The following is a 110,386-nucleotide window of genomic DNA, read 5'->3' as shown; positions in this document are numbered from 1 at the left end:
TCGACCTGCAGCTCTACCGGTTCACCTTCGCGGGCACGCGTGGCGGCGTCCAGGCGGGCCACGATCTGATGGGTGTCGGCGCCGGTGTCACGCAGGCCCGAGTCCTTGGCGAGCTCCTCCAGTTCGGTGGTCGTCACGGGCCCGCCCTCCGCGGCGAAGTAGACATACGCATCGGAGCCCAGCGACTCCAGTACCTCCACGGTGGCGGTGAAGACCGGGCCGGTCCGGTCTTCACCGTGTGACAGGGCCACGTCCTCGAATGCCTCCGGTCGTAGCCCGACGATGACCTCGCGGGGCGCGTTCTGCCTTTCCAGCGCCTGCCTCGTACGGTCGTCGAGGGGCAGGTCGCCCAGGGGCGAGCGCAGGGCGCCACCCTCCAGAGTGGCATTCAGGAAGTTCATCGCCGGCGAGCCGATGAAGCCCGCGACGAAGATGTTGCGCGGCAAGTCGTACAGCTCGGCAGGTGTGCCGAGCTGCTGGACCAGGCCCTGCCTCATGACCACAACGCGGTCGCCGAGCGTCATCGCCTCGGTCTGGTCGTGGGTGACGTACACGGTGGTCGTGCCGAGGCGCCGCTGAATCCGAGAGATCTGCGTGCGCATCTGTACCCGGAGTTTGGCGTCCAGGTTGGACAACGGCTCGTCCATCAGGAACGCCTTGGGATCACGGACGATCGCCCGCCCCATGGCCACCCGCTGACGCTGACCGCCCGAGAGGTTGGCGGGCTTGCGGTCCAGGTGCTCGGTGAGGTCGAGGACCCGGGCGGCTTCCGTCACCTTGGCGTCGACCGTGTCCTTGTCCACCTTGGCCAGGCGCAGCGGGAAGCCCATGTTCTCCCGGACGCTCATGTGCGGGTACAGGGCATAGCTCTGGAACACCATGGCGACGTCGCGTTCCTTGGGAGCCAGGTCGTTGACGACCCGGCCTCCGATGCGCAGGGTGCCCTCGCTGATGTCCTCGAGTCCGGCGATCATGTTCAGGGTGGTGGACTTGCCGCATCCCGACGGACCGACCAGGATCACGAACTCACCGTCGACGATCTCGAGGTCCACGTCTTTCACGGCGAGGGCCCCGTCGGGAAAGCGCTTGGTGACTCCCTCAAGGATGATCTCGGCCATGGATGATGCCTCCTTGCCTCATGCCTTCCGGGTGCGGGTACCGCGGTCGGTGTCCCGGACCGGTGGCCTGCCTGCCGCGGTCGGCCCGTTCACCCCTTGACCGCCCCGGAGGTCAGTCCGGCGACGATCCGCCGTTGGAAGAGCAGGACGAAAACGATGATCGGGATGGTGATGACCACAGCGGCGGCGGCGATCGACCCTGTGGGCTGCTGGAACTGGGAGCTCCCGGTGAAGAACGCGATCGCGGCGGGCACGGTGCGCGCGGACTCGGTGGACGTCAGCGAGATCGCGAACAGGAAGTCGTTCCAGCAGAAGATGAACACGAGGATGGCCGTGGTGAACACGCCCGGCGCGGCGAGCGGCACGATGACCATCCGGAACGCCTGAGCGGGCGTGGCCCCGTCCACCTTGGCGGCCTTCTCCAGGTCCCAGGGGATCTCCCGGAAGAACGCCGACAGGGTGTAGATCGCCAGCGGCAGCGAGAAGGTCATGTACGGGATGATCAGCCCGATCCAGGTGTCGAAGATCCCGATGTTCCGCTCGATGTTGAACAGCGGTGACACCAGGGAGATCGGCGGGAACATGGCGATCAGCAGCGACATGCCGATGAGCACCCCCTTGCCGGGGAACCGCAGCCGGGCCACCGCGTAGGCGGCCATGGTGCCGAGCGCCACCGCGATGACCGTGGCGATCAGGGCGATGCCGATCGAGTTGATCAGCGCCCTGGTGAACTCGGAGGTCTGGAAGATGCCCCGGTAGTTCTCCCAGGTCCAGTCCCTCGGGATGTAGTCGCCGTCGGTGAGGGTGCTGGGGTCCTTGAACGACAGCGCGGCGATCCACCACACCGGGAACAGGGCGTACAGCACCACCACGATGTTGATGACGGCCCATCGGGTCGCGTGCGTCTTTCCTACTGCGGTCATCAGCGCTTCACCTCCGCGCCCGGTGCGGCCGCGCCGAACAGCTTGACGAACGCGAAGGCGATGATCCCGACACAGATGAAGATCAGGACCGAGATCGCCGACCCGATGCCCAGGTTCAGCGAGGTGAACAGGTTGTCGTACCCGAGGATCGACACGGAGCCGGTTCCCTGGGCTCCCGCGGTCAGGACGTAGATGTTGTCGAAGATCCGGAACGCGTCCAGGGTGCGGAAGAGCAGCGCCACCAGGATGGCCGGCTTCATCAGTGGCACCATGACCTTGGTGAACCGCTGCCAGGATGTGGCGCCGTCCACCATGGCCGCCTTCAGGGTCTCCTCGGGGACCAGGGCGAGGCCCGCGAGCAGCAGCAGGGCCATGAACGGGGTCGTCTTCCACACCTCCGCGAGGACGATCAGCCATAGGGCGGGCCACTGTTCGGTCAGCGGGGCCTCCCCGCTGGGCAGCAGTCCGGCGAGGTAGCCGAGGTCCGGCGTCCAGGCGTACTGCCAGGAGAAGGCGGCGACCACGGTGACGATGCCGTACGGGATGAGGACCGAGGTGCGGACCGCGCCTCGCGCGAAGATCGTGCGGTGCATGACCAGCGCGAGTCCCATGCCGAGGACCAGTTCGACGGTCACGGACACGGCGGTGATGAACAGCGTCACCCAGAACGCGTCCCACCAGAACGGTGAGGTCAGCACGGCCCCGTAGTTGCTCAGCCCCACCCACTTCGCCTGCCCGGGAAACCTCAGGTCGTAGCGTTGGAGGGACAGGTAGACGGCGTATCCGATGGGGTAGGCGGTCACCGCGAGCATGACGATGACGGCGGGTGCGCACAGCAGCCAGCCGAGCCGTCGCTCCTGCCGGGCGCCTGCCGAGATCGCCGCCCGCTCCCGCTTCGACGGCTCCGCCTCCGGGGGCTGCGGGGCTCCGGCCGGTTCGGCTTGCATGCTCACGGGATCACACCCTCGGATCGCAGGGCATCGTCGATCTGATCCCTGATGGTCTTGATGGAGCTCTCCGGCTTGATCGCCGACGGCGGGGACAGCGTGTGGGAGACCGCGATCGAGATGTTCTGGTAGGCCGGAGTGAGCGGACGCACACTCGCCGTTTCCAGGGAGGTCAGCACCTCCCGGGAGAACGGGTACGCCTTCATGAACGCCGGGTCGTCGTACAGGGCGCGCAGGGTGGGCGGCAGTCCGCCCTCGAGCGCGGCGGTGAGCTGGTTCTCCCGGTTGCGCAGGCACAGGGCCGCCTCGAAGGCCAGACCGGGGTGGCGCGAGTAGGCGCTCACGGCCAGGTCGATGCCGCCGATGGTGGGCCGGGCCGGGCGGTCGGCGGCGACCCGGGGGTAGAGGGCCCAGCCGAAGTTCTTGAACAGTTTCGGGTTGTTCGCCTTCATCGACGGATAGACGAACGGGTAGTTGATCTCGAACGCCGCCGATCCCGACTCCATGGCGAGGCGGTTCTGGTCCTCCATCTGGTTGGACAGGGAGGGGTCCGCGGCCGGGGAGTTCGCCAGCCGGCGCATGACCTCGGCGGCCCTGACGGCCGGTGGGCCGAGGGACGGCTCGGTCGCGGTCCGGTTGAGGATGGAGCCGCCCGCGCTGTTGATCAGTGTGTTGAACCAGACGGTCAGGCCCTCGTACTGGGCGCCCTGGATCTCCACGAAGTGCGGCTTGCCCTGCCGGGCGAGGGCGCGGGACATGGCGATCATCTCGGCCCAGGTCTTGGGCGGGGCGGGGACCAGGTCCTTGCGGTACCAGAGGAGTTGGGTGTTGGTGTTGTACGGGACGGCGTACAGCCTGCCCTTCCAGGTCGAGGTCTGCAGCGGTACCCGTAGCGTGCCCTCGGTGGCCCGCTGCTTCGCCACGCCGGTCCACTCGCGGATCCAGCGTGCCTCGGCGAACTCCGCCGCCCAGGTGACGTCCAGGCCCAGGATGTCGAGCGAGTCGTCCTCAGCCGCGAGCCTGCGGACAAGCTGCTGACGCTGACCGTCCGCGGCACGCGGAAGCTTGTTGTAGCTGATCCGGTAGCGGCCGCCCGACGCCTGACTGCACCGGTCGGCCGCCTTCTGGAGCGCACCGGAGTCGTCGGGGAAGTTGTACCAGTTGAGGGTGGGCCTACCGGAGCCCTCGTCACTGCCGCACGCGGCAAGCACCGACGCCAGCAACGGCAGTACGGCGAACGCCCGTAGCCATCGCGTCCCTCTGGGGCGTCCCTTCTGACCCGGAACGGGCCGGCAGCCGCACCTCGTGTGCACGCGCTCCACTCCTCGCTTCCGGACGGTGGCACAGGACTCGGACCTCGCAGCGTGTCCCTCCCGGCGAACACTAAAGACCATATAAGGCAAGATCAAGCACATATCGCATCAAATCGCCCAGTCGCGCCCACCGATGGGCCCTACTCGGCGAACCTACGGGCAGGAAAGAGGGGACGATCGGCTTCGGCTGCTTCCGCCGCTCTCCGGCAGCCAGTTGGGCGCGGCCGCGCACTGTCGGCCGGACGGATATCAAGGGAAACGTTTATGCAAGACCGCCCCAGAGCGCTCGGTCCGCGTCTGGTCCCCGAGAATGACGAAGAGGCCACTTCCGATCCACTGGAAATGACCTCCGACCTGCTACTTCGCAAGTCGGGACGACAGGATTTGAACCTGCGACCCCTTGACCCCCAGGAGTAGGAGTCATCTCTTTTGCCCGTACATACGGTGAGAAAGGGCCACCGCCGGGTCAAGAGGCCGGCTCGCCAGGGCCCTCACGGCGTGAGATCTCTCGGCCTTGCGCCTGAGCTCGCGGATGGCGTCCTGACATTGCCAGGGATCGCTGCTGCGCCGCTGTTCCTCATCGACCGGCTGCCAGACCGCCGGTTCCTCCAGGTGGGTGATCACCGTGGAGGTGTCGATGTCGGGGGTTCCGCTCTTGCCGTCGAGTCGCCGTTTGATGTCGTGCAAGCGCGGAGCCGCACGGTAGCAGGACAGCTGGGAGTCGGTGAGTCCGCGTATGGCGTCGCCACCACACTTGCTGCACCAGTCGAGTCGGTGCGAGCCATCAGGTCGGCGCCGGTGAGCAGGTCGTCGCCGGCCACAACCGCGCGTTCGTGGGCGTGCCAGCACACGGGAGAGTGTCTCTTGCCCTCGATCAGAGGAAGGTGGCAGTTGCCGTCGCTGTCCTGAGGGCAGGCGACCCGGGCACGCTGAGATCCCTGGACCGGCCTCAGGGGGCGATCTTGTCCAGCCGACCCGAGAATGAGTGTGGGCATCTACTCGCGGACGACGGTGCGAGGTGATGCTGCAACGGGCTGGAGGTCGTCGGGCATGGAACGCGTGACGGTTCCGAACGGAGCACGAGACCGGGCCCACCAGGCGAACCGGGAAAGCCGAACGCTTCGGCCCGCAGGCGCCGGGACCGTGCGGTCATGACGGTCGAGGGGATGCCCGCGGTCGGCACGCTAAGCCCCACCGACGTAGCAAGCCACTCTCCCGCTCCCATGGAGCACGCGGATCCCGGAAGGCCGCCGGATCCGGCCCCGGACCCAGGGCCATCCGGCTCGCCGGAGGGAGTCCTGGCCATCCGCGACATGGTGACGCGGCTGAGAGCCGCCTGGCCCACGGTCGACGAGGCCACCGTCGAGGCCGTGGTCAGGTCGGCGTACGAATCGTTCCGTGAGACCAGAGTCAGGGCCTACGTTCCGATCCTGGCCGAACGCCGGGCGCGCAAGGTGCTCGGCGCGGCCGGCGGCGCTCCGTCCCCTGGTCACGATCGCCACGAAGGAGAGAGGAGCTGATCAGCTATGTCGGACGAGAGAGCCGAGCGCATAGCGGATTTCATCGAGCCGCTGAGGGTGGCACCGGGGTCGAAGGTCCGGCTGGGCCGGGACTTCGATCCTCGTGACAAGGCCGGTCTGAAGAAGCGGGAGGGCGTCGAACTGCTGCGGACCGGGGTGTCCCTGCTGGCTGAGTACCAGGAACGGCTGGCCGCCCAGGACACGTACGGCGTGCTGCTGTGCCTGCAGGCGCTCGATGCCGGCGGCAAGGACGGAACGATCCGTCATGTGATGAGCGGCGTCAATCCGCAGGGCGTGCGGGTGAGCAGCTTCAAGGTGCCCTCCGCCGAGGAACTGGACCACGACTACCTGTGGCGATACGCCCGGTGGCTGCCTGAGCGCGGCGAGATCGCCATCTTCAACCGCTCGCACTACGAAGAGGTTCTCGTCGTACGCGTGCATCCCGAACTACTCATCCGGCAGAGGCTGCCCGACCGTGCCCACGGATCAGGTGGGTGGAAGCGGCGGTTCCGGGAGATCAACGACTGGGAGCGCTACCTGACGGACAACGGGTTCAAGGTGGTGAAGATCTTCCTGAACCTGTCGAAGGAGGAGCAGCGCACCCGTTTCATGAAGCGGCTCGACCTGCCGGAGAAGAACTGGAAGTTCTCCGCGGCCGACGTCCGGGAGCGACAGCACTGGGACGAATACCAGCGCGCGTTCTCCAAGATGCTGTCCGCCACGAGTACGGAGTGGGCGCCCTGGTACGTGGTGCCGGCGGACCGGAAGTGGTTCGCGCGGATCTGCACAGCGGCGGTGCTCGCGCACACCCTGATCGACATCGACCCCCGGTACCCGGAACTCGACGACGCGGCGCGGGGGGACCTGCGCACCGTCAGACGGAAGCTGGAGCTGGAGGCTCCCAAGGGCCTTCCGGCCGATCCGTACGCGGCCCGGCACCCGTCGGCGGCCAAGAAGAAGCGCCACTAGGCAGACCAGGCAGGGGCAGCGGGCAGGGTGTTTCGACCGGCCAGGATCGGAGGCAGGGCGATGACGGTGCAGCCGGATTCCGTGGGAGAACAGCCGCGGGCCTCACAGGACGACGTCTGGTACACGCGTTCCCCAGAGGAGGCCGTGCAGGCCCTTGGAGTCGATCCGGCGGTCGGGCTCGCCGCGTCACGGGCCGCCGAACTCCTGGCCGCGCACGGCCCCAACGCACTGCCCGAGGAGGCACGGACTCCGGCCTGGCGCCGGTTTCTCGATCAGTACCGCAGCTATATGCAGATCGTCCTGGTCGTCGCGGCGGTGGTCTCGCTGCTCATCCAGGAGTGGACCACCGCGGTCCTGCTCCTCGCGCTGACCCTGCTGAACGCGGTCGTGGGCCTGCGTCAGGAGGGCAAGGCCGAGAGCGCGATGAACGCCCTGAAATCGATGATGGAGGCGACGGCCCGGGTGCGCAGGGACGGCACTGAGGCCGAGATCCCCGCGGAGCGGCTCGTCGTCGGCGACATCGTCCTCATCTCGGCAGGGGACCAGGTACCGGCGGACGGGCGCATCATCGAGGCCAGCGCCCTGCAGATCGACGAGTCGGCGCTCACCGGCGAGAGCGTGCCCGCGTCGAAGGACACCGGCGCGCTGCCGGGCGGGCGGAGCCTGCCACCCGGTGACCGGACCGACATGGCGTTCATGAACACCCCGGTCACCCATGGCAGCGGTCTCCTCGTGGTGACCGCCATCGGCGCGGACACCGAGCTGGGCAAGATCTCCGGAATGCTCGCGGCCACCGAGAAGGAGGTGCCGCCGCTCACCAAGGAGCTCGACAGGCTGACGCTGTGGATCACGGGGGCCGCCGGGCTCACCATGATCGTGATGTTCGCACTGGGACGCAGCCGGGACCAGGCGTGGGACGTGCTGTTCGTCAGCGCGGTCTCCCTGGCCATCGCGGCCATCCCCGAGGCCCTGCCGACGGTTACGCAGGCGATTCTCTCCGTCGGGAGCCTCAACCTGGCGAGACGGAACGCCATCGTCAAGGAACTGCCCTCGGTCGAGACCCTCGCCTTCACCTCGGCGATCAACTCGGACAAGACCGGCACCCTGACGATGAACCAGATGACCGCCGTCGAAGTGATCAGTCCCACCGACAGGTACACGGTCTCCGGCACGGGCTACGGTCTGGAGGGGAGGGTCCACCATGCCGCGGGGTCCTCCGCGGGCATCGAGGACGCGATCCTGCCGTACGTCGTGGCCAGCGACGCGAAGCTGGTGGACGGCGCGGTGGTGGGCGACCCCACGGAGGGCGCGCTGCTGGTGCTGGCCCACAAGGCGGGGCTGGACACGGACGCCACCGTGGAACGTCTCCCCCGTCTCGCGACCCTGCCGTTCGACCCGGACTACAAGCTGATGGCCACCTTCCATTCGGCCCTCGACGCCACAGGTCGGCCGGTCGTCCGGTGTTTCGTCAAGGGCGCGGCGCCGGCGGTGGTGGCGCGGGCCGCCACCGCGCTCGCCTCGGGCGAGACCGTACCGTGGGACGCCGGTCTCCGAGGCCGCGCCGAGTCGGCGATCGAGCGGATGGGCGGCGAGGGGCGCCGGGTGATGGCCGCGGCCACCCGGGACCTCGACGCCGCCGCCTTCGACGCGGACGGTGACCTGCTCGCGTACGTCACCGAGTTGCGGATGAGTAGTCTCGTCGCGATGGTCGACCCGCCCCGCGAGCAGTCGAAGGCCGCCGTGGCGGACGCCCGCGCGGCGCACATCCGGGTCCGCTTGGTGACGGGCGACGACGTCACCACCGGGGCGGCGATCGCCCGGCAGATCGGCATCCCCGGCGAGGCCGTCCTCGGCGCCGACTTCGCCGCGCTGAGCGAGCAGGAGCGGCTGGACCGGATCGACGCCATTGGTGTGGTGGGACGGGTCGCTCCGGAGCACAAGGTGCTGCTGGCCGACACCCTCAAGAAGAAGGGCGACGTCGTGGCGATGACCGGGGACGGCGTCAACGACGCGCCCGCCATCAAGGCCGCCGACATCGGCATCGCGATGGGCAGCGGTACGGACGTGGCGAAGAGCGCCAGCCGCATGATCCTCTCCGACGACGACTTCGCCACCATCGTCTACGCCGTGGAACAGGGCCGGACGATCTACGACAACCTCACCAAGTACATCCGGTTCGTCCTGCTCCTGCTGGTCACCTTCGTTCTGACGTTCCTCGGAGCCACCGTCCTGAACATCGCGGCGGGTGAGCCCTTCACTCCACCCCAGGTGCTGTGGATCCACTTCGTGGTCAACGCCTCCTTCGGCTTCGCGCTCGGCTTCGACGAGGAGAGCCCGGGACTCATGAGCCGCAGGCCGCGTCCGCGCGGGGAGTCGGTGCTCACCCGGCCCGTGCTGGTCACGGTCGGGCTCGGCGGGCTGGCCATCACCTGCGGCCTGCTCGGGCTGATCAAGCTCGGCCATTCCCACTTCGGCAGCGTCGAGACCGGTCAGTCGATCGCGTTCACCGCCTTCGCGCTCTGTCTGATCGTGGCCGCGTTCGAATGCCGCAGCGAGACGGAATCCGTGCTGACGCCATCCACGTTCGACAGCAGGCAGATGAACTGGGTGGCCGCCGCCCAGCTCGTCCTCGCTGTGCTGGTGACCCAACTGGACGGCTTTCGCCGCCTCCTGGGGACGACCTCGATCGACGCCCGGCAGTTCGGCTGGGCGCTCCTGACCGCCGTCGCGCTTCTGCTCCTCTGGGAACTGGGCAAGCTCCTGGCCCGCCGGTCGAGGGCGGCCGGGTGAGCGGGATGCCGGACGAGTCGGGGGACACCGGTCGAGGCGTAACCGCCCGGTGCAGGCCGGGGGCCGGCGTCACGTGTGGTCGGACGACCGTCTCCGGACCGGAGCCCCGCGGACCGATGTGCTCCGGGCCGGGACGACCGTCGCGGTGCCCGTCGTGCCACCGGGGCTCGACCGTGGTCCGGCGCGGACCGGCGCCACCCGTGGTCCCGGCCGCGTGGCTCGGGCCGGTGACGCGGCGGCCGTCCGCGGACGGGTGCCCGACCCGTCGGCCACGTGGCACCGCGCCCGGTACGCGAGGGCGGTGCGCGCCGTCCCGATCACGCGAGGCCGCCCTTACCACGCACGCAAGGGTGGCGGCCGGCGACGCGAGCTGCGGGACTCGCCGAGAGGACGGCCCGTGACCGACCAGCACGACAGTCATCGCGCCCTGTCCCGGCTCCGTACCGTTCCCGGAATCCGCGCCATGTCGTCGTACCGCCGCGAGTGGCTGGTCAAGGACCTGATCGCGGGGATCGTCCTGACCACGCTGCTGGTGCCGCAGGGCATGGCGTACGCCGAGTTGGCGGGTCTGCCGGCCATCACCGGCCTGTACACGACGATTCTCTGCCTGCTCGGCTACGCCGTGTGCGGGCCGTCCCGCATCCTGGTGCTGGGCCCGGACTCGTCGCTGGGGCCGATGATCGCCGCCACCGTGCTGCCCCTGGTGGCCGCGGACGGGGATCCCGACCGGGCGGTCGCGCTCGCCTCGGTGCTCGCGCTCATGGTCGCGGCGATCATGATCCTGGCCTCGGTGGCGAAGCTTGGCTTCATCGCTGACCTGATCTCCAAGCCGACGATGATCGGCTACATGAACGGCCTCGCCCTCACCATCCTGATCGGCCAGCTGCCCAAACTGCTCGGCTTCAAGGTCGAGGCGGACAACCTGATCGGGGAGTGCGTCGGCCTCGTGGAAAAGCTCGCCGACGGGGCGGTGGTGCCCGCCGCCGCCACGGTCGGCGTCTGCGGGATCCTCCTGCTCCTGGTGTTGCAGCGGTGGCTGCCGAAGGTGCCCGCGGTACTGGTGATGGTGGTCCTCGCGATCGCCGCGACCGCGGTCCTCGACCTGGGCGAGCACGGCGTCGACCTGGTCGGAGAACTGCCCGAGGGCTTCCCGCCGTTCACGATCCCCGACATCCGCCTCGCCGACCTCGCGCCGCTGTTCGGCGGCGCGCTGGGCATCGCCCTGGTGTCCCTGGCCGACACGATCTCCAACGCGTCGGCCTTCGCGGCCCGCAGCGGACAGGAGGTGCGCGGCAACCAGGAGATGGCCGGGGTCGGTGTGGCGAATCTGGCGGCAGGACTCTTCCAGGGCTTCCCGGTCAGCACCAGCGGATCCCGTACGGCGGTGGCGGAGCGGGCCGGCGCCAAGAGCCAGCTCACCGGCGTCGTGGGGGCGGCGCTCATCGTCCTGATGCTCGTGCTGGCCCCGGGCATGTTCCGCGATCTTCCCCAGCCGGCCCTCGCCGCCGTCGTCATCACAGCCTCGCTGTCCCTGGCCGACCTGCCGGGGACGGTACGGCTGTGGCGGCAGCGCAGGACGGAGTTCCTGCTGTCGGTCGCCGCGTTCCTGGGCGTGGCGCTGCTCGGCGTCCTGGAGGGGATCGCCATCGCCGTGGCGCTGTCCGTCCTCAACGTCTTCCGGCGCGCCTGGTGGCCGTACAACACCGTGCTGGGACGGGTGAAGGGCCTGGAGGGATACCACGACGTCCGCTCCTACCCGCACGCGGAACAACTCCCTGGCCTGGTGATCCACCGGTTCGACGCCCCGCTCTTCTTCGCCAACGCCAGGGCCTTCCGCGACGAGATCAGGCGACTGGCGCGTACGGAGCCGAGGCCGCGCTGGATCGTGATCGCGGCGGAGCCGATGACCGACGTGGACACCACCGCCGCGGACGTCCTGGAGGAGCTCGACAGGGAACTCAACGCCGAACACGTCCACCTCGTGTTCGCCGAACTCAAGGACCCCGTGCGCCACAAGATCGAACGCTACGAACTCACCCGCACCATCGACCCACGCCATTTCTTTCCCACCGTGGAGGCCGCCGTCGGCGCCTTTCGGCAGCGCTCGGGAGCGGACTGGACTCCCCTCACCACACCGGAACAGTCCACCGGGTCAGGCTCTGACAGCGCGGATCCTCCGGCTGCCCAGGAGCAGTGAGCGTTCTTCGCGCACCGAGAGTCGGCGGGGCGCTACCCAAACCATCGACAAACGTTGCCCACTCCACCTACAAGACCACTCAAGGTCGCCCTGGAGCGTCAGCGGTCCCGCCACCGCGCGGGCCGGTTGGCGCACCTCCAGGCGGAGTTCGTCGCGGCCTTCGCCGAGGTATCCGAGCCTGCCCGGGAGCGGTGGCCTGCCGTGGACGGCCACCGCTCCTTCCAGGACGATCAGGGCGTACTCGAAGTCGGTGCGCAAGATCCTCACCACACACGGGCCAGCACTCCGAAGATTACGTTGACCGGGCTGTTTCAGCTGGTCAGAACTGCGGGAAGCGTTTACCACCAGCAGACCAGGAACCTTGCGGTCTCGTGCTCCCCGAAGAAGGCCAAAACGCGTCCTTGGAACAGGCCGTGCACACGTCAACGGCCGCGTGACGCACCTTGCCGGGGTCAAGGTGCGCATCACCTCCGGTCAGGTGCACTGGTCCCCAACTGGTTCCCAAGAATGATCAAGGGGCCGTTTCAGATTTCCTCTGAAACGGCCCCTGACCTGCGACTGTCTCCAGTCGGGACGACAGGATTTGAACCTGCGACCCCTTGACCCCCAGTCAAGTGCGCTACCAAGCTGCGCCACGTCCCGGCCGCGACGTCCACGGGTGTTCCGTCTGATCGCGCAGGGAAACCCTACCGCACGCACGCGGCCGGACCGACTTGCGAGACGTCAGCCCCGGGTGGTGGCGGTCTCGCGGATGTCCGTGGTCCCGGTGACGATCCGGCGCGCGGTCCGCCGTACCGGAACGAGCAGCGCGGCCAGTGCGGCGGCCAGGCACAGCACGGCCAGCAGCGTGAAGCCGTGCGTGTAGCCGGACTCGTACGGCAGTCCCGAGGGCTGGAGGTGTCCGGTGACCAGGACGGTGGTGACCGCCGCGCCGATGGAGCCGCCGATGGTGCGGATGTTGGCGTTCATACCGGTGGCGGCGCCGGTCTGGTCGGCCGGGACGCTGCCCACGATCAGGTTGGCCATGGAGGCGAAGGCGAGCCCGATGCCGAGGCCGAACAGACCCGCGACCACGGCGATCTGCCACTGCTCGTCGTGCCAGACGGCGAGGAATCCGCAGGCCACCGCGCCCAGCGCGGCACCCGTGGTGAGCAGTGCCTTGGCGCCGACGACCGGCTCCAGGCGGCCGCTCAGCACACCGGAGAGGAACATCGCCACCAGCATCGGCAGCATGAGCAGCCCGGCCGCGGTGACGCTCGCGCCGAAGCCGTATCCGGCCGACGACGGGGTCTGGACGAACCCCGGCAGGAAGGACCAGATCGAGTACATCCCGGCGCCGAAGAGCAGCGCGGCGGTGTTGGTGGTCCAGACGGCCGGCAGGCGCATCACCTTCAGGTCGATCAGCGGGCTGCTGGAGCGGGCCTCGGAGTACAGCCACAGCGCGAACAGCACGACGGCCGCGCCGAACAGGCCGAGCACCCGGGCCGAGCCCCAGCCCCACTTGCCCGCCTGGCTGAGCGGCAGCAGCAGCGCGACCAGCCACCCGGACAGCAGCACGGCACCGGACCAATTGATGTTGCCCTGTGCCCTGTTGGGCGACTCGGGCACATACCGTACGGCGATCAGCGTGGCGGCGATCACGATGGCGACCGGGATCCAGAACAGCCAGCGGTAGTCGAGCGCGGTCACGATGGGACCGGCCGCGACCATGCCGACGCCACCGCCGGCGGCGATCACGGCGGACAGGTTGCTGATGGAGCCGCTGACCTCGGACGCGGCGAACTCGTCCCGGATGATGCCGAAGGAGAGCGGGAACAGGGCGCCGCCGACGCCCTGGACGACCCGGGCGACGATCAGGACACCGATCGACGGCGCGAGCGCGGCGAGGAGGCAGCCGACGGCCACGGTCACGAGGACGGCGACGAGCGTGCGCTTCTTGCCGATCAGGTCGCCGACCCGGCCGAGGATCGGCGTGAAGATCGAGGCGGACAGCAGATACGCGGTCATCACCCAGGTCACGGTGGACTGCGAGGTGTGCAGCGCGTGCTGGACGGTGGGCAGGGCCGGCGCGATCAGTGACTGGAGCATGGAGAACACGCCGGCACCGGCCGCGAGGACGGCGAAGGTGAGGCGGGTGGACTTGCGGGGCATGAGGAGCCTCTCCGAACGAACGGGGTGCGGCCGGAGCCTCGTGGGAAGCGGTCGCGGAAAGGGCGATGGAGGACCTCGACTGCTAAAGTGGAGGTACGCCTCCACTCTAGCGGAGGCAACCCTCCGCTTCAACCCGTACCGGAGGTGCACCTCCGTTTCATCTCCCGGGAGGCAGTCGTGACCGCCCCGTCGTCGTTCCCCGTCACCGAGATCGTCGCGTCCCGCCGACCGCACAGGAAGGACGCCGCCCGCAACTACGACGCCCTGCTGGCCGCTGCCCGCGAGGCGTTCGCGGAGCACGGCGCGGACGCGTCCCTGGAGGACATCGCGCGGCGCGCGGGCGTGGGCATCGGCACGCTGTACCGCAACTTCCCCACCCGCCGCCATCTCTTCGAGAGCGTCTACGCGGACGAGGTGAACACGCTCGTGCAGGTGGCCCAGGAGCTCGCCGGCCAGGAACCCTGGGAAGCGCTCACGGCCTGGCTCGACCGGTTCGCCGGGTACATGGTGACCAAGCGGGCGGTGCGCGAGGCGCTCAACGACGAGTCGGAGATCTTCGCGGCGTGCCGGGACTCGATGTACGCGGCGGGCGGTCCGCTGTTCGCGCGGGCACAGGAGGCGGGTCGGGCGCGGCGGGACATGGACTTCGTGGATCTGCTGCGGATGGTCGCCGGGATCACGGCGACGGCCTTCGACGACGACGCCCAGCGCGATCGAGTGCTGTCGATCGCGCTGGACGGGGTTCGCGTGCCGCGCTGAGCCGGGGAGCGCCCAGGAACTAGGTAGGCAGGGCGACCGCTGGTTCAGCGATCCGCGCTCGCTTCAGTGGACGGCGACCAGCTGCTGCTCGCTCCCGGTGGGCGTCCGCCTGGAGCTGCGCAGGGCGGCGATGCCGATGAAGACCATGGACGACAGGCCCGCGATGGCGAAGGCTGTGAAGCCCCAGTCCCCGTTGCCCGAGGCGAGGAGCTGGCCGCCGAGCCACGGGCCGAAAACGGCACCGAAGCGGCCCATGCCCGAGGTCCAGCCGACGGCCGTGGCCCGGTTGTCCGCGTCGGAGCGGATGGAGACCGTGGCGTAGATCATCGTCTGGGCGCTGTTGAGGAAGACGCCGGTGAGGAAGACGACGATCATCGTGACGGTCATCGGCATGTGGACGCTGAGCAGGAAGACGCCCGCGGCGGTCAGGGCGAACCAGAGCGCCGAGATGCGCGGGGCACCGAAGCGGTCGGCGGCCCGGCCCGCGACCAGCATGCCCACGATGCCGCCGAGGTTGAAGACGACCACGAAGGACAGGGCGGAGCCCAGTTCGTAGCCCTCGGCCCGCATAAGAGTGGGCAGCCAGGTGGCGACGCCGTAGACGAGGAGCAGTCCGCCGAAGGAGGCCACCCAGTAGAGCAGGGTCTGGATCCACTCGTCGCCGCGGAAGAGGTTCGCCAGGCTGGTCCAGCGCTCGCCCGCGCCGCCCGTCTTCACGGCGGGCACCTCGACGTCGTAGCGCTCGGCCAGCGCCCTGGCCTCCTCGCCGCGGCCCTTGGCGACCAGGAAGCTCAGCGACTCGGGCAGCAGCTTCGCCAGCACCGGCGCGAAGAGCAGCGGGAGCACGCAGACCCAGAACGCGGCACGCCAGCCGACCGGGTCGATGAGCCACTTGGCGACATAGGCGGAGAGGATGCCGCCCGCATGGTGGGCGGTCATCAGCAGGCCGATGACGAGGGCTCCGCGGCCGCGCGGGGCGTAGTCGGAGACCATGCTGATCGCGGTCGGCAGCAGTCCGCCGAGGCCGACGCCCGCCAGGGTCCGGCCGAGGCCGAAGACCGCGACGCCGTCGGCCAGCGCGCACACGCCGGAGGCCAGCGAGAAGAGGACCACACAGGAGACCATCAGCCTCTTGCGCCCGATCCGGTCGGCGATCGTGCCGGCGGCGAGGGCGCCGACCAGCATGCCGAAGGTGGCGTAACTGCCGAGGTCGCCGGCCTGGTCCGCGGTGAGGCCGAAGGTCCTGGTCTCCAGCAGGTGGGGCAGCACCGAGCCGTAGATGAACATGTCGAGCCCGTCGAAGAGCACGGCCAGCCAGCACAGACCGACGACCAGGAGGGCCAGTCTGCTGCCGCGGGCAGACAGCGGGGAGGGGGAGGAAGACATCGTTGGTTACCTCTCGTACGTGGTGCGCCAGACGCTAAAGAGCCGACCCTGGAGTGTCAACACTTTTGTCAACAATCTCATCGACGACTCAGGGACGGCTCGGAACAGCGCAGCTCAGGCCACCGGCGGCGTCCCGTGCGTATGGAACGACTCGATGGTCTTCAACCCCCAGGCCTGCCCCTTCTTCCGTTCCTCCTCGGTCCAGGTCACGAGCGGCCAGTCGGGCGCCAGCACCAGCCGGGTGAGCGGGTTGCACAGCTCGATGCGGTTGCCGCCGGGCTCGTAGACGTAGAGGAAGAACGTCTGCTGGATGGCGTGCTTGTGCGGGCCCGTCTCGATGAACACCCCGGTGTCGATGGCGAGATCGGCCGCGCGCAGCACGTCCTCGCGGGTGTCGGTGGCGAAGGCGATGTGGTGCAGCCTGCCCTCGCTGCCGGTCCAGTCCGAGGTGTAGACGACGTCGTACGACTTGTTCGTGTACGTCAGCCAGCGCGCCGCGATCTTCCCGCTGTCCAGCCGGATCTGCTCGGTGGGCCGGGCGCCGAGCACGTTCTGCTGGAACTCGGCGTTGGCGAGCACGTCGACCGCGAGGAAGTTGATGTGGTCCAACCGCCGTACGCCTACTCCCCTGTTGGGCTTGGCCTGCGGCTGGTTCTTCAGCGCGGGCCGCAGCGCGTCGGGGGCCCGGTAGTGCTCGCTCTCCCAGTAGAGGGCGTGCTCGTGGCCGTCCGGGTCGGTGGTGACGTAGAGCTTGCCGAGGCCGGGTTCGTCCTCGGCCCAGGTGCCGGTGCCGCCCGAGTCCTCGACTGCCTTGATACGGCGGTGCAGTGCCTCCTCGCTGGAGGTGCGCAGGGCGAGCCGGCCGAGGCCGGGCTGCTCGCGGGCGGTGAGGACCAGGCTGTGGTGCTCGTAGTCGTCGAAGGTCCGCAGATAGACCGTGTCGCCGTCCTGGCCGTTGACGGTGAGGCCGAGGAAGTCGGTGAAGAAGGCGACGCTGGCGTCCAGGTCCGGTGTGAACAGCTGGGTGTGGCCGATGTGGGCGATGTCGCCGAGCGGCGGAGTCATCAGTGACCTCCTGAGGGTCGGTCGGCGGCCCGGGGGAAGACGGTGCCGTCGAAGATCTTGCGGGCCGTGCGGACCACGGCGGTACGCAGGGCGCAGGGCGGGCCGTCCGGGGTGACGGCCAGGCTGCTCTCGATGTCCAGGAATCCCGTGGGGTGTTCTATGCGGACGCGATCACTCCCGGGATCGATCACCGCGAGGCCGGCACCCACACTGCCGTCGATCCGCAGGCCCGCTGCCACACTCGCGGCGCCGAGGACCCCGATGGAGGTGTGGCAGTGCACGGGGATGAAGGTGCGGGTGGTGACCGCGCCGCCGTCGCGGGGCGGGGCGAGCAGCGTGAGCTTGGGGACGGTCGCGTCGGACACGTCACCGAGGCCCATCAGACGGCCCGCCTCCAGCCGGATGGTGCGCAGGCGGTCGGCCAGGGCCACGTCCTCCTCCAGGTCCCGGGGCAATTCGTAGCCGGTGACCTTGAGGGAGCCGGCCGCGATGAGGACGGTCGGCATACCGTTGTTCACGCACGTGACCTCGACACCGTCGACGACGTCGACGGCGTTGCCCGTGGGGAGCAACTCCCCGGCGCCCGGCGGGAACTCGATCACCACGGCCGCGGCCGTGCCCGGCACGCCCGAGATGTCGGCGTCCCCCGCGTAGTCGACGCGGCCGCCCGGGGTCGGGAAGGACGCGGTCGCGTAGTCACCCGTGTTGACCATGCGGATCCGGACGGAGGTCTCCTGCTCCCCCGCCGGGACGAGTCCGCGCTCGACGGCGAACGGGCCGACGCCGGCGAGGATGTTCCCGCAGTTCTGACGATCGCTCACCTCGGGCCGGTCGACGGCGACTTGGAGGAAATGATAGTCGACGTCGGCCTTCGGGTCGGCGGAGGGCGAGATCACGGCGACCTTGCTGGTGAGCGGGTGCGCACCGCCCAGGCCGTCGATCTGCCGCTCGTCCGGGCTGCCCATGATCCGCAGCAACAGGTCGTAGCGCAGGGCGGGTCGGGCGGGCAGGTCGTCGGCGAGGAAGTAGGCGCCCTTGGAGGTGCCGCCCCGCATCAGCATGCAGCGCACCTCCTCGGGCAGCGGGGTCACGACCCCTCCCCCGTGTACTCCTCGTAGGACCTGTACTCGACGCCCAGGTTCTTGAGCGTCTCGCGCAACCCGTAGCGGTCCAGGCCCAGTTGGCCGTCGATGAAGGCGGCGCGGGTGGCGGCCTCCTTGGCCTCGCGCGCCACCGCCTTCTCCACCGTCCCGGCCACCCGCTCACGCGGCACGACCACGACACCGTCGTCGTCGGCGAGGATCACGTCGCCGGGGTGGATCACCTGGCCGTCGATGGCGATCGGCACGTTGACCGAACCGCCGGTGGCCTTGACCGTGCCTTGCGAGGAGACCGCGCGGGACCAGGCGGCGAAGCCCATGTCACGCAGCTCCTGGGTGTCACGGATGCCGGTGTTGGTGACGACCCCACGCACGCCGCGCTGCTTCAGGGCGGTCGCGAACAGCTCGCCGAACAGGCCGTCCGTGCACGGGGAGGTGGTGGTGACGACCAGGATGTCGCCCTCGCCGCACTGCTCGACGGCCGCGTGGATCATGAGGTTGTCGCCCGGCCAGCTGAGCACGGTGACCGCGGTGCCCGCGACCCGTACGCCCTGTTGGACGGGGCGAACCGCCGGGCCCAGCAGGCCCGTTCGGCCCATCGCCTCGCTGACGGTGGCCACGCCGTACCGCGCGAGCGCGTCGACGTCCTTGAGGTCCGCCTTCGGCGGGTTGGTGACGATCACGCCGCTCACGCCAGCTCCTTCGCGATCTGCGGGTAGGGACGCATGTACGCCTCGGCCATGGTCTTGTGGGCCAGGCCCAGGTTCGGGCCCGCGTTGCGCTTGAGCTGGACGCCCCGGCGCACGGCGAGGTCGGTGTAGTAGTCCCACAGGTGCTGCTGGGCGCCGAGGCACTCCATGGCCTTGCGCTTGGTCTCCCAGACCTCGGTGATGTCGAGGAGGACCTCGGGCCTGAAGCCGCTCATCTCGGGCTGGTGGGGCTCGAAGTAGAAGACCGGCGGGGCGCCGATGATTTCGCCCTCGCCCGGGTAGCCGATGGCCTGGGCGAGGACCCGGGCCTCCAGGGCCATGCGGTTGGCCGCCGGGTGGTCGCCGTTGTACGGGTCCTCGACCGGGTGGGTGAGCACGACGTCGGGCTGGGTGGCCCGGTAGACCCCGACGAGCTTGTCGGTCAACTCGGCGGTGGGGACCAGCGGGTAGTCGCCGGCGTCGAAGAAGCGGACCTCGGCGCCGAGAGTGGCGGCGGCGCGCTCGGCCTCGTCCCGGCGTATCGCCTTGATCTCGTCGATCTTCCTGCCCTCGCGCCAGGCTTTGGCGGACTCCCCGCGCTCACCGAAGGTCAGACAGGCGATGGTGACCTTCTCGCCCCGGGCGGCGGACAGGGCGATGGCACCGCCGGCACGCCACACGAAGTCCCCGGCGTGCGCGGTGATGACAAGTGTCGAACGTGGATCGGCGGGCGCGCCTGACTGCGTCATTACTCGGATCTCCTTGGCGTTGACAGATGTGCGCCCGCCTCGCAGCGGCTCAGTCGCGCAGCGCCTCGATCACGCTGGTGAGGTGGGCGCGGACGGCCTTCTCGGCCGCCTGCGGATCCCTGGCCCTGATCGCCTCGATCATCGCCAGATGCTCGTTCAGGGAGTGCTGCGGGCGTCCCGGTCGAAGCGCCAACTGAAAGCGGTGCCGCACCAGTTGGGCGTTGAGCCGCTCCAGCAGATCCACGGCGGTCTGCTGGCCGGAGAACTCCCGCACCCTGGCGTGCAGCTCCTGGTTGAGCTCGGAGTAGGTCATCGGCTCACCGTCGGCCACGGCCTTGGTCATCGCCGTGCCCAGCTCGGTCAGCTCGGCGAGCTGCTCGTCACTGGCCAGGGTCGCCGCCTTGGCCGCGCACAGTCCTTCCAGGACCATGCGGCACTCGGTGATGGCGACCGCCTCCTCCACGGTCACCACCCGCACCCGGGAACCCCGGTTGCGGATCCGCTCCACGAGGCCCTGGGCCTCCAGATCGATGAGCGCGGCCCGGATGCTGGCCCGTGTCACACCGAACTGCTCGGCGAGCTCGTTCTCCACCAGCCGCTGCGCCGGTGCCATCTCGCCGTGCAGGATCGCCTGCCGCAACTGCGCGAGCGCATGCTGCTTGGCCTGCTCCCCGGTGCTCGGACGGGCTTCTTTCGGCATCGTTGCCCTCCCTGAGTGAGTGCCTGTCGAACCTAAATCTAGCCAAACACGATTGTCAACAATTTTGTCCGCCGTATCGGCGCATGTGATCCATCGCGCCCGTCGACATACGAGCCTCAGGGGTCCCGGTGCGGGGCGGTCCCGCGGTTCCAGTGCGGCCCGCACGGTGCGGATCAGGGTGAGTCGGTGATCCACGTCCACGAGCAGCGTGCGCCCCGCCGGGCAGGCCGACCGGCCGATGGGTCGCTCCGCGACGGGGCGACTCACTCGACAGCCAGGCCGACAGTCCGGTCACACGTGGCGCCGCGACGACCGGGACCTGCCGTCCGCCACCCCGACGTCAGGTCCGGGCTCCTCGATGACGTCCACTCACATGACGCGACCTGTTCACACGGCGAGCGGGGCCTCGGCGTACGCCATGAAGTCGTGGACCAACCGGCGCAAGAGCACGGCGAGTTGGTCCAGTTCATCGGGGGCCCAGTCGGCCAGGGCCAGTTCGACGCCCCGGCAGCTCGCCTCCCGTACACGCTCCACCGCCTCCAGGCCGGCGTCCGTGAGCTGCACGCGCCGGGCCCTGCGATCCTCAGGGTCCGCGACCCGCACGACGTACCCGTCCCGCTCCAACTGCCGCAACTGCCGGGTGACATGGGATGCCTCGACGGACAGCCGGACCGCAAGCACCCCTGGCCGCACAGGATCGCTCCCGGCGATGTGCCGCAGGACGGTCACGGCGGCCCGGTCGAGATCAAGTCCGGCCATCGCCATCAGCCGCTCATGCTGCCGGGCCCGTCCCGCCAGATAGGTGATCCGGCTCAGCACACGCTCGATCTCGACCACCTTCACCGAGAGGGCCGGCATCGGCGCGGATTTCTGTGTCGACATGAGACCACCCCAACAGTAGTTGCCTAGCTCAAGCAATTGGACAATTTGATTGCTTGACTTAAGTAACTCGCGTATGCTTGCCTAAGTCAAGCAAGCCGTCACGGACGAGGCCCGCGCCAAGCGGACACGGGCCTCTCGCGCCCGACCCGTGGGGACGGGGACGGCGCGGTCTCCGGGTCCGGCGCGTGGACCCACTCCCCCTGTCCCTCGCCGGGCCCGGAGACACCAACTCCCCCCTCCTCCAGAAAGTGAGACACCCCATGGCCACGATGAAGTCCGTCCTCGCCGCGAAGGACAAGGTCGACGTGGTGGACGTCGAACGGCCCGTGCCCGGCCCCAAGGACGCTCTCGTACGGGTCCGGGCGTGCGGCATCTGCGGCACGGACACCTTCTTCCTCCACCTGGGCGGGATGCCCGCCGGCCCCGACGGGTCGATGCGGGCCATCCCGCTCGGCCACGAGCCGGCCGGTGAGATCGTCGAGGTGGGCACCGAGGTGACCGGCCTCGCGGTTGGCAACCGGGTCGTCGTCAACCCCCAGGGCGCGCCGACCGGCATCATCGGCTGCGGCGGCGAACTCGGCGGCATGGACGAGTACTTGCTCATCGAGAACGCCGAGGTCGGCAGAAGCGTCGCCGTCTTCCCCGACGAGATGCCCTTCGACGTCGCCTCACTCAACGAGCCGATGGCGGTCGCCCGGCACGCCGTCAACCGCTCCGGAGCGACGACCACGGACAAGGTGGCCGTGTTCGGCGCCGGGCCCATCGGTCTGGGCGCGGCGATCTGGCTCAAGCTGCGCGGGGTGGGGCACGTGACCGTGGTCGACATCATTCCCGAGCGCCTGGAGACCGCACTGGCAGTCGGCGCCGACGCGGTCGTCAACTCCGCCTCGGAGGACCTCACGGCCCGGCTGAAGGAATTGCACGGTGAGGCCGCCAACGCGCTCGGGCAGCCGCGGGCCGGCACCGACATCTACCTGGACGCCGCGGGGGCGCCGGCGGTCTTCGACTCCGTGATCGCCAACGCCAAGTGGCACGCCAAGCTCGTCATGGTCGCCGTACAGAAAAAGGGCGAGGTGGATCTCGGTGGCATGCTGCGCAGCGAACTCACGCTCATCGCTTCGCAGGGGTATCCGACGGAGATCTTCGAGGTCACACCGGAGCTGGTGGAGCACCGTGAGCGGTTCGCGAAGCTGATCAGTCACCGGGTGCCGTCCACCGAGGTGGGTCGGGCTTTCGAGCTTGCGCTGACTCCCGGGGCCGCGGAGAAGGTCGTCGTGACCTTCGACGCGTAGTCGCACCCATTCTTTTAACTTGCTTAAGTCAATCAATTGCGATTCACTTGAGTAAGTCAAGCAATATCCATCGTTTCTGACGGAGGCCCCGCCATGTCCGACGCCCTTGCCCGACCCGCCGAAGCGGGGACGTCCGCCCCGCCGAAGCCGAACGCCGTGGTGGCGGTACTGGCCCTGGCCGGAATCGTCGTCTCGCTGATGCAGACCCTGGTCATCCCGATCGTTCCCGAGCTGCCCAAGCTCCTGCACGCGGAGGCCTCGGACGCCGCCTGGGCGGTCACCGCGACCCTCCTCGCCGCGTCCGTGGCCACGCCGGTCGTCGGGCGGCTCGGCGACATGTTCGGCAAGCGGCGGATGCTGCTGCTCAGCATCGTGCTGCTGGTGTCCGGTTCGGTGGTCTGCGGCCTCGCCGACTCCCTCGTCCCGATGATCATCGGTCGCGCCCTGCAGGGACTGGCCGCCGCGGTCGTACCGCTCGGCATCAGCATCATGCGGGACGCGCTGCCGGCCGACCGGCTCGCCGGGTCCACCGCGCTGATGAGCGCCTCGCTCGGTGTCGGTGGCGCCCTGGGTCTGCCCGCCGCCGCGTTCATCGCCGACAACTGGAACTGGCACATCCTGTTCTGGGTCTCCGCCACCCTCGGTGCTGTCGCCTTCGCGCTCGTCCTGCTGATCGTGCCGGAGTCGAAGGTGCGTGCCGGGGGCCGCTTCGACCTGGTCGGCTCGCTGGGCCTGTCGGCCGGTCTGGTGTCGCTGCTGCTGGCCGTCTCCAAGGGCGGTGACTGGGGCTGGAGCAGCGGCACCACACTCGGTCTCGGCGTCGCCGCCGTCGTGATCCTGCTGGCCTGGGGCTGGTGGGAGCTGCGCAGCCCGCAGCCGCTGGTCGACCTGCGCACCACCGCCAAGCCGCAGGTGCTGTTCACCAACCTCGCCTCGGTCGCGCTCGGCTTCTCGATGTTCGCGATGTCGCTGGTGCTCCCGCAGCTGCTGCAGCTGCCGTCGCAGACCGGCTACGGCCTCGGCAGGTCCATGCTGACCGTCGGTCTGGTGCTGGCCCCGCAGGGTCTGGTGATGATGGCGATGTCCGCCGTCTCCGCGGCCCTCACCAAGGCCAAGGGACCCAAGATCACGCTGATGGTCGGCGCGCTGATCGTGGCCGCCGGTTACGGGCTCAACATCGTCCTGATGTCCGAGGTCTGGCACCTCATCCTGGTCTCCTGCGTCATCGGCGCCGGTATCGGCTTCACCTACGGCGCGCTGCCCGCCCTGATCATGGGCGCCGTGGACCCCTCCCAGACGGGTGCCGCCAACAGCCTCAACACGCTGATGCGGTCCCTCGGCACCTCCTTCGCCAGCGCCCTGGCCGGCGTGATCCTGGCCCAGATGACCACCGACTTCGGCGGCACCGCGCTGCCCTCGGAGAACGGCTTCAAGGTCGTCATGGCGATCGGCGCGGGCGCGGCACTGCTCGCCTTCGCCGTCGCGACCTTCATCCCGCACCGGCGCCAGACATCACCCCAGGCCGCGACCGACGGAACGGCGGGGCCGGCGGAGGTCGGCGCCAAGGCGTAGGACGGAGTGCACACCCCGGGTCGGCGGCCGTCGCTCCCTCGCGGGGGCGGCGGCCGCTCGGCACCTTGAGGAAGGCCCAGCAGTCGCCCGGGGTCGCGAAGGCGACCACGGCCACTCGGCGCCAGCAGGAGGGCCTCGGACCCGCCCAGGCATAGAGGCCAGGCCCGCAACGACCCCATCCGCCGCCACTCCCTCCCAGCGGCGACAGCCGACCAGCACCCTGAGGAAGACCCAGCGACCGCCCCGGGTCGCGAAGGCGACCACGGCCACCCGGCGCCAGCAACACGCACTCCGACCCACCCCAGCACAGGGCCAGGCCCACAACGACCCCATCCGCCGCCACTCCCTCCCAGCGGCGACAGCCGACCAGCACCCTGAGGAAGACCCAGCGACCGCCCGGGGTCGCGAAGGCGACCACGGCCACCCGGCGCCGGCAGGACGGCCTCGGGCACCGGGTGTCGCGAGGGCGACGGTCGCTGGCCTGACCCACGGTCGGCGGGCGGCAAGGAGGCGAGCCGGACCGACCTGGGGGGCTCTCACCGGGCGGCGGTCACGGGATCGCCGGGGCGGCGAGCAGCACGACCCGTCCCGCCGTGACGTCGAAGCCGAGTACCGGGTGCAGCGGGTCCGACTCCGGAGTCAGCAGCACCGGCTTGCCCAGCCGTCGGCCGACGGCCCGCAGCAGGAGGCACAGCGCGTCGACGCCGGTCTGGCCCTGCAACTCCCGCAGATCCACGTCGAAGTCGATCGTGCCGACCTCGTAAGCCCGAAAGATCGCCAGTACTCCGGGAGTCGGCCATACCTGCAGCGCCGCGTCGACGCCCGGGCTGCGGGCGAGCATGTCCGCGGCCCGCGGCAGCCGGACCGCCACACCGTCCTCGGTGTACGCGTACGACCAGCCCCGCGACCGCACCAGATCGAGGACCGCCTGCCAGTCGTCCAGGGAGGTGCCCGGGACGGTCACGTCCGGGAGCGGCCCCATCAGGTCGGGGTCGAAGAAGTTCTTGACGTCGTCCCACAACAGGTCGGGCATCACGCCATGCTGCCCCGCACTCCGCCCCGGACGCACCCCGATTCCCCTGACGGGAGCCGCAGGTCCGCGCGCGCCCCTTACTTGATCACCGCGTTGGCCACCACGACCACCACCCCCAGCATCGCGTCCACCACCCCGATACCGACCGCGGCCGCCCACGGGCGACGGGACCAGCGGGCCGTGACCAGGCCCAGGGTGAACAGGAGGGTGATGTTGAGGACGAAGGCCGCGTACTCGACGCCGTTCGCGGGCCACCAGCCCCAACCGGCCCCGGCCAGGAGGCCGACCGTCGGCACGACCGCGGCGACCAGGGGCCACTCGTCGGCCAGGGTGCGCAGGGCGTCCCCTCGGCGGTGCGGGGCGCGCTCGGCGATGAAGTGGGCGTAGCCGTGCGCGAGGGCGGAGGCGAGGGCGGTGACCAGGAGCCACGCGGCGTCGTAGCGGCGGCTGTCCCGGGAGGTGTGCCCGTACTGGGTGAGCGCGGCGACCATGGAGCAGGCCAGGACCGAGCCGTAGACGCCGCCGAAGAGGACGGCCTCACGGGTGTCGTGCCGGTCCGCCCGGGACGCGGCGGCCTCGGTGTCCACCATGTCCTCCATGATCACCCGGGCCGCGACGTGCCGCCAGTTCACGACGGAGTGTCCTCCCACCTGCGCCGGCACTCCACACCCTGTCCACGGACTTGCCGGGAACGATCTCGCTAGGGTCGAACCCATGGACCACAGTTTCGTACTGCACATCCCCGACGCCGAGCTCGAGTCCGAGCCTCTCGCCCGGGAGCAGATCGTCTCCGGGACGCCCGAGGTGACCGGGAAGGTGGTCTGGGAGTCGCAGGACGGACGTCAGATCCGGGGCATCTGGCAGATCACCCCCGGCGTCGTCACCGACACGGAGGCGGACGAGCTGTTCGTCGTCGTCAGCGGCTCGGCGACCATCGAGGTCGAGGGCGGCCCGACGCTGCACGTGGGGCCCGGCGACATGGCCGTCCTGCGCGAGGGCGACCATACGACGTGGACGGTGCACGAGACGCTGCGGAAGGCGTACGCGATCAACCTCTGACGGGGCCCTCAAGAGCCTTCGGGCGGGCGCGCCGTGGTCCCCCGGATCTCCAGCACCGGCGCCGCGAGATCCGTACGCCCCGCTCCCCCGCGCCCCTCGAACCGGTCGAGCAGACAGCGTGCCGCGCGACGGCCGACCTCGTGGCTGGCGTTGTCGACGGTGGTGAGCCAGACGTGGCGCAGGCGGGCGATGCTCGTGTTGTCGTAGCCGACGACGGACAGGTCGCGCGGGACGTCGAGGCCCAGTTCCTCGGCGGCCGACACCGCGCCGATCGCGGCGATGTCGTTGAAGGCGAAGACGGCCGTCGGCCGGTCGGGGCGGCTCAGCAGCCGGACCGTCGTGCGGTAGCCGCCCTCCTCGGTCATGTCGCTCGGTTCGACGACCGCCTCCTGCCCGAGACCGTGCGCCCGCATGGTCTCCTGGAAGCTCCCCCGGCGCAGCTCGCCGACCGCCCCGTACCCCGCGATGTGCGCGATCCGGCGGTGACCGAGGCCGATCAGGTGCTCGGTGACCAGGCGGGCGCCGCGCTCGTCGTCGTTGGCGACCACGTCCACCCCCGGCAGCCCGGGCTCGCGCGCGCCGGCCACGACCACCGGGAGGCGTTCGGCCACCGCCCCGAGCGCGCCGGGGTCAGGCAGCGTGCCGACCACGATCAGGCCGTCGACTCCGAGGTCCAGGAAGGGACCTGCCGGGTCCTGGCCGGTACGGCGGTTGAGGCGGGCGTCGGCCAGCAGCATCCGCAGGCCGTTGTCGTGGAGCAGGGAGTTGAGGCCGTCGAGCAGGTCGACGAACCAGGGGTTGCGCAGGTCGTTCAGGAGGACGCCGACCGTGCGGGTGCGCTGCTCGCTGAGGCTGCGGGCGGCGGCGTTCGGCCGGTAGCCGAGCTCGCGCACGGCCCGCAGCACGGCCTCCCGTTTCTCCGGACGCACCTGGTCGGAGCCCCGCAGCACGAGCGAGACCAGCGACTTCGAGACACCGGCCCGGTCGGCCACATCGCGGATCGTCGGCGGTCTCATGAGCATGGACCGTTCCACGAGGCGGTGCGGCTTGTCAAAGGCTTGACAGCGAGCAAATACGGCACCCAAGGTGACCTGGACAGGATATGGAACGGTCCAAAGAGGGGCTCCCCGTGGTCGATACGCTCGGTGTCGCCGTCATCGGATTCGGCTGGATGGGGCGGGTGCACACCCAGGCGTACGCCCGTGTCCCGCACCACTACCCACAGCTTCCCCTGCGTCCGGAGCTCGTGACCGTCGCCGAGGACGTGCCGGGGCGGGCCGAGGAGGCCGCCGCGCAGTTCGGGTTCGCCTCGACGACTCGTGACTGGCGCGAGGTCGCCGCCGACCCACGCGTCCAGGCAGTCAGCATCACCGCGCCCAACTTCCTGCACCGCGAAATCGGTGTGGCGATGGCCGAGGCCGGCAAGCACATCTGGATCGAGAAGCCGGTGGGCCTGACCGGCGAGGACGCCCGCGCGGTGGCCGACGCGGCGGCCAGGGCGGGTGTGCGGAGCGCGGTCGGATTCAACTACCGCAACGCCCCGGCCGTGGAGAGCGCCCGTGCGCTGATCGGCGCCGGCGAGATCGGCGCGGTCACTCACATCCGTGTCCGGCTCTTCAGCGACTACGCGGCCCACCCTCAGGGCGCCCTCACCTGGCGCTTCGAACGTGAACGCGGCGGCAGCGGGGTGCTCGGCGACCTCGCCTCGCACGGCGCCGACCTGGCCCGCTTCCTCCTCGGCGACATCGCTTCCCTCACGGCCGACACCGCGATCTTCGTGCCGGAGCGCGCCCGCCCCACCGGCGCCACCGCCGGGCACACCCTCGCCACCGGGGAGCTCGGCCCGGTCGAGAACGAGGACTACGTCAACTGCCTGCTGCGTTTTACCTCCGGCGCGCGGGGTGTCCTGGAAGCGTGCCGGGTCTCGGTCGGCGAGCAGAACAACTACGGCTTCGAGGTGCACGGCACGAAGGGCGCGGTGTTCTGGGACTTCCGCCGCATGGGCGAGCTGGGCCTCAGCCGCGGCACCGGCTACCAGGACCAGCCGGTCAGTACCGTGTATGTGGGCCCGGGCGACGGCGAGTTCGGCGCCTTCCAGCCGGGCGCGGCCAACGCCATGGGTTACGACGACCTGAAGGTCGTGGAGGCCCACCGCTTCCTGCGCTCGGTCTCGGAGGACCGGCCGTACGGGGCCACCTTGCAGGACGCCGTGCACAGCGCCGTCGTACTGGACGCGATGTCCCGGTCCGCGCAGAGCGGTTCATGGGTGGAGGTGTCGGTATGACGGTCCGGGTGGGGGTGGTCGGGGCCGGGGTGATGGGTGCCGATCATGTGCGGCTGCTGCACGGGTTCGTGTCGTCGGCGCAGGTCGTGGCGGTGGCGGACGTCGACGGGGCGCGGGCGGCGGCGGTCGCGTCCGGCGTTCCGGGGGCGTTGGTCAGTCCCGACGCGTTGTCGCTGATCGCCGATCCCCGTGTGGACGCGGTGGTCGTCGCCTCGCACGACTCCACCCACGCGGAGCTGACCGTGGCCGCCGTGCGCGCCGGGAAGCCGGTGCTGTGCGAGAAGCCGCTGGCACCGACGGTCGCCGAGTGCGTCGAGGTGGTGCGGGAGGACGACGGGGCGGGCGGTGGGCTCGTGTCGGTGGGGTTCATGCGGCGGTTCGACCCGGCGTACGTCGCGCTGAAGGCCGCGCTGGGAGAGGGCCGGTGCGGTCGGCCCCGGGTGGTGCACTGTGTGCACCGGGGGGTGGCCTCGGCACCGGGCGCGGACAGCGAGTTCAGCGTCACCGGGTCGGCGGTCCACGAGTTCGACGTCGTGCCGTGGCTGCTGGACTCCCCCGTCACGGCGGTGTCCTGGCACGCGCCGGAGGGCGGCTCGGCCCCCGGTCTGCGGGATCCCCAGGTGATGCTGCTGCACACCGCCGACGGCACGCTCACCACGGTCGAGACCTTCCTCAACGCCCGTTACGGTTACGAGGTCCGCTGCGAGGTCGTCGGCGAACGGGGCGCGCTCCGACTGGCCGACCCGGCCCTGGTCGTGAGCCATCTGGAGGGCACGCGGTCCACCGCCCACCCGGCCGACTGGCGGCCCCGGTTCGCCGACGCCTACCGGCTGGAGCTCCAGGCGTGGATCGACTCGGTCGTGGCCGGGCGGCCCTCGCCGCTGCCCTCCGCGCGGGAGGGGCTGACCGCGTCCGCGGTGGCCGAGGCGGTGGTCGCGTCGATGCGGGACGGGGGCCGGACCGTGCCGGTTTCCGTACCGGCCGTGTGAGGCGTGCCGCGACGACGCTCCCCCCGCCGGGCGACAGCGAGCCGGCCCCTCGAGAGACGGTCTACGCCGGCATGTTGTACGGCGTCACCACCTGTATCGCCGAAGGCACCGTCGGTCCCGCCGGCGGCAATGCCCCGTGCGCCCGCATCACGATGTGACACGCCTCCCGCATGTCCTGCCGCAGATCATGGTGAAGCACGGCCGACAGGCGATGTTCCCGCAGCAGCCGGTCGTTGTCGTGGTCCAGGTCGTGGGCCACGAACACCGCGCACTCCCTGCCCAGGTCCTCGAAGGCCCGCAGTGTGGCGATGTTGCCGCCGCCGATGGAGTAGACGGCGCGGATCTCCGGATCCCGCTCCAGCGCGGCCCGGACGAGGTCGTACTGCGTGGCGTCGAGGCCCTGCCCCTCGGTGATCTCCACCAGCGCCCGCTCCGGGTACCGGGCGCGCATGGCGCTGCGGAACCCCATCTCACGCTCCTCCTCGTTGCGGAAGAAGCCGCTGCTGAGGCTGGTGAGGACGTTGCCGGGGCGGTCGCCGAGCCACTGGCCCATGAGGTAGGCGGCGGTCGCTCCCGCCGCCCGGTTGTCGATGCCGACGTAGGCGAGGCGGGCCGTGGAGGGCAGGTCGGTGACGAGGGTGACCACGGGGATGCCCGCCTCCGCGAGCCGGCCGACCGCGGCCGTGACCTCGGGGACGTCGGGAGCCTTGAGGATCACTCCCTGGGAACCGCGACGCGCTATCCGGTCGAGGGTCTTCGTCAGTTCCGCCACCGGGCCGGTCTCCCGGAAGTGGAAGCGCGAGCGCAGCACGGCCGGATGCAGCGCGGGCAGTTCGGCCTCCAGAGCGGCGCGTACGGCCGTCGAGAAGCGTTCCGGAGTCTGCATCACTATGTCGATCATGAAGGTGCGGCCGACGAGGCGGACCTGGGTGCGCTGCCGGTCCAGGTCGGTGATCGCCTGGTGGACCTCGCGGGCGGTGTTCTCCCTGACCCCTCCCCTGCCGTTCAGCACCCGGTCGACGGTGGCCTCGCTCAGCCCCGCCTGACGTGCGATTTCCCGGATCGGATAGGGGTGGCCCACGCGTCTGCTCCTTGAGGGGTTTTTGATGGTCGCCTGCTGGTTGTTCGACGGCTTTGTCATGACAAGAATGACAGCGCTGAGTCGCCCCTGTCACCGAGAGGACGCCGATGTCCTTCACCGCCGTACACCGCCGTGCCTGGTTGTCCGAACAGGACTGCGACCTCGACTCGTTCCGCGCGCTCGTCGAGCGGACGGCCGACCCCGCCGACTACCCGTACGCGAGTTCCGTGGAGAGGAACGTCCTGCTGTACGACGCCGAGCGGGTCCGCGGCGCCGAGGACCGCCGGGAAGTGCAGGAGGAACTGGTGCGCGCCCTGACCGACGGCCCCGGGGTCGTGGTCTTCCAGGGGGCGTTTCCCGATCGCGCGGTCGTGGACCGGTTCACCGAGGTGTTCGACTCGCTGATCCGCGAGCAGTACGCGGCGGGCACGACCGCGGGCGACCACTTCGCGAAGCCCGGCGCCAACGAGCGGGTGTGGAACGCGCTGGAGAAGGCCGCACTCTACGACCCGGCGGCGTTCGCCGACTACTACGCCAACCCCGTCGTCGCCCTGGTGTCCGAGGCCTGGCTCGGCCCCGGCTACCAGGTCACCTCCCAGGTCAACGTCGTCAACCCGGGCGGCCTCGCGCAGACCGTGCACCGCGACTACCACCTCGGCTTCCTCTCCGACGAGGTCGCCGCGGCCTATCCGGCGCACGTCCATCGCCTCTCCCCCGTGCTCACGCTCCAGGGCGCGGTCGCGCACTGCGACATGCCGGTGGAGTCGGGGCCGACGCTGTACCTGCCGTTCTCGCAGCAGTTCGAGCCCGGGTATCTGGCGTGGCGGCGGCCGGAGTTCCAGGCGTACTTCAAGGAGCACCACGTCCAGCTGCCGCTCGCGAAGGGCGACGCCGTCTTCTTCAACCCGGCGCTGTTCCACGCGGCCGGCACCAACCGCACCACAAACGTGCGGCGCATGGCCAATCTCCTGCAGGTGTCCTCGGCCTTCGGGCGGGCCATGGAGACCGTGGACCGGGAGGCGGTGTCGAACGCCGTCTACCCGGCGCTGCTGCGCCGCAAGTCGGAGGGCGCCGACGCGCAGTGGCTGGACAACGTGATCGCCGCGAGCGCCGAGGGCTACCCCTTCCCCACCAACCTCGACAGCGATCCGCCGGTCGACGGACTCGCCCCGCACTCGCAGGCCGACCTCGTACGGCTGGCGCTCACCGAGAACTGGAACCCGCGAGTGCTGCGCGACGCACTGCGGGCCGGCGCCGACCGGCGCACGAGCTGAAAGGTACGGGCACATCCATGGGACTTCTCGACGACAAGATCGTCCTCGTCAACGGCGGCAGTCAGGGCGTCGGTGCCGCCATCGCCCGGGCCGCCGTCCGTGAGGGGGCGGTCGTGGCCGTCTCCGGGCGACGGGCGGAGCCCGGTGAGGCGCTGGTGGCGGAGCTGGAGGCGGCCGGCGGCAAGGCGCTGTTCGTGCGCGCCGACCTCGCCGACGCCGAGCAGGCCAAGGCCTCCGTCACCCGGGTCGTCGAGGCGTACGGCCGGGTCGACTGCCTGGTGAACTCCGCCGGGCTCACCTCCCGGGGCACGCTCCTCGACACCACGCCCGAGCTGTTCGACCAGCACATCGCGATCAACCTCAAGGCACCGTTCTTCGCCATGCAGGCGGCGGTCGCGGACATGGTCGGCCGGAAGGCGCCCGGCACCGTCGTCAACATCATCACGTCCTCCGCGCACGGCGGGCAGCCGTTCCTGGCGCCCTACGTCGCCGCGAAGGCCGGCCTGATCGGTCTCACCCGCAACGCGGCGCACGCCCACCGCTGGGACCGGGTCCGGATCAACGGCCTGAACATCGGCTGGACGGCGACCGAGGGCGAGGACGCCACCCAGAAGGCCTTCCACGGCGCCGGCGACGACTGGCGTGAGGAGGCCGCGGCCAAGCTGCCCATGGGCAAGCTCGGCCAGCCCGACGAGATCGCCGACTTCGTGGTCCTGCTGCTGTCCGACCGGTCGGGCGTGGTGACCGGATCGGTGATCGACTGGGACCAGAACGTCCTCGGCGGCCTCGACTGACCTCTCCCCGTCCGGTCTCTCGCATCGCCGTCCCCTCGCACAAACCGCTCGCACGTACCGCTTCCTAGGAGCTGCACCCCCATGCGCATCGGAATCCTCGGCCTCGGCCGCATCGGCGCCTTCCACGCCGAGACTCTCTCCGGACTCGACGCGGTCGAGTCACTCGTCCTCACCGACCCCTACGCGGAGGCCGCCAAGTCCGCCGCGGAGCGCTTCGGCGGCGAGGTCGTGGACTCGCCCGAGGCCCTGCTGGCCGCCGGCGTGGACGGCATCGTCGTCGCGGCGGCCACGGACGCCCACCCCGGGCTCATCCTCGCCGGCGTCGAGGCCGGCATCCCCGTCTTCTGCGAGAAGCCCGTCGCCAAGCACATGAGCGACGGCGTGGCCGTCCTCAAGGCGGTGCAGGGCAGTGACGTACCGATCCAGATCGGCTACAACCGCCGCTTCGACACCGGTTTCGTCAACGCCCGGGCCGCCGTGCAGAGCGGCGAACTCGGCAAGCTGCACACCGTGCGCTCGACCACCCTGGACCCGGCCCCGCCGCCGGCCGCCTACATCGCCGGCTCCGGGGGCATCTTCCGGGACTGCTCGGTGCACGACTTCGACATCATCCGCTGGGTGACCGGCCGCGAGGTCGTCGAGGTGTACGCCGTCGGCGGCAACCGGGGCGCCGACTACATCAAGGAGGCGGGCGACGCCGACACCACCGGCGCGATCCTCACCCTGGATGACGGCACCATCGCGGTGGTCTCCAACTCCCGCCACAACGCCCGGGGTTACGACGTCCGCATGGAGATCCACGGCTTCACGGACTCCATCGCCGTCGGCCTGGAGGACAAGCTCCCGCTGCGCTCGGTCGAGCCCGGTGTGACCTTCCCGGCGGGCACCCCGCACGACTTCTTCATGGACCGTTTCACCGCGGCCTACCGTGCCGAACTCACCGCGTTCACCGAGGTCGTGGCCGGCAACCGGCCCTCGCCGTGCACCATCGCGGACGCCCTGGAGGCGGGCTGGATCGCCGAGGCGTGCACGCTGTCCCTGCACGAGCACCGCCCGGTGACGATCGCCGAGGTCCGCTCCGCCTGAGTCCGCCGTGTGTCCCGGGCGCCCGTGCCCGGGACACCGACCGGTGAACGCCGAGCCCGCGACGCCCGTTTACGGTCACGTGATCTCTCCGTACGACCATGAGAGTTCTCCACGTCCGACCGACCCAGGAGTCACGAGCATGCAGGAGTTACGCACCAGCACGGGCCCCCAGGCCGTGGCCGTCGTAGGCGCGGGACCGAGCGGCCTGGCGGTCGCCCGCGAACTGGAGCGTGCCGGGCACCGGGTGACCGTTCTGGAGGAGCGGGACACGGTGGCCGGGAAGTGCCAGAGCGTGCACGTCGACGGGCACGCCTACGACCTCGGCGGCCACATCTGCACCAACAGATACGAACGCTTGGCGCGCCTGCTGAACGAACTGGACGTGGAGACGGAGCGCACCAGCCGCTACCGCGTCCTGGATTCCGCGGGACGTGCCCTCCGCCAGTCGATGGCGTTCCTGCGCGACGGCGGACTCGAGCGCTACCGGGCCCTGCGGGAGCGGGAGTTCCCCCGCATCGGCGAACCCGGGCTCGCCCACTCCGCGCGGGCGCTCGCCGCTCCTGTCGCCGACTGGCTCGCCGAGCACGGACTCCGGTCCATGGCCGAGTCCTTCGGCACCGGGTACACGGCGGCCGGGTACGGCCATCTCGACGACGACATACCGGCGCTGTACTTCGTCAAGTACGCGGAGATGACGGGACTGTTGGACTCCGGGCCCGAACTGCTCGGCCATCCGGGCGACTTCACCGTCGTGGGCGGGTTCGCCACACTGTGGCGCCGGGTCGCCGAGGAGCTGAAGGACGTGCGGTGCGGGGTGCGGGTGACGTCCGTGGAGCGCCGCGAGGACGGGGTGCGGGTGCACACCGACTCGGGTCCGGTCGAGGCGGACGCCGTGGTGCTCGCGGTCGCACCGGACCGGATCCTCCCGGTCCTGGACGCCACCGACGAGGAGCGCGACCTGGCCGCGCGGATCCGCAGCAACGCCTACCACACCACCCTCGCCGCCGCGTCCGGCCTCGCGGAGGACGCCTTCTACTTCCTCGCCGCCCACACCACTAGCCGGGAGACGGCCGGCCACTGTGTCTCGTACCACCACCGCTATCCGGGCAGCGATGTGCGGACCTTCTACTCCTACGGCCGTCCCGACGGCGTCATCCCGATGCTCCGGGAGGACGTCACGGCCCTCGGCGGGCGGCTGGAGGAGGTGCATCTGCGGCGTGAGTGGGCGTTCATGCCGCACTTCGGCAGCGCCGACCTCAGGGACGGCGCGCTGGACCGGCTCGACGCGCTGCAAGGGCGTCACCGCACCTACTACGTCGGCGGGCTGCCCGCGTTCGAGCTCGTCGAGTGCGCCGTGGCCCACGCCCAGGACCTGGCGCGCCGCCACTTCCCGGCCGCAGGGACCGGCGAGCCGTCGACCGGGACGTAGTACCTATCCCTCCCGCAGCGCGGCGAGCTCGCGGCGGGTGCTCAACTCCTTCTCGGTCTGGCCGAGTTGGCCGAGCACGTCGGCAAGGCAGTCCAGCGCCGCGGGCAACGCGCTCGCGCCGTGCGGTTTGACCCACGCCCAGGACCTGGCGCGCCGCCACTTCCCGGCCGCGGGGACCGGCGAGCCGTCGACCAGGACGTAGTACCTATCTCTCCCGCAGCGCGGCGAGCTCGCGGCGGGTGCTCAACTCCTTCTCGCTCTGGCCGAGTTGGCCGAGCACGTCGGCAAGGCAGTCCAGCGCCGCGGGCAACGCGCTCGCGCCGTGCGGTTTGCGGGCCTCGGCCACCGCTTCCACGGCGCGGGCGCGGGCCTCGGCCGGGTCACCGACGGCGCTGTGGCAGCGGGCCAGGTCGATCAGGAGCCGGGCGCGCAGGGGCAGGACGATCTCGGGGACGGCCCACGCGAGGGGGCCCCGCAGCGCCTCCCGGGCCTCGGGGCCCACGCCCAGCGCGTCCGTGTACCGGCCCAAGGCCCGGAGTACTGCGACCAGTTCGGCGAGCACCTGTGGCCGTACCAGCTCGACGTGCGCCAGCTCCCGGAGTGACATGGCGGCCAGGAGCGCGGCACACTCCTCGTAGACGGCCACGGACTCCTCGATGCGGCCGACCGCGGCGAGCAGCATCCCGTACGTGCGCAGAGCACCGGGGAGACTGCCGAGCGACCGGTCCCTTCGCTCGAGCGCGCTCAAGTCGCGGTACGCCCGCACGCATGCGTGTGCCACCGACACGGCCTCCTCGGCCCGGCCCAGGCCCGCGAGGGCCTGCGCCCGCACATCGCCGACGAAGGCGGTCAGCGCCGGGGACGCCTGATCCGGCACGGCTGCCGTCGCCGTGCACGCCTCCTCGTACCGAGCCGACAGCAGCAACGCGTGAGCACGCAGCGCCAGGGCACGGCTCAGCCCTTCCGCGTCGGCCGTCGCGCCGTAGACGGCGACCGCCTCCTCGGCCCAGGCGAGCCGCCGCGCCGGCGACGGCGACCGCAGCCCCGCCCAGGAGGGCGTGACGCAGTACGACAGCGCGGCCCCCAACAGCGGTCCGCCCTTCTCCGGCGCCCACTTGGCCGCCGCGCGCGGCAACGGCAGAAGTATCCGTACGAGTCCCATGCACACCCCCTCGCCGCCCCGCCGAGGACAGCCGCGCCATGGTCGCACAGGGGGTCACACCGAGGCCGCGATTCACCGAGTACGTAGCGAACTCGGGGGAAATTCACCGAACCCGCCCCGCAGAGCACGAAGTCACCCGTACAGCGCGGCTCGCTCCACCGTGACCGCCGTGATCTCGTGCCCGAGGAGCCGGCGGGTCGCGTCGGCTTCGTAGGACACGGAGTCGCTGATCAGCATGGAGCTGCTGAAAAAGGGCGGGCTCGCGGCGTTGCGGTGCGCGACGCCCAGGGTGGCCCGCTCGGCCATGGTCCTCCCCTCAGGCGCCGCAGGACCTCAGGAACTTCCGGGTGCGCACCGCGATCGGCAGCGGCTTGTCCGGCTCGCACGGGTACATGTCCTGCTCGACGATGGCGAACAGCTCCACGCCGAGTTTCTGCGCGGCCACCAGTACCGGCTCCAACTCCGGTACACCGGAAGGGGGTTCGCACATCACCCCACGCTGGACGGCCGGGCCGAACGGCACCTCGTTCCGCACGACGTCCGCGAGGACCGCCGGGTCGACCTGCTTGAGGTGCAGATAGCCGATGCGCTCGCCGTACGTCTCGATGAGCTTGACGCTGTCCCCACCGCAGTAGGCGTAGTGGCCGGTGTCCAGGCAGAGGTTGACGAGCTCGGAGTCCGTCGAGTCCAGGAAGTGCTCGACGTGGTCCTCGGTGTCGAGGTGGGTGTCGGCGTGCGGGTGGACGACGATGTCGAGCCCGTACGCCTCCTTCACCTCGTGGCCGAGCCGCTCCATGCCCTTGGTGAGGTGGGCCCACTGCTCGTGGGTCAGCTCCGGCGGCTCCAGGATCTCGGCGGTCTTGTCGTCCCGCCAGAAGGACGGGATGACGACGAGGTGCCGGGCGCCCATCGCCTGGGTGAGCGCGGCGACCTGGCTGACGTGCTCCCAGGTCGACTCCCAGACCGAGGGGCCGCGGTGCAGCCCGGTGAAGACCGTGCCCGCCGAGACCTTGAGGTCACGCCGCGCGACCTCGTCGGTCAGGCGGGCCGGGTCGGTCGGGAGATAGCCGTACGGCCCCAGCTCGATCCAGGAGTAGCCCGCCTCGGCGACCTCGTCCAGGAAGCGTTCCCACGGCACCTGGACCGGGTCGTCCGGGAACCACACGCCCCAGGAGTCCGGGGCCGAGCCGACGCGGATACGGTCGAGTGAGGCCGCCATCTCAGGACTTCCCCTCGCCGGTGGTGGCCGCGGTGAGGTCCTCCTCCTCGGGGAGGGCTTCGGTGTCGACGCCGCGGACCTGGGACAACTCGTGCTTGAGCGCGGCGAGTTCGGCGCCGCCGGCCATGTGGTTGGTGAGTTCTTCCAGGGTGATCTGCTCGCGGGCGGCGGACAGTTCCATGGTGCCCAGGCGCAGCACGCTGAAGTGGTCGCCGACCATGTAGGCGTGGTGCGGGTTGTGGGTGATGAAGATGACCCCGAGACCCCGGTCGCGCGCCGCGGCCACGTACTTGAGGACCACGCCGGACTGCTTGACGCCGAGGGCCGCGGTGGGCTCGTCCAGGATCAGGACGCGGGCGCCGAAGTAGACGGCGCGGGCGATGGCCACACACTGGCGCTGGCCGCCGGACAGGGTGCCGATGGGCTGTTCGAGGTCGTCGAGGACGATGCCCATCTCGCGCAGCTCGTGGTCGGCGGTCTGCTTCATCTTCTCGATGTCCAGGCGCCGCAGCGGCCAGCGGCCCTTGGTCATCTCGGAGCCGAGGAAGAAGTTGCGCCACACCGGCATCAGCGGGACCACGGCCAGGTCCTGGTAGACGGTGGCGATGCCCTTGTCGAGCGCCTCACGCGGGGTGGTGAAGCGGACCGGGGTGCCGTCGACGAGGAACTCGCCTTCGGTGTGCTGGTGCAGTCCGGAGATGATTTTGATCAGGGTGGACTTGCCGGCGCCGTTGTCACCCAGCACGCAGGTGACCTGGCTGGGGCGCACCTTGAGGCTCACCCCGTGCAGGGCGCGGATGTTGCCGTAGGACTTGCCGGCGCCGCGCAGCTCCACGATCACCCCGTCCGCGGCGGCGGGTTCGGGGGTGTCGGCGAGGATCGCGCCGTGCGTGCCTGATTGTTCAGTGCTCATGAGTGGGGTTACCTCCGGGTCGCAGTGCGGCTGACCCACAGATTGATCATGACGGCGCCCAGCAGCATCACGCCGAGGAAGGCCTTGAACCAGTCCGGGTTCCAGTTGGCGTAGACGATGCCCTGCTGGACCATGCCGAACATGAACGCCCCGAACACCGGCCCGATCGCGCTGCCGGCGCCGCCGGTCAGGAGACAGCCGCCGATCACCGCGGCGGAGATGTAGATCAGTTCCTGGCCGACGCCCTCGCCGGACTGCACGGTGTTGAAGGAGAACAGGTTGTGCATGCCGACGAACCAGGCGGCGAAGCCGACCAGCATGAACAGGCTGATCTTCGTGAAGTTGACCGGGACACCCACGGCACGGGCGGAGTCCTTGTTGCCGCCCACCGCGAAGATCCAGTTGCCGTACCGGGTGCGCAGCAGCACCCAGGTCGCCAGGGCGGCGAAGACGAGCCAGTAGACGATCGTGATCTTGATCTGGACGCCGCCGACTTCGAAGGAACTGGCGAAGACCTTCTTGGCCTGGTCGAAGCCGTCCATGTTCGAGATGTCGTCGGTGGCGACGTTGCCGGTCACCATCTTGGTGACGGCGAGGTTGACACCCTGAAGGATCAAGAACGTGCCCAGCGTGATCAGGAAGCTGGGCAGACCGGTCCTGACGACCAGCCAGCCGTTGAGGAAACCGATCGCCAGCGACACCAGCAGGGCGACGAAGATGCCCGCCCACACGTTCAGCGTCAGCTGGAAGGCGAACATCGACGCGGTCAGCGCCGAGGTGATCACCGCGACACCGGCGGACAGGTCGAACTCCCCGCCGATCATCAACAGCGCCACGGGCAACGCCATGATGCCGATCGTCGACGACTGATACAGGATGTTCGCCATCGAACTGCCGTCGCGCACCGGCGGGGCAGCGATCAGGAAGAACACCCACACCGCCACCGCGCCCAGGAACACACCCACATCAGGGCGCGCCAGCAGGCGCAGGGCGAGCGGTCGTTCCGCGGTCCGGCCGTCCTTGGCATTGCTGGGGCCGGGGGCCGGCGGTGTGGTCACCGCCGGCTCGGCATGCTGGGTCATACCCATCACCTGGTGCCCTTCGCGGCGAACGCGGCCACCGCGTCGACGTTGGACTTGTCGACGAAGGCCGGGCCGGTCAGCACCGGCTGCTCGCCACCGCCCATGTAGTTGCCGTTGTTCTTGTAGAGCCACAGCGAGTCGATGGCGAGGTAGCCCTGGAGGTAGGGCTGCTGGTCGACGGCGAACTCGATGGTGCCCTTACTGATGGCGCCCGTCAGGTCCTTGTTGAGGTCGAACGTGGCGATCTTGGCCTTGCTGCCCGCGTCGGACGCCGACTGCACCGCGGTCAGCGCGAAGGGCGCACCGAGCGTGACGACGTAGTCGATGGACTTGTCCTGCGTGAGCTTGGCGGTGATCGTCGACTTCACGGACGGCATGTCGGTGCCGTTGACGTTCAGCGTCTGCAGCTTGCCGGTGAAGGTCTTCTTCACACCGTCGCAGCGCTGGGTCAGGCCGATGTTGCCCTGCTCCTGGATGACACAGACGGCGCTCTTGGCGCCGGCCTCGTTCAGCCGCTTGCCGAGTGCCTCGCCGGCCACGGACTCGTCCTGGCCGAAGAACTCCATCAGGCCGAGCTTCTGCCAGTCGCTGACACCGGAGTTGAGGCCGACGACGGGTATGTTCGCCGCCTTCGCCTTGGCGACGACGTCCTTGAGGGCGTCCGGCTTGGCGAGGGTGATCGCGATGCCGTCGACCTTCTGGTCGATGGCGTTCTGGACCAGGTTGGCCTGGTTGGCCGCGCTCGGGTCGGCCGAGTAGACCAGCTTGACGTTGTCCTTGGCGGCGGCGGCCTGGGCGCCCTTGCGGACGATGTCCCAGAAGGTGTCACCGGGCGACTGGTGAGTGACCAGCGCGATGGTCATCCGGGGAGTGGTGGCCTTGCCCGCGGAAGCGCCGTCCGCGCTCTCCTCGGACTTCTTGCCGCCGGAGCTGCTGGAGCAGCCGGCGAGCGTGAGGGCCGCGGCCGCAGCCAGGGCCACGGCGGGAGCGAATCTCCGCGAACGGGAGAGAGAAGAGCGGTCCATCTTTCCTTGCACCTCACTGTGCGACGGGGAGAACGTCGGGAAAGGGGGCGGGATCCAGGGCCCGGGACCTCGGGAGTTCCGGGCCGATTGCCGCGACATCACGGCAGTTGCGTTGGGACGGAATCCAATCCCCGAGCACGCCCGCTGTCAATACTTTGTTAAGACATCATTTCACAAGCAGGTCCGAATGTAAGTACAAACTATTGACAGCGTCGCCCTTCGAGTCCTACACCTGGGGAAGCAGCGGGCCCGTAGGGCCCCCGCATCCCCAGGTCGGATCGAGGAGCGTCGCGCATGGTCGAACCAGTCCAGCAGTTCGACGTGATCAGTATGGGCCGTATCGGAGTTGATCTCTACCCGCAGCAGTCGGGGGTGCCTCTCGCACAGGTCCGGTCCTTCGGCAAGTTCCTCGGCGGGTCGGCCGCCAACATCGCCGTCGCCGCGGCCCGGCTCGGCCGCTCCACCGCGGTCATCACCCGTACCGGAGCCGACCCTTTCGGCAGGTATCTGCACCAGACCCTCACCGAGCTCGGCGTCGACAACCGCTGGGTGACGCCCGTGGCGGCCTACCCGACCCCGGTCACCTTCTGCGAGATCTTCCCGCCGGACGACTTCCCGCTGTACTTCTACCGCCACCCCAAGGCCCCCGACCTGGAGATACACACCGACGAGCTCGACTACTTCGCCATCCGCGCCGCCCGGATCTTCTGGATCACCGGCACCGGTCTGAGCGAGGAGCCGAGCCGCTCGGCCACCCTCGCCGCCCTCAAGTGCCGTGACAAGGCGGGCACCACGGTCTTCGACCTCGACTGGCGGCCCACGCTCTGGAACGGCTCGGCCCGGGCGAACCCCGACGAAGCCCGGCCCTACTACGCCGAAGCACTGCGGCACGCGACGGTCGCGGTCGGCAACCTCGACGAGTGCGAGATCGCCACCGGGCTCCGCGAACCCCGGGCGTGCGCCGAGGCCCTGCTGGCGGCGGGCGTGGAGCTCGCCGTGGTGAAGCAGGGCCCGAAGGGCGTCCTCGCCATGCACCGGGACGGCACCACCGCCGAGGTCCCGCCGGTCCCGGTGGAGGTGGTCAACGGTCTCGGCGCGGGCGACGCGTTCGGCGGCGCGCTGTGCCACGGGCTGCTGTCCGGCTGGGAACTGGAGAGGACCGTCCGGTACGCCAACGCGGCCGGCGCGCATGTCGCCGCCCGCCTCGCCTGCTCCTCCGCGATGCCGACGCAGGCGGAGGTCGACGGTCTCCTGAACGGCGTCGCGCCGTGACCCCCCGTGCCGCCGACGCGTTCACCAGCGACACCCGGCCCGATCGGCCGGCCACCCCCCACCCCCCTCTCTACACCGCACCGGAGAAGCCCTGATGAGCAGCACCACCCGCCTGACCGTCGCCCAAGCCCTGGTGCGGTTCCTCTCCGTCCAGTACACGGTGCGGGACGGCGTACGGCACCGGCTGATCGCCGGGACCTGGGGCATCTTCGGCCACGGCAACGTGGCGGGCATCGGGCAGGCCCTCCTGGAGGCCGGCGAGGACGCGATGCCCTTCCACCAGGGCCGCAACGAGCAGGCGATGGTCCACGCGGCCGTCGGCCACGCCCGCCAGCTCAACCGCCTGTCGGCCCAGGCGGTCACCACGTCCATCGGCCCGGGCGCCACCAACCTGGTCACCGGGGCGGCCCTGGCCACGATCAACCGCCTCCCGGTCCTGCTCCTGCCCGGCGACTACTTCGCCACCCGCGCCGCCGACCCGCTCCTCCAGCAGCTGGAGCACCCCACCGAGGCGGACCTGTCGGTGAACGACACCCTGCGCCCGGTCTCCCGCTTCTTCGACCGGATCCACCGCCCCGAGGCCCTGATCCCCTCCGCGCTCCAGGCCATGCGCGTCCTCGCCGACCCGGCCGAGACCGGCGCGGTCACCCTCGCCCTCCCCCAGGACGTGCAGGCGGAGGCGTACGACTGGCCCGAGGAGTTCTTCGCCGAACGGGTGTGGCGGGTACGGCGGCCCGCGCCCGACCCGTTGGAGCTGGCGGAGGCGGTACAGGCGATCCGGGGAGCCGCGCGCCCGCTGATCGTGGCGGGCGGCGGGGTCCACCACAGCGAGGCCGAGGAGGCCCTGAAGGCACTGGTGGACGCCACCGGCATCCCGGTCGCCTCCACCCAGGCGGGCAAGGGCTCCCTGCGCCACGACCACCCGGCCGACGTCGGCGGCATCGGCCACACCGGCACGGCGGTCGCCGACGACCTCGCGCGCACCGCGGACCTGGTCATCGGCGTCGGCACCCGCTACTCCGACTTCACCACCGCGTCCGGCACCCTCTTCCAGAACCCGGACGTGCGCTTCCTCAACCTCAACATCACCGCCTTCGACGCCCACAAGCTGGCCGCGCGGACGGTCGTGTGCGATGCGCGGGCGGGTCTGGAGGCGCTCGCCTCGGCACTGGCGGACCACCGCGTGGACACGGCCTACGAGGCCGAGTACGGCGTCGGCAAGGAGCGCTGGGACGGGGTGGTGGACCGGGCCTACCGCGCCGCCGACGAGAACGCCGTACCCACCCAGACCCAGCTGCTCGGCGCGCTGGACGCGGTCGTGGGCGACGAGGACGTGGTGATCAACGCGGCGGGCTCGCTCCCCGGCGACCTGCACAAGCTGTGGCGGGCCCGCAGCCCGCGCCAGTACCACCTGGAGTACGGCTACTCCTGCATGGGCTACGAGATCCCGGCGGCGATCGGCGTCCAGCAGGCGACCCCCGACACCCCGGTGTGGGCGCTGGTCGGCGACGGCACCTACCTGATGATGCCGACGGAGCTGGTCACCGCGGTCCAGGAGGGCCTGCCGATCAACCTGGTCCTCATCCAGAACCACGGCTACGCCTCCATCGGCGGCCTGTCGGAGTCGGTGGGCGGCGAGCGTTTCGGCACGGCGTACCGCCACCGTGACCCTGCCGACGGTTCCTACACGGGCGCTCCGCTCCCGGTCGACCTGGCCGCCAACGCGGCGAGCCTCGGCATGGACGTCCTGCGCGCCAAGACCGTACGGGAGCTGCGGGAGGCCCTGGCCACGGCCCGCGCCTCGGACCGCCCGACCTGTGTCTACGTCGAGACGGACACCGCGACCCCGACCGCGCCCCCTGCTCAGGCATGGTGGGACGTGCCGGTGGCGCAGACGGCGTCGCGCGAGGCCGCCGTGGGGGCGAGGGCCGAGTACGACCGCCAGGCCGCCGCCCGCCGCACCCACCTGTGACGGCACGAGTCCCCGAGGGAGGACGTTCCATGGCGAAGCCCGGCGACATGTCACGCGCCGCGACCACCCCCGCGCTCAACTGCCTGGACTTCGCCCTGGACCGGGGCAGTCCGGTGCCGCTGTACTACCAGCTGGCCCGGCAGCTGGAGGAGGCGATCGAGCACGGCGTGCTCGCCCCGGGAAACCTCCTGGGCAACGAGATCGACCTCTCGATCCGCCTCGGCCTGTCCCGCCCGACCGTCCGCCAGGCCATCCAGACCCTGGTGGAGAAGGGGCTGCTGGTCCGTCGCCGCGGGGTGGGCACCCAGGTGGTGCACAGCCAGGTCAAGCGCCCCCTGGAGCTCAGCAGCCTCTACGACGACCTGGAGGCGGCCGGGCAGGGTCCGGCCACCCGGGTCGTGCGCAACGAGACGGTGCCGGCGACCGCCGACGTGGCTGCCGCGCTGTCCCTACCGGAGGGCAGCCCGGTCACGCTGCTGGAGCGGCTGCGCCTGACCCACGGCCAGCCGGTCGCCGTCCTCTGCAACCACCTCCCCACCGACCTCCTTGACCTCGACAGCGACCGCCTGGAGTCCACCGGCCTCTACCGCATGCTGCGCACCGCCGGCATCACCCTGCACAGCGCCCGCCAGACCATCGGGGCCCGCTCCGCCACCGCCGAGGAGGCCGCCCGCCTCGACGAACAGGAGGGCGCGGCGGTTCTGACCATGCAGCGCACGGCCTACGACGACACCGGCCGCCCGGTCGAGTACGGCAGCCACATCTACCGGGCGTCGCGGTACGCGTTCGACTTCCAGCTGCTGGTGAGGCCCTGAGCGGCTCGACGCGGCGGCCGAAAGGCACCTGGCACGCACCGAGCCTGTTCCGTCGACCGTCCTCATCGACCCGAAGGAGACAGCGCGAACGCCGTCTCGACCAGTGCCACGTGGCTGAAGGCCTGGGGCGTGTTGCCCAGTTGGCGGTCGGTGTCCGGGTCCCACTGCTCCGAGAGGAGCCCGACGTCGTTGCCGGCGGCGAGGACCCGCTCGAAGACCTCGCGCGCCTGCCGAGGGCGACCGGTGGCGGCAAGGGCATGGGCGTACCAGAGGGAGCAGGCCAGGAAGGCGCCCTCCGGGCCGGGCATGCCGTCCACGTCGTGGACGCCGGAGCCGTTCGTGGCGTATCGCCGCAGGAACCCGCCGTAGCCGAGCCCCCGCATGGCGCGGACGGTGCCGCGGATCCGCTCGTCAGTGTCCGGCAGGAAGCCGAGCCGGGGTATGAGCAGGGCCGAGGCGTCCAGGGTGGACGATCCGTAGGACTGGACGAAGGATTGCCGGGAACCGTCCCAGCCTTCGCGGCAGACCTCTCGGTGCACCTCGTCGCGCATGGTCCGCCACTCGGCCGAGGACCCGTTGCGGCCCAGGAGTTCCCCCATCCGCAGGGCGCGGTCGGCTGCCACCCAGGCCATCACCTTGGAGTGCACGAACTGCCGTCGTGGTCCCCGCACCTGCCACAACCCCTGATCCGGCTCGCGCCAGTTGCGGCTCAGGAAGCTCATCAACGCCTCGACCAGAGACCAGACATGCCCCGGCATGGGAATACCTGCCCGCAGCGACAGCCAGAGCGTGTCCAGCACCTCGCCGTACACGTCGAGTTGGAACTGACCCGTCGCCGAGCTGCCGAACCGGACCGGCCGGGACCCCTCGTAGCCGGCCAGCCAGGGCGCCTCCGTCTCCGGCAGCAACCGCTGCCCTCGCACGCCGTACACGGTCTGCAGATCGGCCGGGTCCCCGGCGACGGCCCGCACGAGCCAGTCCAGCCAGGCCGTGGCCTCGGCCCGGTAACCGCTGCGCAGCAGGCAGGAGAGCGTGAGGGTGGAGTCCCTCAGCCAGCAGAACCGGTGGTCCCAGTTGCGCTCACCGCCGATACGGCCGGGCAACGAGGTGGTGGGCGCGGCGACGACGCCTCCGGTGGGCGCGTAGGTGAGCGCCTTGAGAGTGATCAGGGACCGCACGACGGCGTCCCGCCACGGCCCTTCGTAGCGGCACTGGGAGGCCCAGCTCCGCCAGTAGGCGATGGTCTCCTTGAGCACCGTCTCGACGGGGACGGACAGGGGCGCCGACGGGTTCGGCTGATGCGAGGGGGTCCACACCAGGGTGAACGACAGCCGGTGTCCGGCCGGGACGGTGACCTCCCAGTCGATGGTGCTGGTGCGCCGGATCACTCGTACCGGCCCGTCCGCGCCGAGCCAGACGGCGTCCGGCCCGGCGACCGCCACCGTGCAGGCGCCGACGTCCCTGACCCACGGGACGACCCGGCCCTGGTGGAACCTGGGCCGCAGTTCGCTGCGCACGGTCACGGCACCCGAGATCCCCTCGACCACGCGCACGAGGCTGGGATACCGGGTCCGGGGCGGCATGAAGTCGGTGACCCGTACCGTCCCCGTCGGCGTCTCCCACAGGGTGTCCAGCACCAGCGTGCCGGGCCGGTACGCGCGCCGCGTACAGCGGCCGCCGGTGACGGGGGCGATCCGCCAGAACCCGTTGTCCTCGGTGCCCAGGAGGGCGGCGAGACAGGCCGGCGAGTCGAAGCGGGGCAGGCACAGCCAGTCGACGGAGCCGTTCCTGGCAACCATGGCGGCGGTCTCCAGGTCGCCGAGGAGAGCGTAGTCCTCGATGCGTGCGTTCATGACCGGAGACGTGTCCTCTCTCCCCCCTCGTCCCGTTGGGCCCGGCGCAGCAGCGGCTCCCACCAGGAGCGGTGGGTCCGGTACCAGTCGACGGTCTCCATGAGGCCGGTGGCCAGGTCCTGGTGCGGTGCGAAGCCGAGTTCGTTCCGGATCTTGCTGAAATCGACCGAGCAGCGCCGGTCGTGGAGCATGTGTTCGGCCCGGAACTCGACGGACCCCCAGTCGGCGCCGCACGTGTGCAGCAGCAGTCCGGTCAGGTCCCGGACGGACCGTTCGTTGCCGGCCCCGATGTTGTAGACCTCGCCGGGGCGGCCGAGGGTGCGGACGAGTTCGATGCCGCGGACGTGGTCGTCGACGTGGATCCAGTCACGGACGTCGTGCCCGCCGCCGTGCAGAAGCACCGGCCTGTCCTCCAGCAGCAGGCTGATGAACAGCGGGACGAGTCGCCCGGGGAACTGCCGGGGGCCGTAGGTGGTCGAACCCCTGGCCACCCGGACGTCGAGACCGTGGGTGCGGTGCCAGGCCAGCGCGATCAGGTCCGACGCGGCCTTGGCGGCGGCGCGGGGGGTGTTGGGCCGCAAGGAGGCGGTCTCCGACCAGGATCCGGCACGGATCGAGCCGTACACCTCGTCGGAGGAGACGTGGACGAACCTCTTCGGCGCGTGCCGCAGGGCGGCTTCGACCAGAGTGTGGGTGCCGAGCACGTCGGTGCGCACGAGGGTTTCGGTTCCCCGTCCGGTCCGCTCGGCATGGTCCTCCGCCGCGAAGTGCACGACCTGGTCGTGTGCCGCGAGCAGTTCGTCGACGAGGTCCCGGTCGCAGATGTCGCCCGGGACGAGAGCCAAGCGGTCCGTGCGACGGATGTCGTCGAGGGCGGCCGGGCTGCCGGCGTGCGTGAGCTTGTCCAGGACGGTCACCTCGGTGTCCGACGGGCCGTTCGGACCGCACAGCGTGCGGACGTAGTGCGAGCCGATGAAGCCGGCTCCTCCGGTGACCAGGATGCGGGTGATCGTCATGACGGGATCTGCGCCTTGTCGTCTTCGTGCGCGGTCACGGACTGTCGGCCCGTAGGTGTCGAAGACCGGCGGCTCGCCGGTGCCAGGGGGTGGCGAGCCCCGTACTCGTCCAGGGGCACCCGCTCTCGCCGCGGGTCGGCGGGGCCTCGCCCGGATGCGATCCCGGCGATCCGCCCTCCGCCTGAAGGGACCACGCTCATGGTTCTCCCACCCGTCCGCTGTCAGCCTGCCCGGGCCTGCCGGGGGCGCACAGAGTCCAGCCGGCCGCGCGCCACGCCTTCACGTCGAGGGTGTGGCGGGCGTCGACGATCACCGGGGTGCGCACCACCGAGGCCAGGGCGGCCCGGTCGAGTTCCCGGTACTGGGGCCACTCGGTGAGGTGCAGCACCACGTCGGCGTGGTCGCATGTCTTGGTCACGTCCGGTGCGAACTGCAGGGCCGGATGGGCGACGCGGGCGTTGTCGGCCGCCTCGGGGTCATGGACGCAGACCTGGGCGCCCCGGGCCTCGGCGACGGCGAGCGCGGGCGGGTCCCGGACGTCGTCGCTGCCGGGCTTGAACGCCGCCCCCAGGACAGCGACCTGGCGATCCCGGACCGACCCGCCGGCCGGGCGCTCGGCGAGCTCGACCGTCCGGAACCCCGGTATCTCCACCGTGTGCACGCCGGCGGCCCGGGCCCTGTCCCAGAGGCCGCCGCCGGGCACCCCGGCGATCCAGACCTCGTACCGGGCGGGATCCATGCCCAGGGCCGACAGCAGTGTGTTGCCGCCGGCCCCGGCCTGGAGGCGGGTGATGACGTGGAGGACCTTGATGCGGGTGAGCGTCGGCGGGGGCGGCAGCTCCGCCGCCGACGTCACGTTCGGGGGCGTCTTCGGCCAGTCGGCTCGGCCGACCGGACGTCCCGAACCGGGAACCAGTGTCCCGTGGCGCATCATCCATCACCGCCGGATTGCAGATACCGTATATTTACGGCGTATACGTACATGGTCTCCCATCGGGCGATCCCGGTCAATCCGGGCGAGGATGTCAGTCAGGGACGAGCCCCGAGGACCGGGACGTCGGTGGACGAGGTGGTGGAGGAGCACACATGGTCCTGGCCGAACTCGACATGATCAGGCCGCTGTTGGTGTGTCCGTGCTGCCGTGCGGACCTGCGGGCCGACCCGGGTGGGCTGCGCTGCACCGCGCCGGACTGCGTCTACCACGCGTCCCCGGGTTTTCCTGATGCGGCGGGCTGGCCGGTGCTCGTCGACTTCGCACACAGCGTGGTCGACCGGGAGGCGCTCGACTCCCCCGCGTCGTCCCCGGACGTCCGCCGGGGCGCCGACGCGCTGCCCGCCCCCCTGCGACGCATCGTCAAACCGCCCAACCTGGTCGCCGCCCGCAACATCGACCTGTTGCTGCGCGCCCTGCCGGGCCCGGCGCCGACGCTGCTGGTCGTGGGCGGGGCGACGGTCGGGCACGGGGTGGGCGCGGTCTACCGGGACGCGCGCGTCCGGGTGATCGGGTTCGACATCGTCACCAGTCCCGCGACCCAGTTCGTCGCCGACGCCCACCGGATCCCCCTGCGAACGGCCGGCGTCGACGCGGTGCTGGTGCAGGCCGTGCTGGAGCATGTGCTGGACCCCGTGCAGGTGGTCGCCGAGATCCACCGGGTCCTGAAGGACGATGGGCTGGTCTACGCGGAGACACCGTTCCTGCAACAGGTCCATGCGGGCGCCCACGACTTCACGCGCTACACCGCGAGCGGCCACCGCTACCTGTTCCGGCGATTCGAGGAGATCGCCGCCGGTGCCGTCTCCGGGCCCGGCACCCAGTTGCTGTGGAGCGTCGACCACCTGGTGCGGGGCCTGACCCGCAACGCCCTCGCGGGCCGCGCGACACGGGCGGCCCTGCGCTGGCTGCGCGCCCTCGACCGCCTCGTACCGCCGGACTTCGCTCAGGACGACGCGTCGGCACTGTACTTCCTGGGGCGCAAAAGGGACCGGGAGATGACAGAGGCGGAGATCATCGCGTACTACCGGGGGGCGCAGGTGTCCTCGTGACACCTGACACGGCTCCGTCCGGCGGCATCGCCCGCAGCATCGCCGCGAGGCCGGTATGGATGCCCGTGGCCGGGTGGTGGGCGAAGGCGCTTTGGGCCAGGCTGATGTCGGCCGCCGTGCGGCGGAACGTATATTTACGATGTATACGTACACCCGGCGCCCGGTTCTGCGTAGAGTCAACACAAGCGGAACGACGGCACGTACCGACCGACTGGAGGCGAGGCATGGCCGGTGAGAGGGCCGAGGCACGGAGCGGGGGCGCCCGGGCGGCGTCCGGCCCGGCACGCAGGGCCGGTGACCGCGGCCGCTACGGCCGACTGAGCCGGGAGCGGGTGCTGGCCAGCGCCCTGGACCTGGTCGACCGGGAGGGGCTGTCAGCGCTGAGCATGCGGCGGCTCGGCGCGGAGCTCGGCGTGGAAGCGATGGCGCTCTACCGCTACGCGGCGAGCAAGGACGCCCTGCTGGACGGTCTGGTGGAGGCCCTCTACCTCGAACTGGGGGAGCGACTGGCCGTGGGGGCCGGACACGCGGACGAGAGCCCGGCCCCCGGGTGGCGCGCCGAGCTCCATCGCGTCGCACGCGCGACGTACGACGTCTGTCTCGACCACCCTCAGGCGGTGCCGCTGCTGGCCACGCGCATGCTGGCGGTGCCGTTGGCCCGTCGTCCGCTCGCGGTGCTCAAGGACCACGAGCGGGTGTTGGCGCTGCTGCGGGAGTCCGGGTTGGAGGACGACCGTCTGGCCATGGCTTTCCGGGCCTTCACCGCTTGGCTGCTCGGCTATGTGTCCGTGGAACTGCGTCCGATGGTCGACAACCCCGACGAGGCGGAGCCGGCGTTCCGCCTGGGCCTGCATCGGATGCCGCCGCAGGAACTGCCCGTTCTTCGGGACATCGCCCCCGCGCTCGCCGAGCGCGGGGGGCCTGAAGGGCTGGCAGCGGGGCTGGACGCGTTCCTCGACCGGCTCGGCCGAGGAACGCGGTAGCCCCGTCCGTCCACCGGAGCGGCGCGAGGTCCGACGGGGTACGTCGACCGGGCGGACGCGGCGACGACACGCTGGCTCAGTGCACCGAGTCCAGGAGCGCCCGCTGCTCCCCCGTGAGCTCCAGCTCCAGCGCCGCCAGGTTCTCCTCCAGCTGGGCCACCGACGACACCCCGGCCAGCGGAATGACGGGCAGGTCGCTGCCGAGCTGCCAGGCCAGGACCACCTGGTTGACCGTGGCGCCCGTTTCCTTCGCGACCTCGGCGAGGGCCCGCAGGCGGGGCGGGGTGCCGGGGTGGTCGAAGTCCGCGGGGAGGCGGTCCGGGTGGGTGTAGGCGCCCTTCAGGAGGGGTGAGTACGCGACCAGGGTGAGGGCGGGCTCCGCGCGCAGGTAGCTCAGCAGGTCCGCGCCCGCGTGGCCGAGGCTGCCGTCGGGGAACAGGGGCTCCGGGACGTCGAGGCGGGGGCGCAAGTGGCTGTGGGCGTACTGGAGGACCTCGTAGGCGGGCAGCCCTGCCGCCGCCGCCAGGGCACGGGCCCGCTCCACCCGCCACACGGCGTGGTTGCTCACGCCCAGCAGGCCCACCGTGCCCTCGGCGACCAGTTCGGCGAACCCCTCCACCGTCTCCTGGAGGGGGACCTTGTGGTCCTCTATGTGCGCGTAGAGGAGATCCAGCTTGGACACGCCCAGGCGTTCCCGGCTGCGTTCCGCGGACTCGCGGATCACCTTGGCCGACAGGCCCTCCGCGTTGTCGACGTAGCTCGCGCCGGGTGCCAGGGGGCGGGCACCGAGCTTCGTGGCGATGACGATCTCGTCGCCGACGCCACGGCTGCGCCGCCACCGGCCGAGCAGTTCCTCGCTCTGGCCGCCCTGGCCGCCGTCCTCCCAGAAGGCGTAGTTGTCGGAGGTGTCGATGAAATTGCCGCCGGCTTCGACATAGCGGTCGAGGACGGCGAAGGAGGTCTCCTCGTCGGTCCGTGAGCCGAACAGCATCGCGCCGAGCGCGAGGACGCTGACCTCGCGGCGGGTCGCCGGGGCGGTGCCGATCGTGCGGTATCGCATGGTGGATTCCTCCCGTGTGTGTCCCGAGGCCGGGTACACACGGGAGTCTTCATGCTGGAGCGCACTTCAAGTCAAGGACCTGCGCGGTCACTTGGCGAACGGCCCTTCCAGCGCCGCCCACTGGAGCAGCATGATGGTCTTGGCGTCGGCGATCTCCCCGGTACGGATCATCTCCAGGGTCCTGCGGAAAGGCAGTTCGAGGATCTCGATGTCCTCGCCCTCCTCGTCCAGGCCGCCGCCTTCGTGGGTACGGGTCGAGGAGGCGTACTCGGCGGCGTAGAAACTCACGCGCTCGGTGACCGAACCCGGGCTCATGTAGACGTCGAAGACGTGGCGGACCTCGCCGATGGTGTGCCCGGTCTCCTCGACGACCTCGCGCCGTACGGCGATCTCGGGGTGCTCGTCCTCGTCGTCGAGCAGACCGCCCGGGGTCTCGATCAGCAGCCCGTCGGGGTGCCCGTTGACATAGACCGGGAAGCGGAACTGGCGGGTGAGCAGGACGGTTTCGCGTTCCGTGTCGTACAGCAGCATGGTGGCGCCGTTGCCGCGGTCGTGGGTCTCGCGCTGCTGGGTGCTCCAGGTCCCGTCGGCGCGCTGGATGTCGAAGGTCGTGGCCCGCTCGACGTACCAGTGGCTGGACAGCAGTTTCACCTCCCGGACCCTCACACGCGGGTTGCCGGTCAGATCCAGGCCGGTGCGGTCGAGTCCGGTGCGGCCCCTGCGGTCGGGGGTGTCGGCGCCCTCGGTCATCGGACACCCGCCGGACGGGAGGAGAAGCGGGAGAAGTGCGAGTTGGTCATGACCGCTTCTACCATTCCGGGGCGGGCCGCGTCGCGTACGGCACCCCTTCCGCGACGGGCCTCGCGCTGCTTAGCGTGCTCCCATGGATCATCCGCCCCAGCCGTCCGTGCGGCACTTCGACCACTGCCCCTGGCTCTTCGCCGGCCAGGCGACCGAGGACCAGCGCGCCGCGCAGCGGCAGGTGCAGCGGGCGATCGGCGGCGACACCGGGATCGGTGAGCGGTGTTACGTCGCCGAGTCCGCGGCGGTGTTCCCGGACCGGCTGCGGCTCGGCGACGACTCGTACATCGCCGCGCACGCCTATGTCACCGGCGAACTGACCATCGGCTCGGACTGCACCCTCAATCCGTTCACCACGGTGCGCGGGACCGTCGTGCTCGGTGCCGGCGTCCGCGTCGGCGCCCACACGTCGCTGCTCGGCTTCAACCACTCCATGGCTCCCGACCGGCCCGTGTTCCGACAACCGCTGACCAGTCGGGGCATCCGCGTAGGGGACGACGTCTGGATCGGCTCGAACGTGATCGTCGTGGACGGCGTGACCATCGGCGATCACTGTGTGATCGGGGCGGGCGCGGTGGTCACACGGGATCTGCCGGCGTGGTCGGTGGCCGCGGGGAACCCGGCGCGGGTGCTGCGGGATCGACGGGAGGCGCGGGTGGCGGCCGTGGATGCGGGGGCGGTGGTCTCAGGGCTAGGGCCGGACGACGACCGTACCGCTGCGACCCGCCCGACGATCGACCCCGGGAGCACTCCCGGGACCGTAGCCGAGAACGATCCGGGCCGGATGACGGAGGACCCGGAGACAGCGCCGACCGCCGTGGCGTCAGGGCTACGGCCGGACGGCGACCGTACCGCTGCGACCCGCCCGACGATCAACCCCGGGAGCACTCCCGGGACCGTAGCCGAGAACGATCCGGGGCGGGCGGCGGAGGACGCGGAAGCAGCGGCGACCGCGGTGGCGTCAGGGGTACGGCCGGACGGCGACCGAACGGCTGCGACCCGCCCGACGATCAACCCCGGGAGCACTCCCGGGACCGTAGCCGAGAACGATCCGGGCCGGGCGACGGAGGACGCGGAGGCAGCGGCGACCGCCGTGGCGTCAGGGCTACGGCCGGACGGCGACCGTACGCCTGCGAGCGCCCCCGGGATCCGTGCCGGCAGCCTGGCCGGCTTCACCGGCACCGCGCGGGCTCAGGCCGGTGAGCTTCTCGACCGTTGCTGGGACGGTGAGCGGTACGTCGACCGGCCCGGTGCCGCGCCGACCGTGCGGGCGCACTGCGATGCAGTGGAGATCGCCGATCTGCTGCTCGGCGCCGTACCGGAGCACTTGTCCGCCGAGGAGCACATCGAGCGACTGAGCGGGCTGCAGGATCCGAAGAGTGGTCTCGTCCCGGAGTTCGGTGAACCGCTCCCCGTGACGGATGCCGACGGTTTCATCGGGGAGGGTGCGGCGCTCTATCACGTGCTGTGCGTGGGGTATGCCCTCGATCTCCTGGGGCCCGGTCTCCCTCATCCGGTGCGCGGCGTCCGGGACATGACGACACATCAACTCGCCGCACGGCTGCAGTCGTTGCCGTGGCGTACGGGGGCGTGGGGCGCCGGCGCCCGGGTCGACAGCCTTGCGACGGCGGCCCATTGGAACCTGCGGCACGGCGACGACGCGGACGGGACGGCGGAGTCGCTGTTCGGCTGGCTGCTGACCAGGGTCGATCCATGGACGGGGATGTGGGGCAGCCCTACGGCCGAGGAGGGCCGGCTCCAGGTGGTGAACGGCTACTACCGGCTCACTCGGGGATCGTTCGCGCAGTTCGGGCTGCCGGTGCCGTATCCGGAACGGGTCGTGGACACGGTCCTGGACCACGCGCGCGACACCCGGCATTTCGGTCCCGGGAGGGAGAACGCCTGCAATGTGCTCGACGTCGCCCATCCCCTGTGGCTGTGCGGCCGGCAGTTCGGCCGTACCGCTGACGGCTACCGCTCCGGCGAGATCCGCGACTGGGCCGAACGACAACTGGCCACGGTCCTGCCGCGCTGGCGGGACGGCCAGGGCTTCGGCTTCGGCCCGGGAGCCGCGGGACCCGGACCCGAGCCCGGCCTCCAGGGCACGGAGATGTGGCTGGCCATCGTCTGGTACCTCGCCGATCTGCTGGGCCGCTCCGACGAACTCGGCTACCGCCCCCGCGGCATCCACCGCCCCGAACCGGCCCGCCACGGCATCGGGGGTCTGAGGTGAGTCGCCCGGGTGTCACTCGGCACGCGTCGGTCGTGCGGCGCGGGCGGCGGTCCCGGACGGCGTACCAGCCCGCCCGGGCAAGCCTCCCGCGACGACTGCCCGCGGACCGCACTCAGCTCAAGGGGTCTCGAACGCACCGAGATCCGGCGCCTGGCCCTGGTACGGCAGTCCGACGTTCACCCCCTTGTCGATCAAGGTGCTGGTGGCCGTGGGACGGAGCTGGGGCAGCACGGGCAGGCTCCCGTCGGCTCGGCGGGGCGCGTCCCAGCCGGAGGTCGACACGCTCTGGAACTGGCTGTCAGAGAGGGTGACACCCAGGTTCCACGAGTTGTTCGCGGCGCTCGTGCCGGTCATGTTCGACGTCAGCGTGCCGGTGTAGGCGAGGTTGTTGCGCAGATTGCCCCGGCCGGCGTCGGCGCCGCTGGAGTCGACTCCCAGCATGTTGAAGTCGGGGTGATTGCCGTAACCGGTGTTGTTGAAGTAGTCGTTGGCGACCGGGTGGTGGTTGGCGTAGAACCCGGACGCCCTGTTGAGGAAGGCCACCGACGTGCGGACGGTGTGCTTGACGGCGCCGGCGTCGTAGACGCCCCCGTAGCCGCCCGCCTTGAAGCCGGTTCCGTTGCCGGCCGCCGTGGTCGTGCCCGGCTTGTACCCGTTGCGCCACGCCCAGGAGTTCTCGATGGTCACGGACGAGTAGGCGCTGATGAGGTCGTAGCCGTCGTCGGCGTTCCACCACGCGCGGCAGCCCCGGAACACGTTGCCGGGATGGCCCGCCGAGATGTGCGCGCCGAAGCCGTCGGCGTTCTCCCCTGCCCCGTTGGAGGAGTTGGTGTCGTAGTTGTCGTGCGCGTCGGAGTTGAGGACGAGGTTGCCGCCGCCGTTCTGGATGAACAGGCCGGGTCCCATGTGGTGGTGGGTGTCGATCTGCTCGAAGGTGTTGTTGCTGCCCGAGATCCAGATGCCCCAGGACTCGTGGTTGAGATTGTTGTTCTGTCGTACCCCGGTGACCTCCAGGCCCTTGAGGTGGATCCAACTGCCGGTGACGTCGAAGCCCTTGATCCGGCAGTCGTCCGTCATCCCGGAGAAGTCGAAGACCGGCTTCTCCCCCGGGTAGGCCCAGTAGCGGATCGGGCTCCCCGAACTGCCGCTCCTGTTCAGGGTGATGGCGTCGACCCTGGCCGTCTGGCTCGTACAGGCGCTGTTGGCGCGGGTGTAGCGGTAGGTGCCGCCCCGGAAGTACACGGTGTCGCCCGGCTGGGCGACGGCCTGCGCATGGGCGATCGTCGCCCAGGGGGCCGCCTGTGTGCCCGCGGAGGTGTCGCTGCCGCCCGGGGCGACGTAGTAGGCGTTCGCTGTCGCCGAGTTGCTCACGGCCCCCGAAGCGGCCGGGATCGCGAAGGGGCTCAAGGTGAGCGCCGATGTCAGCAGCACACGTCCGGCAAGCTTGGCAGAATTCATCGTCGACTCCTGGTTCATCCGTTGAGGAATCCGTCCAAGGCCGCCGTGGGCCGCCGCGTGCTCTCGTCCCAGGCCGAGCTGTTGTAGCCGTTGAACGAGGGGTAGCCCTCGGGCTCCCAGAAGAAGGTGCCGAGACCGCCGAAGCCCTGAAGCCCGGTGACGAACGCCTTCAGCGAGTCGCGCACCTGGGTGGGCTTGCCGACCGGCCCGCCGTACTCGACCTGCATCACCGGCTTGCCGTAACCCGACTGGATGGTCCGCATGTTGGCCAGTACGCCCGGCACGTTCCCGCCCTGCGCGTAGGAGGACAGGCCGGTGATGTCCCACCTACCGCCGTTGTCCCGGTAGGCGTCGAGGAAGGCCTGGATGCTCGCCAGGTTCTGCGGCTGCGCCAGGTGCACCAGCACCGGCGTGCTCGGGAAGACCTGCTTGGACATGTCGTACGCGGCGTTCAGCAGGCCGGTCATCTGGGCGGGGCGGCTGACGCTGCCGACCGGCCTGCAGATACCGGAGTTGGTCTCGTTGCCGATCTTCACCCAGGCCGGGGTCACGCCGTAGTACTTGATGACGTTGCACGAGTGGTACACGTAGTCGTACAGGGCGTCGCGCATCTGGCTGTAGGTCATGTTCGCCCAGGCCGCCGGCGGGTTCTGCACCCCGACCGAGTTCCAGGTGTCGCCGAAGTGGAAGCCGATGAGGACCTGCAGGCCGGCGTCCTTGGCCCGCTTCGCCAGCTGGGCGGTCTCCTCGATGGAACAGTGCCCGTTGGCCGGATCGCTGGACGGGTTGACCCAGGTGCGCAGACTGATCGCGCTGATGCCGTAGCCCTTGAGGACGGTGAACAGGTCCTGGCGCACTCCGGCGCTGTTGTTCCAGTAGTAGCCCTGTGCCTCCATCTGGGGCAGCCAGCTGACGTCGGCGCCCCTGACGAAGGACGCGGCCTGCGCCGGGGCCGCCAGGGGGCCGGCGCCAAGGGCCAGCGCGCCGGTGCCGGCCGCCGCGCCGAACAGGACAGTGCGCCGCCGTAAGCCGGAGGGGTCGGTTCGTTCGGGGTCGGTCATGTGGGGGTTCCTCGGTTCGTGAGATCCGGACCGCGGGGCGGCCCGCGTGGGGGTGGGGCGGTACGGAACACCTCCCACCAGCGGGCTGAGCCGCTTGCCGGCCCGTACCGGGGCGGGAGCCGTCCGGGACTTCGCCCGTAGGTCGCCGCCCGCATCGGCGAGGTTGCCGCTGTGGTGGAAACCGCCCTGAGTCTCCGGAACGCGAAAAAGGGCCCCGCAGGCTCTCGCCTGCGAAGACCCTTCGCACCGTCGGGACGACAGGATTTGAACCTGCGACCCCTTGACCCCCAGTCAAGTGCGCTACCAAGCTGCGCCACGTCCCGGTGCACTGCCCGCGGTGGACCGCGGGAACGCGCGTACAGAACTTTACCCCACGTCGGGGGCCGGACCGAAGCCGGCGCCGGGCGCGGGACAATCGGTGTATGGCCAGTACATCGTCAGGACGGCAGACGGGCGCGCGGGACCGGGACAGCGAGGGGCGGGCGCGCAACGCCCGGCCCCGGGACGGGCTCGGGCGACCCCTTCCGTACGGCGCCGACGGCGTCGACCGGCAGCCGGAGGGCGTGCTGCGCACCCCACAGGAGACCGTTGCCGAGGCTCAGGAACTGCTGAACGCGGGGCGCCCCTTCCATGCGCACGAGGTCTTCGAGGACGCCTGGAAGTCGGGGCCCGACGAGGAGCGCGCCCTGTGGCGGGGGCTGGCCCAGCTCGCGGTGGGCCTGACCCACGCGGCCCGGGGGAACGTCACGGGCGGGGCGAGGCTGCTGCGGCGCGGCGCCGGGGCCCTGGAGGAGTGGGCCGTGTCGACTGCCGGGCGGGAGCAGCCTTACGGGATGGATCTGGCCGGGCTGACGGGGTGGGCACGGCAGCTGGCGCAGGACGTGGAGCAGACGGGCGGGGCGGTGGACGCCCGGGTCCGCAGTCCCCGGCTGCGGGGGTGACGCCGGGTGGGCGAGCCTTGCATGTCGCCCGGCAGGCGGGCCCTGCGGCTTGCCAGCCCGGGGGGTGACGCGAGGCGGGCAGCCTGGCACCACGCTGCGGGCGCGACACTCAGGGCACGGGCCCTGCACCTCGGCTGCGGAGGTGCCACCGAGGGGGCGAGCCGCCCCAGCTGCGGGCGCGATGCTCAGCGGGTCCCCCGCACCCCGACTGCGGGGGTGACACCGGACGGGCAAGCCCTCCACCCCAGGTCCGGGCACGATACCCAGCGATCCCCGCACCCCGACCGCGAGAATGACAGCGGACGGGCAAGCCCTCCACCCCAGGTCCGGGCACGATACCCAGCGATCCCCGCACCCCGACCGCGAGAATGACACCGAGCGAGCGAGCCCTCCGCCCCAGGTGCGGGCACGATACCCAGCAGGTCCCCGCACCTCGACCGCGAGAATGACACCAGGCAGGCAAGCCCTCCACAGCGGCAAAGGGCGCGGACCCAGCGCCCGGGCTCTGCACCTCGACCACCACGGGGGGGTGACGCCTGGCAGGCAAGCCGCCACTGCGGCTCTGGGCGCGATGCCCAGCACGGAAGCTCTTCTCCACGGCTGCAGGCCCGATACCCGGCGTGCGGGCCCCCGCCTTGGCTGCTACCCCGAAACGCCGTACGCGAAGCGTCCACCACGGCTGCGGGGCCTACTACCCGGCTAGCTCACGACCCCACCACCCCGCACGCGCGACACCCGGCGTCCGATCCACAGGACCACAGCCGTGGGTGCCCTCGGTGCCGTCGCTGTCAGTGGCGTGCGGCAGACTCGGGGTGTGCGAAAGATTCATGTCATCGGTATCGGCGCGGGCAACCCCGAGCAGCTCACCCTCCAGGCGGTCAGGGCGCTGCGCAGCACGGACGTGTTCTTCGTCCTGGACAAGGGCGAGGTGAAGGGCGATCTCACACAGCTGCGCCGGGACATGCTGGACGCTCACATAGCGGAGGGGTCGTACCGGGTGGTGGAGGCCCGGGACCCGGAGCGGGACCGCGGTGCGGGCGGCTCCGCCTACTCCCCCGCCGTCGGCGACTGGCGCAGCGCCCGCGCCGACATCTACGAGCGGCTGATCGCCGAGGAGCTCGGCGAGGAGGAGAGCGGCGCGTTCCTGGTGTGGGGCGACCCGGCGTTGTACGACAGCACGCTCGGCATCCTGGAGGAGATCCTGGAGCGGGGCTCGGTGTCCTTCGAGTACGACGTCGTGCCCGGCATCAGCAGTGTGTCGGCGCTGGTGGCACGGCATCGCACCGGACTGAACCGGGTCGCGCGGCCCGTCCAGATCACCACCGGGCGGCGCCTCGCCGAGGGGTTCCCCGAGGACGTGGACGACGTGGTCGTGATGCTCGACGCCCACCAGGCCTTCCGCGCGTACGCCGACCAGGACATCGACATCTACTGGGGCGCCTACATAGGCACACCCGACGAGATCCTCGCCTCCGGTCCGATCGCCGAGGCCGCACCCCGGATCGAGCGGCTGCGTGCCGAGGCCAGGGAGCGCAAGGGCTGGATCATGGACACATATCTGCTGCGCCGCCATCCCGAGCAGCGGTAGGCGACGGGAGAACGACAGGCACCCGGTCGGACCGCCCCGCATGCACGAATGGCCCAGCGGTGTGATCGTCCCCTTGGGACAGTCGCCGAGGAGTCCGCGGGATCCGCGGGATCCGCACCGCCTGCACCCCTCGCACCGGCCACCGCCGCCCAGCCGCCCGTGCTGGACTCGCGCCGCCGCAACGTCGTCTTCGTGACGATCATGCTGGGGATGCTGCTCGCCGCCCTCGACCAGACCATCGTGGGTACCGCCCTGCCGACGATCGTGTCGGATCTCGGCGGTGCCGAGCACATGTCGTGGGTCGTGACGTCGTACCTCCTCGCGGAGACCGTGGCGACCGTGCTGGTCGGCAAGTTCGGCGACCTGTTCGGCCGCAAGGTGGTCTTCCAGGTCTCGGCGATCGTGTTCATCACGGGCTCGTTCCTGTGCGGTCTCGCCTCCGACATGTCGTTGCTGATCATCTGGCGGGCGATGCAGGGCGTCGGGGCCGGGATGGTCGGCCATGCCGGCCTCGGCATGATCTCCGCGCGCCGCCGACTGCCGCCCGAGGTGCTGCTGCCGGTCTTCGACCGGATGATCGAGGAGGGTTATCTGACCCGTGACGGCCATCTTTTCTGGCACACCGAGGCGGGCGCGCGCGAGGCCCGGGTCATCGGCAAGGCGTGGGGCTCCTGGCTGGGGGGCCGGGTCCAGCAGGACCTCGGCCGCCCGTCGGACGCGGACTGCGGGCCGCGGTGGACACGATCGCCAAGCGCCTCCTGGTGGAGGACCTGAACACCGGACTGCCGCAGCGAGCACGGGAGTTGGCAGGGAGCACGGCCGCCTGAAAGCCCTGTGCCCGATGTCTGTGGCTCAGCGCACGTCCACCATCCGCTACGTACGGCCTGTGCGGGCCCCGTGGACCGACCGCTGCGCCTGGCCCGCCCCGTGGCTGTCCGCAGGGCCCAGGCACGGAGGACTGTGGGTGTACAACCTCGCCGTGATAGACCGCATGCGGGGCTCCGTCATGGCGAGGTGAGGTCCAGCCACCTCTGGACCCCCGCCACGTCCGGCACCGCCGTCACCCCGTCCGGGAGGGGCGGTCGGCGTACGACCACCACGGGCAGGGCCAGTTCGCGGGCAGCCGTGAGTTTGGCGGACGTGGCCGAGCCCCCGCTGTCCTTGGTGACCAGGACGTCGATGCGGTGGTCGTGGAGGAGTGTCGACTCGTCGGTCACCGTGAACGGGCCGCGGGCCAGGAGGACTTCGGTGCACGGGGGCATGGGCGGCTCGGGCAGCTCCACCGACCGTACGAGGAAGTGCAGTTCGGTGAGGTGGGCGAAGGCGGCGAGCTCCATGCGGCCGGTGGTCAGGAACACCCGTCGGCCGAGTCGCGGCAGCAACTCCGCCGCCTCGTCGAGGGAGTCGACCGGATGCCAGCGGTCCCCCGGTCCGGGCCGCCAGCCCGGGCGGCGCAGTACGACGGAGGGCACGGCGGTCGCCGCGGCCGCCCGGGCCGCGTGGGCGGTGATCGCACGGGCGAAGGGATGCGTGGCGTCGACCAGCGCGTCGACATGCTCCTGCCGCAGCCAGCCGGTCAGCCCCTCCACCCCGCCGAACCCCCCGATCCGCACCTCGCCCGCGACCGTGCCCGGCCGGGTCACTCGCCCCGCGAGAGAGGTGGTGACGCGCACTCCCGGCCGTGACGCGAGCGCGGCGGCCAGTTCGCGGGCCTCGGTGGTGCCGCCGAGGATCAGGATGTGCGGGGACATGGCGGGTAGCGTACGAGGTCAGGGCGCCGCGCGGCAGGCCGGGTGGGGAGCGCCGGGTGACCTGGGCCTGCGGGGCGGCCCGAAGAAGGGGTACCGGGCAAAGGCTCGGACAACGGGCGTTTCCGCCCGCCGGTGGTTATGGTCCGGGCATGGCATCCGTGCGCGCGGTCCTGATCGACATCGACGGAGTTCTCACCGTTTCGTGGGAGCCGTTGCCGGGGGCGGTGGCGGCGTTGCGGGAGGTTCGGGAGGCCGGTCTCGGGGTCGCGCTGGTGACGAACACGACCTCGCGGACGCGGGCGTCGATCGCCTCGGTGCTGGAGAGGGCGGGGTTCCCCGTGTCGGCTGGGGACGTTCTCACCGCGCCCGCGGTCACCGCCGCGTATCTCGCCGATCACTGTCCCGGCGCCCGCTGCACGCTGCTGAACAGCGGGGACATCGCCGAGGATCTCGCGGGTGTCACGCTGGTCGGCGGCGAGGCCGAGGGCGTGGATGTCGTCGTCCTCGGAGGTGCCGGGCCCGAGTTCGGCTACCCGGCGCTCAACCGGGTCTTCGGGCACCTCCAGCGCGGGGCCCGGCTGGTGGCGATGCACCGCAATCTGTACTGGCGCACCGCCGACGGGCTGCAGCTCGACGCCGGGGCCTTCCTGGCCGGTCTGGAGAAGGCCGCCCGGGCGGAGGCCGTGGTCACCGGCAAGCCGTCGCCGGCGTTCTTCGAGGCGGCGCTCGCCCGACTCGGGGTGGGGGCGGACGAGGCGCTGATGGTGGGGGACGACATCGAGTCGGACGTGCTGGCCGCGCAGCGCGCCGGGCTCACCGGGGTGCTGGTGAAGACAGGCAAATACCTCCGGGAGACCCATCGGGCCGCCAGTGGTACGCCCCACCATGTGATCGATTCCTTCGCGGACCTGCCGACGCTGCTCGGCGCGTCAGCGGAGCAGTAGCTGCACGCCGCCCACGATCGTCGCCGCGATCACCAACTGCTCGAAGAGCCGCTGGTTGATCCGGTTCACCGCCCATTTGCCGAGGAACGCTCCGGGCACGACGAACGCCACGAGGGCGAGGTCGAGCAGCAGTGAATGGCCGTCGATCAGGCCGAGGCCGACACTGAAGGGCACTTTGGAGACGTTGACGATCAGGAAGAAGAACGCCGAGGTGCCGAGGAAGCCGAGTTTGCGGAAGCCCGCCGACAGCAGGTACAGCGACATCACCGGGCCGCCGGCGTTGGCGACCATCGTGGTGAAGCCGCCGAGAACGCCGTAGGAACGGGCCTTGACACGGCCCGTCCGGGTGGCGACCGAGTCGGGTTCCTCCTCCGCGTCGGCCGTGCGGCGGCGCCAGACCGTCACGGCGGCCATGAACAGCAGGATCGCGCCGATCGATGTGCGGACGATCCCGTCGTCCGCCCATTGCAGGAACAGCGTGCCGGCGACCACGCCGACCGCGACCGCCGGGAACAGCCGCCAGAGGGTGGGCCAGTGGGCGTGCCGCCGGTAGGTGAGCACCGCGAGCACGTCCCCGGCGATCAGGATCGGCAGCAGGGCGCCGGTGGAGGCGCGGGCGGGCAGCACGGCGGCGAAGATCGCGAGGCTGACCGTGTTGGCCCCGCTCACGGCGGTCTTGGAGAAGCCGACGAGCAGGGCCGCGGCGGCGAGCGCGGCGAACCCCCAACCGGAAATGTGCCAGAGCGTCATCGTGTCCATGCGGAGACCGATGCTAGGTGCAGGTAAGAGATCTTGTCAGTGCCGTCTCGCCGTGTGGTCCTGTGGGCGCGCTCCCGACGGTGCCGCACCCGCGCTCCCGCTGGTGCCGCTCCACCAGCACCGCGCTCCCCTGTCCCACTCCCCCGCACATCGTCGCCAGCCCGGGCGCCGCCCCCGTCCGTCGCATCCGGTGCAGCAGGGTCGTGAGGATGCGGGCGCCCGAGCAGCCCAGCGGGTGCCCCAGTGCGATCGCGCCCGCCGGTCGGGTTGACGCGGTCGGGGTCGATGCCGAGTTCGTCGACGCAGGCGAGGGCCTGGGCGGCGAAGGCCTCGTGGAACTCGGCCTCCTCGATGTCGCCGATGCCCCAGTCCGCGCGGGCGAGCGCCTTGCGGGTGGCGGGGACCGGGCCGATGCCCATCACGTCGGGGTGGACGCCGGCCGAGGCGCCGGCGACGTAACGGCCGAGGGACTCCAGTTCGAGGTCGTTCAGGGCCTTCACCGACCAGGAGCAGGCCCGCCGCGCCGTCGTTCAGGGGAGAGGCGTTGCCCGCCGTGACCTTGCCGCCGGCCCGGAAGACGGGCTTGAGGCGGGCCAGCTTGTCGTAGGAGGTGTCCTCTCGGAGGCACTCGTCGCTGTCGACGAGCACACCGTCGGGGCGCTCCACCGGCAGGAGTCCGTCGTCGAAGTGGCCGTTCTTGCGGGCCTCGGCGGCGAGGCGGTGGCGCGCAGGGCGAACTCGTCCTGTCGTTCGCGCGGGATGCCGTAGCGCCGGGCGACCTCCTCGGCGGTCTCGCCCATGGGCAGCAGGCCGTGGAGTTCGCGCATGGCCGGGTTGACCAGGCGCCGGCCGAGCCGGGTGTCGTGGGTCTCGATCCGGTACGGGAGGGCCTCGTCGGGGCGGGGCAGCACGAAGGGGGCGCGGCTCATCGACTCGGAGCCGCCCGCGAGCACGATGTCGGCCTCGCCGGCGGCGATGGTGCGGGCGGCGGTCGTCACGGCCTCCAGGCCGGAGGCGCCCAGCCGGTTGACGGTGGCGCCGGGCACGGTCTCGGGCAGTCCGGCGAGCAGCGCCGCCATGCGGGCCACGTTGCAGTTGTCCTCGCCTGCCTGGTGGGCGGCGCCCCAGTAGACGCGCCGGGTCGAGCGCGGGCACATCGGCGACCAGGGCGCGGATCACGGTCGCGGCGAGGTCGTCGGGGCGTACGGCGGACAGGGCGCCGCGGAGTCTGCCGATGGGGGTGCGGCGGGCGGCCGCGAAGTGGACGGGGCGCACGATGGGAGTCCTGACCGTCGTCATCGAGGGGCCGAGAGGCTTTAATCAGCACTGCTAGTTTCGGACTGCAGCGCAGCTGGAGCAGACATGGCCGAGCACGTCCTCGCCGGAACCCACGGCCCCCTCACCGTGCGCGAGTGGCCGCACGACCACCCCCGGTACGTGGCCCTCGTGGTGCACGGATACGGCGAACACGTCGGCCGGTACGAGGAGCTCGCCGGGGTCCTCGTGGCGCACGGCGCGGCCGTGTTCGGGCCCGATCACACCGGGCACGGGAAGTCCGCCGGGGAAAGGGTCCTGATCGAGGACTTCGAGGACGTGGTCGCGGATGTGCACGCGGTGGCGGACCTGGCCCGGGGCGCCCACCCCGGCGTACCCCTCGTCATGGTCGGGCATTCCATGGGCGGTCTGATCGCCGCACGCTTCGCCCAGCGGTACGGCACCGAGCTCGCCGCGCTGGTGCTGTCGGGGCCGGTGATCGGGGCCTGGGAGCTGCCGGGGGCGCTGCTCGCCCTCGACGAGATCCCGGACACGCCGATCAGCCCGGCCTCGCTCTCCCGTGACCCGGAGGTGGGTGCGGCCTACCAGGCGGATCCCCTCGTGTGGCACGGGCCGATGAAGCGGCCGACGCTGGAGGCGTTCGCCCGCACCCTGCAGACCGTGTCCCGGGGCGGTGACGTCGGCCCGCTCCCGCTGCTGTGGCTGCACGGCGACGACGACCGGCTGGTACCGCTCGCCGGGAGCCGCACAGGCGTCGAGGAGATCAAGGGGAAGACGTACCTCGAGCGGATCTACGCCGGTGCCCGGCACGAGGTGTTCAACGAGATGAACAAGACGGCGGTCTTCGCAGATGTGACGGGCTTCCTCGACGATGTGCTCACACCCTGAGACACCACTGTTTGCACGATTGCGCCCGGGGCACCCGCGCCCCCATGGAGTGGTTGCGTCGCGCGGCCTGCGTGGGAGAGGACCCCGAGCTGTTCTTCCCCGTGGGCACGCAAGGACCCGCGCTGCGGGACATCGCGGCGGCGAAGCGCGTCTGCGCCCGCTGCCCGGTCGCCCCCGAGTGCCTCGAGATGGCGCTCGGCAGTGGGCAGACCTCGGGCGTGTGGGGCGGCACCTGCGAGCAGGAACGCGACGAACTGCTCCGCACCGGCATTGACCATGCCAGAAGGAGGAGCACGGTATGACTGTGGTCAGGAGCACCCTGCCCGACGCGGCCCGCGAGACGGCCGGGGACGCCCTGCAGAGCACCCTGGTGGATCTGATCGGCCTGTCGCTGATCGGGAAGCAGGCGCACTGGAACATCGTGGGCCCGCGTTTCCGGTCCATCCATCTCCAGCTCGACGAGGTGGTGTCGACGGCCCGCACGTTCTCCGACACGGTGGCCGAGCGCGCCGCGGCCCTTGGTGTGTCTCCGGACGGCCGACCGGAGACGATCGCCGCCGCCTACACACTGCCCGGCTCGAAGAACGGCTGGATCCGGGACGACGACGTCGTCCGGCTGATCGTCGAGACGCTGGAGGCGGCCATCGGCCGGCTGCGTGAGCGCATCGAGACCACCGAGAAGGCCGACCCGGTCACGCAGGACCTGCTGATCGGCATCACCGCCGAGCTGGAGAAGCAGCGCTGGATGTTCGAGGCCGAGAACTGGCCCCGGGACTGACCGGCGCGACCTGCCGGCGCAAAGGCACAGACGGTACCCACGGAAAGGCGCACGCGATGACCGACGCCCTCGAACTCGACGCGCTGTGGGAGGAGTTCCACCGCGCGGTGAACATGACCTCGCAGGAACTGGCCGCCTGGCTGCGCGTCAGCGACGCCGACGAGTCCACGGAGCCGCTGCCGGAGCACGCGGGTGAGCCGACCGGGCAGCATGTCCTCGCGATCCTCCAGAAGCGGCGCACGGACCTGACCGACGAGGACATCGAGGTCATGTACGAGGTCGTGGACACCGTCACCGCCCAGGCCGACGTGGAGAACGAACCCGAGGCCGAGGACACGCTCCGCAGGCACCGGCTGATGTCCGTCGGACACGATCCGCTCAGGCGGTGACCAGGTCCGAACGCGTCGTACGGGAACTCGTCGGCGCGTACGGACGGACGTACGCCGCGGAGGCGGGCATCACGCTGAAGGACACCCCGCAGCCCTTGTACCGGCTGCTGGTGCTGTCCCTTCTGCTCAGTGCCCGCATCCGCGGCTCCGTCGCGCTCGCCACCGCGCGCGAGCTGCACCGGGCGGGACTGCGCGACCCTCGTCGCATGGCCCGGGCCACCTGGCAGGAGCGGGTGGACGCGCTGGGCCGCGGCGGCTATCGGCGCTACGACGAACGTACCGCTACCCAACTCGGCCGGGGCGCCGAGCTGTTGACCGAGCGGTGGAGCGGTGATCTGCGCCGGCTGCGCGCCGAGGCGGACGGCGATCCAGCCGAACTGCGGCGCCTGCTCCAGGAGTTCCCCGGCATCGGTCCCGCCGGCGCCGTCATCTTCCTGCGTGAGGTGCAGGGTGTGTGGCCGGAGGTCGCGCCCTGTCTGGACGGCAAGGCGCTGGCGGGTGCCGAGCGGCTGGGCCTGCCGAAGGATCCCGACCGGTTGCTGGCCCTGGCCGGTGACGCCGGTCCGGACGTCCTGGCCGCCGCGTTGGTGCGTGCGGCGATCGACCGCGAGGTGGCCGAAGACAGCCTCCGACGTGCCGGGTGACATGGCACACTGCTCGCACATCTTGTCGAGCAGAGGAGTTTTGTGTGACCGGGACCGAGCCGGCCGGCCGTCGGATCGACACGAGCAGGCCGCATCCGGCCCGGGTGTACGACTGGTTCCTCGGTGGGAAGGACAACTACCCGGTCGACGAGGAGCTCGGACGGCAGATCACCGCGCAGGGTGACGCTCCCCGGCAGGCGCGCGCCAACCGCCGGTTCATGGAGCGGGCCACGCGGGTCGTCGTACGGGAGGCGGGAATCCGCCAGTTCCTCGACATCGGCTCGGGTATCCCCACCGAGCCCAACCTCCACCAGATCGCCCAGTCCGCCGTACCGGACGCCCGGATCGTGTACGTCGACAACGACCCGATCGTCCTGGCCCACGCGGCGGCCCTGCTGCACGGCACGCCGGAGGGGGCGACGCACTACCTCCAGGCCGACGCGCGCGACCCGCAGCGGATCCTGCAAGGGGCCTCCGCCGTACTGGACTTCGAGCAGCCCGTCGCGCTGTCGCTGGTCGCGCTGCTGCACTTCATCTCCGACGAGGACGGCGCCCAGGAGCTGGTGGACACGCTGGTCGGCGCGCTGGCGCCGGGCAGTTGCCTGGTGCTGTCGGCGATGACGGCGGACTTCGATCCGGACAAGGTGAAGGCGGGCATCGCCGCCTACACGGCGAGCAGGGTGACCCTGGTGGCTCGCTCCCACGACGAGGTGAGCCGTCTCTTCAAGGGACTCGATGTGCTGGAGCCGGGAATCGTGTCCCTCTCCCGGTGGCGTCCGGACGCGCGGGAGGACGGCGAGCTCGTGTCGCTGTACGGGGCGGTCGGCGTCAAGCGCTGAGCCCGCACACCTGCGTTCACCCGAGCAGCCACCCCCCGTCCACGCTCAACTCCACCGCGTTGACCGAGGCGTTGCGCAGCAGGAAGTCCACGGCGTCCACCACGTCCGCCATGGTGGCGAGCCGTCCGGTCGGGGTCCTGGCCCGCAGTCCCGCGAGGACCTTCTCCGGCTTGGCCCGCCAGTAGGGGCTGTCCCCCACGACTCCGGGATGGATCGCGTTGACCCGGACGGGAGCGAGTTCGACGGCCAGGGTGTGCGTCAGCCCGCTCACCCCGGCGTTGACGGTCGCCACCGTCGTCGCACCCGGGTAGGGCCGCTCCTTGGCCTGTCCGCCGAACAGCACGACGGCGCTGTCGTCGTGCAGCCGGGTCCGCAGCGCGTGCACGACGGCCGTGTAGCCGACGAGCTTGAGTGTGACGAGGTGGACGGCGGCGTCGATGTCGTACTCGGCCACCCGGTTCTCGTCGCGGGAGATCCCCGCGATCACCAGATGGTCGACGGTGCCCACGTCGCTCAGCGCGTCCACGATCCCCTTCGGCCGCGCGAGGTCGAGGGCGAGTCCCCGGGCGCCGATCTCCTTGGCCGCGGTGTCGGTACGGTGGGCGTCCCGTCCGGTGATGACCACCTCGTCGCCGCGCTCCGCCCGCACCCGGGCGAACTCCCGCCCGATGCCCGAGGTGCCGCCGATCACCACCACGCCGCTCATCGGGACGCCTCCTTCAGGTACTCCCAGTCCCGGGTGAACCGGTAGGAGTGCCGCGCCGGTGGCTGCGGAGCCTGTGTCTCCAGCCACCGCAGCGGCCCGTCACCGGCATTGCTGAACCCGTGCACGCAACCGGCGCCCGCCCAGGCGCAGTCGCCGGGACCGAGCCGGTGGCGGGTGCCGTCGAAGACCGCGTCCGCCTCCCCTTCGAGGAACAGATAGGTCTCCTCGAAGGGGTGGTCGTGCGTGCCCGCGACGCCGTCGGGCGCGTACTGCACCATGAACATCGTCGAGGCGACCGCGCCGAGGTCGCTGTCGACCATCATCTTCACCGTGATCCCGCTGTAGACGAGGAGCGCGGTGCGCATGCTCGCCGACACCGCGAGCAGGTCCTGGGACTGCTTGCCGGGGTCCATCTGGGCGGGTTCGATGTGCCCGAAGGACCGGGTGCGCGGATCGCGGACGTCGATGCGGACGGGCGGGCGCACCGGCCACGGGGGGACGGCCTGGGTGTCGTACCCGTACCGGGCCCTCGGTACCGGCGCGAGCATGTCCGCCCAGTGGGCGACGCCGTCCCCGGCGCCGCGCCAGGCGTGCGGGACACCCGTCGGGAGGAGGCCGTAGTCGCCCTCCTCCAGCAGATACGACCCCTCGGGCACATCGAGGACCACGGTCCCGTCGAGGACGTGGAAGCTCTCCTCGTACGAGTGCACATGGGCCGCGAGGCTCCCGTCGGGACGCAGCTCGCACACCCCGAAACCGGTGTGCGTGCTGCCGTCGGCCTCGCCGACCAACTCCCGTCGCCGGTAGCCGTGTTCGTCGTACGACGACTCCGGTAGACCGGTGGCCCTGCGCACCAGGTGTCGCGTCACGCCCGGGCCTCCTTCGCGGCCAGCAGCCGGTCGCGGGACTCCTCGACCAGGCGCCGGGCACGCGCCACGTCGGCCGTGAGCCTGCCGTCGCGCTTGCGGACGACACCGTCGACGATGACCGTCTCCACGTTGGACACGTCGGCGCTGAGGGCCACCGCGGCGGCCGCGTCGTGAACGGGAGCCACGTTCAGGGCGGTTGCGTCGATCGCGACGACGTCCGCGCGCTTGCCCGGGGTGAGCGAGCCGGTGCGGTCCTCCAGGCCGGCGACGTGGGCGCCGTTGCGGGTGGCGATCTCCAGCATCTGACGTGCCGTCAACATGGTCTCGGGCACCGGGACATCGGCCTGCCAGCTGGCCGCGTTGACACGGGCGCGCTCGGCGCCGAAGGCCGCGCGGATCTGGGTGAACATGTCGCCGGGCACGGTGGTGACGACGTCGATGCTCAGGGAGGGGCGCAGGCCGTGCTCGATGGCCTTCATCACCGGCGGCCAGCCGTGCCCCATCTGCGTCTCCACCTGCGGCGCGATGGAGACCGTACCGCCGCTGTCGGCGACCAGCCGCCACTCCTCCTCGCTGAGGTAGCAGCAGTGGATGTAGGTGGTGTCGGGGCCGAGGAGGCCGAGGTCGTGGAGCTGCTCGACCATGCCGAAGCGGCCCGCGAGCCGTCCCATGGCCACGTGCACGGTGATCGGGATGCCGAGCTCGCGGGCGAGGGCCCACTCGGAGGTGACGACGTCGTTGACGCAGAAACCGGGGCCGCGGGTGGCGAGGGCCAGGGTGAGCAGGCCGTCGTCGGAGTCGGAGGAGAAGTACGCGGAGCGGATCCGGCGTACGTCGTCGCCGGGGATCGCGATCTTGCTCTCGAACCAGTAGTCGGCGAGGGAGGTGTTGGCGCTGCCGTACGCGTACTGGGCGCGGATGCCGGTCTCCGTGAGGGCCCGGATCGCCGCGTCGGGGTGCTCGGGCGTGTTGTTGATGTGGGACCAGTCGACGAGCGTGGTGATGCCGGCGTTGAGGCACTCCAGGGCGCCCGCGAGGTTGGCGGCGTACACGTCCTCGGGGGTGTAGAGGGGTGCGAAGGTGTCGAGGATGTCGACGAAGTAGTCGTCGAGGGTGGCGTCCGGCGCCACGTTGCGGATCGAGGCCTCCCAGGTGTGGCGGTGGCTGTCGACGAAGCCGGGGATGACGATCCGGCCGCTCATGTCGAGGACTTCGGCGTCCGCGCTGATCTCACGGTCCACCGCCGCGATCTTTCCGTCCTCGATCAGGACGTCCCCCCTCGGCAGGTCCCCGACCGCGGGATCCATCGAGAGCACATGCCCGGCACGAAGGAGTATCCGATGGGTCATCGCGCTTCCTCCTCAGGGGTGTTCAGTACGCGGCCAGGCTCCTGACGGCCGCCACGACCTTGTCGACGGTGGGGATGACCTGTTCCTCCAGCACGTCCGCGAACGGCAGCGGCACGCACTCCCCCGTCACCCGCCGCACCGGCGCGTCCAGCAGCCCGAACCCCTCGTCGGCGACGACGGAGACGAGCGTGGCGCCCCAGCCGCCCTGGTACGGGTTCTCCTCGACGGTCACCAGCCGGGAGGTCCTACCGAGCGAGGCGAGGACGGTGGCCATGTCGAGCGGCACCAGGGAGCGCAGGTCGACGACCTCGACGCCGATGCCCTCCTGGGCGAGGCTCTCCGCGGCCGTGAGCGCGACCGGCACCATCGAGGCGAGCGCGACCAGCGTCACGTCGGCGCCCTCGCGGACGACCGCGGCGCGCCCCAGCTCGACCACGTGGTCCGGCGGCGGGGGCGGCCCCTTGGTGGCCAGCAGCGCCTTGTGCTCGAAGAACACGACCGGGTCGTCGCTGCGGATCGCCGCCGCCATCATCCCGACGACGTCGGCCGGAGTGGACGGTGCCGCGATCCTCAGCCCGGGGACGGTCAGCGCCCAGTTCTCGGTGGCCTGCGAGTGCTGGGCGCCGAACCCGAGCCCGCCGCCGTTGGCGGTGCGAACGACGAGGGGCACGGTGACCTGACCGCCCGTCATATAACGCACCTTGGGTATCTCGTTGGCGAGGTAGTCCCAACAACAGGCCAAAAAGTCAGAGAACATGATCTCCGCGACGGGCCGCATGCCGGTCATCGCGGCGCCCATCGCCGCGCCCACGATGGCCTGTTCGGAGATGGGCGTGTCCCACACCCGCTCGGACCCGAACTCCTTGTGCAGCCCGGCGGTCGTCTTGAACACCCCGCCCGCCTCGCCGATGTCCTCCCCCAGGCAGACCACGGACGGGTCGCGTCGCATCTCCCGCGCGATGCCCTCGGCGACCGCCTCCCGGTACGTGATCACGTCCGCCATGCCGCACCTCCGTCCGCCCATACGTCGGTGAAGGCCTCGCGGGGGTCGGGCGGTGGCGCGTTCTTCGCGGCCTCTATCGCCTCCCGTACGACCGCCCGGGCACGCTCGTCGGCCGCGGTGACCGTGTCCTCGGACACTCCGGCCTCGATGAGCCGCCCGCGCGCGATGTCCAACGGGTCGTGTTTGAGCCAGCGTTCGACCTCCTCGGCCGGACGGTAGGTCGCCGGGTCGGCCCTGCTGTGCCCGAAGTGGCGGTAGGTCTCGGCCTCCAGCACGGCGGGCCCGTCGCCGGCTCGGGCCCGCCGCGCCAGCCGTGCCACCGCCTCCTGGACGGAGACGACGTCATTGCCGTCGACGACCTCGCCGGGGATGCCGTACGCGGGCGCCCGGTCGGCGGCGGGCCGGGCCACGGCGGTCACGTCGGCGATCGGCGTGTACTCCATGTACAGGTTGTTCTCGCAGACGAACAGCACGGGCAGCTTCCATACGGCGGCCAGGTTCAACGCTTCGTGGAAGGCGCCGATGTTGGTGGCACCGTCGCCGAAGAAGGCGACCGCGAGCTGTCCCGTGCCGCGCAGCTTCGCCGACCAGGCGGCCCCGACCGCCATCGGGAGGTGGGCGCCGACGATGGCGTAGGAACCGAGCATGTGGGTGGCTGCCTTGGTGAGGTGCATGGAGCCGCCCTTGGCCTTGCACAGTCCCGTTGCCCTGCTCATGAGTTCGGCGAGGCACTCCTCGGGAGAGGCGCCCCGGGCCATCGCGTGGTGGTGGCCGCGATAGGTGGCGAAGACGTAGTCGTCCTCGCGCAGGGCGGCGCTCGCGCCGACGGCGATCGCCTCGTGGCCGGCGGCGAGGTGGGTCGTGCCCTTGACGAGGCCCTGGAGGAACAGGTCGTGGGCGGCCTTCTCCGTACGGCGGATGAGGGCCATCTGCTCATACAGGGCGAGGAGTTCACCGGTGTCCATCGCCGGTCCCCTTGTGTCCGTCCCCGGTCCCGGTGTTGAGGTGGGACTGTGCCTCCCGGGCGGTGTTGAGTTCGCCGCCCACCGTCCAGTACTTGCGCCCGGCCACCAGGAGTTCCTCGGCCGGGAACTTGGTGATGACCTCGCAGCCGTCGGCGGTGACGACCAGTTCCTCCTCGATCCGGGCGGCGGACCAGCCGTCGGCGGCGGGCCAGTAGGTCTCCAGGGCGAACACCATGCCCTCTTCGAGGACTTCGGGGTGATCGAGCGAGACCAGGCGGCTGAAGATGGGCTTCTCCCAGATCGACAGGCCCACGCCGTGGCCGTACTGGAGGGCGAAGGCGGCGGTCTCGTCGGCGAAGCCGAACTCCTCGGCACGCGGCCACACTTGGACGATGTCGGCCGTGGTGGCGCCCGGCCGGACAAGCGCTATGGCCTGGTCCATGTACTCACGGCACCGGACGTAGGCGTCCCGTTGCGCGCGGGAGGCGCTGCCGACGGCGAACGTGCGGTAGTAGCAGGTGCGGTAGCCGAGGTGGCTGTGCAGGATGTCGAAGAAGGCGGGGTCGCCGGGGCGGATCAGACGGTCGCTGTAGACGTGCGGGTGCGGTGAACAGCGCTCCCCCGAGATGGCGTTGACGCCTTCGACGTACTCGCTGCCGAGGTCGTAGAGCACCTTGCTGACCAGTCCGACGCACTCGTTCTCGCGGAGTCCGGGGCGGAGGTGGGCGTAGAGCTCCTCGTAGGCCGCGTCGACCATCGCGCAGGCCTGGGCGAGCAGGGAGATCTCGTCGCCGGTCTTGATGCGGCGGGCCTCCAGGAAGACCTGCTGTCCGTCGACCACGTCGATGCCCTCGGCGCGCAGGGCGGTGAGGACGGGCATCTCGGCGACGTCGACACCGAGCGGTTCACCGGCGAGGCCGTGGGCGCGGAGTTCCGCGGCGATCTTCGCGGCGACGTCCTCGGCGATCCCCGCGTCCGGATGGAAGGCGCCGCGCAGGGTGGAGATGCCGGCGCGGGCTCCGGTGGGCGGGCCGTCCTTGCCGTCGCTGTGGTCGAGCCACGGGTTGTAGAGCTGGTGGTGGCGGGCCGCGGAGCCGAAGTCCCAGACGATCGGTTCGCCGCCGCGCACCAGCAGGGCGAAGCGGATCAGCTTGTCCATCGCCCAGGTGCCGATGTGCGTGGCGGTCATGTAGCGGATGTTCGCGAAGTCGAAGCTGAGCACGGCGCCCAGTGCGGAGCGGTTCAGCGTGTCGTGGAGCCGGGCCAGGCGCTGTCTGCGCAGCCGATCCAGGTCGACGCGCTCTTCCCAGTCGACGGCGTTGGGGCCGTATGTGCGGATCGCCATCGCGACCACCCCCACCATCGAGTCAACGACCGTCCACGGGAAGTGTCAAGTGTCACTGAACAGGTTGGCTCGCCACGAACCAGACGCCCACGGCCGGTTCGTCGCCGTCGTTGCGGTAGCGGTGCGGGGTCGTGGACTCGAAGCAGACGGCGTCGCCGGGGCGCAGGACCTGCTCGTCGAAGCCGAGGGTGAGGACGAGCTCGCCGGAGGTCAGGTAGCCGTACTCGGTGCCGGCGTGCCGCATCAGACCGCCCGAACCGGAGGAGGAACCGCCCGGCCGGTACGTGACGAGCAGGAAGTCCACGTCCGTGCCGGGGACGTGCCCGAGCCGCTCCCACACCACGCCGGAGTCCAGTTCCAGCACGTCCCGCTCACCGGGGGTGACCAGGGGGCCGATGCGTCGGCCGGGGTCGGCCGCGAAGGCCGCCAGGGCGTGCACGACCGTGGCCGACCTCGCCGCCGCGGCGGTCTCCCGCACCTCGAAGAGGGATTCGACGGAGATGCCGAGGGCGGTGGTGATGGCGTACAGCGTGCTCACCGACGGCTGGCTCTTGCCGGTCTCTATCTGGGACACCAGGCTCGCGGAGACGCCGACCTCGCGGGCCAGGGCGCGCAGACCCAGGCCGCGCTCCAGACGCGCCTGCCGGATGCGCGCGCCGACGGACGGCACGGGGGCAGGGGACACGGCGTGCTCCTCTCCTGTGCAGCCCCATTGAACAACCCGTCCCCGGCGCCCGGGAAGAGCGCCCGCCACCCGAGTCGTCCGTGGACGAGCGCGCATCTCCCTGGACGGGCCGCCCGCACCCGGCACGCAGTGCAGGCGTCATCCGACGATGAGCACGCGCACACCCCCGGAGGGACCGCCCCGAATTCCAGCGGTGACCAGCCAAGAGCACGCACTCACCCCGGGCACACCACCTGCCTCCCGGAAAGAACCCCGACGCCCGGCGAAGCGCTGCCCACGCTCCTCGCCGAGGCGGTCCGTGCCACTGCGGCCGGTGACTCGGTGGTCTCCCCGCCGGTCACCGTGCGCCTGCTCCGGTACGTCACGACGGTCCCGACGCCCGAGCTGGTCGTCGCGGCCCGCCCCGCACCGGCCACCGAGCCCCTGACCGCCCCTGAGCTGGACGTGGTCCGGCTGGTCGCGCTCGGCCGTACGAACGCGGAGATCGCCGCCTGGGCCTTGCAGCACGGCCACGCGCGGCCGGAGAGCTGAGTCACCCCTTCCTCTTGGCCGACAGCAGCTCTTCCAGCCGGTCGAACCGCTCGTGCACGGCGTGCAGCGTCTCGGCACCCACATGGTGCAGACGCTTCTGCTCCCGCGCCACGAACCAGGTGGCGAGCGCCGCGGTGACCATGCCGTACGTCGTGATCCCGACGACCATGACCACGGTGCCGACGGCCCGGCCCCACCAGGTCACGGGGAAGAAGTCGCCGTATCCGACCGTCGTCGCCGTCTCCACCGACCACCACAGGGCCTTCGGGTACGACGTCAGAGTGGCGCCCCGCGCCCCCTCCTCGGCGGCGACGACCGCCCAGGAACCGATGAGCATCACCGCGAGGAGCACGAGGGTCGCCCCGCCCGCCGCCCTCCGATGGAGCGGGCGCCCCTCGCGGCCGAGCATCAACTCGACCACCCTGGTGAGGAATCCGGGCAGCATGCTCACTCCTCGAGGCCGCGGGCGGGGCGGGCGTACGGGGCCAGTGTCACCGCCGGGAGGGTGTTCGGCACCTCGGGCAGGGCGTTCGAGTCGCCGTTTCCGGGACAAGCTGATCATCGGGCGGCACAATGGCGGCAACGGCCGCAGGCGCGAGAAGGAGCACAGTCGTGAGCGAGAGCCACACCCCGTCGGGTGCGTCGGCGAGGCTGAACACAGGTGTGGCGCACAACGCGCGCGTGTGGAACTACTGGATCGGCGGCAAGGACAACTACGAGGTCGACCAGCGGGTCGGCGACCACGTCGCCGGGATGTTCCCGATCATCCGGGAGATCGCCCGCGCGGACCGCTGGTTCCTGGGCCGCTCGGTGCGCTTCCTCGCCGAGGAACGAGGCATCCGGCAGTTCCTCGACGTCGGCACCGGGCTGCCGACGGTGGACAACACCCACGAGATCGCCCAGCGCATCGCGCCCGACGCCCGGATCGTCTACGTCGACAACGACCCGATCGTCCTCGTCCACGCCCGCACCCTGCTGACCAGCACCCACGAGGGCGTCACCGACTACATCGACGCCGACGTCCACGACCCGGCGGCCATCCTCGAACGCGCCTCGCGGACCCTGGACTTCAGCAAGCCGGTCGCGGTGATGATGCTCGGCATCCTCAACTTCGTCCTGGACACCGACGAGGCGCGCAGGATCGCGCGCGAGATCATGGCCTCGATGCCCGCCGGCAGCCATCTGGCCCTGACCCACCCCACCTTCGACGCCGACCTCGGCGGCGAGGGCCAGATCCCGGCCATGAAGTTCTGGAACGAGAACGCCACTCCGCCGATCACGGCCCGCAGCGGCGAGGACATCGCCACGTTCTTCGAGGGACTCGACCTCCTCGAACCGGGACTGGTCTCCTGCTCGCGGTGGCGTGCCGAGTCCGACTCCCCGGCCGTGGTGCCCCAGTTCGGCGCGGTGGCCGTGAAACCCTGACGCGGGATCCGATCGGCCGAGCCCGTCGTGGAGGACGTATGACCACCCTTGCCGACCCCGTCCCCGGGGGCCGTCCCGGGGACGTGGACCGGGCCACCGCACTGAGCGAGGAGCTGTCCGCGAAAGGCGTGCACGGCGTGGTCCTGGCCTATGTCGACACCGCGGGCATCTGCCGGGTGAAGACGGTCCCCACGGCGAAGCTGCCCTCCGCCGCGGCCTGGGGCGTGGGCATGTCGCCGGTGTTCGACACCTTCCTGGCGAACGACTCCATCGTCACCACGGACACCCTGGGCTCTCCCGACGGCGATCTGCGCCTGTACCCCGATCTCGACCGGCTCGTGGCCCTGGCCGGGCAGCCGGGCTGGGCGTGGGCGCCGGTCGACCGGGTCACACAGGAGGGCGAGCGCCATCCGGGCTGCTCCCGCACGGTCCTCAGGCGGATCGTCACCGAGGCCGCCGAACGGCACGGGATCACCTTCAAAGCGGGCATCGAGATCGAGTGGGCGGTGGGCCGGGGCCCGGCGACGGACGGTGACTTCGTGCCCGCCGTGTCGGGACCGGCGTACGGCGCCACCCGGCAGGTGGAGCTGAGCGACTACGCGGCCGACCTGCTGGCGGCCTGCGCCGAGCAGGGCATCGAGGTGGAGCAGCTCCATCCCGAGTACGCGGCCGGGCAGTTCGAGATCTCGACGGGTGCCCTGGACCCGGTGGCGGCGGCCGACGTCAGCGTCCTCGTACGGCAGACGATCCGTGCGGTGGCCCAGCGGCACGGACTCGTCGTCTCCTTCGCCCCCGCGGTCTTCGCGGAGGGCGTCGGCAACGGCGGCCATCTCCATCTCTCCGCCTGGCGCGGGGACGTGAACCTGCACTCGGGCGGCAAGGGCCGGTACGGCATGACGCGCGAGGCCGAGTCGTTCGTCGCGGGTGTCCTCGCCCACCTGCACGCGCTCACGGCCCTGACCGCGCCGAGCCCGGCCAGCTATCTGCGCCTCAAGCCCTCCCAGTGGGCCGGGGTGTTCACCGCGTGGGGCCGTGAGACCCGGGAGGCGGCCGTCCGGATCGTCACCGGCACGGCGGGTCTGACCGACCGGGCCGCGAACCTGGAGCTGAAGCCGGTGGACCTGGCCGCGAACCCGTATCTCGCCTTCGCGGGTCTGATCGCCGCCGGGCTGGACGGGCTGGCCTCGGCCCTGCCGCTGCCCAGGGAGATCACCGGAGATCCGGCCCTGCTCCCCGCCGACCAGGCCACCGCCCTGGGCGTACGGCGGCTGCCGACCTCCCTCTCCCAGGCGGTTCGGGCCTTCCGAGCCGACGAACAGCTGCGGGCCGCGCTGGGGCCGGTCCTCGCCGACGCCGTGGTCGCCGTGCGCTTCGGGGAGAGCGATTCCGTGGCCGAGCTGGACGACGAGCAGATCGCGGCTGCCTACCGGTGGAAGTACTGAGCATGAGCGGACGCGTCCACGAGGCCCTCGCCGCCGCCCGGCTGGTGGACCACCACTGCCACGGGGTGGTCACCGGCGCACTCGACCGGCCGGGCTTCGAGTCGCTGCTCACCGAGGGCAGCGTCTGGCCCGGGATCTCCCCGTTCGACAGCCCCGTCGGCGTGGCGGTCCGCCGACACTGCGCACCCCTGCTCGACCTCCCGCGCCATGCTCCGCCCGACGCCTACCTGGCCCGCCGCGCGGAACTCGGCCCCCACGAGGTCAACCGGCGCTTCCTGACCGCCGCGGGCACGGACGTGTTCTGCGTCGACACCGGGTATGAGCCGGACCGCATCACCTCGCCCGGGGAGCTGGCCAAGATCGCGGGCGGGACGGCCTACGAGGTCGTACGGCTGGAGAGCGTCGCGGAGGCGGTGGCGGCGCGAGGTGTGGAGCCGCGCGTGTACGCCGACGTGTTCCGGGCGGCCGCCCTGGAGGCCGTGGGGCGGCCGGGTGTGGTGGCCGTGAAGTCGGTCGCGGCCTACCGCACCGGCTTCGACCTGGACCCGGCGCGCCCCTCGGACGCGGAGGTCATCCGTGCCGCCGCCGACTGGCTCGCCCGCGGTGGCCGGCTGGCCGATCCCGTTCTCGTACGGCATCTGCTGTGGACCGCCGTGGACCTGGGGCTGCCGCTCCAGCTGCACACCGGGTTCGGCGACAGCGACATCCGGATGCACCGCGTGGATCCCACCCACCTCACGGACTGGCTGCACCTGACCTCGGGCACCATCCCGGTCCTGCTGCTGCACTGCTGGCCGTACCAGCGGCAGGCCGCGTATCTGGCCGCGGTGTTCGAGCAGGTGTACCTGGACGTCGGCCTGACCCTGCACCACGTCGGCCCCGCGCGGTCCCGGGCGATCCTGGCGGAGGCGCTGGAGATCACGCCGTTCCGCAAGCTGCTGTACAGCTCCGACGCGTACGGAGTGGCCGAGTTCCATCTGCTCGGCGCGTTGTCCTTCCGGCAGGGTCTGGCCGGGCTGCTCCAGGAGCGGGTGGACGCCGACGAACTGAGCCTGCCGGACGCGTTGCGCATCGCGGCCTGGACGAGCGCGGACAACGCCCGCCGTCTCTACGGACTTCCCGCCCCCTCCCCGTCCCACCAGGCGAGCGCGACTGAGCGCCCGCCGTCCCCGGAAAGTATGATCTAGCAATGTCTGACTTGACCGATACCACGCCCGGCTGGCTGAGCGCCGACGATCTCGAGCAGGCGCGCGCCCAGATGCCCATTCTGTACGTCGAGGCCGTGCCCGTGCGCGTCGACGACAACGGCGAAGTCACCAGCGTCGGCCTGCTGCTGCGCATCGGACCCGACGGAACGGTCAGCCGGACTCTGGTCTCCGGCCGCGTTCTGCACCACGAGCGGGTCCGGGACGCCCTGTTGCGCCACCTGGAGAAGGACCTGGGACCGGTGGCGCTGCCCAGGATCCCCTCCTCGCTCCAGCCCTTCACGGTGGCGGAGTACTTCCCCACTCAGGGGGTCACGCCGTTCCACGACCCGCGCCAGCACGCGGTGTCCCTCGCCTACGTCGTCCCGGTGACCGGCGACTGCCGGCCGCGGCAGGACGCCCTGGACCTGGTGTGGTTCAGCCCGCACGAGGCCCTGTCCCCGGCGGTGGCGAGCGAGATGCCCGGCGGTCACGGCGTGCTGCTCAAGCAGGCGCTGGCCCACGTGGGCTGCGCGATCTGAGGCCTGTGGTCAGTCGGTCTCCTTGCGCTGGACCGAGCCGGGTGCGCCGCCGTCCCGCGTCCACTCGACGACGAGTTCGTCCTTGGTGCCGAAGCGGACCAGGTGGCTGCCGACGACGCCCTCCAGGAGATCGAGGTGCTCGGACTCCGTCTCCAGCGTCAGCAGCAGCGCGCCCTCGGTGGCGGTGAGGGAGCCCCTGCCTCCGTTCTGGAAGAGCAGGCTCCCCTCACCGCTGTCCTCGTCCCACGTGGTCCGGCTGCGACGCCCGAGGTGTGAGGCGAGCTGCTTGGCGTACCGGTGCGGGCGGTCGGTGGCGACGCGGGCTTCTGAGCGGGGCATGGGAACTCCCAGGAGTGCGGTGGCGCGGTACGGACTCGATGCTGCCGCAACACCGGCCGCCCCACGCCCATTCCGCACCCCACGCACACCGCCACGTAGGCGTGCCCCCTAGGAGCGGGTCCCGCTCGTCATGGAGAACTCGTCGGCCTCCGCCAGGTCGAAGTCGCCGTGGTCACTGCCCAGGCCCTGCGCCACCAGTGCCGCCGCGGCACTGCCCAGGATCGCCGCCTCGCGTGGCGTGCGGCCCAGGCTCGTTCCGCGCAGGAAGCCCGCCGAGAAGGCGTCGCCGCAGCCGGTGGTGTCGACGACCTCGACCTCGAAGGCGGGGACCGTCTCCGTGCCCTCGGCGGTGACCAGGAGGGCGCCGTCGCCGCCGCGGGTGACCGCGACCAGGCCCACTCCACCGGCCAGGAACTTCTTCGCGCCGGTCACCACGTCCTGTTCCTCGCTGAAGCCGAGGACCTGGTCCTCGTTGGGGAGCAGGAAGTCGACGTACGGGAGCAGCGGTTCGATCTGGTCGAAGGTGCCGAGCGCGCCCGGTGCCAGCAGGTCCACCGAGGTGACCACGCCGTGCTCCTTGGCGTGCGCCAGGATGCGGGCGGCGACCTCGGCGCCGATCAGCTCGGGCCCGCCGAGGTGCAGGTGGCTCGCCTCGGCGACCGCGTCCCAGGGCACGTCGTCGAGGCCGTAGGTGATGTTGGCGCCGAGCAGGTGGAGGGTGGGTCGGTCACCGTTGGGGCGGATGGGCAGGACCGTCGCGGAGGTGGAGGTGTCGACGCGGCGGACGAGCAGTCCGGTGTCGATCCCCGCCTTGTCGAGGAGCTGGGTGAGCAGGTCGCCCGTCGGGTCGGTGCCGATCGCCCCGGCGGTGCGCACCGAGGCACCCAGCTTGGCCAGGGTGAGGGCGGTGCCTGCGGCCGTGCCGGCGGCGGTCATGCGGATGTCCTCGACCAGGGTCGCGCCCTGTCCCTCGGGTATCTCCTCGACCGGCCGGACCAGGACGTCCAGCACGTGCACGCCCATGGTGACGACGTTCATCGATTCCCCTCCTGTGCGGATTGCGTGGTGCCGTAGTTGCGGGCGAGGGCGGCCTCGATCACGGCGATCTGCTGCTGTTCGTCGAGGATGCGCGGGGTGCCGAGGGCGGCCGCGCGCTGGTAGACACCGCAGGCCCACTCGAGGAGCAGCGCGTGCTCGACCGCCTTGTCGAGGGTCGGGGCGTGGGTGACGGCCCCGTGGTTGGCCATCAGGGCGGCGCCCCGGCCCTCCAGCGCGGTGAGGACCGACTCGGCGAGTTCGGGGGTGCCGAACGTGGCGTACGGCGCGACCCGGACGGTGCCGCCGAGGGCCAGCAACTGGTAGTGGATGCAGGGCAGTTCGTCGAGGACGAGGGAGAGGGCGGTGGCCATCGGAGCGTGGGTGTGTACGACGGCGCCGGTGCCGTACCGGCGGTAGACGCCGAGGTGGAGATCCAGTTCCGAGGTCGGCAGCAGGCCGCCGGACACGATCTCTCCGTCGAGGTCGACGACGGTCACCTGGTCCGGGGTGAGCTCGGCCAGGATCGCGCCGGTCGCGGTGATCGCCACGCGGTCCTCGACGCGTACGCTGACGTTGCCCGCCGTACCGATGAGCAGGCCCTCGGCCCCCAGACGGCGGCAGGCGTCCGCCACGGCGGCCCGCTCCTCGCTCAGCACCGGGCTTGAGTCGGTCATGCGCGCGACGCTAACCTAAACCTGAAACAAAGTCACGTTCACGTTCGGAGGTTGTCACGTGAGGTCGTCGCGTGGATGAGCGGAGGTCGTCCCGTGGCTGAGTCCGCCCCGGACGCCGACCCGGCCGCATGGATCGCCTCCCTGCGCCGCACTCCCCAACAGGCCCGCAGCCGGGCCCGGTTGGCCAGGGTGCTGGAAGCGGCGGAGCGCATCCTGGTCGAGGAGGGCGTCGAGTCGCTCACCACGACACGGATCGCGTCCGAGGCGCGGGTGTCGGTCGGTTCGCTGTACCAGTACCTGCCCGACCGCGGGGCGATCATCGAGGCCCTCGCGGCCGGCTACTTCGCGAAACTGGAAGCGGCGATGGACGCGCTCGTCGAGGCCGCGGCCGCCGAGCGCTGGGAGGACCCGGTCGGTGTCCTCATCGACGCGTACGCCGAGATCTACCGCACCGAACACGGCTTCCGCGCCCTGTGGTTCGGCAGCGGACTGACCGAGCGGACCCGGGCCGCGGACCGTGAGCACAAGCACCGGATGGCCGACGGGATCCGCCGCATCCTGCTCGTGCTGCGTCTCGCCGAGGACGACGAGACCCTCGCCCGCGTCTGCCACGCCGCGATCCTCGCCGCCGACGCCCTCGCCCAGGAGGCCTTCCGCCGGGACACCAAGGGGGACACCGCGCTGCTGGAGGAGGCGAAGATCCTGCTGCGGGGTTATCTGACGGACATCGCGGCGCGGTACAGACTGTCCTGACGCCGTCGGGACAACGGGGGGCTCATGCAGTTCACCTCACCGGCCGGGTGGTCGAATGGCGGGGCCCGGCCCCCTACTACTTCGTCCCCGTGCCTGACCACGAGTCCGCCGACAGCGGTGAGGTGGCCCGGACGGCCGCGTACGGCTGGGGCGTGATCCCGGTCGAGGCCCTGATCGGCGAGGTCACCTTCACGACGTCCCCGTTCCCGAAGGACGGCGGTTATCTGCTGCCGCTCAAGCCGGCGGTGCGCCGGCCGGTGGGGCTGTCGGCGGGGGACGCCGTGCGGGTGGAGGCGACCATCCGGTTCTGGCGGCCGCCGGTGCGGACCGCGCCCGCGCAGCGCCGTCACCACCGAGGCGGGTATCCGGAATCCCCCAGCCGAGTGCCGCGGTCGCGAGCCCCGGCCCGAGCACCCCGCGCGGCGGCGGTCGTCGCGATCGCAGGTCCGTCGCCCACCGACGAGTGGGGCACGGCCCTCGCCGAGAGCGGCGCCGTGGTTGGCTGGTCATCCGGCCCTGCCGGACCTGGCGGGGCCGGCGCACGAAGTCCTCGCGGACGGCTGATCGCCACGTCCACGTATCGTTCAGCCGTGACCGAGACCGAGCCCCTGCGGCTGCCCGACATGCCGTTGCACGACCCGTTCGTCGTCGCCGACAAGGAGACGCGGACGTACCACCTCTACACGTCCAACGAGCCGTCCGTGTCGGGTGTGGAGGGCGTCGGGACGATGGTCTACCGCAGTCGGGACCTGCGTGACTGGACGCCGCCCGTCGTGGTGTTCCGGACGGACGAGCAGGAGGGGATCTGGGCGCGGGACGGCGGGTGGGCGCCGGAGGTGCACGCGTGGGGCGGCAGGTACTACCTGTTCACCACCCTGCACGACGAGGGGCGAATGCTGCCCGTGCCGCCCCCCGGGCGCTGGGGTACGCCCTTCCAGCTGCCGACCCACGCGCGCGGCACGATCACGGCCGTGTCCGACTCCCTGCTGGGCCCCTTCACCGTCGTCGACCCGTCCGGGCCGACCCCGCCCGCGCACCTGATGACCCTCGACGGCACGCTTTACGTCGATCCGGCGGGGCAGCCCTGGATGGTGTACGCGCACGAGTGGCTGCAGACCGTCGACGGGACGATGGAAGCCGTCAGGCTGGCTCCCGATCTGTCCGGCACGGTCGGCGCCCCCGTGTTCCTGTTCAAGGGCTCGGACGCGTTCTGGCTCGGCGAGCAGATCCCCGCGGGCGTACCGCACCAGCTCGCGCCCTACGTCACCGACGGCCCCCAACTCCACCGCGCCCCGGACGGCGCCCTGCTCATGCTGTGGTCGACGTACGAGAAGAACAGGGCCGGAGCGGACGGCACCGTCAGCGGCGGCTACGTGCAGACCTACGCCGTCTCCAAGTCCGGTGAGCTGACTGGCCCCTGGGAACAGCGCCGGCCGCTGGTCCGGGACGACAGCGGACACGGCATGCTGTTCCGGACCTTCGACGACCGGCTCATGATGATCCTCCACCGTCCCTTCGAGAACGCGCGCGGGAAGCTGTACGAGATGCGGATCGAGGGTGACGAACTGCGGGTGCTGCGGCACCGCACCGACCTCGACGGCGACGGAAGCGGGGCCTGAGGCCCGCGTTCCGCGCGGCGGTCCCCAACAGTCCGGTCACCGGCTCCGTCGGCGCCGGGTCGTCGGCAGCCACACTCGCATCGTCGAAGGGCCACGGTTCGCCCAGGAGTTGCACGGCACCAGCACGATCCCCTGCCCCTCGGCGGCCGACGCCTCGGCCCGGTCCTGCGGTCGGTACGGCCATAGCTCGTCGTGCGGCTCGGTGAGTTCACCGGGGGCTACGACCGCAGCCCATGTTCATCCGGCCGCTCTCCAACCCCTGGACCGCGAGCGGCACCCGGCGTGTGCTGTCCACGCCGACCTACCGCTGGGAGACGGTGGGCGGCACGGTCAACGAGGGGGCGGAGGTGCTCCAGCGGGGCGGGAAGACGTTCATCGTCACAACGGCTTCTTCAAGTCGCCGGACGGCACCGAGGACTGGATCGTCTACCACGCCAACAACTCCGCGAGCGGCGGCTGCGACATGAACCGCACCACCAGGACCCAGAAGTTCACCTGGAACGCCGACGGCACCCCGAACTTCGGCACCCCGGTGGGGCTGGGCGTCCCGCTGACGTCGCCGTCGGGCGAATAGCGCGCACCGCCGCACCCGGCCCCGCCGGTTTCAGATGGCCTCGCGAATCGCCTGTTCGAAGCCCTCGACGTGGCTGCGGGCGAGCCGGGCCGCCGTGTCGGCGTCGCCGGAGACGATCGCCTCGATCAGCGGTCCGTGCTCCTCGACATGGCCGGCCATGTCGGACAGCCGGTCCACGAACAGGCACCAGATACGGGTGGCGAGGTTGTCGTGGCGGACGAGGGTGTCCTCCAGGTACGGGTTGTGCGTGGCCGTGTAGATGGCGCGGTGGACCTGGAGGTCCAGGTGCATGAGCTCGGTGGAGTCCCGGCCGGGTGCCCCGGCGGTCGCGAGTTCCCGTAGCAGGGCGGTGAGGTTCGCGCGGTCGGTGGCCGTGGCGCGCCGCGCGGCCTGTGCCGCGGCCAGGGGTTCCAGTTCCTGGCGGACCTCGGAGATGTGGGCGAGGTCGGTGATGTTGACCTCGGTGGCGAAGGTGCCGCGGCGGGGGTAGGTCGTGATCAGGCGCTCGTACTGGAGCCGCTTGAGCGCTTCGCGCACGGGGGTGCGGCCGACGCCGAGGGACTGCCCGAGCTGCTCCTCGTTGATCGGCGCGCCGGGGCGGATCTCCAGCATGACGAGCCGGTCCCGGATGGCGCGGTACGCGCGCTCGGCGAGCGACAGCTCCTCGACCTCGGTCGCGACCTGCTGCATGGATGCCCCCTTGACCTGTGCGGCGAGCTCCCATACCTTACCGCACAGGCTGATATATCAGTTGCTCATTAGCTGGCTCTCAGGATGGTGCACAGATGGCAACGAGCACGTCGCCCACCTCGCCGTTCACCACGCCCACCTCGTCGCTCTCCCTCCCTCTCAGCGCACTCGACCCGGACGTCGCCGAGGCGGTGGCCGCCGAGCTGCGCCGCCAGCAGTCCACGCTCGAGATGATCGCCTCGGAGAACTTCGCCCCGGCCGCCGTGATGGAGGCCCAGGGCTCGGTCCTGACCAACAAGTACGCCGAGGGCTACCCGGGCCGCCGCTACTACGGCGGCTGCGAACACGTCGACGTGGTCGAGCAGTTGGCCATCGCCCGGGTGAAGGAGCTCTTCGGCGCCGAGGCCGCGAACGTCCAGCCGCACTCGGGCGCCCAGGCCAACGCGGCCGCGATGTTCGCCCTGCTGAAGCCCGGCGACACGATCCTCGGCCTCGACCTGGCGCACGGCGGGCACCTGACCCACGGCATGCGCCTCAACTACTCCGGCAAGCTCTACAACGTGGTGCCGTACCACGTGCGCGAGTCCGACCTGCGCGTCGACATGGACGAGGTGGAGCGGCTCGCTCTCGCCCATCGGCCGAAGATGATCGTCGCGGGCTGGTCGGCCTACCCACGGCAGCTGGACTTCGCCGGGTTCCGCCGGATCGCGGACGCGGTGGGCGCGTATCTGCTCGTGGACATGGCGCACTTCGCGGGCCTGGTGGCCGCGGGCCTGCACCCCAGCCCGGTGCCGTACGCCGACGTCGTCACGACCACCACCCACAAGACCCTGGGCGGCCCGCGCGGCGGTGTCATCCTCAGCCGCGCCGACCTGGCCAAGAAGATCAACTCGGCGGTCTTCCCCGGTCAGCAGGGCGGTCCGCTGGAGCATGTGATCGCGGCGAAGGCGGTGGCCTTCAAGGTGGCTTCCTCGGATGAGTTCAAGGAACGCCAGCGGCGCACCCTGCGGGGTGCGAAGATCCTCGCCGGACGGCTGCTGGCCGACGACGTGGCCGAGGCCGGGATCACCGTCCTGACCGGCGGCACCGAAGTCCACCTGATCCTGGTCGACCTGAGGAACTCCGAGCTCGACGGGAAGCAGGCCGAGGACCGGCTGCACCGCGTCGGCATCACCGTCAACCGCAACGCCGTGCCGTTCGACCCACGCCCGCCGATGGTGTCGTCGGGCCTGCGGATCGGTACGCCCGCCCTGGCCACCCGCGGCTTCGGCGAGACGGAGTTCCGCGAGGTCGCCGACATCATCGCCGAGACCCTGAAGCGCGAACGGCCCGAGGACGAACTGCGCGCCCGGGTCGAGAAGCTCGCCGCCGCCTTCCCCCTCTACCCCCACCTCGACGGAGGCGCGGCATGAGTGCCCAACCGCTGCCGGAACACCCGGACTTCCTCTGGCGCAACCCCGAGCCGAAGCGGTCGTACGACGTCGTCATCGTCGGCGCCGGCGGCCACGGTCTCGCCACCGCCTACTACCTCGCCAAGAACCACGGCATCACCAATGTGGCCGTCCTGGAGAAGGGCTGGCTCGCGGGCGGCAACATGGCCCGCAACACCACGATCATCCGCTCCAACTACCTGTGGGACGAGAGCGCGGCGATCTACGAGCACGCCCTGAAGCTGTGGGAGGGCCTGCCGGAGGAGCTGGACTACGACTTCCTGTTCAGCCAGCGCGGTGTCCTCAACCTCGCGCACACCCTCCAGGACGTCCGCGAGGGCGTGCGCCGCGTGAACGCCAACCGGCTCAACGGGGTCGACGCCGAGTGGCTGGAGCCGGACGAGGTCGCCAAGGTCTGCCCCATCCTCAACGTCTCGTCCCGCACCCGGTATCCGGTGCTCGGTGCCACATTCCAGCCCCGGGCCGGCATCGCCAAGCACGACCACGTCGCCTGGGCGCTGGCCCGGCGCGCCGACGAACTGGGCGTGGACCTCATCCAGGGCTGCGAGGTCACCGGCTTCCTCAAGGACGGCGACCGGGTCGTGGGCGTCGACACCAACCGCGGCCGCATCCACGCCGGCCGGGTGGGTCTCGCGGCCGCCGGACACAGCAGTGTGCTGGCCGAGCGGGCGGGCGTACGGCTGCCGGTGCAGTCCCACCCGCTCCAGGCCCTGGTCTCCGAACTGCACGAGCCGGTGCATCCCACGGTCGTCATGTCGAACCACGTGCACGTGTACGTGTCGCAGGCCCACAAGGGCGAGTTGGTGATGGGCGCGGGCGTCGACTCGTACAACGGGTACGGTCAGCGCGGCTCGTTCCATGTGATCGAGCAGCAGATGGCCGCCGCCGTAGAGCTGTTCCCGATCTTCGCGCGGGCGCATGTGCTGCGCACCTGGGGCGGCATCGTCGACGTCAGCCCGGACGCCTCGCCGATCATCGGCAGCACGCCGGTCGAGGGCCTGTACGTCAACTGCGGCTGGGGAACCGGCGGTTTCAAGGCCACCCCGGCGGCCGGCTGGACCTTCGCGCACACCATCGCCACCGGCGAACCGCACCCGCTGAACGCCCCCTTCGCCCTGGACCGTTTCACGACCGGCGCGTTGATCGACGAACACGGCGCCGCAGCCGTGGCCCACTGAGGCATCGAGGAGGACGCCATGCTGCTGATCACCTGCCCATGGTGCGGTCCGCGCAACGAGACGGAGTACCACTACGGCGGACAGGCCCATGTCCCCTACCCCGACTCCCCCGCCGACCTCACCGACCTGCAGTGGGCCGAGTACGTCTTCTACCGCGACAACCCCAAAGGCCCCTTCGCGGAACGGTGGATGCACAGCGTCGGCTGCCGCCGCTGGTTCAACGTCCTGCGCGACACCGCCACCCACGAGGTACTGACCTCGTACCGGCCCGACGAGTCACGCCCCGGAGGGACCCGATGACCGACCAGCGCTTCCGGCTGCCGAGCGGCGGCCGCGTCGACCGCGGCACCCTGCTCCGGTTCACCGTCGACGGACGCGAGTTGACCGGTCACCCCGGCGACACCCTCGCCTCCGCGATGCTGGCGAACGGGCTCGTCGAGGTCGCCCCCTCGCTCTACCGCGGCCGCCCGCGCGGCATCGTCACCGCAGGTGTCGAGGAGCCCAACGCCCTGGTGCAGCTGGGCGGTTCGTGCTCGGAGGGCATGCTCCCCGCCACGACCGTCGAGCTCCACGACGGCCTGTCCGCCACCACACTCTCCGGGATGGGCCGGCTCGACCCCACTCCGGACCCCGCCGTCTACGACAAGAAGTACGTCCACACCGACGTCCTGATCGTCGGCGCCGGACCCGCGGGCCTCGCGGCGGCCGCCACTGCCGCCGCCTCCGGCGCCCGCGTGATCCTCGTCGACGAGCAACCCGAGCCCGGTGGCTGGGAGCGGTCCGCCGAGCTGCGCGCGACGCTCGACGCGGCGCCCGAGGCCGTCGTACTGCATCGGACCACGGCTTTCGGGTCGTACGACGACAACTACGTCCTGGCGCTGGAGCGGCGCACCGACCACCTCGGCGCGGACGCCCCCGAGGGTGTCTCGCGGCAGCGGCTCTGGCACATCCGGGCCCGCCAGGTCGTTCTCGCGACCGGCGCGCACGAGCGTCCGCTGGTCTTCGCGGGCAACGATCGGCCCGGCGTGATGCTCGCCGGAGCCGTGCGCACCTATCTCAACCGGTATGCGGTGGCGCCGGGTTCACGGGCCGTGGTGAGCACGACCAACGACAGCGCCTACGACACGGTCGCCGATCTGTGTGCCGCCGGGATCCCCGTCGCGGTCGTCGTGGACGCGCGCCCCGACCTGTCCGACCGGGCCGCCGAGGTGGCCGCGGCGACCGGGGTCCGGGTGCTCACCGGCAGCGCGGTGGTCGGCACGGCGGGCGAGCGGAGGCTCACCGGCGTCACCGTCCAGGCTCTCGACGCCGAAGGTCAACTCACCGGTGACCAGGCGTCGTTCGCCTGCGATCTGCTGGCCGTGTCGGGCGGCTGGAGTCCGGTGGTGCATCTGCACAGCCAGCGTCAGGGGCGGCTGCGCTGGGACTCGGGGCTCGCGGCGTTCGTGCCGGACGGGGCCGTACGGGACCAGCAGGTCGTGGGCGCGGCCCGCGGGACGTACGACCTCGACGACTGTCTGGCCGAGGGAACACGGGCCGGAGCGGTGGCGGCGACCGCGGCGGGATTCCCGGTGACCGTACCGCCCGAGGGCGTTCTGCGCGCACCCGGCCCGACGCGCGCCCTGTGGCTGGTGCCCGCGCCCGACGGCGAACCCGGCTCCTGGGACAGACACTTCGTCGACCTCCAGCGCGATGTCACGGTCGCCGACGTCTGGCGCTCCACCGGCGCCGGCATGCGCGGCGTCGAGCACGTCAAGCGGTACACCTCACTCGGCACGGCGAACGACCAGGGCAAGACGTCCGGCGTCAACGCGATCGGGGTGATCGCCGAGGCCCTCGGCGGTTCGCTCGGCGAGATCGGCACCACGGCCTACCGGGCGCCGTACACGCCGATCGCCTTCGCCGCCCTGGCGGGGCGGGAGCGCGGTGAGTTGTTCGATCCGGAGCGGACCACGTCGATCCACAGCTGGCATGTGGCGCACGGCGCTCGGTTCGAGGACGTCGGGCAGTGGAAGCGCCCCTGGTACTACCCGCAGGCCGGTGAGGACATGGAGGCGGCCGTGGCGCGCGAGTGCCGGGCGGCCCGGGAGGGGGTGGCGTTCATGGACGCCTCCACCCTCGGCAAGATCGAGATCTGGGGCGCGGACGCGGGCGAGTTCCTCAACCGGATCTACACGAACGCCTTCAAGAAGCTGAAGCCCGGCACGGGGCGCTACGGCGTGATGTGCAAGCCCGACGGCATGATCTTCGACGACGGTGTGACCCTGCGCCTCGACGACAACCGCTACTTCATGACGACCACGACCGGCGGCGCCGCGAACGTCCTGGACTGGCTGGAGGAGTGGCTGCAGACCGAGTGGCCCGAACTCGACGTGCACTGCACCTCGGTGACCGAGCAGTGGGCGACGATCGCCGTCGTCGGACCGCAGTCGCGGGCGGTGGTCGCCCATCTCGCCCCGGACCTCGACCTGTCGAACGAGGCCTTCCCGTTCATGGCCTTCCGCGAGACGACCCTGGCGTCCGGCGTCCCGGCCCGTGTCTGCCGGATCTCCTTCTCCGGTGAACTGGCCTATGAGATCAACGTCTCGGCCTGGTACGGCCTTTCCGTCTGGGAGGAGGTGGACGCGGTCGGACGGCCGTACGGCATCACCCCTTACGGCACCGAGACGATGCACGTCCTGCGGGCCGAGAAGGGCTACATCATCGTCGGCCAGGACACCGACGGGACGGTCACCCCGCAGGACGCGGGCATGAGCTGGGTGGTCTCCCAGCAGAAGGACTTCATCGGCAAGCGGTCCTTCGCCCGCGCCGACACCTCCCGCACCGACCGCAAGCAGCTGGTCGGCCTGCTTCCGGCAGACCGTACGACCCGGCTGCCCGAGGGCACCCAACTCGTCGCGCCGGACGTCGACTTGGCGTCGGTGCCCGTGCCGATGCTCGGCCACGTCACCTCCAGCTACCACAGCCCCGCCCTCGGTCGCCCCTTCGCCCTCGCCCTCGTCGCCGACGGACAGGCGAGGAAGGGCCAGACCCTGCTGGCCCCGGTGGGCGAGGCCCTGGTGCCGGTCGAGGTGACCGACTTCGTCCTCTACGACCCCGAAGGGACCCGGCGAGATGGCTGACCCGACCAAAGCGGGACCGGTGGCCCTGCGCACCAGCCCCCTCTCCCACCTTCAGGAGCGGATGCGCGCCGCCGCCGTCACCGGCGCCCGGGGCGTCACACTGGCCGAGCTGCCGTTCCTCACGATGGTGAACGTGCGGGTCGACCCCGCGTCCGAGGCGGCCGACCGGATCGGGAGGGCCCTGGGGGCACCTCTCCCTCGCCGATGCGGCGACACCGCCGCCCACGGCGCCCGTACGGCCGTCTGGCTGGGCCCCGACGAGTGGCTGGTGCTCTCGGCCGACGCGGGCGCCGTGGCCGCGGAGCTGCGGGAAGCCCTCCAGGGTGACCCGGGTTCGGTCGTGGACGTCTCGGCCAACCGCACCACCCTGGAGCTGAGCGGCCCGTCCGCCCGGGAGGTCCTGGAGAGGGGCTGCCCGCTGGACCTGCATCCCCGCGCCTTCGGCCCCGGCCGGGCGGTGTCGACGACGGTCGGCCCCGTCGCGGTACTGCTCTGGCAGGTCGACGACGCTCCGACATACCGCCTGCTGCCCCGGTCCTCGTTCGCCGACTACCTGGCCCGCTGGCTCATCGACGCGATGAGCGAGTTCGGCCGTCCGGCTTTCCCGGCGGGGAGGGGAGTCTGACCGGCTTACCTCACGGGTGCTCGGTCAGCCCGCCCACGCAGCGGAAGCTGGTGGCGAGGGCCGGGTCCCCGTGGCCGCGGTAGCGGATCACCTGCGGGTAGCGGCACAGGTTCCGGGTGACCTGCTCCCCCTCGGCGCTGATCAGGCCGGCCGGCAGCGTCCTGGGCGCCTTGCCGTGCTCGACCCAGGCGGTCAGGGCCCCGAGGTCGTCGGTCGTGCCGTCGCCCTTGTTGAGGCCGCAGTGGACGGTGCCCGGAGCGAGGAAGAGACGGTAGAAGTCGTCGACCCGCTCGGTGCCGCCCAGCTTCCGCTCGACCTCCTCGCGGTACTTCACGGTGCCCTCGGCGGGGATGTACTGGTCGTCCAGGCCATGCCAGCTCAGCAGCTTGCCACCGGACCTGCGAAACCCTGAGAGGTCCGGGTCCGCCGTGCCGATGACCTTGTCGTACTCCGCCCGGGACTGCTCGAAGAGCCGCGCGAACCGGCTGTAGGTGATCGTCGAGAGGTCGAGGGACGGGTCCTTGGCCACCCAGAGCCTGACCCAGTCGGCGGGCACCGGGAACGGCGCTCCCGGGGTGGCCAGCGCCGAGAGGTCGGCGCCGATCGGGACGCCGGCCCACAGTTTCCTGCCGGAGGCGGTGCGGGGGCCGTCCCAGATCTTGCGGACCACGGCCGCGTCGGCCGCCGTGACGGTCAACTCCCGTCCGTCGCAGACGACTTTGGTGCCGATCAGCCTGCGCGGGTCGAAGTCACAGCGGGCCGGGTCGTCGACCAGGCCGTCCTTGACGCCGTCGAGCGCGTCACAGGTCTTGACGGCGGCCGTGGTGAAGGCGGCGAACTCACACTTCGACGGGTAGGTCTTCTCGTTGTTCATGACCACCTGCGGCCACAGGGTCGCGACCTCGAACTCGGGCCAGTTCACGGCGGGCGCGGCGGCGAGGATGCCGTCGTAGTCGTCGGGGTGGCGCTGGGCCTCCATGTACCCCTGGCGCCCGCCGGTGGAGCAGCCGTTGAAGTAGGAGTACGCGGGCCCCTCGCCGTAGACCGCGTCGACGACCTCCTTGCCGACGACGGCCGCCTCGTGCTGGGAGCGGGACGCGAAGTTCTTCAGCAGGGCGGTGTTGACCTGGCCCGCGCTGTTCAGCGCCCAGCTGGTGTCGAGGGCGTCGCCGACACCGGCGTCGGTGGTGACGGCGGCGTAACCGTTCTTGACCGCGGTGCCCAGGCCGACGTTGTTGTCACCGGCCAGGTAGGCGGCGCCGCCGAGCCCCTGGAACCGGCCGTTCCAGCCGTTGACGGGCAGCCAGGTCCGCACCCTGGCCCGGTCGTCGTCCCCGGGGTGGGTGAGGGTGACCGTCACCTCGCAGAAGGCCGGGACACCGGAGACCGAACCGCCGAGGACGCCGGTACCGGCGATGGTTCCGCCCTCCTGACGGTCGGCCGCCACGTCCTCCACCTCGGTACCGGCCGGGGCCACCACGGACGGCGCCGAGCAGGCGAAGGATGCGGAGCCGGTCCGGGGCTCCGCTGAGGCGGCCGGCAGATACACCGCCGCGGCGAGCGGCACACCGGCCGCGACGGCTGTCAGAAGTCGTCTCATTGCTTGTCCGTCCAAGGAAGTAGGTGTGTGCCGGAGCGGCGACACATGTGCGCCGTCGTCGTCACCGGTTAAGGTGGTGACGATGCTGGCATAGCGGTTTCGGAGCTGTCAACGACAGGAGGCACACGTATGGAGTGGGGCTCACCGAGCGGGGCTGCTAGGCTGCGATGTGGCGTTGACCGTGTATCGAGGAGTCACAGACGTGGTGGGTGAAGACGACATCTCCGGGTGAGACCCGGATCTGACGGCCACCGGCCGGCGCTCAGGAGCGCTGCCGAGGTGGCCCGTCTCGTCGTACCCCTTGTCCCATGTCTGTCCAGGGCAGAGGTCTGTTCCCTGCCCTCACACCGCCCGAGGTCATCTCCATGTCCGACGCTTTCGTCGTCTGCTCGAACCTCTCCTTCGCCTGGCCCGACGACACCCCCGTCTTCCAGGACCTGTCCTTCACCGTGCCCACCGGCCGCACCGGCCTGGTCGCCCCCAACGGCTCCGGCAAGAGCACCCTGCTCAAGCTGATCGCCGGTGAACTCGAGCCCACCGGCGGCTCGTTGACCGTGGGAGGCACCCTCGGCCACCTCCCGCAGAGCCTGCCCCTGACCGGTGACCTCACCGTCGCCGAAGTGCTGGGGATCGCCGACGTGGTCCGCGCCCTGGACGCCGTCGAGTCCGGCGATGTCGACGAGGAGCACTTCGCCACCATCGGCGACGACTGGGACATCGAGGAGCGCACCCGTGCCCAGCTCGACCGCCTGGGCCTCGCCGGACTCGCCCTGGATCGCAGCCTGAGCACGCTCAGCGGCGGCCAGGTCGTCTCCCTCGGCCTCGCCGCCCAGTTGCTCCGGCGCCCCGACGTCCTACTGCTCGACGAGCCCACCAACAACCTCGACGTCGACGCCCGGCACAAGCTCTACGACGTGCTCGCCGACTTCACCGGCACCCTGCTCCTGGTCAGCCACGACCGCGCGCTGCTCGACCGCATGGAACGCATCGCCGAGCTGGGCAGTGACGAACTGCGCTTCTACGGGGGCGACTTCACCGAGTACGAGGAGGCCGTGCGGGCCGAGCAGGAGGTGGCCGAGAAGAACGTCCGCAGCGCCGAACAGGAGCTCAAGCGGGAGAAGCGGGAGCTGCAGCAGGCCCGCGAACGTGCCGAGCGCCGGATGAGCAACGCCTCCAGGAACCTCAAGAGCGCCGGCCTGCCCAAGATCTTCGCCGGCACCATGAAACGCGGCGCGCAGGAGTCCGCTGGCCGGGCCGGCCAGATGCACGCGTCCCGGGTCGACGAGGCCAGGGCCCGTCTCGACGAGGCCGGGCGCGCCCTGCGCGACGAGCAGCGCATCACCCTGGACCTGCCCGACACCCAGGTGCCCGCCGGGCGCAACCTCTTCCTGGGCGAGGGGATGCGGGTTCGCCTCGGCGACCGGGACGTCTTCGCCGCGGACGGGATCGACCTGACGGTCCGCGGCCCCGAACGCATCGCGCTGACCGGGCCCAACGGTGCCGGAAAGACCACCCTGATGCGGCTGATCACCGGTGAACTCGCCCCGGACAGCGGGCAGATCAAGCGGGGTGACGGCCGGATCGCCTACCTCTCGCAGCGCCTGGACCTGCTGGACCTGGACCGCACGGTCGCGGAGAACTTCGCCGCGTTCGCCCCCGAGCGGCCCGACGCGGAGCGGATGAACCTGCTCGCCCGCTTCCTCTTCCGGGGTGCGCGGGCCCACCTGCCGGCCGGCGTCCTCTCCGGCGGCGAACGCCTGCGCGCCACCCTGGCCTGCGTGCTGTGCGCCGAACCGGCCCCGCACCTGCTGCTGCTCGACGAGCCGACCAACAACCTCGACCTGGTCAGCGTGGGCCAGTTGGAGAGCGCGCTCAACTCCTACCAGGGCGCCTTCATGGTGGTCAGCCACGACGAGCGGTTCCTCGCCGAGATCGGCGTGGACCGCCGGCTGCGGCTGGCCGACGGGACACTCAAGGAGACGGGAGCCGGCGAGGTGTGAGCGGCCGAGGTGTGAGCCGCCGACGTGTGAAGTGGCGCCCGGCCCTGACCCTGTTGGCGGCTCACCCGCCTCAGCTGCTCCTGCTCGACGAGCCCACCGACCACCTCTCCCCCGCCCTGTGCGACGAACTGGAGGCCGCACTGATCCCTGGCCCCGGGGCGATCGTCGTGGCGGGCCATGACCGCCGACTGCGCCGATGCCGGCAGAGCAGTGCGCACCGGCTGGAGCGGTGACGCTTCTTGCCTCAGACGGGAGTCACCTGTCAAGATGGTGATGTGAACCTTGACCATGTATTCGTATGCGGACACCCGGCCCTCGACTTCGCGGCCACCCTGCGCGCCCGGCGCTCGGCCCGGTTCGAGATGTTCGTGACCCCGGATCGGCTGAATGCCTGGTACGTGGAGTCAGGGCTGGTCGACACGATCACTCCCGGCAAGGAGGACGACGTCCAGGAGGCGACCGCCGTACGCGAGGCGGTGTACCGGCTCGTCACCAACCGACGGCTCGACGAGGAGTTCGACCGGGAGGCGCTCGCCGTGGTCAACGCCGCCGCGCGCAAGACCCCCGTGACGCCGCAGCTCACCCTGACCGGCCGGCACATCGACGCGACGCCCGAGCAGGCGCTGGCGACCGTCGCCCGGCAGGCGGTGGAGCTGCTCAGCGGCCCCGACGTGCCCTTGATGAAGGAGTGCGGCAACCCCGAGTGCACGCGCGTCTACATCGACCGCTCCCGGGGTATGCGGCGCCAGTGGTGCGGCATGGAGTCCTGCGGCAACAAGATCAAGGCCGCCGCGTACCGGGCCCGCAAGAAGACCGCCCCCGCCGCGGCGGCACACTGACCTCCGGCCGGCTTCGAGGTCACACGTACGTGTGCCGGTACACACCCACGGCATGGGTACCATGCGCAACGTCACCCATGTCGAGGGAGTGAACGCATGTGACCAGCCAACCAGCCGACACACTCCGCTCGCGGTACGTGGCACAGGCCGCGGCGGACCTGGAGGAGAACCGTCGGGTGCAACAGCAACTGGCGGACAGGCTCTCCGTGTTGAAGCAGGAGGAAGCCCTCCTGGCGGACATCCTCAGCCTCGCCGAGCGGTACGAGGGTCTCGCGGACGCGTCCCGCCGGCCCGAGCAGCCTCAGGACGGACCCGTCGCCGCAAAGGCCAAGCGCGCCTCCTCCGGAGCCACCGCGCGCTCCGCCGGGGGCACCGGCAGGGCGGCGAAGGCTCACGCGAAGGAGACGCCGCCCCAGCCTCTGCTCGGTGACCTCCTGGCGGAGCTGCTCGGCCAGCACAAGGAGCCGCGTCCGGCGAAGGAGCTGCGCGACGAACTCCTCGCGACGCACCCCGACCGCAGTCCTACACCGCAGGTCGTGCGGAACACCCTCGAATCACTGGTCGCCAAAGGCCGTATCAGGCGCCACAAGCAGCAGCGTTCCGTCATGTACACCCTGGTCGAGCAGGGCGACTCCGACTGACCTCACCCGCGTCCGTCGGGGGCTCAGGCGCGCTCAGCGGCCGGGCGCGCGCTCGGTGACCTCCTGCAGGAACCACTCGTTGCCGTCGGGGTCCTTGAAGGCGGCGAACGTCCCGTAACTGGCCCGCTCGGGGTGGGGGCCGGGCACCCGGTGCGAGTCACCGGCGTGGCGGAAGGCCCCGGTCTCGTCGCGGAACGGGCCGGAGACCTCCGCACCGAACGAGGTCAGCTCCTCCCGGGCCTTGAGTATGTCGGTGACGGTCAGCTGGAGGCCGTGGAGCGTGCCGGGCTCCTGCCGGGTGAGGCCCTCCCCGAAGATGATCGAGCACTCCGAGCCGGGCGGAGTCACCTGCACGATCCGGTAGCCGTCGTCGATCGGGAAGTCGGCGTCGAGGCGCCAGCCGAGCTGCTCCACGTAGAAGCCCTTGGCGCGGTCCACGTCGGAGACGGGCAGGATGACGACTTCGAGTTTCAGGTCCATGACGGGGTTCTCGCTTTCGATGGTTCGGTGGGTGTGTATCGGTCGGTTCGGCTGATGTGTCACCGGGCGCGGGCGGGCCAGGCGGAGGTTCAGAGGAAGTCGCGGGCCGATGGGCCACAGCCCGACAGCGCCGCGTTCTCCGCCCAGTTCCACACCTGCGTGTCCGTCGTCCGGTGGCGCTCCGCGGAGCCTGCCGCGTCTCGGGACACCTGCTCGCCGGAGACGCGCTCGAGGCGTGAACGAACCATGACTGTTCTCCCCATGCGGATCGAGTGGTCTGCTCACGCCTGTCGGCCAGGCACTTCCCCTGTCACCCCTTCAGGCGGTGACGAGAGCATGGCAGCCATCAGCGTCACCCGTCAAGAAGGTGACACAAAACTGCGCACCAAGCCTTACCGCCTGGCCAATGGGAGGCCAATCGCACGCATCACCGGTTTGACCGGTGATGAACGTCGTGCAAGGGTCGTTGCACCGAGCGCGGCAGCGGTCACCGGAAACACACGACGGAGGGGTTCACATGATCAACAGGCGTACCTTCAACAAGGCCGTCGGCCTGAGCACCGGCGCGGCCGCGGTCTCGCTGTCCGCCCTGCAGACCGACGCCTCCGCCGCGACCGGATCGCCTCGGCCGAGCAGCGCCACGGTGCCCGCCATCACCCCGGGCACCCACACCGGGTTCGGCACGGTCAAGCAGGTCAAGGCGGGGCTGCTGAACATCGGATACGCCGAGGCCGGCCCCGCCCACGGCCCGGTCGCACTCCTCCTGCACGGATGGCCGTACGACATCCACAGCTTCGTCGATGTCGCGCCGCTGCTCGCCGACCAGGGGTATCGCGTCATCGTCCCCTACCTGCGCGGCCACGGCAGCACCCGTTTCCTGTCCCGGCACACCCCGCGCACCGCCGAGCAGTCGGCCGTCGCGCTGGACATCATCGCCCTGATGGACGCCCTGAAGATCGACAAGGCCGTCCTCGCCGGCTTCGACTGGGGTTCACGCACCGTCGACATCATCGCCGCGCTGTGGCCCGAGCGCGTCAAGTCCCTTGTCTCCACGAGCGGTTACCTCATCACCGACCGCAAGGCGCAGCTGGCGCCCGCCATCCCGGCCGTGGAGCACAACTGGTGGTACCAGTGGTATTTCGCGACCGAGCGCGGCAAGGAGGCGATGGAGGACGTCGACAAGCGCATCGCGCTGTGCCGCTACGTGTGGACCCTCGTATCCCCCAACTGGGACTTCGACGACGCCACCTTCGCGCGCACCGCCGAGGCCTTCAAGAACCCCGACTACGCCGCCGTCGTGCTCCACAACTACCGCTGGCGCATCAGCCTCGTCGAGGGCGAACCCCGCTACGACCGCTACGAGAAGCTGCTGGCGGCCCAGCCCACCATCGGCGTGCCCACGATCACCCTCGACGCCGCGCTGGATCCCTTCACGGCACCCGGCGACGGCACTTCGTACCGCGGCCACTTCACCGGCGCCTACGAACACCGCACCATCGCGGACATCGGTCACAACCTGCCGCAGGAGGCGCCTGGCGCCTTCGCCCAGGCCGTGGTCGACGCCGACCGCCTCTGAGCAGCCCGCCCACCGGCACCGGCGACTCAGTGGTGGCTGAGGTGTGCCCTACCGAGCGAGGCGCACGGCCCGTTTCAACACCAGTTTGGGCGGTGACTGAGATACCTCAAGACCACCGCCCGTACCGAGACATGTGAGAGAGGTTTGTCGTGGTGAACATCAGGGGTGGCCGCAAGCGGCTGACGACGGGTGTGGTCTCGACGGTCACGGCGGTAACGGCGGGGCTCGCGTTCGGCGCGTTCGCCCTCAGCGGTACCGCCGACGGGGCGACCGGGAGCGACCATGCCTCCGGTGCCGGTGCCGGTGCCGGCGGCGGACGGCACAAGCCGACCGTCGTCCTGGAGCACGGCGCCTTCGCCGACGGCTCCAGTTGGAACGGTGTCGTCGCCGACCTGCGCGCCGACGGCTACCCGGTCGTCGCCGCGGCCAACCCGCTGCGGGGCCCGGCCTCCGACGCCGCGGCCCTGCGTACGGTCCTCGACCATGTCAAGGGCCCGAAGATCCTCGTGGGCCACTCCTACGGCGGCAACGTCATCAGCGAGGCCGCCACCGACGATCCCGAGGTCAAGGCCCTGGTCTACGTGGCCGCCTTCCTGCCCGCTCCAGGCGAGAGCGCCTTGGAGCTCACCGGCAAGTTCCCGGGTTCGACCCTCCCCGAGGCCCTCGACCCGGTCACCTACACGCAGGCCGACGGCTCCACCGCCACCGACCTGTACATCCAGCAGGACAGGTTCCGCCACCAGTTCGCCGCCGACGTCCCCGCGCAGCGGGCGGACCTCATGGCCGCGGCGCAACGTCCCATCGCCCAGGCCGCGTTGACGGAGAAGGCCACCACCGCGGCCTGGAAGACCAAGCCCAGCTGGGACATCGTCACCACCCGCGACCTCAACATCCCGGCCGCCGTGCAGCGCTTCATGGCCGAGCGCGCCCACGCGCACACCACCGAGGTCGCCGCCTCCCATTCCGTCGCCGTCTCCCACCCCCACCTGGTGGCCGACGTGATCGAGCGGGCCGCCCGGGCCACCGCCCGCTGAGACGCTTCGAAGGCGCGGATCCCGGACCCGCCCCCTTCTGCCGGGTGCGCGGGTCAGGCCGGCGCGCGGCCGCCCTCGTGCGGTGCCTGCGGGTCACCGCCTCGCCGCGTCGCGCGGGGCACACGAAAAGGGCCCCCACAGGCTCTCGCCTGCGAAGACCCTTCGCACCGTCGGGACGACAGGATTTGAACCTGCGACCCCTTGACCCCCAGTCAAGTGCGCTACCAAGCTGCGCCACGTCCCGGTGCCTGTCTGACCTGGGGTTTCCCCTGGCCGAACGCGCAGAGAAACCATACCGCACTCGGGTCGGTGGTCGCGCACCCCTTTCTCCGGTTGACCTCAGGTTTGGTTGAGGTTGCCCGATCGTCCGCATGACGATCGCCGAGGTGCACGGACGGACGTACGGCTACCAGGACCTGCCCCGCCTCATGGGGCTGATGACCGGCGCCGAGAAGCACGGCCCGGCGGCCACGTCCACGCTGGACGTGCTGCGGGTGCTCTGCCGCCGTGAGCTCGGTTTCACTCCCTGGGCAGCCCCAGCTCCGGATACGCGTCGAGCAGCCGGGGCGGGGCGGCCTGCCGCCAGGAGTCGGCGAGGATGTCTCGCAGTTCGCCCTCGTCCTCGATCGCGGCGAGACGGGCGCGCACCCACGCGAACTGCGCCTCGTGGCCGGCGATCCAGAACTTCCCCGGCTCGGCCAGCACCAGCTCGTCGCGCTCCTCCTTGGGGCAGCGCACGGCGATGGACGTCTCGTCCTCGGGCAGCGTGGCGAACATCTTGTCCGCGACCCGGAATGTGGGCATGCCCCAGGCGATCTTCTCCGTCGTGTCCGGCAGGGACAGGGCGACACGGTGTACGTCTTCGGCGTCCGGCATGACAGGCACCGTATCGCCCGGCACTGACAATCACCTGGTCGGAGCGGTCACCCCGAGCCGCTTGTAGTACAGGGTCGTCGGCCGCAGCACGCCGGACGGATCGGTCGCGTAGTCGGGGATGACGCCGGCCCGGGTCCAGCCGGCCGAGCCGTAGAGGCACTCGGCGGGGCTGTCGGTCTCGGTGTCCAGGTGGAGCAGGGTGATTCCGGCGGCTTGGGCGGCCTCCTCCGCGGTGCCGAGGAGTCGGCGCCCGAGGCCCTGACCGCGTGCCTCCCGGTGCACCATCAGCTTGACCAGCTCCGCGCGGTGGCGGGAGTTGGGCTTGTCGGGGAAGGCGAGGGCGACGGTGCCGACCGCGCGGTGACCGTCGTACGCCGCCCACACCGCCAGGTGTCCCGCGGCCACCGCGCCCGCTCGCTCCTTCCACCAGGCGACGGCCGCCGCGCGGTCCATCGGTGCGAGGAAGCCGATGGAGGCGCCGCCGTCCACGGTGTCGACCAGCAGATCGGCCAACTCGTCTGCACAGTGGGACAGTTGGGACTCGTCGAGGCGGGTGACGATCACGGCAGGACCACGGCCAGTACGTATCGCACGGCGTCGGGACCCGCGCACCGGAACCGCGTCGGCCCCCACACCCGCAGCCGCAGACAGTCCCCGGTGCCCAGGTGGTGCTCGACGTCCTGGGCGGTGACGTCGAGCGCGCCCTCCAGAACCCAGATGTGCTGCTCCAGGCCGGGGACGGGTGGCCGGTCGTAGGCGATGTCGGCTCCGGCGGCGAGCCGCCCCTCGACGAGTTCGCCGCGCAGCCCGGAGTGCGGCGGCGACACGGACCGCCTCACGAACCCGGAGGCCCGGTCCTCCCACACCGGCTGGTCGGCGCCCCTGACCAGCAGCGCGGGCTCGGCGTCGACCTCGCTGAGCAGCTGGGACATGGTCCGGCCGTACACCCCGCACAGCCGGTTCAGCAGCGAGGCGGTGGGGCTGATCTCGGCCCGCTCGGCGCGGGAGAGGGTGGACCTGCTGACTCCACTGCGCTCGGCCAACTCGCCCAGAGACCAGCCGTGTTCGGCCCGCAGCTCGGCGAGCCGGACGCCCAGCCGGGTGTCGACGGGGTCGGGACCGAACTCATCGCGTTTCACATTCGGGACGGTATCCCACATACGAGAATCCTTCTACTCCCTGCCTCCGAACGCCGCCAGCGTCCGCTCCAGCGCGGGCATCGCACGCACCACCCGCTTCGACCGGATCAGCAGGTCCCACGCGGGCTCGAACTTCTTCCAGCCGCCCGCGTACGCGAGGTGCCGCAGGCGTTCGTGCGTGCCGGGCTGGGCCGCCGAGCCGCGCCAGATGCTGGACCAGCGGTAGAAGTCGCGGTACGCCCGCCAGTAGCCGTCCTCCAGCTGACGCGGCGTCATTCCCTTTGGCCGGTAGACGACATGGCGGGTGTCGTACAGGCCCCAGTCGCGGTGCACGATGCGGTTCTCGGACTCCAGTTGCTTCCAGAGCCCGGTGGAGGGATACGGCGTCATGATGTGGAAGGTCGCGGTCTCGATGCCCTGCTCGACCGCCCAGGACACGGTCCTGTCGAAGACGTCGGGGCCGTCCTGGTCGAGTCCGAAGACGAAGCTGGCGTTGACCATGACCCCGGCGTCGTGCAGCCGCCGTACCGCGGCGGCGTAGTCGGTGCCGATGTTCTGGTTCTTGCGGCGCTCGGCGAGGTTGGCGTCGTTGACGGTCTCGAAGCCGACGAACAGGCTGCGCAGCCCGGCCTCCACCGCACGCTCCAACAGGTCTGGTGCCAGTACGGAGTTGACCGTGCCCGCTGCCTGCCACAGCCGTCCCATGCCCTTCATGCCGTCGAACAGTGCCTGCGCGAAACGCCGGTTGCCCAGCAGGTGGTCGTCGAGGAAGTAGAGGTGGCGGCCGGGCAGGCGGTCGATCTCGGCCAGCGCGTCGTCGACGGCCTGGGTGTAGAAGGACTTTCCGCCCTCGAAGAAGGCGTCCTTGTAGCAGAAGTCGCAGTGGTGCGGGCAACCGCGGGACACGACGATCGAGTTGGGGACGAGGTACAGATGACGCTTGATCAGGTCCCGTCTGATCGGCGGCAGTCCGGCGAGGGAGCGCTGCTGGGAGTCGTAGCGGCGGGCCGGGACACCGTCGCGGAAGTCCTTGAGGAACAGCGGCCAGGTGTCCTCGCCCGGGCCCGTGAAGATCGTGTCGGCGTGGGCGGCCGCCTCCTCCGGGAGCGAGGTGACGTGCAGGCCGCCCAGGGCGACATGGACGCCCCGGGCCCGGAAGTGGTCGGCGATCTCGTAGCTGCGGCGGGCCGAGGTGATGTACGGCTGGACGACCAGGAGGTCGGGGGTGCCGAGTGCTTCGAGGTCGATCCGCTCGACGTGCTCGTCGTAGAGGGTGACCTCGTCGTCGGGGTCCAGGTAGCCGGCCAGGGTGGCGAGGCCCAGCGGTGGGAACAGCGAGTACTTGATGGGCCGGAACAGCGGGCTGGTCGCCTCGGTCAGGGCCGGAAGGATCATCGTCACACGCATGACAACCCAGACTCTGTTCGACCGGTGGCCGGTTCCCTACCCCTCGGCGACGGCTGCGAGCGCGTCGAGGACGGGACGGATCAACGGGTGCTCCTCGGCTCCCCGCCGTACGGCCGCGAAGACCCGGCGGGTCGGGGCCACCCCGTCGACCGGCCGTACGACCACTCCAGCGAGGTCCATCCCGATCAGTGCCGAACGCGGCACCAGCGCCACCCCCGCGTCCGCCGACGCCAGGGCGACCACCGCGCGGAAGTCGTCCGAGGAGTGCTCCAGGCGTGGCTGGAACCCGGCGTGCTCGCAGGCGAGGACCACGACGTCGTGGCAGGGGTTGCCCGGGTAGGGGCCGATCCACGGGTCCTTGGCGAGCTCCGCCAGCGGCACCTCGCCCGCGTCGGCCAGCCGGTGGCTCACCGGCACCACCGCGTCGAAGGGCTCGGCGTACAGCGGAACGTGCGCCAGGCGGGGGTCGTCGGCGGGCGGGGCGCCGCGGTACTCCACCGCGACCGCCACGTCGACCTGCCGGTCCAGGACCATCGGCAGGCTGGCGTCGCCCTCGGCGTCCTGGACACGGAGGTGGATGCCGGGCGCCGTCGAGGCGAGGCGGGCCACCGCGGGCGCCACGACCAGGGCGATCCCGGTCGCGAAGGAGGCGACCGTGACCGTGCCGGCCGCACCCGAGCCGTAGGCGGCCAGCTCGGCCTCGGCCCGCTCCAGCTGGGCGAGGACCGCGTTGGTGTGGCTGAGCAGGATCTCGCCCGCCGGGGTGAGCCGTACGCCCTTGGCCCCGCGCTCGACGAGCCGGTGGCCGGTCTCCTGCTCCAGGGCGGTGAGCTGCTGCGATACCGCCGAGGGCGTGAGATAGAGCGCGGCGGCAGCCGCCGTGACCGTGCGGTGGTCGGCCACCGCACGGAGGATGTGGAGCCGCCGCGCTTCGATCATGGGATCGATTATCTCAAGCCGTCTGTCGTGATACGTCCGGACTACGCCGCCAGCTCGGCCCTGGCCGCGACGAAGGCGTCTACCGCGCGGTTCACGTCGTCCGTGGAGTGCGCGGCCGACAGCTGCACCCGGATGCGCGCCTGGCCCTGCGGTACGACCGGGTACGAGAAGCCGATCACGTACACGCCCCGCTCGAGCAGCAGCTCCGCGAGGCGTGCCGCCTGCGCCGCGTCCCCGATCATCACCGGCGCGATGGCGTGGTCGCCGGGCAGGACGTCGAAGCCCTCCTCCGTCATCCGGCGCCGGAACAGCGCGGTGTTCTCCCGCAGCCGCACCCGCAGGTCGTCCGCCGACTCCAGCAGGTCGATGACCTTCAGGGAGGCCGCGGCGATCACCGGCGCGAGCGTGTTCGAGAAGAGGTACGGCCGTGAGCGCTGACGCAGCAGCGCGACGATCTCGGCGCGGGCGGCGACGTAACCACCGGAGGCGCCGCCGAGCGCCTTGCCGAGAGTGCCGGTGATGATGTCGACGCGGTCCATGACACCGTGCAGCTCGGGGGTGCCGCGGCCGCCGGGGCCGACGAAGCCGACGGCGTGGGAGTCGTCGACCATGACCATGGCGTCGTAACGGTCGGCGAGGTCGCAGATGTCCTTCAGGGGCGCGACGTAACCGTCCATGGAGAACACGCCGTCGGTGACGACCAGCTTGCGACGGGCCCCCGCGGCCTCCTTCAACTGCCGTTCCAGATCGGCCAGATCACGGTTGGCGTAGCGGAAGCGGCGGGCCTTGGACAGCCGGATGCCGTCGATGATCGACGCGTGGTTCAGGGCGTCGGAGATCACCGCGTCCTCGGGGCCGAGGAGGGTCTCGAAGACACCGCCGTTGGCGTCGAAGCAGGAGGAGTACAGGATCGTGTCCTCCTGGCCGAGGAAGGCGGAGAGGCGCGCCTCCAGCTCCTTGTGGACCTCCTGGGTGCCGCAGATGAAGCGGACCGAGGCCATGCCGTAGCCCCAGCGGTCCAGGGCCTCGTGCGCGGCGGCGATCACTTCGGGGTGGTCGGCGAGTCCGAGGTAGTTGTTGGCGCAGAAGTTGAGGACCTCGCCGGGGCGGCCGCCCGCGGAGACGCGCACGGTCGCGGACTGCGGGGTGCCGATCACGCGCTCGGGCTTGTGCAGTCCGGCGGCGCGGATCTCGTCGAGGGTGGCGCGCAGGTCGTCGCGCACGGAGTCGAACATCGTCATTCCCTAGGTCAGTTGGTCCAGTCGAGGATGACCTTGCCGCCGCGGCCGCTCGCCGCGTCGGCGAACGCCGCCTCGAAGTCGCGGTAGCCGTACCGGCCAGTGATCACGGGGGCGAGGTCGAGGCCGCCCTCCAGGAGGACCGACATCGCGTACCAGGTCTCGAACATCTCACGGCCGTAGATGCCCTTGATGGTGATCATGGAGGTGACGATCCGGGCCCAGTCGACCGGGAACTCCGCGGCCGGCAGTCCCAGCATCGCGATCCGGCCGCCGTGCGTCATGTTGGCGATCATGTCGCGCAGGGCTTCGGGCCGCCCGGACATCTCGAGGCCGATGTCGAAGCCCTCGCGCAGCCCCAACTCCCTTTGTCCTTCGGCGATCTGGGTCTCCGACACGTTCAGCGCCAGGCTCACGCCGACCTTGCGGGCCAGTTCCAGGCGCTCCTCACTGACGTCGGTGACGACGACGTTGCGGGCACCCGCGTGCCGGGCGACCGCCGCCGCCATCAGCCCGATCGGCCCCGCCCCCGTGATCAGCACGTCCTCGCCGACCAGCGGGAAGGACAGCGCGGTGTGCACGGCGTTGCCGAACGGGTCGAAGATCGCGGCCACGTCGAGTTCCACGGGGACCCGGTGCACCCACACGTTGGCGGCGGGCAGGGCGACGTACTCCGCGAAGGCCCCGTCCCGGCCGACGCCGAGCCCGACCGTGGCCCGGCACAGGTGCCGGCGCCCGGCGAGGCAGTTGCGGCACTTGCCGCACACGAGGTGCCCCTCGCCGCTCACCCGGTCGCCGGGCTTGATCTCCGTGACATCGCGCCCGGTCTCCACGACCTCGCCGACGAACTCGTGTCCGAGGATGAGCGGGGTCCGGATCGCCTGCTGGGCCCACCCGTCCCAGGACCGGATGTGCAGATCGGTGCCGCAGATGCCGGTGCGCAGCACCTTGATCAGTACGTCGCCGGGTCCGACGGCGGGCTCCGGGACGTCCGCGAGCCACAGCCCGGGCTCCGCCTTCTCCTTGACCAGCGCCTTCACGCTACGGCTCCTGTGGGTGCGAGGGGTGGAAACGCCCAGCAATCTGCCGTACGGCACGGTCCTGGTCCATCGAGGATTTCTTAAGCGGTGCCACAGCTCCGCTTCACGCCGGGTGGCCGCCGTAGGAATGGGCGGCCAGGTCGGCGTGCGGGGCCGGGTTCGGGGCGACTCACTCGTCGGGGGACTCGCCCCGCTCTCGCGCACGGCCTTCACGAGCTCGTCGACGATCAGCGGGCCCGCGCCGCTGTGCTCGGCGTCTTGATCCGCCCAGGAGGCCAAGGCCCGTGCTGCGGGGCCCAGTCGGCCGCCTCCAACTCGCCCGCCCCCGGGTGTCGTTGCCGTACACCTTGGGGTGGCCGAACGCCTGTGCCTCCAGGTGTATCCACCGGCCCACCTGCCCGCGCGCAGCGCCTCGCAGGCGAGGTCGGTGCGAGTGTGGTCCGGGGGCGGGAGGCTGACGGCGCCGTCGCCCGCGGCCTCGGTCGACCTCCGTCGGTCGTCGAGGCGCCCCTGCCTCGGTCCGCCGCTCGGGTCGGGGTCCGCGTCGACGGTCGCCCTCGCTCCCCCGCCGGTTCGGTGGGCGATCCGGACGAGGGAGCCGCGCGGCCCTGCGGTGAGCAGAGCCCTAGTCGAGGCGGGAGACCTGATAGTGGCTGATGTACCAGTCGTCGCCCGCGCGGGTCACGAGAACCGCCAGCTTCACCGCGAGCGCGGGCCGGTCCGTGAACGAGAACTCGACGTCCAGGTAGCCGAGGACCAGGCCGGTGGCGGGTCGCCGGGTCTCGAGGACGCGGTAGGCCGCCTTCATGCCGAGCGGCTGGGAGTCGTAGTACTCGGCGACGCCCTGCCGGCCCACGCTGTAGGGGTGCAGCCCCTGGAAGACGGCGTCCTCGGTGAAGAGGGCGGCCACGCGGTCCGGTTGGTGGGCGTCGACGCCGGCCTTCCACCGGTCGAGGACTTCGCTCAGGATCGCCTTGTCGTCGGTCGAGGTGGTCATGTTTTGCTCCCTGGCCTTTGAGTTGACGGTCCGTCAATGTCCGGCGCTCATACCGCCGTCGACGTGCAGGATCTCGCCGGTGACGAACGGCGCCGTCTCCAGGAAGAGCACGGCGTCGACGATGTCGCTCATCTCGCCCATCCGCCCGACCGGGTGCAGGCCGGCGAGGAACGCGTGAGTCTCCTCGGCGTGCATGGGCGTCTTGATGGTGCCGGGCGACACGGCGTTGACGCGGATGCCACGGGTGGCGTACTCGACGGCGAGGGACTTGGTGGCCGACTGCACACCGCCCTTGGTCAACGAGGCCAGGACGGACGGGACGTCGGAGTCCGCGTTGTCGACCAGGCTGGTCGTGATGTTGACGATGTGGCCACCGCCCTGGGCGAGCAGGTGGGGGACGGCCCGCTGGGTGAGATGGAAGACACCGCCGACGTTGATGCCCGTCACGGTGTCGTAGTCCTCGGCCGAGTACTCGGTGAACGGCTTGGCGACGAAGACACCCGCGTTGTTGACCACGGTGTCGACACGGCCGAACCGCTCCACGGCAGCCGCGACCACACGCTCCGCGGTGGCCGGGTCGGCGATGTCGCCCTGCACGGTGAGGACGTCCGTGTCGTCGACGGGTGCGATGGTGCGCGAGGTGGCGACGACGGCGTACCCGAGCTTGCGGTAGCCCTCGACAAGCGCGGCGCCGATGCCCTGCGAGGCGCCCGTGACGATCGCGACCTTCTGGCTCTGCGTGCTCATGGTGACCTTCTTCGAGTCGGTGACCGGTACTAGCCGACCGGTCGACTATCTGGAAGGTAGGCCTGCCCACCGGGAGACAGAAGGATCGGCTCTCTCCCGCCTGGAAGGCCCAGGCTCCCAGCGCAGGTCAACGCGGGTCAGCGGGCGATCGCGTACGGATCGTCGACGGGCAGCCACGCGTCCGGGGCATGGATGCCGAGGTCGCCGACGCCTTCGCACAGCGCGTCGACGACGGCCAGGACGCCGGCGCGGTCCTCCTTCTCACGCCACACCAGGGACCAGGTCCAGTAGACCTTCGGTGCGACGATCTCGCGGCGGACCAGGTCCGGCGGGAGCGGACTGGTCTGTCCCTTGGGCGAGTTGACGACGGGGCGGGTGCAGCGGCGTACGTGGTCGAAGAAGGCGGGGCCGGTGATCGCGCCGTCGGAGATGCGTACCGTACGGGCGCCGGTGGCCCGTGCGAGCTCTTCGGCGTAGACGTTCCAGGCGGCCCAGGCGGTGAGGTCGTCGTCGACGAGCACGTCGGCGTCCCGGGCCGTCACATCGGGTACGTCGCCGCTGTCGCCGCCCCTGGACACGGCGTAGAGCCGGTCGGCACCGATGAGCCGGGCCCGCAGCCCGAGCCTGCGGAGGTCCTCGGTGCGCACCCAGCACACGGCGAGGTCCAGGCTGCCGTCGGCGACCCGGGCGGCCTGGGTGTGGGAGGGGGCGACCCAGGCGTCGACGTGCACCTGGGCCACCCCGGCCGTACGCGGCATCAGGTCCGCGGGCAGCCAGTTGACGTATCCGAGCCGCACCGCTTGCGAGCCGGACAGGCTGCCGGCCCGGCGCTTGAGGTCGTCGGCGCGGTCCAGCAGGGCGCGGGTGTGCGGGAGGAGGGCGGCACCGGCCGGCGTGAGGGAGACCTTGCGGCGGTCACGGTCGAACAGCCGGACACCCAGATCCCGCTCGAGCGCCTTGATCTGCTGGGAGAGCGAGGGGCCGGCGATGAGCAGCCGCTGGGCGGCCCGGCCGAAGTTCAGCTCCTCGGCGACCGCGACGAAGTACCGCAGCTGGCGCAGTTCCACGGGCGCCATCGTACGCGCGCTGGGAGGCTGCGCCTATCAGCAGCGAGGAAGCCGGTCGTGGCATCGGTGCAGGTGAGTGCGCACGATGGGCTCACCGACGACGAGAGGAGCGCGTCATGCGAGAGTTCCTGGTCGAGATCACCACCACCGTTCCCGAGGGCACCGCCCAGGAGGAGGTCGATCGGCGTCGGGCCGCCGAGGCCGTCCGTGCGAGGGAACTGGCCGCGACCGGCAATCTGGCCCGACTGTGGCGTCCGGTGGGCGAGTTGCGGAGCATCGGCGTATGGCGGGCCGCTGACGAGGAGGAGCTCCACGCGAAGGTGCTCGGCACCCTGCCGCTGCGCCCGTGGATGACTCTCACCGTCACCCCGCTCGAACCGCATCCCAACGACCCCGGCCGGGCCGACGGTTCGAAGTGAGCGTTGCGCCCCCCCCCTGGCCCCATGTCGCGCGGGCGGCCGCGGCCCTCGCGGCGGCCATGGGAGTGGGCCGCTTCGCCTACACCCCGATCCTGCCCCTGATGCACACCCGGGCGAGCCCGTCCGCCGGGGCCGGCGCCAACCTGGCCACCGCCAACTACGTCGGCCATCTCGTCGACGCCCTCGCGGGCATCCTGGCCCCGGCCCTCGCGGCGGCCATGGGCGTGGGCCGCTTCGCCTACACCCCGATCCTGCCCCTGATGCACACCCGGGCGAGCCCGTCCGCCGGGGCCGGCGCCAACCTGGCCACCGCCAACTACGTC

General features: G+C 71.0%; 103 protein-coding genes, 3 tRNA genes and 9 pseudogenes (1 of these 115 cut by a window edge). 53 read left to right on the top strand and 62 right to left on the bottom strand.

Features of this window, described 5'->3' with window-relative positions:
- From ugpC to ABZT06_RS01535, 5 genes are all read right to left on the bottom strand, one after another.
- Nucleotides 1-1,118, bottom strand: partial view of a sn-glycerol-3-phosphate ABC transporter ATP-binding protein UgpC gene (ugpC, locus tag ABZT06_RS01555; protein WP_355733147.1) — the 5' portion only. Its footprint begins 70 nt before the window's first position; only the first 1,118 of its 1,188 coding nucleotides appear in the window; the start codon lies at nucleotides 1,116-1,118; the stop codon falls past the left edge of the window.
- A gap of 89 nt (nucleotides 1,119-1,207) precedes the next feature.
- On the bottom strand, nucleotides 1,208-2,041 hold the full coding sequence (locus ABZT06_RS01550) for a carbohydrate ABC transporter permease (RefSeq protein WP_355733145.1): 834 nt from the start codon (nucleotides 2,039-2,041) through the stop codon (nucleotides 1,208-1,210).
- Nucleotides 2,041-2,988: a sugar ABC transporter permease gene (locus ABZT06_RS01545; protein ID WP_355734073.1), complete on the bottom strand. Its 948-nt coding sequence runs from the start codon at nucleotides 2,986-2,988 to the stop codon at nucleotides 2,041-2,043. The genes ABZT06_RS01550 and ABZT06_RS01545 overlap by 1 nt, the downstream gene beginning before the upstream one ends.
- Before the next feature lie 2 nt (nucleotides 2,989-2,990).
- Nucleotides 2,991-4,301: an ABC transporter substrate-binding protein gene (locus tag ABZT06_RS01540; protein ID WP_355733143.1), complete on the bottom strand. Its 1,311-nt coding sequence runs from the start codon at nucleotides 4,299-4,301 to the stop codon at nucleotides 2,991-2,993.
- Nucleotides 4,302-4,721: 420 nt separating this feature from the next.
- Nucleotides 4,722-4,988, bottom strand: coding sequence for a hypothetical protein (locus tag ABZT06_RS01535; RefSeq protein WP_355733140.1), 267 nt, complete (start codon nucleotides 4,986-4,988; stop codon nucleotides 4,722-4,724).
- Nucleotides 4,989-5,452: 464 nt separating this feature from the next.
- On the opposite strand from ABZT06_RS01535, the gene ABZT06_RS01530 reads away from it, so the two are divergent.
- From ABZT06_RS01530 to sulP, 4 genes are all read left to right on the top strand, one after another.
- Nucleotides 5,453-5,821 (top strand): three-helix bundle dimerization domain-containing protein, encoded by a 369-nt coding sequence (locus ABZT06_RS01530; protein ID WP_355733137.1) that lies wholly within the window; start codon nucleotides 5,453-5,455, stop codon nucleotides 5,819-5,821.
- Nucleotides 5,822-5,827: 6 nt separating this feature from the next.
- On the top strand, nucleotides 5,828-6,790 hold the full coding sequence (locus tag ABZT06_RS01525; RefSeq protein ID WP_355733134.1) for a polyphosphate kinase 2 family protein: 963 nt from the start codon (nucleotides 5,828-5,830) through the stop codon (nucleotides 6,788-6,790).
- Nucleotides 6,791-6,850: 60 nt separating this feature from the next.
- Nucleotides 6,851-9,580 (top strand): HAD-IC family P-type ATPase, encoded by a 2,730-nt coding sequence (locus ABZT06_RS01520; protein ID WP_355733131.1) that lies wholly within the window; start codon nucleotides 6,851-6,853, stop codon nucleotides 9,578-9,580.
- Nucleotides 9,581-9,977: 397 nt separating this feature from the next.
- Nucleotides 9,978-11,777 (top strand): sulfate permease, encoded by a 1,800-nt coding sequence (gene sulP / locus ABZT06_RS01515; protein WP_355733129.1) that lies wholly within the window; start codon nucleotides 9,978-9,980, stop codon nucleotides 11,775-11,777.
- A gap of 568 nt (nucleotides 11,778-12,345) precedes the next feature.
- On the opposite strand, the gene ABZT06_RS01510 is transcribed toward sulP, so the two are convergent.
- Both ABZT06_RS01510 and ABZT06_RS01505 read right to left on the bottom strand, forming a co-directional pair.
- Nucleotides 12,346-12,419: transfer RNA gene (locus tag ABZT06_RS01510), tRNA-Pro, on the bottom strand.
- Between the two features lie 81 nt (nucleotides 12,420-12,500).
- Entirely contained in the window at nucleotides 12,501-13,928 is a 1,428-nt protein-coding gene (locus ABZT06_RS01505) for an MFS transporter (protein ID WP_355733126.1), read from the bottom strand.
- Between the two features lie 177 nt (nucleotides 13,929-14,105).
- Here ABZT06_RS01505 and ABZT06_RS01500 point away from each other — a divergent pair, with 177 nt between their 5' ends.
- Nucleotides 14,106-14,687 (top strand): TetR family transcriptional regulator, encoded by a 582-nt coding sequence (locus ABZT06_RS01500; RefSeq protein WP_355733123.1) that lies wholly within the window; start codon nucleotides 14,106-14,108, stop codon nucleotides 14,685-14,687.
- Nucleotides 14,688-14,750: 63 nt separating this feature from the next.
- Here the strand turns inward: ABZT06_RS01500 and ABZT06_RS01495 are convergent, their stop codons facing one another.
- The 7 genes from ABZT06_RS01495 to ABZT06_RS01465 all read right to left on the bottom strand — a co-directional run bounded on the left by ABZT06_RS01495 (nucleotide 14,751) and on the right by ABZT06_RS01465 (nucleotide 21,258).
- Nucleotides 14,751-16,073 carry an aromatic acid/H+ symport family MFS transporter gene (locus tag ABZT06_RS01495; RefSeq protein WP_355733120.1) on the bottom strand — a complete coding sequence of 441 codons (1,323 nt, stop codon included), beginning with the start codon at nucleotides 16,071-16,073 and terminating at the stop codon, nucleotides 14,751-14,753.
- Between the two features lie 114 nt (nucleotides 16,074-16,187).
- Nucleotides 16,188-17,138: a catechol 2,3-dioxygenase gene (locus tag ABZT06_RS01490; protein WP_355733117.1), complete on the bottom strand. Its 951-nt coding sequence runs from the start codon at nucleotides 17,136-17,138 to the stop codon at nucleotides 16,188-16,190.
- Nucleotides 17,138-18,229 (bottom strand): 4-oxalomesaconate tautomerase, encoded by a 1,092-nt coding sequence (locus ABZT06_RS01485; RefSeq protein ID WP_355733115.1) that lies wholly within the window; start codon nucleotides 18,227-18,229, stop codon nucleotides 17,138-17,140. The genes ABZT06_RS01490 and ABZT06_RS01485 overlap by 1 nt, the downstream gene beginning before the upstream one ends.
- Nucleotides 18,226-18,930, bottom strand: a complete 705-nt coding sequence (locus ABZT06_RS01480; RefSeq protein WP_355733112.1) for a 4-carboxy-4-hydroxy-2-oxoadipate aldolase/oxaloacetate decarboxylase — start codon at nucleotides 18,928-18,930, stop codon at nucleotides 18,226-18,228. The genes ABZT06_RS01485 and ABZT06_RS01480 overlap by 4 nt, the downstream gene beginning before the upstream one ends.
- Complete coding sequence (locus ABZT06_RS01475; protein ID WP_355733110.1) at nucleotides 18,927-19,676, bottom strand: PIG-L deacetylase family protein; 750 nt, start codon at nucleotides 19,674-19,676, stop codon at nucleotides 18,927-18,929. The genes ABZT06_RS01480 and ABZT06_RS01475 overlap by 4 nt, the downstream gene beginning before the upstream one ends.
- A 49-nt stretch (nucleotides 19,677-19,725) precedes the next feature.
- Nucleotides 19,726-20,376 carry a GntR family transcriptional regulator gene (locus ABZT06_RS01470; protein ID WP_355733108.1) on the bottom strand — a complete coding sequence of 217 codons (651 nt, stop codon included), beginning with the start codon at nucleotides 20,374-20,376 and terminating at the stop codon, nucleotides 19,726-19,728.
- Nucleotides 20,377-20,763: 387 nt separating this feature from the next.
- A complete protein-coding gene (locus tag ABZT06_RS01465; protein WP_355733106.1) occupies nucleotides 20,764-21,258 on the bottom strand; it encodes a MarR family transcriptional regulator in 495 nt (164 codons plus the stop codon).
- A gap of 260 nt (nucleotides 21,259-21,518) precedes the next feature.
- On the opposite strand from ABZT06_RS01465, the gene ABZT06_RS01460 reads away from it, so the two are divergent.
- Nucleotides 21,519-22,550 carry a zinc-binding dehydrogenase gene (locus ABZT06_RS01460; protein ID WP_355733103.1) on the top strand — a complete coding sequence of 344 codons (1,032 nt, stop codon included), beginning with the start codon at nucleotides 21,519-21,521 and terminating at the stop codon, nucleotides 22,548-22,550.
- 93 nt (nucleotides 22,551-22,643) lie between these two features.
- Entirely contained in the window at nucleotides 22,644-24,122 is a 1,479-nt protein-coding gene (locus ABZT06_RS01455; protein WP_355733100.1) for an MFS transporter, read from the top strand.
- A gap of 550 nt (nucleotides 24,123-24,672) precedes the next feature.
- Here the strand turns inward: ABZT06_RS01455 and ABZT06_RS01450 are convergent.
- Both ABZT06_RS01450 and ABZT06_RS01445 read right to left on the bottom strand, forming a co-directional pair.
- A complete protein-coding gene (locus ABZT06_RS01450) occupies nucleotides 24,673-25,155 on the bottom strand; it encodes a hypothetical protein (protein WP_355733097.1) in 483 nt (160 codons plus the stop codon).
- A gap of 77 nt (nucleotides 25,156-25,232) precedes the next feature.
- Nucleotides 25,233-25,745, bottom strand: coding sequence for a hypothetical protein (locus ABZT06_RS01445; protein WP_355734070.1), 513 nt, complete (start codon nucleotides 25,743-25,745; stop codon nucleotides 25,233-25,235).
- 124 nt (nucleotides 25,746-25,869) lie between these two features.
- Between ABZT06_RS01445 and ABZT06_RS01440 the strand changes: the two genes are divergently transcribed.
- Nucleotides 25,870-26,214 carry a cupin domain-containing protein gene (locus tag ABZT06_RS01440; protein ID WP_355733094.1) on the top strand — a complete coding sequence of 115 codons (345 nt, stop codon included), beginning with the start codon at nucleotides 25,870-25,872 and terminating at the stop codon, nucleotides 26,212-26,214.
- A gap of 8 nt (nucleotides 26,215-26,222) precedes the next feature.
- On the opposite strand, the gene ABZT06_RS01435 is transcribed toward ABZT06_RS01440, so the two are convergent.
- Entirely contained in the window at nucleotides 26,223-27,230 is a 1,008-nt protein-coding gene (locus tag ABZT06_RS01435) for a LacI family DNA-binding transcriptional regulator (RefSeq protein WP_355734067.1), read from the bottom strand.
- Between the two features lie 113 nt (nucleotides 27,231-27,343).
- On the opposite strand from ABZT06_RS01435, the gene ABZT06_RS01430 reads away from it, so the two are divergent.
- Nucleotides 27,344-28,498, top strand: a complete 1,155-nt coding sequence (locus ABZT06_RS01430) for a Gfo/Idh/MocA family oxidoreductase (RefSeq protein WP_355733092.1) — start codon at nucleotides 27,344-27,346, stop codon at nucleotides 28,496-28,498.
- The gene (locus ABZT06_RS01425; protein ID WP_355733089.1) at nucleotides 28,495-29,487 is read left to right on the top strand and encodes a Gfo/Idh/MocA family oxidoreductase; all 993 of its coding nucleotides are present in this window, start codon (nucleotides 28,495-28,497) and stop codon (nucleotides 29,485-29,487) included. The genes ABZT06_RS01430 and ABZT06_RS01425 overlap by 4 nt, the downstream gene beginning before the upstream one ends.
- A gap of 61 nt (nucleotides 29,488-29,548) precedes the next feature.
- Here ABZT06_RS01425 and ABZT06_RS01420 read toward each other — a convergent pair whose 3' ends face one another.
- Nucleotides 29,549-30,568 (bottom strand): LacI family DNA-binding transcriptional regulator, encoded by a 1,020-nt coding sequence (locus ABZT06_RS01420; protein ID WP_355734064.1) that lies wholly within the window; start codon nucleotides 30,566-30,568, stop codon nucleotides 29,549-29,551.
- A gap of 107 nt (nucleotides 30,569-30,675) precedes the next feature.
- Here ABZT06_RS01420 and ABZT06_RS01415 point away from each other — a divergent pair, with 107 nt between their 5' ends.
- The 4 genes from ABZT06_RS01415 to ABZT06_RS01400 all read left to right on the top strand — a co-directional run bounded on the left by ABZT06_RS01415 (nucleotide 30,676) and on the right by ABZT06_RS01400 (nucleotide 35,151).
- Nucleotides 30,676-31,842 (top strand): phytanoyl-CoA dioxygenase family protein, encoded by a 1,167-nt coding sequence (locus ABZT06_RS01415; RefSeq protein WP_355733086.1) that lies wholly within the window; start codon nucleotides 30,676-30,678, stop codon nucleotides 31,840-31,842.
- A gap of 17 nt (nucleotides 31,843-31,859) precedes the next feature.
- Nucleotides 31,860-32,636 (top strand): SDR family oxidoreductase, encoded by a 777-nt coding sequence (locus tag ABZT06_RS01410; protein ID WP_355733083.1) that lies wholly within the window; start codon nucleotides 31,860-31,862, stop codon nucleotides 32,634-32,636.
- Nucleotides 32,637-32,717: 81 nt separating this feature from the next.
- A complete protein-coding gene (locus ABZT06_RS01405) occupies nucleotides 32,718-33,722 on the top strand; it encodes a Gfo/Idh/MocA family oxidoreductase (protein ID WP_355733081.1) in 1,005 nt (334 codons plus the stop codon).
- Nucleotides 33,723-33,861: 139 nt separating this feature from the next.
- A complete protein-coding gene (locus ABZT06_RS01400) occupies nucleotides 33,862-35,151 on the top strand; it encodes an FAD-dependent oxidoreductase (protein ID WP_355733078.1) in 1,290 nt (429 codons plus the stop codon).
- A gap of 205 nt (nucleotides 35,152-35,356) precedes the next feature.
- On the opposite strand, the gene ABZT06_RS01395 is transcribed toward ABZT06_RS01400, so the two are convergent.
- From ABZT06_RS01395 to ABZT06_RS01370, 6 genes and pseudogenes are all read right to left on the bottom strand, one after another.
- Nucleotides 35,357-36,313 carry a hypothetical protein gene (locus ABZT06_RS01395; RefSeq protein WP_355733075.1) on the bottom strand — a complete coding sequence of 319 codons (957 nt, stop codon included), beginning with the start codon at nucleotides 36,311-36,313 and terminating at the stop codon, nucleotides 35,357-35,359.
- A gap of 156 nt (nucleotides 36,314-36,469) precedes the next feature.
- Nucleotides 36,470-36,589: pseudogene (locus tag ABZT06_RS01390) on the bottom strand (inositol 2-dehydrogenase); the annotation flags it as partial.
- Nucleotides 36,590-36,629: 40 nt separating this feature from the next.
- Complete coding sequence (locus tag ABZT06_RS01385) at nucleotides 36,630-37,532, bottom strand: sugar phosphate isomerase/epimerase (RefSeq protein ID WP_355733072.1); 903 nt, start codon at nucleotides 37,530-37,532, stop codon at nucleotides 36,630-36,632.
- Nucleotide 37,533: 1 nt separating this feature from the next.
- On the bottom strand, nucleotides 37,534-38,445 hold the full coding sequence (locus ABZT06_RS01380; RefSeq protein WP_355733069.1) for an ATP-binding cassette domain-containing protein: 912 nt from the start codon (nucleotides 38,443-38,445) through the stop codon (nucleotides 37,534-37,536).
- Between the two features lie 8 nt (nucleotides 38,446-38,453).
- A complete protein-coding gene (locus ABZT06_RS01375; protein ID WP_355733066.1) occupies nucleotides 38,454-39,533 on the bottom strand; it encodes an ABC transporter permease in 1,080 nt (359 codons plus the stop codon).
- Nucleotides 39,533-40,552 (bottom strand): sugar ABC transporter substrate-binding protein, encoded by a 1,020-nt coding sequence (locus ABZT06_RS01370; protein WP_355733064.1) that lies wholly within the window; start codon nucleotides 40,550-40,552, stop codon nucleotides 39,533-39,535. The genes ABZT06_RS01375 and ABZT06_RS01370 overlap by 1 nt, the downstream gene beginning before the upstream one ends.
- Nucleotides 40,553-40,846: 294 nt before the next feature.
- Here ABZT06_RS01370 and iolC point away from each other — a divergent pair, with 294 nt between their 5' ends.
- The 3 genes from iolC (at nucleotide 40,847) to ABZT06_RS01355 (ending at nucleotide 44,611) form a co-directional block, all read left to right on the top strand.
- Nucleotides 40,847-41,824 carry a 5-dehydro-2-deoxygluconokinase gene (iolC, locus tag ABZT06_RS01365; protein WP_355733062.1) on the top strand — a complete coding sequence of 326 codons (978 nt, stop codon included), beginning with the start codon at nucleotides 40,847-40,849 and terminating at the stop codon, nucleotides 41,822-41,824.
- 94 nt (nucleotides 41,825-41,918) lie between these two features.
- On the top strand, nucleotides 41,919-43,796 hold the full coding sequence (gene iolD, locus ABZT06_RS01360) for a 3D-(3,5/4)-trihydroxycyclohexane-1,2-dione acylhydrolase (decyclizing) (RefSeq protein WP_355733059.1): 1,878 nt from the start codon (nucleotides 41,919-41,921) through the stop codon (nucleotides 43,794-43,796).
- Between the two features lie 29 nt (nucleotides 43,797-43,825).
- Nucleotides 43,826-44,611: a GntR family transcriptional regulator gene (locus ABZT06_RS01355; protein ID WP_355733056.1), complete on the top strand. Its 786-nt coding sequence runs from the start codon at nucleotides 43,826-43,828 to the stop codon at nucleotides 44,609-44,611.
- Between the two features lie 62 nt (nucleotides 44,612-44,673).
- On the opposite strand, the gene ABZT06_RS01350 is transcribed toward ABZT06_RS01355, so the two are convergent.
- From ABZT06_RS01350 to ABZT06_RS01340, 3 genes are all read right to left on the bottom strand, one after another.
- The gene (locus ABZT06_RS01350; protein ID WP_355733053.1) at nucleotides 44,674-46,464 is read right to left on the bottom strand and encodes a glycoside hydrolase family 15 protein; all 1,791 of its coding nucleotides are present in this window, start codon (nucleotides 46,462-46,464) and stop codon (nucleotides 44,674-44,676) included.
- Complete coding sequence (locus tag ABZT06_RS01345) at nucleotides 46,461-47,480, bottom strand: dTDP-glucose 4,6-dehydratase (RefSeq protein WP_355733051.1); 1,020 nt, start codon at nucleotides 47,478-47,480, stop codon at nucleotides 46,461-46,463. The genes ABZT06_RS01350 and ABZT06_RS01345 overlap by 4 nt, the downstream gene beginning before the upstream one ends.
- A gap of 196 nt (nucleotides 47,481-47,676) precedes the next feature.
- Nucleotides 47,677-48,336, bottom strand: coding sequence for a UDP binding domain-containing protein (locus ABZT06_RS01340; RefSeq protein WP_355733048.1), 660 nt, complete (start codon nucleotides 48,334-48,336; stop codon nucleotides 47,677-47,679).
- A 230-nt stretch (nucleotides 48,337-48,566) separates the two neighbouring features.
- Between ABZT06_RS01340 and ABZT06_RS01335 the strand changes: the two genes are divergently transcribed.
- Both ABZT06_RS01335 and ABZT06_RS01330 read left to right on the top strand, forming a co-directional pair.
- Entirely contained in the window at nucleotides 48,567-49,523 is a 957-nt protein-coding gene (locus ABZT06_RS01335; protein ID WP_355733045.1) for a class I SAM-dependent methyltransferase, read from the top strand.
- A 224-nt stretch (nucleotides 49,524-49,747) separates the two neighbouring features.
- A complete protein-coding gene (locus tag ABZT06_RS01330) occupies nucleotides 49,748-50,506 on the top strand; it encodes a TetR family transcriptional regulator (RefSeq protein WP_355733042.1) in 759 nt (252 codons plus the stop codon).
- A gap of 76 nt (nucleotides 50,507-50,582) precedes the next feature.
- On the opposite strand, the gene ABZT06_RS01325 is transcribed toward ABZT06_RS01330, so the two are convergent.
- Both ABZT06_RS01325 and ABZT06_RS01320 read right to left on the bottom strand, forming a co-directional pair.
- Nucleotides 50,583-51,566, bottom strand: a complete 984-nt coding sequence (locus tag ABZT06_RS01325) for an aldo/keto reductase (RefSeq protein WP_355733039.1) — start codon at nucleotides 51,564-51,566, stop codon at nucleotides 50,583-50,585.
- Between the two features lie 87 nt (nucleotides 51,567-51,653).
- Nucleotides 51,654-52,316 (bottom strand): NUDIX domain-containing protein, encoded by a 663-nt coding sequence (locus tag ABZT06_RS01320; protein ID WP_355733036.1) that lies wholly within the window; start codon nucleotides 52,314-52,316, stop codon nucleotides 51,654-51,656.
- Nucleotides 52,317-52,449: 133 nt separating this feature from the next.
- On the opposite strand from ABZT06_RS01320, the gene ABZT06_RS01315 reads away from it, so the two are divergent.
- Nucleotides 52,450-54,600: an acyltransferase gene (locus ABZT06_RS01315; protein WP_355733033.1), complete on the top strand. Its 2,151-nt coding sequence runs from the start codon at nucleotides 52,450-52,452 to the stop codon at nucleotides 54,598-54,600.
- A gap of 117 nt (nucleotides 54,601-54,717) precedes the next feature.
- Here ABZT06_RS01315 and ABZT06_RS01310 read toward each other — a convergent pair whose 3' ends face one another.
- The 3 genes from ABZT06_RS01310 to ABZT06_RS01300 form a co-directional block, all read right to left on the bottom strand.
- Entirely contained in the window at nucleotides 54,718-56,058 is a 1,341-nt protein-coding gene (locus tag ABZT06_RS01310) for a right-handed parallel beta-helix repeat-containing protein (RefSeq protein WP_355733030.1), read from the bottom strand.
- Between the two features lie 14 nt (nucleotides 56,059-56,072).
- A complete protein-coding gene (locus ABZT06_RS01305; RefSeq protein ID WP_355733028.1) occupies nucleotides 56,073-57,119 on the bottom strand; it encodes a glycosyl hydrolase 53 family protein in 1,047 nt (348 codons plus the stop codon).
- A gap of 249 nt (nucleotides 57,120-57,368) precedes the next feature.
- A tRNA-Pro gene (locus tag ABZT06_RS01300) sits at nucleotides 57,369-57,442 on the bottom strand.
- A gap of 99 nt (nucleotides 57,443-57,541) precedes the next feature.
- Here ABZT06_RS01300 and ABZT06_RS01295 point away from each other — a divergent pair.
- The 3 genes and pseudogenes from ABZT06_RS01295 to ABZT06_RS01285 all read left to right on the top strand — a co-directional run.
- Nucleotides 57,542-58,060 (top strand): DUF309 domain-containing protein, encoded by a 519-nt coding sequence (locus tag ABZT06_RS01295; protein WP_355733025.1) that lies wholly within the window; start codon nucleotides 57,542-57,544, stop codon nucleotides 58,058-58,060.
- Between the two features lie 814 nt (nucleotides 58,061-58,874).
- The gene (gene cobF, locus ABZT06_RS01290) at nucleotides 58,875-59,648 is read left to right on the top strand and encodes a precorrin-6A synthase (deacetylating) (protein ID WP_355733022.1); all 774 of its coding nucleotides are present in this window, start codon (nucleotides 58,875-58,877) and stop codon (nucleotides 59,646-59,648) included.
- 201 nt (nucleotides 59,649-59,849) lie between these two features.
- Nucleotides 59,850-60,140, top strand: a pseudogene (locus tag ABZT06_RS01285) (MFS transporter); the annotation flags it as partial.
- A 512-nt stretch (nucleotides 60,141-60,652) separates the two neighbouring features.
- On the opposite strand, the gene ABZT06_RS01280 reads toward ABZT06_RS01285, so the two are convergent.
- Complete coding sequence (locus tag ABZT06_RS01280; protein ID WP_355733019.1) at nucleotides 60,653-61,399, bottom strand: cobalt-precorrin-6A reductase; 747 nt, start codon at nucleotides 61,397-61,399, stop codon at nucleotides 60,653-60,655.
- A gap of 149 nt (nucleotides 61,400-61,548) precedes the next feature.
- On the opposite strand from ABZT06_RS01280, the gene ABZT06_RS01275 reads away from it, so the two are divergent.
- Nucleotides 61,549-62,343: an HAD-IIA family hydrolase gene (locus tag ABZT06_RS01275; protein ID WP_355733016.1), complete on the top strand. Its 795-nt coding sequence runs from the start codon at nucleotides 61,549-61,551 to the stop codon at nucleotides 62,341-62,343.
- Here the strand turns inward: ABZT06_RS01275 and ABZT06_RS01270 are convergent.
- Together ABZT06_RS01270 and ABZT06_RS01265 are read right to left on the bottom strand one after the other, a co-directional pair.
- A complete protein-coding gene (locus ABZT06_RS01270) occupies nucleotides 62,329-63,102 on the bottom strand; it encodes a sulfite exporter TauE/SafE family protein (protein ID WP_355733013.1) in 774 nt (257 codons plus the stop codon). The genes ABZT06_RS01275 and ABZT06_RS01270 overlap by 15 nt on opposite strands.
- A 103-nt stretch (nucleotides 63,103-63,205) precedes the next feature.
- Nucleotides 63,206-64,377 (bottom strand): annotated as a pseudogene (locus ABZT06_RS01265) (thiolase family protein); the annotation flags it as partial.
- Nucleotides 64,378-64,464: 87 nt separating this feature from the next.
- On the opposite strand from ABZT06_RS01265, the gene ABZT06_RS01260 reads away from it, so the two are divergent.
- The 6 genes from ABZT06_RS01260 to ABZT06_RS01235 are packed head-to-tail and all read left to right on the top strand — an operon-like array spanning nucleotide 64,465 to nucleotide 67,915.
- The gene (locus ABZT06_RS01260) at nucleotides 64,465-65,265 is read left to right on the top strand and encodes a lysophospholipase (protein WP_355733010.1); all 801 of its coding nucleotides are present in this window, start codon (nucleotides 64,465-64,467) and stop codon (nucleotides 65,263-65,265) included.
- A 44-nt stretch (nucleotides 65,266-65,309) separates the two neighbouring features.
- Complete coding sequence (locus ABZT06_RS01255; RefSeq protein WP_355733007.1) at nucleotides 65,310-65,567, top strand: WhiB family transcriptional regulator; 258 nt, start codon at nucleotides 65,310-65,312, stop codon at nucleotides 65,565-65,567.
- The gene (locus ABZT06_RS01250) at nucleotides 65,564-66,043 is read left to right on the top strand and encodes a DNA starvation/stationary phase protection protein (protein WP_355733005.1); all 480 of its coding nucleotides are present in this window, start codon (nucleotides 65,564-65,566) and stop codon (nucleotides 66,041-66,043) included. The genes ABZT06_RS01255 and ABZT06_RS01250 overlap by 4 nt, the downstream gene beginning before the upstream one ends.
- A 56-nt stretch (nucleotides 66,044-66,099) precedes the next feature.
- Complete coding sequence (locus ABZT06_RS01245; RefSeq protein ID WP_355733002.1) at nucleotides 66,100-66,432, top strand: DUF3140 domain-containing protein; 333 nt, start codon at nucleotides 66,100-66,102, stop codon at nucleotides 66,430-66,432.
- The gene (locus ABZT06_RS01240; protein WP_355732999.1) at nucleotides 66,429-67,076 is read left to right on the top strand and encodes an endonuclease; all 648 of its coding nucleotides are present in this window, start codon (nucleotides 66,429-66,431) and stop codon (nucleotides 67,074-67,076) included. Before ABZT06_RS01245 ends, ABZT06_RS01240 begins: the two co-directional genes overlap by 4 nt.
- A gap of 44 nt (nucleotides 67,077-67,120) precedes the next feature.
- The gene (locus ABZT06_RS01235; RefSeq protein WP_355732996.1) at nucleotides 67,121-67,915 is read left to right on the top strand and encodes an SAM-dependent methyltransferase; all 795 of its coding nucleotides are present in this window, start codon (nucleotides 67,121-67,123) and stop codon (nucleotides 67,913-67,915) included.
- A 16-nt stretch (nucleotides 67,916-67,931) separates the two neighbouring features.
- Here the strand turns inward: ABZT06_RS01235 and ABZT06_RS01230 are convergent, their stop codons facing one another.
- Genes ABZT06_RS01230 through ABZT06_RS01200 form a run of 7 tightly spaced genes read right to left on the bottom strand, consistent with a single transcriptional unit; the run spans nucleotide 67,932 to nucleotide 74,837 of the window.
- Nucleotides 67,932-68,621: an SDR family oxidoreductase gene (locus ABZT06_RS01230; protein ID WP_355732992.1), complete on the bottom strand. Its 690-nt coding sequence runs from the start codon at nucleotides 68,619-68,621 to the stop codon at nucleotides 67,932-67,934.
- Nucleotides 68,618-69,490 carry a cupin domain-containing protein gene (locus ABZT06_RS01225; RefSeq protein WP_355732989.1) on the bottom strand — a complete coding sequence of 291 codons (873 nt, stop codon included), beginning with the start codon at nucleotides 69,488-69,490 and terminating at the stop codon, nucleotides 68,618-68,620. The genes ABZT06_RS01230 and ABZT06_RS01225 overlap by 4 nt, the downstream gene beginning before the upstream one ends.
- Entirely contained in the window at nucleotides 69,487-70,839 is a 1,353-nt protein-coding gene (locus ABZT06_RS01220; RefSeq protein WP_355732986.1) for an amidohydrolase family protein, read from the bottom strand. The genes ABZT06_RS01225 and ABZT06_RS01220 overlap by 4 nt, the downstream gene beginning before the upstream one ends.
- Before the next feature lie 22 nt (nucleotides 70,840-70,861).
- Nucleotides 70,862-71,842: an alpha-ketoacid dehydrogenase subunit beta gene (locus tag ABZT06_RS01215; RefSeq protein ID WP_355732983.1), complete on the bottom strand. Its 981-nt coding sequence runs from the start codon at nucleotides 71,840-71,842 to the stop codon at nucleotides 70,862-70,864.
- The gene (locus tag ABZT06_RS01210) at nucleotides 71,830-72,807 is read right to left on the bottom strand and encodes a thiamine pyrophosphate-dependent dehydrogenase E1 component subunit alpha (RefSeq protein ID WP_355732981.1); all 978 of its coding nucleotides are present in this window, start codon (nucleotides 72,805-72,807) and stop codon (nucleotides 71,830-71,832) included. Before ABZT06_RS01210 ends, ABZT06_RS01215 begins: the two co-directional genes overlap by 13 nt.
- Nucleotides 72,794-74,152 (bottom strand): M24 family metallopeptidase, encoded by a 1,359-nt coding sequence (locus ABZT06_RS01205; RefSeq protein WP_355732978.1) that lies wholly within the window; start codon nucleotides 74,150-74,152, stop codon nucleotides 72,794-72,796. Before ABZT06_RS01205 ends, ABZT06_RS01210 begins: the two co-directional genes overlap by 14 nt.
- Before the next feature lie 52 nt (nucleotides 74,153-74,204).
- Nucleotides 74,205-74,837, bottom strand: coding sequence for a cupin domain-containing protein (locus ABZT06_RS01200; protein ID WP_355732975.1), 633 nt, complete (start codon nucleotides 74,835-74,837; stop codon nucleotides 74,205-74,207).
- A 273-nt stretch (nucleotides 74,838-75,110) separates the two neighbouring features.
- Between ABZT06_RS01200 and ABZT06_RS01195 the strand changes: the two are divergent.
- A pseudogene (locus ABZT06_RS01195) lies at nucleotides 75,111-75,368 on the top strand (DNA-binding response regulator); the annotation flags it as partial.
- A 1-nt stretch (nucleotide 75,369) separates the two neighbouring features.
- On the opposite strand, the gene ABZT06_RS01190 reads toward ABZT06_RS01195, so the two are convergent.
- Nucleotides 75,370-75,813 (bottom strand): potassium channel family protein, encoded by a 444-nt coding sequence (locus ABZT06_RS01190; protein ID WP_355732972.1) that lies wholly within the window; start codon nucleotides 75,811-75,813, stop codon nucleotides 75,370-75,372.
- Nucleotides 75,814-75,980: 167 nt separating this feature from the next.
- On the opposite strand from ABZT06_RS01190, the gene ABZT06_RS01185 reads away from it, so the two are divergent.
- Genes ABZT06_RS01185 through ABZT06_RS01170 form a run of 4 tightly spaced genes read left to right on the top strand, consistent with a single transcriptional unit; the run spans nucleotide 75,981 to nucleotide 79,961 of the window.
- Nucleotides 75,981-76,793 (top strand): SAM-dependent methyltransferase, encoded by an 813-nt coding sequence (locus ABZT06_RS01185; protein ID WP_355732969.1) that lies wholly within the window; start codon nucleotides 75,981-75,983, stop codon nucleotides 76,791-76,793.
- 38 nt (nucleotides 76,794-76,831) lie between these two features.
- On the top strand, nucleotides 76,832-78,235 hold the full coding sequence (locus ABZT06_RS01180; RefSeq protein ID WP_355732966.1) for a glutamine synthetase family protein: 1,404 nt from the start codon (nucleotides 76,832-76,834) through the stop codon (nucleotides 78,233-78,235).
- A 2-nt stretch (nucleotides 78,236-78,237) separates the two neighbouring features.
- On the top strand, nucleotides 78,238-79,422 hold the full coding sequence (locus ABZT06_RS01175) for an amidohydrolase family protein (protein WP_355732963.1): 1,185 nt from the start codon (nucleotides 78,238-78,240) through the stop codon (nucleotides 79,420-79,422).
- A gap of 2 nt (nucleotides 79,423-79,424) precedes the next feature.
- Nucleotides 79,425-79,961, top strand: coding sequence for an NUDIX hydrolase family protein (locus ABZT06_RS01170; RefSeq protein WP_355732960.1), 537 nt, complete (start codon nucleotides 79,425-79,427; stop codon nucleotides 79,959-79,961).
- A 9-nt stretch (nucleotides 79,962-79,970) separates the two neighbouring features.
- Here ABZT06_RS01170 and ABZT06_RS01165 read toward each other — a convergent pair whose 3' ends face one another.
- From ABZT06_RS01165 to ABZT06_RS01155, 3 genes are all read right to left on the bottom strand, one after another.
- Nucleotides 79,971-80,300, bottom strand: coding sequence for a DUF2218 domain-containing protein (locus ABZT06_RS01165; RefSeq protein WP_355732958.1), 330 nt, complete (start codon nucleotides 80,298-80,300; stop codon nucleotides 79,971-79,973).
- A 108-nt stretch (nucleotides 80,301-80,408) separates the two neighbouring features.
- The gene (locus tag ABZT06_RS01160; RefSeq protein WP_355732955.1) at nucleotides 80,409-81,338 is read right to left on the bottom strand and encodes a carbohydrate kinase family protein; all 930 of its coding nucleotides are present in this window, start codon (nucleotides 81,336-81,338) and stop codon (nucleotides 80,409-80,411) included.
- Complete coding sequence (locus tag ABZT06_RS01155) at nucleotides 81,335-82,012, bottom strand: class II aldolase/adducin family protein (RefSeq protein WP_355732953.1); 678 nt, start codon at nucleotides 82,010-82,012, stop codon at nucleotides 81,335-81,337. The genes ABZT06_RS01160 and ABZT06_RS01155 overlap by 4 nt, the downstream gene beginning before the upstream one ends.
- 93 nt (nucleotides 82,013-82,105) lie before the next feature.
- Between ABZT06_RS01155 and ABZT06_RS01150 the strand changes: the two genes are divergently transcribed.
- The 3 genes and pseudogenes from ABZT06_RS01150 (at nucleotide 82,106) to ABZT06_RS01140 (ending at nucleotide 84,384) form a co-directional block, all read left to right on the top strand.
- Entirely contained in the window at nucleotides 82,106-82,765 is a 660-nt protein-coding gene (locus tag ABZT06_RS01150; RefSeq protein WP_355732950.1) for a TetR/AcrR family transcriptional regulator, read from the top strand.
- Nucleotides 82,762-83,070, top strand: a pseudogene (locus ABZT06_RS01145) (DUF1905 domain-containing protein); the annotation flags it as partial. The gene ABZT06_RS01150 and the pseudogene ABZT06_RS01145, both read left to right, overlap by 4 nt.
- Before the next feature lie 318 nt (nucleotides 83,071-83,388).
- The gene (locus ABZT06_RS01140) at nucleotides 83,389-84,384 is read left to right on the top strand and encodes a glycoside hydrolase family 43 protein (protein ID WP_355734061.1); all 996 of its coding nucleotides are present in this window, start codon (nucleotides 83,389-83,391) and stop codon (nucleotides 84,382-84,384) included.
- A gap of 36 nt (nucleotides 84,385-84,420) precedes the next feature.
- On the opposite strand, the pseudogene ABZT06_RS01135 reads toward ABZT06_RS01140, so the two are convergent.
- Nucleotides 84,421-84,528 (bottom strand): annotated as a pseudogene (locus ABZT06_RS01135) (hypothetical protein); the annotation flags it as partial.
- Between the two features lie 83 nt (nucleotides 84,529-84,611).
- Here ABZT06_RS01135 and ABZT06_RS01130 point away from each other — a divergent pair.
- Nucleotides 84,612-84,958: pseudogene (locus ABZT06_RS01130) on the top strand (family 43 glycosylhydrolase); the annotation flags it as partial.
- Between the two features lie 30 nt (nucleotides 84,959-84,988).
- Here ABZT06_RS01130 and ABZT06_RS01125 read toward each other — a convergent pair.
- On the bottom strand, nucleotides 84,989-85,648 hold the full coding sequence (locus ABZT06_RS01125; protein WP_355732948.1) for a GntR family transcriptional regulator: 660 nt from the start codon (nucleotides 85,646-85,648) through the stop codon (nucleotides 84,989-84,991).
- 95 nt (nucleotides 85,649-85,743) lie between these two features.
- Between ABZT06_RS01125 and glyA the strand changes: the two genes are divergently transcribed.
- From glyA to ABZT06_RS01100, 5 genes are read left to right on the top strand one after another with little or no spacing between them, the layout of a single operon-like run.
- Nucleotides 85,744-87,060, top strand: coding sequence for a serine hydroxymethyltransferase (gene glyA, locus ABZT06_RS01120; RefSeq protein WP_355732945.1), 1,317 nt, complete (start codon nucleotides 85,744-85,746; stop codon nucleotides 87,058-87,060).
- Complete coding sequence (locus ABZT06_RS01115; protein WP_355732942.1) at nucleotides 87,057-88,277, top strand: sarcosine oxidase subunit beta family protein; 1,221 nt, start codon at nucleotides 87,057-87,059, stop codon at nucleotides 88,275-88,277. The genes glyA and ABZT06_RS01115 overlap by 4 nt, the downstream gene beginning before the upstream one ends.
- 18 nt (nucleotides 88,278-88,295) lie before the next feature.
- Nucleotides 88,296-88,577, top strand: coding sequence for a sarcosine oxidase subunit delta (locus tag ABZT06_RS01110; RefSeq protein ID WP_355732939.1), 282 nt, complete (start codon nucleotides 88,296-88,298; stop codon nucleotides 88,575-88,577).
- Nucleotides 88,574-91,399 carry a sarcosine oxidase subunit alpha family protein gene (locus ABZT06_RS01105; protein ID WP_355732936.1) on the top strand — a complete coding sequence of 942 codons (2,826 nt, stop codon included), beginning with the start codon at nucleotides 88,574-88,576 and terminating at the stop codon, nucleotides 91,397-91,399. Before ABZT06_RS01110 ends, ABZT06_RS01105 begins: the two co-directional genes overlap by 4 nt.
- Nucleotides 91,392-92,024 (top strand): sarcosine oxidase subunit gamma family protein, encoded by a 633-nt coding sequence (locus tag ABZT06_RS01100; protein ID WP_355732933.1) that lies wholly within the window; start codon nucleotides 91,392-91,394, stop codon nucleotides 92,022-92,024. Before ABZT06_RS01105 ends, ABZT06_RS01100 begins: the two co-directional genes overlap by 8 nt.
- 10 nt (nucleotides 92,025-92,034) lie before the next feature.
- On the opposite strand, the gene ABZT06_RS01095 is transcribed toward ABZT06_RS01100, so the two are convergent.
- Nucleotides 92,035-93,624 (bottom strand): tannase/feruloyl esterase family alpha/beta hydrolase, encoded by a 1,590-nt coding sequence (locus ABZT06_RS01095; RefSeq protein ID WP_355732930.1) that lies wholly within the window; start codon nucleotides 93,622-93,624, stop codon nucleotides 92,035-92,037.
- 365 nt (nucleotides 93,625-93,989) lie between these two features.
- Here ABZT06_RS01095 and abc-f point away from each other — a divergent pair, with 365 nt between their 5' ends.
- The 4 genes and pseudogenes from abc-f (at nucleotide 93,990) to ABZT06_RS01075 (ending at nucleotide 97,104) form a co-directional block, all read left to right on the top strand.
- Nucleotides 93,990-95,624, top strand: coding sequence for a ribosomal protection-like ABC-F family protein (abc-f, locus tag ABZT06_RS01090; RefSeq protein WP_355732926.1), 1,635 nt, complete (start codon nucleotides 93,990-93,992; stop codon nucleotides 95,622-95,624).
- 11 nt (nucleotides 95,625-95,635) lie between these two features.
- Nucleotides 95,636-95,857: pseudogene (locus ABZT06_RS01085) on the top strand (ABC transporter ATP-binding protein); the annotation flags it as partial.
- Nucleotides 95,858-95,899: 42 nt separating this feature from the next.
- Nucleotides 95,900-96,463, top strand: coding sequence for a CGNR zinc finger domain-containing protein (locus tag ABZT06_RS01080; RefSeq protein ID WP_355732923.1), 564 nt, complete (start codon nucleotides 95,900-95,902; stop codon nucleotides 96,461-96,463).
- Between the two features lie 98 nt (nucleotides 96,464-96,561).
- Nucleotides 96,562-97,104 carry a hypothetical protein gene (locus ABZT06_RS01075; RefSeq protein WP_355732920.1) on the top strand — a complete coding sequence of 181 codons (543 nt, stop codon included), beginning with the start codon at nucleotides 96,562-96,564 and terminating at the stop codon, nucleotides 97,102-97,104.
- Between the two features lie 33 nt (nucleotides 97,105-97,137).
- Here ABZT06_RS01075 and ABZT06_RS01070 read toward each other — a convergent pair whose 3' ends face one another.
- Nucleotides 97,138-97,584 carry a VOC family protein gene (locus ABZT06_RS01070; protein WP_355732917.1) on the bottom strand — a complete coding sequence of 149 codons (447 nt, stop codon included), beginning with the start codon at nucleotides 97,582-97,584 and terminating at the stop codon, nucleotides 97,138-97,140.
- 89 nt (nucleotides 97,585-97,673) lie between these two features.
- The gene (locus tag ABZT06_RS01065; RefSeq protein WP_355732914.1) at nucleotides 97,674-97,832 is read right to left on the bottom strand and encodes a hypothetical protein; all 159 of its coding nucleotides are present in this window, start codon (nucleotides 97,830-97,832) and stop codon (nucleotides 97,674-97,676) included.
- 269 nt (nucleotides 97,833-98,101) lie between these two features.
- Between ABZT06_RS01065 and ABZT06_RS01060 the strand changes: the two genes are divergently transcribed.
- Both ABZT06_RS01060 and ABZT06_RS01055 read left to right on the top strand, forming a co-directional pair.
- On the top strand, nucleotides 98,102-99,160 hold the full coding sequence (locus tag ABZT06_RS01060) for an alpha/beta hydrolase (protein ID WP_355732912.1): 1,059 nt from the start codon (nucleotides 98,102-98,104) through the stop codon (nucleotides 99,158-99,160).
- 149 nt (nucleotides 99,161-99,309) lie between these two features.
- The gene (locus ABZT06_RS01055) at nucleotides 99,310-100,194 is read left to right on the top strand and encodes an alpha/beta hydrolase (RefSeq protein ID WP_355732909.1); all 885 of its coding nucleotides are present in this window, start codon (nucleotides 99,310-99,312) and stop codon (nucleotides 100,192-100,194) included.
- Between the two features lie 170 nt (nucleotides 100,195-100,364).
- On the opposite strand, the gene ABZT06_RS01050 is transcribed toward ABZT06_RS01055, so the two are convergent.
- Nucleotides 100,365-100,438, bottom strand: a tRNA-Pro gene (locus tag ABZT06_RS01050).
- A gap of 127 nt (nucleotides 100,439-100,565) precedes the next feature.
- Here ABZT06_RS01050 and ABZT06_RS01045 point away from each other — a divergent pair.
- Nucleotides 100,566-100,694: pseudogene (locus ABZT06_RS01045) on the top strand (transketolase); the annotation flags it as partial.
- A 19-nt stretch (nucleotides 100,695-100,713) separates the two neighbouring features.
- Here the strand turns inward: ABZT06_RS01045 and ABZT06_RS01040 are convergent.
- The 10 genes from ABZT06_RS01040 to ABZT06_RS00995 form a co-directional block, all read right to left on the bottom strand.
- On the bottom strand, nucleotides 100,714-101,070 hold the full coding sequence (locus tag ABZT06_RS01040; RefSeq protein WP_355732907.1) for an MmcQ/YjbR family DNA-binding protein: 357 nt from the start codon (nucleotides 101,068-101,070) through the stop codon (nucleotides 100,714-100,716).
- A 30-nt stretch (nucleotides 101,071-101,100) separates the two neighbouring features.
- Nucleotides 101,101-101,634, bottom strand: coding sequence for a GNAT family N-acetyltransferase (locus ABZT06_RS01035; protein ID WP_355732904.1), 534 nt, complete (start codon nucleotides 101,632-101,634; stop codon nucleotides 101,101-101,103).
- On the bottom strand, nucleotides 101,631-102,209 hold the full coding sequence (locus ABZT06_RS01030) for an XRE family transcriptional regulator (RefSeq protein ID WP_355732902.1): 579 nt from the start codon (nucleotides 102,207-102,209) through the stop codon (nucleotides 101,631-101,633). Before ABZT06_RS01030 ends, ABZT06_RS01035 begins: the two co-directional genes overlap by 4 nt.
- Before the next feature lie 33 nt (nucleotides 102,210-102,242).
- Nucleotides 102,243-103,616, bottom strand: coding sequence for a radical SAM protein (locus ABZT06_RS01025; protein WP_355732899.1), 1,374 nt, complete (start codon nucleotides 103,614-103,616; stop codon nucleotides 102,243-102,245).
- Between the two features lie 36 nt (nucleotides 103,617-103,652).
- A complete protein-coding gene (locus tag ABZT06_RS01020) occupies nucleotides 103,653-104,555 on the bottom strand; it encodes a LysR family transcriptional regulator (protein WP_355732897.1) in 903 nt (300 codons plus the stop codon).
- Between the two features lie 41 nt (nucleotides 104,556-104,596).
- Nucleotides 104,597-105,790 carry a glycine C-acetyltransferase gene (locus ABZT06_RS01015; RefSeq protein ID WP_355732894.1) on the bottom strand — a complete coding sequence of 398 codons (1,194 nt, stop codon included), beginning with the start codon at nucleotides 105,788-105,790 and terminating at the stop codon, nucleotides 104,597-104,599.
- Between the two features lie 14 nt (nucleotides 105,791-105,804).
- Nucleotides 105,805-106,833, bottom strand: a complete 1,029-nt coding sequence (gene tdh, locus ABZT06_RS01010) for an L-threonine 3-dehydrogenase (protein ID WP_355732891.1) — start codon at nucleotides 106,831-106,833, stop codon at nucleotides 105,805-105,807.
- A gap of 625 nt (nucleotides 106,834-107,458) precedes the next feature.
- A complete protein-coding gene (locus ABZT06_RS01005) occupies nucleotides 107,459-107,830 on the bottom strand; it encodes a nuclear transport factor 2 family protein (protein ID WP_355732888.1) in 372 nt (123 codons plus the stop codon).
- A gap of 33 nt (nucleotides 107,831-107,863) precedes the next feature.
- A complete protein-coding gene (locus ABZT06_RS01000) occupies nucleotides 107,864-108,577 on the bottom strand; it encodes an SDR family oxidoreductase (RefSeq protein WP_355732886.1) in 714 nt (237 codons plus the stop codon).
- Between the two features lie 137 nt (nucleotides 108,578-108,714).
- On the bottom strand, nucleotides 108,715-109,653 hold the full coding sequence (locus ABZT06_RS00995; protein WP_355732883.1) for a LysR family transcriptional regulator: 939 nt from the start codon (nucleotides 109,651-109,653) through the stop codon (nucleotides 108,715-108,717).
- Nucleotides 109,654-109,760: 107 nt separating this feature from the next.
- On the opposite strand from ABZT06_RS00995, the gene ABZT06_RS00990 reads away from it, so the two are divergent.
- Together ABZT06_RS00990 and ABZT06_RS00985 are read left to right on the top strand one after the other, a co-directional pair.
- Nucleotides 109,761-110,063 (top strand): muconolactone Delta-isomerase family protein, encoded by a 303-nt coding sequence (locus tag ABZT06_RS00990; RefSeq protein ID WP_355732880.1) that lies wholly within the window; start codon nucleotides 109,761-109,763, stop codon nucleotides 110,061-110,063.
- Between the two features lie 59 nt (nucleotides 110,064-110,122).
- The coding region (locus ABZT06_RS00985; protein WP_355734058.1) for a YbfB/YjiJ family MFS transporter at nucleotides 110,123-110,386 on the top strand (264 nt) is incomplete at its 3' end.

The sequence above is a fragment of the Streptomyces sp. NPDC005483 genome (genome assembly GCF_040606035.1).
In the GTDB taxonomy this organism is placed as follows: Bacteria; Actinomycetota; Actinomycetes; order Streptomycetales; family Streptomycetaceae; genus Streptomyces.
This window is presented reverse-complemented; position numbering and strand designations above follow the sequence as displayed.

Bases quoted from the DNA above. Each gene is read 5' to 3' on its own strand.
- ABZT06_RS01550 (WP_355733145.1), bottom strand. From the start codon at position 2,041: ATGACCGCAGTAGGAAAGACGCACGCGACCCGATGGGCCGTCATCAAC.
- ABZT06_RS01350 (WP_355733053.1), bottom strand. From the start codon at position 46,464: ATGAACGCACGCATCGAGGACTACGCTCTCCTCGGCGACCTGGAGACC.
- ABZT06_RS01095 (WP_355732930.1), bottom strand. From the start codon at position 93,624: ATGAGACGACTTCTGACAGCCGTCGCGGCCGGTGTGCCGCTCGCCGCG.
- ABZT06_RS01190 (WP_355732972.1), bottom strand. From the start codon at position 75,813: ATGCTGCCCGGATTCCTCACCAGGGTGGTCGAGTTGATGCTCGGCCGC.
- ABZT06_RS01295 (WP_355733025.1), top strand. From the start codon at position 57,542: ATGGCCAGTACATCGTCAGGACGGCAGACGGGCGCGCGGGACCGGGAC.
- ABZT06_RS01400 (WP_355733078.1), top strand. From the start codon at position 33,862: ATGCAGGAGTTACGCACCAGCACGGGCCCCCAGGCCGTGGCCGTCGTA.
- ABZT06_RS01345 (WP_355733051.1), bottom strand. From the start codon at position 47,480: ATGACGATCACCCGCATCCTGGTCACCGGAGGAGCCGGCTTCATCGGC.
- ABZT06_RS01320 (WP_355733036.1), bottom strand. From the start codon at position 52,316: ATGACCGAGGGCGCCGACACCCCCGACCGCAGGGGCCGCACCGGACTC.
- iolD (WP_355733059.1), top strand. From the start codon at position 41,919: ATGAGCAGCACCACCCGCCTGACCGTCGCCCAAGCCCTGGTGCGGTTC.
- ABZT06_RS01020 (WP_355732897.1), bottom strand. From the start codon at position 104,555: ATGATCGAAGCGCGGCGGCTCCACATCCTCCGTGCGGTGGCCGACCAC.
- ABZT06_RS01495 (WP_355733120.1), bottom strand. From the start codon at position 16,073: ATGTCTTCCTCCCCCTCCCCGCTGTCTGCCCGCGGCAGCAGACTGGCC.
- ABZT06_RS01270 (WP_355733013.1), bottom strand. From the start codon at position 63,102: ATGGACACGATGACGCTCTGGCACATTTCCGGTTGGGGGTTCGCCGCG.
- abc-f (WP_355732926.1), top strand. From the start codon at position 93,990: ATGTCCGACGCTTTCGTCGTCTGCTCGAACCTCTCCTTCGCCTGGCCC.
- ABZT06_RS01440 (WP_355733094.1), top strand. From the start codon at position 25,870: ATGGACCACAGTTTCGTACTGCACATCCCCGACGCCGAGCTCGAGTCC.
- ABZT06_RS01215 (WP_355732983.1), bottom strand. From the start codon at position 71,842: ATGGCGGACGTGATCACGTACCGGGAGGCGGTCGCCGAGGGCATCGCG.
- ABZT06_RS01335 (WP_355733045.1), top strand. From the start codon at position 48,567: ATGGTCCTGGCCGAACTCGACATGATCAGGCCGCTGTTGGTGTGTCCG.
- ABZT06_RS01005 (WP_355732888.1), bottom strand. From the start codon at position 107,830: ATGACCACCTCGACCGACGACAAGGCGATCCTGAGCGAAGTCCTCGAC.
- ABZT06_RS01410 (WP_355733083.1), top strand. From the start codon at position 31,860: ATGGGACTTCTCGACGACAAGATCGTCCTCGTCAACGGCGGCAGTCAG.
- ABZT06_RS01475 (WP_355733110.1), bottom strand. From the start codon at position 19,676: ATGACGCAGTCAGGCGCGCCCGCCGATCCACGTTCGACACTTGTCATC.
- ABZT06_RS00990 (WP_355732880.1), top strand. From the start codon at position 109,761: ATGCGAGAGTTCCTGGTCGAGATCACCACCACCGTTCCCGAGGGCACC.
- ABZT06_RS01355 (WP_355733056.1), top strand. From the start codon at position 43,826: ATGGCGAAGCCCGGCGACATGTCACGCGCCGCGACCACCCCCGCGCTC.
- ABZT06_RS01305 (WP_355733028.1), bottom strand. From the start codon at position 57,119: ATGACCGACCCCGAACGAACCGACCCCTCCGGCTTACGGCGGCGCACT.
- ABZT06_RS01250 (WP_355733005.1), top strand. From the start codon at position 65,564: ATGACTGTGGTCAGGAGCACCCTGCCCGACGCGGCCCGCGAGACGGCC.
- ABZT06_RS01470 (WP_355733108.1), bottom strand. From the start codon at position 20,376: ATGCCGAAAGAAGCCCGTCCGAGCACCGGGGAGCAGGCCAAGCAGCAT.
- ABZT06_RS01140 (WP_355734061.1), top strand. From the start codon at position 83,389: ATGCCGTTGCACGACCCGTTCGTCGTCGCCGACAAGGAGACGCGGACG.
- ABZT06_RS01325 (WP_355733039.1), bottom strand. From the start codon at position 51,566: ATGCGATACCGCACGATCGGCACCGCCCCGGCGACCCGCCGCGAGGTC.
- ABZT06_RS01255 (WP_355733007.1), top strand. From the start codon at position 65,310: ATGGAGTGGTTGCGTCGCGCGGCCTGCGTGGGAGAGGACCCCGAGCTG.
- ABZT06_RS01450 (WP_355733097.1), bottom strand. From the start codon at position 25,155: ATGCCCGACCTGTTGTGGGACGACGTCAAGAACTTCTTCGACCCCGAC.
- ABZT06_RS01455 (WP_355733100.1), top strand. From the start codon at position 22,644: ATGTCCGACGCCCTTGCCCGACCCGCCGAAGCGGGGACGTCCGCCCCG.
- ABZT06_RS01415 (WP_355733086.1), top strand. From the start codon at position 30,676: ATGTCCTTCACCGCCGTACACCGCCGTGCCTGGTTGTCCGAACAGGAC.
- ABZT06_RS01160 (WP_355732955.1), bottom strand. From the start codon at position 81,338: ATGAACGTCGTCACCATGGGCGTGCACGTGCTGGACGTCCTGGTCCGG.
- ABZT06_RS01015 (WP_355732894.1), bottom strand. From the start codon at position 105,790: ATGTTCGACTCCGTGCGCGACGACCTGCGCGCCACCCTCGACGAGATC.
- ABZT06_RS01100 (WP_355732933.1), top strand. From the start codon at position 91,392: ATGGCTGACCCGACCAAAGCGGGACCGGTGGCCCTGCGCACCAGCCCC.
- ABZT06_RS01370 (WP_355733064.1), bottom strand. From the start codon at position 40,552: ATGGACCGCTCTTCTCTCTCCCGTTCGCGGAGATTCGCTCCCGCCGTG.
- ABZT06_RS01395 (WP_355733075.1), bottom strand. From the start codon at position 36,313: ATGGGACTCGTACGGATACTTCTGCCGTTGCCGCGCGCGGCGGCCAAG.
- ABZT06_RS01115 (WP_355732942.1), top strand. From the start codon at position 87,057: ATGAGTGCCCAACCGCTGCCGGAACACCCGGACTTCCTCTGGCGCAAC.
- ABZT06_RS01520 (WP_355733131.1), top strand. From the start codon at position 6,851: ATGACGGTGCAGCCGGATTCCGTGGGAGAACAGCCGCGGGCCTCACAG.
- ABZT06_RS01280 (WP_355733019.1), bottom strand. From the start codon at position 61,399: ATGTCCCCGCACATCCTGATCCTCGGCGGCACCACCGAGGCCCGCGAA.
- ABZT06_RS01525 (WP_355733134.1), top strand. From the start codon at position 5,828: ATGTCGGACGAGAGAGCCGAGCGCATAGCGGATTTCATCGAGCCGCTG.
- ABZT06_RS00995 (WP_355732883.1), bottom strand. From the start codon at position 109,653: ATGGCGCCCGTGGAACTGCGCCAGCTGCGGTACTTCGTCGCGGTCGCC.
- iolC (WP_355733062.1), top strand. From the start codon at position 40,847: ATGGTCGAACCAGTCCAGCAGTTCGACGTGATCAGTATGGGCCGTATC.
- ABZT06_RS01315 (WP_355733033.1), top strand. From the start codon at position 52,450: ATGGATCATCCGCCCCAGCCGTCCGTGCGGCACTTCGACCACTGCCCC.
- ABZT06_RS01445 (WP_355734070.1), bottom strand. From the start codon at position 25,745: ATGGTGGACACCGAGGCCGCCGCGTCCCGGGCGGACCGGCACGACACC.
- ABZT06_RS01435 (WP_355734067.1), bottom strand. From the start codon at position 27,230: ATGAGACCGCCGACGATCCGCGATGTGGCCGACCGGGCCGGTGTCTCG.
- ABZT06_RS01060 (WP_355732912.1), top strand. From the start codon at position 98,102: ATGATCAACAGGCGTACCTTCAACAAGGCCGTCGGCCTGAGCACCGGC.
- ABZT06_RS01310 (WP_355733030.1), bottom strand. From the start codon at position 56,058: ATGAATTCTGCCAAGCTTGCCGGACGTGTGCTGCTGACATCGGCGCTC.
- ABZT06_RS01260 (WP_355733010.1), top strand. From the start codon at position 64,465: ATGGCCGAGCACGTCCTCGCCGGAACCCACGGCCCCCTCACCGTGCGC.
- ABZT06_RS01000 (WP_355732886.1), bottom strand. From the start codon at position 108,577: ATGAGCACGCAGAGCCAGAAGGTCGCGATCGTCACGGGCGCCTCGCAG.
- ABZT06_RS01245 (WP_355733002.1), top strand. From the start codon at position 66,100: ATGACCGACGCCCTCGAACTCGACGCGCTGTGGGAGGAGTTCCACCGC.
- ABZT06_RS01040 (WP_355732907.1), bottom strand. From the start codon at position 101,070: ATGCCGGACGCCGAAGACGTACACCGTGTCGCCCTGTCCCTGCCGGAC.
- ABZT06_RS01105 (WP_355732936.1), top strand. From the start codon at position 88,574: ATGACCGACCAGCGCTTCCGGCTGCCGAGCGGCGGCCGCGTCGACCGC.
- ABZT06_RS01170 (WP_355732960.1), top strand. From the start codon at position 79,425: ATGTCTGACTTGACCGATACCACGCCCGGCTGGCTGAGCGCCGACGAT.
- ABZT06_RS01380 (WP_355733069.1), bottom strand. From the start codon at position 38,445: ATGAGCACTGAACAATCAGGCACGCACGGCGCGATCCTCGCCGACACC.
- ABZT06_RS01545 (WP_355734073.1), bottom strand. From the start codon at position 2,988: ATGCAAGCCGAACCGGCCGGAGCCCCGCAGCCCCCGGAGGCGGAGCCG.
- ABZT06_RS01110 (WP_355732939.1), top strand. From the start codon at position 88,296: ATGCTGCTGATCACCTGCCCATGGTGCGGTCCGCGCAACGAGACGGAG.
- ABZT06_RS01425 (WP_355733089.1), top strand. From the start codon at position 28,495: ATGACGGTCCGGGTGGGGGTGGTCGGGGCCGGGGTGATGGGTGCCGAT.
- ABZT06_RS01175 (WP_355732963.1), top strand. From the start codon at position 78,238: ATGAGCGGACGCGTCCACGAGGCCCTCGCCGCCGCCCGGCTGGTGGAC.
- ABZT06_RS01405 (WP_355733081.1), top strand. From the start codon at position 32,718: ATGCGCATCGGAATCCTCGGCCTCGGCCGCATCGGCGCCTTCCACGCC.
- ABZT06_RS01180 (WP_355732966.1), top strand. From the start codon at position 76,832: ATGACCACCCTTGCCGACCCCGTCCCCGGGGGCCGTCCCGGGGACGTG.
- ABZT06_RS01025 (WP_355732899.1), bottom strand. From the start codon at position 103,616: ATGCGTGTGACGATGATCCTTCCGGCCCTGACCGAGGCGACCAGCCCG.
- ABZT06_RS01530 (WP_355733137.1), top strand. From the start codon at position 5,453: ATGACGGTCGAGGGGATGCCCGCGGTCGGCACGCTAAGCCCCACCGAC.
- ABZT06_RS01155 (WP_355732953.1), bottom strand. From the start codon at position 82,012: ATGACCGACTCAAGCCCGGTGCTGAGCGAGGAGCGGGCCGCCGTGGCG.
- ABZT06_RS01460 (WP_355733103.1), top strand. From the start codon at position 21,519: ATGGCCACGATGAAGTCCGTCCTCGCCGCGAAGGACAAGGTCGACGTG.
- ABZT06_RS01065 (WP_355732914.1), bottom strand. From the start codon at position 97,832: ATGGTTCGTTCACGCCTCGAGCGCGTCTCCGGCGAGCAGGTGTCCCGA.
- ABZT06_RS01070 (WP_355732917.1), bottom strand. From the start codon at position 97,584: ATGGACCTGAAACTCGAAGTCGTCATCCTGCCCGTCTCCGACGTGGAC.
- ABZT06_RS01220 (WP_355732986.1), bottom strand. From the start codon at position 70,839: ATGACCCATCGGATACTCCTTCGTGCCGGGCATGTGCTCTCGATGGAT.
- ABZT06_RS01375 (WP_355733066.1), bottom strand. From the start codon at position 39,533: ATGGGTATGACCCAGCATGCCGAGCCGGCGGTGACCACACCGCCGGCC.
- glyA (WP_355732945.1), top strand. From the start codon at position 85,744: ATGGCAACGAGCACGTCGCCCACCTCGCCGTTCACCACGCCCACCTCG.
- ABZT06_RS01230 (WP_355732992.1), bottom strand. From the start codon at position 68,621: ATGAGCGGCGTGGTGGTGATCGGCGGCACCTCGGGCATCGGGCGGGAG.
- ABZT06_RS01125 (WP_355732948.1), bottom strand. From the start codon at position 85,648: ATGCAGCAGGTCGCGACCGAGGTCGAGGAGCTGTCGCTCGCCGAGCGC.
- ABZT06_RS01275 (WP_355733016.1), top strand. From the start codon at position 61,549: ATGGCATCCGTGCGCGCGGTCCTGATCGACATCGACGGAGTTCTCACC.
- ABZT06_RS01465 (WP_355733106.1), bottom strand. From the start codon at position 21,258: ATGTCGACACAGAAATCCGCGCCGATGCCGGCCCTCTCGGTGAAGGTG.
- ABZT06_RS01205 (WP_355732978.1), bottom strand. From the start codon at position 74,152: ATGGCGATCCGCACATACGGCCCCAACGCCGTCGACTGGGAAGAGCGC.
- ABZT06_RS01385 (WP_355733072.1), bottom strand. From the start codon at position 37,532: ATGGCGGCCTCACTCGACCGTATCCGCGTCGGCTCGGCCCCGGACTCC.
- ABZT06_RS01165 (WP_355732958.1), bottom strand. From the start codon at position 80,300: ATGCCCCGCTCAGAAGCCCGCGTCGCCACCGACCGCCCGCACCGGTAC.
- ABZT06_RS01490 (WP_355733117.1), bottom strand. From the start codon at position 17,138: ATGACTCCGCCGCTCGGCGACATCGCCCACATCGGCCACACCCAGCTG.
- ABZT06_RS01330 (WP_355733042.1), top strand. From the start codon at position 49,748: ATGGCCGGTGAGAGGGCCGAGGCACGGAGCGGGGGCGCCCGGGCGGCG.
- ABZT06_RS01210 (WP_355732981.1), bottom strand. From the start codon at position 72,807: ATGGACACCGGTGAACTCCTCGCCCTGTATGAGCAGATGGCCCTCATC.
- ABZT06_RS01505 (WP_355733126.1), bottom strand. From the start codon at position 13,928: ATGCCCCGCAAGTCCACCCGCCTCACCTTCGCCGTCCTCGCGGCCGGT.